At 72.3% G+C, this 109,646-nt stretch carries 109 protein-coding genes and 1 tRNA gene (1 of these 110 cut by a window edge); 55 read left to right on the top strand and 55 right to left on the bottom strand.

All coding sequences use genetic code 11. The annotated features are described in order from the left end of the window. Together AC2EAQ_RS11395 and tkt are read right to left on the bottom strand one after the other, a co-directional pair. Positions 1-288 carry the start of an energy transducer TonB gene (locus AC2EAQ_RS11395; protein ID WP_484643700.1) on the bottom strand. The gene continues 729 nt to the left of window position 1, outside the view, so 288 of the gene's 1,017 nt are visible here — the first part of the coding sequence; its start codon is at positions 286-288; the stop codon falls past the left edge of the window. Next, a complete protein-coding gene (tkt, locus tag AC2EAQ_RS11390) occupies positions 285-2,279 on the bottom strand; it encodes a transketolase (RefSeq protein WP_484643893.1) in 1,995 nt (664 codons plus the stop codon). The genes AC2EAQ_RS11395 and tkt overlap by 4 nt, the downstream gene beginning before the upstream one ends. Positions 2,280-2,424: 145 nt before the next feature. Between tkt and murU the strand changes: the two genes are divergently transcribed. Genes murU through AC2EAQ_RS11375 form a run of 3 tightly spaced genes read left to right on the top strand, consistent with a single transcriptional unit; the run spans position 2,425 to position 5,302 of the window. Beyond that, positions 2,425-3,138, top strand: a complete 714-nt coding sequence (murU, locus tag AC2EAQ_RS11385; RefSeq protein WP_484643696.1) for an N-acetylmuramate alpha-1-phosphate uridylyltransferase MurU — start codon at positions 2,425-2,427, stop codon at positions 3,136-3,138. A 13-nt stretch (positions 3,139-3,151) separates the two neighbouring features. Continuing rightward, positions 3,152-3,778: a 2-hydroxychromene-2-carboxylate isomerase gene (locus AC2EAQ_RS11380; protein ID WP_484643694.1), complete on the top strand. Its 627-nt coding sequence runs from the start codon at positions 3,152-3,154 to the stop codon at positions 3,776-3,778. Between the two features lie 42 nt (positions 3,779-3,820). Further along, positions 3,821-5,302, top strand: coding sequence for a putative bifunctional diguanylate cyclase/phosphodiesterase (locus tag AC2EAQ_RS11375; RefSeq protein WP_484643692.1), 1,482 nt, complete (start codon positions 3,821-3,823; stop codon positions 5,300-5,302). Between the two features lie 19 nt (positions 5,303-5,321). On the opposite strand, the gene AC2EAQ_RS11370 is transcribed toward AC2EAQ_RS11375, so the two are convergent. From AC2EAQ_RS11370 to def, 7 genes are all read right to left on the bottom strand, one after another. Then, entirely contained in the window at positions 5,322-6,515 is a 1,194-nt protein-coding gene (locus AC2EAQ_RS11370) for a phosphoglycerate kinase (protein WP_484643690.1), read from the bottom strand. A 46-nt stretch (positions 6,516-6,561) separates the two neighbouring features. After that, complete coding sequence (locus AC2EAQ_RS11365; protein WP_484643688.1) at positions 6,562-6,891, bottom strand: branched-chain amino acid transport AzlD family protein; 330 nt, start codon at positions 6,889-6,891, stop codon at positions 6,562-6,564. Then, positions 6,888-7,631 carry an AzlC family ABC transporter permease gene (locus AC2EAQ_RS11360; RefSeq protein ID WP_484643686.1) on the bottom strand — a complete coding sequence of 248 codons (744 nt, stop codon included), beginning with the start codon at positions 7,629-7,631 and terminating at the stop codon, positions 6,888-6,890. The genes AC2EAQ_RS11365 and AC2EAQ_RS11360 overlap by 4 nt, the downstream gene beginning before the upstream one ends. 21 nt (positions 7,632-7,652) lie before the next feature. Beyond that, positions 7,653-8,396, bottom strand: coding sequence for a head GIN domain-containing protein (locus AC2EAQ_RS11355; protein ID WP_484643683.1), 744 nt, complete (start codon positions 8,394-8,396; stop codon positions 7,653-7,655). Positions 8,397-8,544: 148 nt separating this feature from the next. Beyond that, on the bottom strand, positions 8,545-9,000 hold the full coding sequence (locus AC2EAQ_RS11350; protein ID WP_484643680.1) for a hypothetical protein: 456 nt from the start codon (positions 8,998-9,000) through the stop codon (positions 8,545-8,547). Between the two features lie 116 nt (positions 9,001-9,116). After that, positions 9,117-10,040: a methionyl-tRNA formyltransferase gene (gene fmt / locus AC2EAQ_RS11345; protein ID WP_484643891.1), complete on the bottom strand. Its 924-nt coding sequence runs from the start codon at positions 10,038-10,040 to the stop codon at positions 9,117-9,119. A gap of 12 nt (positions 10,041-10,052) precedes the next feature. Beyond that, complete coding sequence (gene def / locus AC2EAQ_RS11340; protein WP_484643678.1) at positions 10,053-10,589, bottom strand: peptide deformylase; 537 nt, start codon at positions 10,587-10,589, stop codon at positions 10,053-10,055. A gap of 204 nt (positions 10,590-10,793) precedes the next feature. On the opposite strand from def, the gene AC2EAQ_RS11335 reads away from it, so the two are divergent. Genes AC2EAQ_RS11335 through AC2EAQ_RS11325 form a run of 3 tightly spaced genes read left to right on the top strand, consistent with a single transcriptional unit; the run spans position 10,794 to position 13,539 of the window. After that, positions 10,794-11,948 carry a LysM peptidoglycan-binding domain-containing protein gene (locus AC2EAQ_RS11335; RefSeq protein ID WP_484643676.1) on the top strand — a complete coding sequence of 385 codons (1,155 nt, stop codon included), beginning with the start codon at positions 10,794-10,796 and terminating at the stop codon, positions 11,946-11,948. Positions 11,949-11,967: 19 nt separating this feature from the next. Then, positions 11,968-13,062, top strand: coding sequence for a DNA-processing protein DprA (gene dprA / locus AC2EAQ_RS11330; RefSeq protein WP_484643673.1), 1,095 nt, complete (start codon positions 11,968-11,970; stop codon positions 13,060-13,062). Between the two features lie 24 nt (positions 13,063-13,086). After that, positions 13,087-13,539 carry a Smg family protein gene (locus tag AC2EAQ_RS11325; RefSeq protein WP_484643668.1) on the top strand — a complete coding sequence of 151 codons (453 nt, stop codon included), beginning with the start codon at positions 13,087-13,089 and terminating at the stop codon, positions 13,537-13,539. Positions 13,540-13,599: 60 nt separating this feature from the next. Here AC2EAQ_RS11325 and AC2EAQ_RS11320 read toward each other — a convergent pair whose 3' ends face one another. The 4 genes from AC2EAQ_RS11320 to yajC are packed head-to-tail and all read right to left on the bottom strand — an operon-like array spanning position 13,600 to position 19,207. Further along, positions 13,600-15,840: a DUF1631 family protein gene (locus tag AC2EAQ_RS11320; RefSeq protein ID WP_484643665.1), complete on the bottom strand. Its 2,241-nt coding sequence runs from the start codon at positions 15,838-15,840 to the stop codon at positions 13,600-13,602. A 60-nt stretch (positions 15,841-15,900) separates the two neighbouring features. Then, a complete protein-coding gene (gene secF, locus AC2EAQ_RS11315; RefSeq protein ID WP_484643660.1) occupies positions 15,901-16,932 on the bottom strand; it encodes a protein translocase subunit SecF in 1,032 nt (343 codons plus the stop codon). Positions 16,933-16,935: 3 nt separating this feature from the next. Continuing rightward, complete coding sequence (secD, locus tag AC2EAQ_RS11310) at positions 16,936-18,837, bottom strand: protein translocase subunit SecD (RefSeq protein ID WP_484643658.1); 1,902 nt, start codon at positions 18,835-18,837, stop codon at positions 16,936-16,938. A gap of 46 nt (positions 18,838-18,883) precedes the next feature. Further along, positions 18,884-19,207, bottom strand: a complete 324-nt coding sequence (gene yajC, locus AC2EAQ_RS11305; RefSeq protein ID WP_484643656.1) for a preprotein translocase subunit YajC — start codon at positions 19,205-19,207, stop codon at positions 18,884-18,886. Between the two features lie 147 nt (positions 19,208-19,354). Here yajC and AC2EAQ_RS11300 point away from each other — a divergent pair, with 147 nt between their 5' ends. Continuing rightward, positions 19,355-20,566 (top strand): FAD-dependent monooxygenase, encoded by a 1,212-nt coding sequence (locus AC2EAQ_RS11300; RefSeq protein WP_484643653.1) that lies wholly within the window; start codon positions 19,355-19,357, stop codon positions 20,564-20,566. A gap of 33 nt (positions 20,567-20,599) precedes the next feature. Here AC2EAQ_RS11300 and AC2EAQ_RS11295 read toward each other — a convergent pair whose 3' ends face one another. Continuing rightward, positions 20,600-21,400 carry a carbon-nitrogen hydrolase family protein gene (locus AC2EAQ_RS11295; protein ID WP_484643650.1) on the bottom strand — a complete coding sequence of 267 codons (801 nt, stop codon included), beginning with the start codon at positions 21,398-21,400 and terminating at the stop codon, positions 20,600-20,602. Between the two features lie 10 nt (positions 21,401-21,410). After that, positions 21,411-25,619, bottom strand: a complete 4,209-nt coding sequence (locus AC2EAQ_RS11290) for a YhdP family protein (protein WP_484643646.1) — start codon at positions 25,617-25,619, stop codon at positions 21,411-21,413. Between the two features lie 88 nt (positions 25,620-25,707). On the opposite strand from AC2EAQ_RS11290, the gene glnE reads away from it, so the two are divergent. Genes glnE through AC2EAQ_RS11270 form a run of 4 tightly spaced genes read left to right on the top strand, consistent with a single transcriptional unit; the run spans position 25,708 to position 30,694 of the window. After that, complete coding sequence (gene glnE / locus AC2EAQ_RS11285; RefSeq protein ID WP_484643642.1) at positions 25,708-28,479, top strand: bifunctional [glutamate--ammonia ligase]-adenylyl-L-tyrosine phosphorylase/[glutamate--ammonia-ligase] adenylyltransferase; 2,772 nt, start codon at positions 25,708-25,710, stop codon at positions 28,477-28,479. Next, complete coding sequence (gene rrtA / locus AC2EAQ_RS11280; RefSeq protein WP_484643639.1) at positions 28,476-29,072, top strand: rhombosortase; 597 nt, start codon at positions 28,476-28,478, stop codon at positions 29,070-29,072. The genes glnE and rrtA overlap by 4 nt, the downstream gene beginning before the upstream one ends. Beyond that, a complete protein-coding gene (locus AC2EAQ_RS11275; protein WP_484643635.1) occupies positions 29,069-29,974 on the top strand; it encodes a DMT family transporter in 906 nt (301 codons plus the stop codon). The genes rrtA and AC2EAQ_RS11275 overlap by 4 nt, the downstream gene beginning before the upstream one ends. 27 nt (positions 29,975-30,001) lie before the next feature. Next, positions 30,002-30,694, top strand: a complete 693-nt coding sequence (locus AC2EAQ_RS11270; RefSeq protein WP_484643628.1) for a glutathione S-transferase — start codon at positions 30,002-30,004, stop codon at positions 30,692-30,694. A 10-nt stretch (positions 30,695-30,704) separates the two neighbouring features. On the opposite strand, the gene AC2EAQ_RS11265 is transcribed toward AC2EAQ_RS11270, so the two are convergent. Together AC2EAQ_RS11265 and AC2EAQ_RS11260 are read right to left on the bottom strand one after the other, a co-directional pair. After that, on the bottom strand, positions 30,705-31,559 hold the full coding sequence (locus AC2EAQ_RS11265; protein ID WP_484643624.1) for a ferritin family protein: 855 nt from the start codon (positions 31,557-31,559) through the stop codon (positions 30,705-30,707). Between the two features lie 52 nt (positions 31,560-31,611). Next, positions 31,612-32,310, bottom strand: a complete 699-nt coding sequence (locus AC2EAQ_RS11260; RefSeq protein WP_484643622.1) for a cobalamin B12-binding domain-containing protein — start codon at positions 32,308-32,310, stop codon at positions 31,612-31,614. 309 nt (positions 32,311-32,619) lie between these two features. Between AC2EAQ_RS11260 and AC2EAQ_RS11255 the strand changes: the two genes are divergently transcribed. The 8 genes from AC2EAQ_RS11255 to AC2EAQ_RS11220 are packed head-to-tail and all read left to right on the top strand — an operon-like array spanning position 32,620 to position 39,540. Continuing rightward, a complete protein-coding gene (locus AC2EAQ_RS11255) occupies positions 32,620-33,915 on the top strand; it encodes an NAD(P)/FAD-dependent oxidoreductase (protein WP_484643617.1) in 1,296 nt (431 codons plus the stop codon). Beyond that, positions 33,912-34,697, top strand: a complete 786-nt coding sequence (locus AC2EAQ_RS11250) for a DUF1365 domain-containing protein (RefSeq protein ID WP_484643614.1) — start codon at positions 33,912-33,914, stop codon at positions 34,695-34,697. Before AC2EAQ_RS11255 ends, AC2EAQ_RS11250 begins: the two co-directional genes overlap by 4 nt. Then, positions 34,694-35,923, top strand: coding sequence for a class I SAM-dependent methyltransferase (locus tag AC2EAQ_RS11245; RefSeq protein WP_484643611.1), 1,230 nt, complete (start codon positions 34,694-34,696; stop codon positions 35,921-35,923). Before AC2EAQ_RS11250 ends, AC2EAQ_RS11245 begins: the two co-directional genes overlap by 4 nt. Continuing rightward, entirely contained in the window at positions 35,892-36,461 is a 570-nt protein-coding gene (locus tag AC2EAQ_RS11240; protein WP_484643607.1) for a chalcone isomerase family protein, read from the top strand. Before AC2EAQ_RS11245 ends, AC2EAQ_RS11240 begins: the two co-directional genes overlap by 32 nt. Beyond that, positions 36,458-37,759 carry an MFS transporter gene (locus AC2EAQ_RS11235; protein WP_484643602.1) on the top strand — a complete coding sequence of 434 codons (1,302 nt, stop codon included), beginning with the start codon at positions 36,458-36,460 and terminating at the stop codon, positions 37,757-37,759. The genes AC2EAQ_RS11240 and AC2EAQ_RS11235 overlap by 4 nt, the downstream gene beginning before the upstream one ends. Beyond that, positions 37,756-38,304 carry a DUF3833 domain-containing protein gene (locus AC2EAQ_RS11230; RefSeq protein ID WP_484643597.1) on the top strand — a complete coding sequence of 183 codons (549 nt, stop codon included), beginning with the start codon at positions 37,756-37,758 and terminating at the stop codon, positions 38,302-38,304. Before AC2EAQ_RS11235 ends, AC2EAQ_RS11230 begins: the two co-directional genes overlap by 4 nt. Before the next feature lie 7 nt (positions 38,305-38,311). Beyond that, entirely contained in the window at positions 38,312-39,097 is a 786-nt protein-coding gene (locus AC2EAQ_RS11225) for an SDR family NAD(P)-dependent oxidoreductase (RefSeq protein ID WP_484643594.1), read from the top strand. 2 nt (positions 39,098-39,099) lie between these two features. Then, entirely contained in the window at positions 39,100-39,540 is a 441-nt protein-coding gene (locus AC2EAQ_RS11220; RefSeq protein ID WP_484643590.1) for a nuclear transport factor 2 family protein, read from the top strand. A gap of 6 nt (positions 39,541-39,546) precedes the next feature. Here the strand turns inward: AC2EAQ_RS11220 and AC2EAQ_RS11215 are convergent, their stop codons facing one another. After that, entirely contained in the window at positions 39,547-40,011 is a 465-nt protein-coding gene (locus AC2EAQ_RS11215; RefSeq protein ID WP_484643587.1) for a hypothetical protein, read from the bottom strand. 88 nt (positions 40,012-40,099) lie between these two features. Continuing rightward, the gene (gene corA / locus AC2EAQ_RS11210) at positions 40,100-41,062 is read right to left on the bottom strand and encodes a magnesium/cobalt transporter CorA (protein ID WP_484643888.1); all 963 of its coding nucleotides are present in this window, start codon (positions 41,060-41,062) and stop codon (positions 40,100-40,102) included. 341 nt (positions 41,063-41,403) lie between these two features. On the opposite strand from corA, the gene hpf reads away from it, so the two are divergent. From hpf to hprK, 3 genes are all read left to right on the top strand, one after another. Then, complete coding sequence (gene hpf, locus AC2EAQ_RS11205; RefSeq protein WP_484643582.1) at positions 41,404-41,742, top strand: ribosome hibernation-promoting factor, HPF/YfiA family; 339 nt, start codon at positions 41,404-41,406, stop codon at positions 41,740-41,742. Positions 41,743-41,969: 227 nt separating this feature from the next. Then, a complete protein-coding gene (locus AC2EAQ_RS11200) occupies positions 41,970-42,440 on the top strand; it encodes a PTS sugar transporter subunit IIA (RefSeq protein ID WP_484643579.1) in 471 nt (156 codons plus the stop codon). Positions 42,441-42,474: 34 nt separating this feature from the next. Then, entirely contained in the window at positions 42,475-43,431 is a 957-nt protein-coding gene (hprK, locus tag AC2EAQ_RS11195) for an HPr(Ser) kinase/phosphatase (protein ID WP_484643574.1), read from the top strand. A gap of 21 nt (positions 43,432-43,452) precedes the next feature. Here hprK and fur read toward each other — a convergent pair whose 3' ends face one another. After that, on the bottom strand, positions 43,453-43,881 hold the full coding sequence (gene fur / locus AC2EAQ_RS11190; RefSeq protein WP_484643571.1) for a ferric iron uptake transcriptional regulator: 429 nt from the start codon (positions 43,879-43,881) through the stop codon (positions 43,453-43,455). 60 nt (positions 43,882-43,941) lie between these two features. Between fur and AC2EAQ_RS11185 the strand changes: the two genes are divergently transcribed. Genes AC2EAQ_RS11185 through holA form a run of 7 tightly spaced genes read left to right on the top strand, consistent with a single transcriptional unit; the run spans position 43,942 to position 50,514 of the window. After that, the gene (locus AC2EAQ_RS11185) at positions 43,942-44,460 is read left to right on the top strand and encodes an outer membrane protein assembly factor BamE (RefSeq protein ID WP_484643568.1); all 519 of its coding nucleotides are present in this window, start codon (positions 43,942-43,944) and stop codon (positions 44,458-44,460) included. Next, positions 44,457-45,194, top strand: coding sequence for a 4-hydroxy-tetrahydrodipicolinate reductase (gene dapB, locus AC2EAQ_RS11180; protein WP_484643563.1), 738 nt, complete (start codon positions 44,457-44,459; stop codon positions 45,192-45,194). The genes AC2EAQ_RS11185 and dapB overlap by 4 nt, the downstream gene beginning before the upstream one ends. Then, positions 45,194-45,850, top strand: coding sequence for a MotA/TolQ/ExbB proton channel family protein (locus tag AC2EAQ_RS11175; protein WP_484643561.1), 657 nt, complete (start codon positions 45,194-45,196; stop codon positions 45,848-45,850). Before dapB ends, AC2EAQ_RS11175 begins: the two co-directional genes overlap by 1 nt. A 5-nt stretch (positions 45,851-45,855) precedes the next feature. Continuing rightward, positions 45,856-46,275 carry an ExbD/TolR family protein gene (locus AC2EAQ_RS11170; protein ID WP_484643559.1) on the top strand — a complete coding sequence of 140 codons (420 nt, stop codon included), beginning with the start codon at positions 45,856-45,858 and terminating at the stop codon, positions 46,273-46,275. Between the two features lie 20 nt (positions 46,276-46,295). Beyond that, positions 46,296-48,905, top strand: a complete 2,610-nt coding sequence (gene leuS / locus AC2EAQ_RS11165; RefSeq protein ID WP_484643557.1) for a leucine--tRNA ligase — start codon at positions 46,296-46,298, stop codon at positions 48,903-48,905. Beyond that, on the top strand, positions 48,905-49,408 hold the full coding sequence (locus AC2EAQ_RS11160; protein WP_484643554.1) for an LPS-assembly lipoprotein LptE: 504 nt from the start codon (positions 48,905-48,907) through the stop codon (positions 49,406-49,408). The genes leuS and AC2EAQ_RS11160 overlap by 1 nt, the downstream gene beginning before the upstream one ends. Beyond that, on the top strand, positions 49,405-50,514 hold the full coding sequence (gene holA, locus AC2EAQ_RS11155; RefSeq protein WP_484643552.1) for a DNA polymerase III subunit delta: 1,110 nt from the start codon (positions 49,405-49,407) through the stop codon (positions 50,512-50,514). The genes AC2EAQ_RS11160 and holA overlap by 4 nt, the downstream gene beginning before the upstream one ends. Positions 50,515-50,529: 15 nt before the next feature. Here the strand turns inward: holA and AC2EAQ_RS11150 are convergent, their stop codons facing one another. The 4 genes from AC2EAQ_RS11150 to thiL form a co-directional block, all read right to left on the bottom strand. After that, the gene (locus AC2EAQ_RS11150) at positions 50,530-51,447 is read right to left on the bottom strand and encodes a 2-hydroxyacid dehydrogenase (RefSeq protein ID WP_484643550.1); all 918 of its coding nucleotides are present in this window, start codon (positions 51,445-51,447) and stop codon (positions 50,530-50,532) included. A 70-nt stretch (positions 51,448-51,517) separates the two neighbouring features. After that, complete coding sequence (locus AC2EAQ_RS11145; RefSeq protein WP_484643548.1) at positions 51,518-52,051, bottom strand: CinA family protein; 534 nt, start codon at positions 52,049-52,051, stop codon at positions 51,518-51,520. After that, positions 52,048-52,614 (bottom strand): phosphatidylglycerophosphatase A family protein, encoded by a 567-nt coding sequence (locus tag AC2EAQ_RS11140; RefSeq protein ID WP_484643886.1) that lies wholly within the window; start codon positions 52,612-52,614, stop codon positions 52,048-52,050. Before AC2EAQ_RS11140 ends, AC2EAQ_RS11145 begins: the two co-directional genes overlap by 4 nt. A gap of 8 nt (positions 52,615-52,622) precedes the next feature. Then, entirely contained in the window at positions 52,623-53,594 is a 972-nt protein-coding gene (thiL, locus tag AC2EAQ_RS11135) for a thiamine-phosphate kinase (protein WP_484643545.1), read from the bottom strand. Between the two features lie 108 nt (positions 53,595-53,702). On the opposite strand from thiL, the gene AC2EAQ_RS11130 reads away from it, so the two are divergent. Beyond that, positions 53,703-55,049 carry an NAD(P)H-dependent oxidoreductase gene (locus AC2EAQ_RS11130; RefSeq protein ID WP_484643542.1) on the top strand — a complete coding sequence of 449 codons (1,347 nt, stop codon included), beginning with the start codon at positions 53,703-53,705 and terminating at the stop codon, positions 55,047-55,049. Positions 55,050-55,088: 39 nt separating this feature from the next. On the opposite strand, the gene AC2EAQ_RS11125 is transcribed toward AC2EAQ_RS11130, so the two are convergent. Continuing rightward, the gene (locus AC2EAQ_RS11125) at positions 55,089-55,466 is read right to left on the bottom strand and encodes a hypothetical protein (RefSeq protein ID WP_484643540.1); all 378 of its coding nucleotides are present in this window, start codon (positions 55,464-55,466) and stop codon (positions 55,089-55,091) included. A 34-nt stretch (positions 55,467-55,500) separates the two neighbouring features. Continuing rightward, positions 55,501-56,913, bottom strand: coding sequence for an argininosuccinate lyase (gene argH, locus AC2EAQ_RS11120; protein WP_484643537.1), 1,413 nt, complete (start codon positions 56,911-56,913; stop codon positions 55,501-55,503). An 84-nt stretch (positions 56,914-56,997) separates the two neighbouring features. Here argH and AC2EAQ_RS11115 point away from each other — a divergent pair, with 84 nt between their 5' ends. Next, complete coding sequence (locus AC2EAQ_RS11115) at positions 56,998-58,083, top strand: sensor histidine kinase (protein WP_484643533.1); 1,086 nt, start codon at positions 56,998-57,000, stop codon at positions 58,081-58,083. Next, positions 58,080-58,856 (top strand): LytR/AlgR family response regulator transcription factor, encoded by a 777-nt coding sequence (locus tag AC2EAQ_RS11110; protein WP_484643528.1) that lies wholly within the window; start codon positions 58,080-58,082, stop codon positions 58,854-58,856. The genes AC2EAQ_RS11115 and AC2EAQ_RS11110 overlap by 4 nt, the downstream gene beginning before the upstream one ends. Before the next feature lie 58 nt (positions 58,857-58,914). Here AC2EAQ_RS11110 and ppc read toward each other — a convergent pair whose 3' ends face one another. Next, a complete protein-coding gene (ppc, locus tag AC2EAQ_RS11105; protein ID WP_484643523.1) occupies positions 58,915-61,755 on the bottom strand; it encodes a phosphoenolpyruvate carboxylase in 2,841 nt (946 codons plus the stop codon). Positions 61,756-61,838: 83 nt separating this feature from the next. Here ppc and hemC point away from each other — a divergent pair, with 83 nt between their 5' ends. From hemC to AC2EAQ_RS11085, 4 genes are read left to right on the top strand one after another with little or no spacing between them, the layout of a single operon-like run. Beyond that, positions 61,839-62,798 (top strand): hydroxymethylbilane synthase, encoded by a 960-nt coding sequence (gene hemC / locus AC2EAQ_RS11100; protein WP_484643513.1) that lies wholly within the window; start codon positions 61,839-61,841, stop codon positions 62,796-62,798. Positions 62,799-62,819: 21 nt separating this feature from the next. Then, complete coding sequence (locus AC2EAQ_RS11095) at positions 62,820-63,584, top strand: uroporphyrinogen-III synthase (protein ID WP_484643509.1); 765 nt, start codon at positions 62,820-62,822, stop codon at positions 63,582-63,584. A gap of 13 nt (positions 63,585-63,597) precedes the next feature. Continuing rightward, positions 63,598-64,722: a uroporphyrinogen-III C-methyltransferase gene (locus AC2EAQ_RS11090; RefSeq protein ID WP_484643505.1), complete on the top strand. Its 1,125-nt coding sequence runs from the start codon at positions 63,598-63,600 to the stop codon at positions 64,720-64,722. A 13-nt stretch (positions 64,723-64,735) separates the two neighbouring features. Further along, positions 64,736-65,986, top strand: a complete 1,251-nt coding sequence (locus tag AC2EAQ_RS11085) for a heme biosynthesis HemY N-terminal domain-containing protein (protein WP_484643499.1) — start codon at positions 64,736-64,738, stop codon at positions 65,984-65,986. Positions 65,987-65,993: 7 nt separating this feature from the next. Here the strand turns inward: AC2EAQ_RS11085 and argE are convergent, their stop codons facing one another. Further along, positions 65,994-67,166 (bottom strand): acetylornithine deacetylase, encoded by a 1,173-nt coding sequence (gene argE, locus AC2EAQ_RS11080; RefSeq protein WP_484643495.1) that lies wholly within the window; start codon positions 67,164-67,166, stop codon positions 65,994-65,996. 37 nt (positions 67,167-67,203) lie between these two features. Between argE and AC2EAQ_RS11075 the strand changes: the two genes are divergently transcribed. Beyond that, a tRNA-Arg gene (locus AC2EAQ_RS11075) sits at positions 67,204-67,280 on the top strand. A gap of 64 nt (positions 67,281-67,344) precedes the next feature. Then, entirely contained in the window at positions 67,345-67,911 is a 567-nt protein-coding gene (gene greB / locus AC2EAQ_RS11070) for a transcription elongation factor GreB (protein WP_484643490.1), read from the top strand. Here greB and AC2EAQ_RS11065 read toward each other — a convergent pair. Further along, a complete protein-coding gene (locus AC2EAQ_RS11065; RefSeq protein ID WP_484643487.1) occupies positions 67,890-68,543 on the bottom strand; it encodes a response regulator transcription factor in 654 nt (217 codons plus the stop codon). The genes greB and AC2EAQ_RS11065 overlap by 22 nt on opposite strands. Before the next feature lie 26 nt (positions 68,544-68,569). After that, positions 68,570-70,603, bottom strand: a complete 2,034-nt coding sequence (locus AC2EAQ_RS11060; RefSeq protein ID WP_484643481.1) for a sensor histidine kinase — start codon at positions 70,601-70,603, stop codon at positions 68,570-68,572. Positions 70,604-70,723: 120 nt separating this feature from the next. Here AC2EAQ_RS11060 and AC2EAQ_RS11055 point away from each other — a divergent pair, with 120 nt between their 5' ends. The 3 genes from AC2EAQ_RS11055 (at position 70,724) to AC2EAQ_RS11045 (ending at position 74,029) form a co-directional block, all read left to right on the top strand. Beyond that, a complete protein-coding gene (locus AC2EAQ_RS11055; protein ID WP_484643476.1) occupies positions 70,724-73,042 on the top strand; it encodes an NADP-dependent malic enzyme in 2,319 nt (772 codons plus the stop codon). A gap of 199 nt (positions 73,043-73,241) precedes the next feature. Further along, a complete protein-coding gene (locus AC2EAQ_RS11050; protein ID WP_484643472.1) occupies positions 73,242-73,580 on the top strand; it encodes a guanyl-specific ribonuclease in 339 nt (112 codons plus the stop codon). A gap of 53 nt (positions 73,581-73,633) precedes the next feature. Then, positions 73,634-74,029 carry a barstar family protein gene (locus tag AC2EAQ_RS11045; protein WP_484643468.1) on the top strand — a complete coding sequence of 132 codons (396 nt, stop codon included), beginning with the start codon at positions 73,634-73,636 and terminating at the stop codon, positions 74,027-74,029. Here AC2EAQ_RS11045 and AC2EAQ_RS11040 read toward each other — a convergent pair. From AC2EAQ_RS11040 to AC2EAQ_RS11030, 3 genes are all read right to left on the bottom strand, one after another. Continuing rightward, the gene (locus tag AC2EAQ_RS11040; RefSeq protein ID WP_484643465.1) at positions 74,004-74,213 is read right to left on the bottom strand and encodes a hypothetical protein; all 210 of its coding nucleotides are present in this window, start codon (positions 74,211-74,213) and stop codon (positions 74,004-74,006) included. The two genes, AC2EAQ_RS11045 and AC2EAQ_RS11040, sit on opposite strands and share 26 nt — an antisense overlap. A 71-nt stretch (positions 74,214-74,284) precedes the next feature. Continuing rightward, positions 74,285-74,782 carry a GNAT family N-acetyltransferase gene (locus tag AC2EAQ_RS11035; RefSeq protein WP_484643461.1) on the bottom strand — a complete coding sequence of 166 codons (498 nt, stop codon included), beginning with the start codon at positions 74,780-74,782 and terminating at the stop codon, positions 74,285-74,287. Between the two features lie 5 nt (positions 74,783-74,787). Beyond that, positions 74,788-75,486: a cytochrome b/b6 domain-containing protein gene (locus AC2EAQ_RS11030; protein WP_484643456.1), complete on the bottom strand. Its 699-nt coding sequence runs from the start codon at positions 75,484-75,486 to the stop codon at positions 74,788-74,790. Between the two features lie 239 nt (positions 75,487-75,725). On the opposite strand from AC2EAQ_RS11030, the gene AC2EAQ_RS11025 reads away from it, so the two are divergent. Beyond that, positions 75,726-76,181 carry a c-type cytochrome gene (locus AC2EAQ_RS11025; RefSeq protein ID WP_484643453.1) on the top strand — a complete coding sequence of 152 codons (456 nt, stop codon included), beginning with the start codon at positions 75,726-75,728 and terminating at the stop codon, positions 76,179-76,181. Positions 76,182-76,238: 57 nt separating this feature from the next. Here the strand turns inward: AC2EAQ_RS11025 and AC2EAQ_RS11020 are convergent, their stop codons facing one another. From AC2EAQ_RS11020 to AC2EAQ_RS10995, 6 genes are read right to left on the bottom strand one after another with little or no spacing between them, the layout of a single operon-like run. Further along, positions 76,239-76,955, bottom strand: coding sequence for an alanyl-tRNA editing protein (locus tag AC2EAQ_RS11020; protein ID WP_484643451.1), 717 nt, complete (start codon positions 76,953-76,955; stop codon positions 76,239-76,241). 10 nt (positions 76,956-76,965) lie between these two features. Beyond that, positions 76,966-77,610 carry a VOC family protein gene (locus AC2EAQ_RS11015; RefSeq protein WP_484643449.1) on the bottom strand — a complete coding sequence of 215 codons (645 nt, stop codon included), beginning with the start codon at positions 77,608-77,610 and terminating at the stop codon, positions 76,966-76,968. After that, the gene (locus tag AC2EAQ_RS11010; RefSeq protein ID WP_484643447.1) at positions 77,607-78,509 is read right to left on the bottom strand and encodes a PhzF family protein; all 903 of its coding nucleotides are present in this window, start codon (positions 78,507-78,509) and stop codon (positions 77,607-77,609) included. Before AC2EAQ_RS11010 ends, AC2EAQ_RS11015 begins: the two co-directional genes overlap by 4 nt. Continuing rightward, the gene (locus tag AC2EAQ_RS11005; RefSeq protein WP_484643445.1) at positions 78,506-79,690 is read right to left on the bottom strand and encodes an aminotransferase-like domain-containing protein; all 1,185 of its coding nucleotides are present in this window, start codon (positions 79,688-79,690) and stop codon (positions 78,506-78,508) included. Before AC2EAQ_RS11005 ends, AC2EAQ_RS11010 begins: the two co-directional genes overlap by 4 nt. Positions 79,691-79,743: 53 nt before the next feature. Continuing rightward, on the bottom strand, positions 79,744-80,664 hold the full coding sequence (locus AC2EAQ_RS11000; protein WP_484643442.1) for a DMT family transporter: 921 nt from the start codon (positions 80,662-80,664) through the stop codon (positions 79,744-79,746). After that, a complete protein-coding gene (locus AC2EAQ_RS10995; protein ID WP_484643440.1) occupies positions 80,661-81,266 on the bottom strand; it encodes a LysE family translocator in 606 nt (201 codons plus the stop codon). The genes AC2EAQ_RS11000 and AC2EAQ_RS10995 overlap by 4 nt, the downstream gene beginning before the upstream one ends. Positions 81,267-81,343: 77 nt before the next feature. On the opposite strand from AC2EAQ_RS10995, the gene AC2EAQ_RS10990 reads away from it, so the two are divergent. Next, positions 81,344-82,855 carry an aminotransferase-like domain-containing protein gene (locus tag AC2EAQ_RS10990; protein ID WP_484643435.1) on the top strand — a complete coding sequence of 504 codons (1,512 nt, stop codon included), beginning with the start codon at positions 81,344-81,346 and terminating at the stop codon, positions 82,853-82,855. 31 nt (positions 82,856-82,886) lie between these two features. After that, on the top strand, positions 82,887-83,636 hold the full coding sequence (locus AC2EAQ_RS10985; RefSeq protein ID WP_484643433.1) for a hypothetical protein: 750 nt from the start codon (positions 82,887-82,889) through the stop codon (positions 83,634-83,636). Between the two features lie 12 nt (positions 83,637-83,648). On the opposite strand, the gene AC2EAQ_RS10980 is transcribed toward AC2EAQ_RS10985, so the two are convergent. From AC2EAQ_RS10980 to pdxR, 3 genes are all read right to left on the bottom strand, one after another. Next, positions 83,649-84,959 carry a DUF4397 domain-containing protein gene (locus AC2EAQ_RS10980; protein ID WP_484643428.1) on the bottom strand — a complete coding sequence of 437 codons (1,311 nt, stop codon included), beginning with the start codon at positions 84,957-84,959 and terminating at the stop codon, positions 83,649-83,651. Between the two features lie 111 nt (positions 84,960-85,070). Beyond that, the gene (locus tag AC2EAQ_RS10975) at positions 85,071-86,975 is read right to left on the bottom strand and encodes an ATP-binding cassette domain-containing protein (RefSeq protein WP_484643425.1); all 1,905 of its coding nucleotides are present in this window, start codon (positions 86,973-86,975) and stop codon (positions 85,071-85,073) included. A gap of 42 nt (positions 86,976-87,017) precedes the next feature. Continuing rightward, complete coding sequence (gene pdxR / locus AC2EAQ_RS10970) at positions 87,018-88,544, bottom strand: MocR-like pyridoxine biosynthesis transcription factor PdxR (protein WP_484643422.1); 1,527 nt, start codon at positions 88,542-88,544, stop codon at positions 87,018-87,020. A 117-nt stretch (positions 88,545-88,661) separates the two neighbouring features. On the opposite strand from pdxR, the gene AC2EAQ_RS10965 reads away from it, so the two are divergent. From AC2EAQ_RS10965 to AC2EAQ_RS10940, 6 genes are all read left to right on the top strand, one after another. Beyond that, entirely contained in the window at positions 88,662-89,765 is a 1,104-nt protein-coding gene (locus AC2EAQ_RS10965; protein WP_484643419.1) for a mandelate racemase/muconate lactonizing enzyme family protein, read from the top strand. After that, positions 89,762-91,261 (top strand): aldehyde dehydrogenase family protein, encoded by a 1,500-nt coding sequence (locus AC2EAQ_RS10960; RefSeq protein WP_484643417.1) that lies wholly within the window; start codon positions 89,762-89,764, stop codon positions 91,259-91,261. The genes AC2EAQ_RS10965 and AC2EAQ_RS10960 overlap by 4 nt, the downstream gene beginning before the upstream one ends. A 125-nt stretch (positions 91,262-91,386) precedes the next feature. Then, positions 91,387-92,448 carry an ABC transporter substrate-binding protein gene (locus tag AC2EAQ_RS10955; protein ID WP_484643414.1) on the top strand — a complete coding sequence of 354 codons (1,062 nt, stop codon included), beginning with the start codon at positions 91,387-91,389 and terminating at the stop codon, positions 92,446-92,448. A gap of 22 nt (positions 92,449-92,470) precedes the next feature. Then, positions 92,471-93,550, top strand: a complete 1,080-nt coding sequence (locus AC2EAQ_RS10950; protein ID WP_484643412.1) for an ABC transporter ATP-binding protein — start codon at positions 92,471-92,473, stop codon at positions 93,548-93,550. 4 nt (positions 93,551-93,554) lie between these two features. Continuing rightward, positions 93,555-94,451 carry an ABC transporter permease gene (locus tag AC2EAQ_RS10945; protein ID WP_484643410.1) on the top strand — a complete coding sequence of 299 codons (897 nt, stop codon included), beginning with the start codon at positions 93,555-93,557 and terminating at the stop codon, positions 94,449-94,451. Then, a complete protein-coding gene (locus AC2EAQ_RS10940; protein WP_484643406.1) occupies positions 94,448-95,278 on the top strand; it encodes an ABC transporter permease in 831 nt (276 codons plus the stop codon). Before AC2EAQ_RS10945 ends, AC2EAQ_RS10940 begins: the two co-directional genes overlap by 4 nt. On the opposite strand, the gene AC2EAQ_RS10935 is transcribed toward AC2EAQ_RS10940, so the two are convergent. After that, the gene (locus AC2EAQ_RS10935) at positions 95,251-96,546 is read right to left on the bottom strand and encodes an NAD(P)/FAD-dependent oxidoreductase (RefSeq protein WP_484643403.1); all 1,296 of its coding nucleotides are present in this window, start codon (positions 96,544-96,546) and stop codon (positions 95,251-95,253) included. The two genes, AC2EAQ_RS10940 and AC2EAQ_RS10935, sit on opposite strands and share 28 nt — an antisense overlap. A gap of 22 nt (positions 96,547-96,568) precedes the next feature. Then, the gene (locus AC2EAQ_RS10930; RefSeq protein WP_484643400.1) at positions 96,569-98,185 is read right to left on the bottom strand and encodes a GMC family oxidoreductase; all 1,617 of its coding nucleotides are present in this window, start codon (positions 98,183-98,185) and stop codon (positions 96,569-96,571) included. 183 nt (positions 98,186-98,368) lie between these two features. Between AC2EAQ_RS10930 and minC the strand changes: the two genes are divergently transcribed. From minC to AC2EAQ_RS10910, 4 genes are all read left to right on the top strand, one after another. Next, positions 98,369-99,109, top strand: coding sequence for a septum site-determining protein MinC (gene minC / locus AC2EAQ_RS10925; RefSeq protein WP_484643395.1), 741 nt, complete (start codon positions 98,369-98,371; stop codon positions 99,107-99,109). Between the two features lie 46 nt (positions 99,110-99,155). After that, the gene (gene minD / locus AC2EAQ_RS10920) at positions 99,156-99,992 is read left to right on the top strand and encodes a septum site-determining protein MinD (RefSeq protein WP_484643390.1); all 837 of its coding nucleotides are present in this window, start codon (positions 99,156-99,158) and stop codon (positions 99,990-99,992) included. A 5-nt stretch (positions 99,993-99,997) separates the two neighbouring features. Continuing rightward, complete coding sequence (minE, locus tag AC2EAQ_RS10915) at positions 99,998-100,273, top strand: cell division topological specificity factor MinE (RefSeq protein WP_484643385.1); 276 nt, start codon at positions 99,998-100,000, stop codon at positions 100,271-100,273. 317 nt (positions 100,274-100,590) lie between these two features. Then, complete coding sequence (locus AC2EAQ_RS10910; protein WP_484643381.1) at positions 100,591-101,553, top strand: Tim44 domain-containing protein; 963 nt, start codon at positions 100,591-100,593, stop codon at positions 101,551-101,553. A gap of 22 nt (positions 101,554-101,575) precedes the next feature. On the opposite strand, the gene AC2EAQ_RS10905 is transcribed toward AC2EAQ_RS10910, so the two are convergent. Genes AC2EAQ_RS10905 through AC2EAQ_RS10865 form a run of 9 tightly spaced genes read right to left on the bottom strand, consistent with a single transcriptional unit; the run spans position 101,576 to position 106,181 of the window. Continuing rightward, complete coding sequence (locus tag AC2EAQ_RS10905) at positions 101,576-101,938, bottom strand: translation initiation factor Sui1 (RefSeq protein ID WP_484643378.1); 363 nt, start codon at positions 101,936-101,938, stop codon at positions 101,576-101,578. 3 nt (positions 101,939-101,941) lie between these two features. Then, positions 101,942-102,544, bottom strand: a complete 603-nt coding sequence (locus AC2EAQ_RS10900) for a DUF938 domain-containing protein (RefSeq protein ID WP_484643374.1) — start codon at positions 102,542-102,544, stop codon at positions 101,942-101,944. Between the two features lie 2 nt (positions 102,545-102,546). After that, positions 102,547-102,891 carry a hypothetical protein gene (locus AC2EAQ_RS10895; RefSeq protein WP_484643372.1) on the bottom strand — a complete coding sequence of 115 codons (345 nt, stop codon included), beginning with the start codon at positions 102,889-102,891 and terminating at the stop codon, positions 102,547-102,549. A 10-nt stretch (positions 102,892-102,901) separates the two neighbouring features. Next, positions 102,902-104,008: an S-(hydroxymethyl)glutathione dehydrogenase/class III alcohol dehydrogenase gene (locus AC2EAQ_RS10890; RefSeq protein ID WP_484643370.1), complete on the bottom strand. Its 1,107-nt coding sequence runs from the start codon at positions 104,006-104,008 to the stop codon at positions 102,902-102,904. A 34-nt stretch (positions 104,009-104,042) separates the two neighbouring features. Further along, entirely contained in the window at positions 104,043-104,411 is a 369-nt protein-coding gene (locus AC2EAQ_RS10885; RefSeq protein ID WP_484643368.1) for a hypothetical protein, read from the bottom strand. A 48-nt stretch (positions 104,412-104,459) separates the two neighbouring features. After that, a complete protein-coding gene (locus AC2EAQ_RS10880) occupies positions 104,460-104,864 on the bottom strand; it encodes a hypothetical protein (protein WP_484643365.1) in 405 nt (134 codons plus the stop codon). Positions 104,865-104,903: 39 nt separating this feature from the next. After that, positions 104,904-105,263 (bottom strand): cupin domain-containing protein, encoded by a 360-nt coding sequence (locus tag AC2EAQ_RS10875; RefSeq protein ID WP_484643362.1) that lies wholly within the window; start codon positions 105,261-105,263, stop codon positions 104,904-104,906. A gap of 23 nt (positions 105,264-105,286) precedes the next feature. After that, entirely contained in the window at positions 105,287-105,733 is a 447-nt protein-coding gene (locus AC2EAQ_RS10870; protein ID WP_484643358.1) for a deaminase, read from the bottom strand. 16 nt (positions 105,734-105,749) lie between these two features. Continuing rightward, positions 105,750-106,181: a DUF1801 domain-containing protein gene (locus AC2EAQ_RS10865; RefSeq protein WP_484643354.1), complete on the bottom strand. Its 432-nt coding sequence runs from the start codon at positions 106,179-106,181 to the stop codon at positions 105,750-105,752. Between the two features lie 212 nt (positions 106,182-106,393). Here AC2EAQ_RS10865 and AC2EAQ_RS10860 point away from each other — a divergent pair, with 212 nt between their 5' ends. After that, positions 106,394-108,769: a PAS domain-containing hybrid sensor histidine kinase/response regulator gene (locus AC2EAQ_RS10860; RefSeq protein WP_484643349.1), complete on the top strand. Its 2,376-nt coding sequence runs from the start codon at positions 106,394-106,396 to the stop codon at positions 108,767-108,769. Between the two features lie 49 nt (positions 108,770-108,818). Here AC2EAQ_RS10860 and AC2EAQ_RS10855 read toward each other — a convergent pair whose 3' ends face one another. Beyond that, positions 108,819-109,262: a nuclear transport factor 2 family protein gene (locus tag AC2EAQ_RS10855; protein ID WP_484643346.1), complete on the bottom strand. Its 444-nt coding sequence runs from the start codon at positions 109,260-109,262 to the stop codon at positions 108,819-108,821. Then, the gene (locus tag AC2EAQ_RS10850) at positions 109,244-109,603 is read right to left on the bottom strand and encodes a GFA family protein (RefSeq protein ID WP_484643340.1); all 360 of its coding nucleotides are present in this window, start codon (positions 109,601-109,603) and stop codon (positions 109,244-109,246) included. Before AC2EAQ_RS10850 ends, AC2EAQ_RS10855 begins: the two co-directional genes overlap by 19 nt. Positions 109,604-109,646: the final 43 nt, after the last annotated feature.

The raw sequence follows: 109,646 nt of genomic DNA, 5'->3' as shown, positions 1-109,646 counted from the left end.
AGCCACAAACTCGCGCACCGCCGGCTCGAACCCCTTGCTGCCGCTGTTGCGCAGCACGGTCACCTCGGGTGCTCCGTCGGCCGCATTGAAGGCCAGCTCGACCTCCAGCGTGGCGCTCTGGCGCGCGTCCAGCAGCACCCGAGGAAACTCCGGCACGCCACGTGCCGCCGCCGACGGTTCGAGACAGGCCAGCGAGTCGGGAGGCTCCACGACGAAACGCTCGGCCTGGGACCACGCAGGCCCGCACGCGAACAGCGTCCAGGCCAGCGCGGCAGCCCGCCACTTCATCCCCGAACCACCTGCCGCACGACATCCGCCACGTTCTCGGCGGTGATGCGGAAGTGCTTGAACAGCACGCCGCCAGGCGCGGACTCGCCGTAGCGGTCGATGCCGACCACGGCGGCGCAGCCGTACTTCCACCAGCCGTCGGTGACGCCGGCTTCGACCGCGATGCGCGGCACCTTGGGCGGCAGCACCGAACTCTTGTAGTCGACCGACTGGCGGTCGAACACGCTGGTGCTGGGCATCGACACCACGCGAACCGCGATGCCGTCCTTCGCCAGCTGCGCCTGCGCGTGCAGCGCGAGCTGCACCTCGCTGCCGGTGGCCACGATCACCGCCTGCGCCTTGCGCGCCAGGCCCACCTCGGCGGGCTCGGCCAGCACGTAGGCGCCCCGGCTGATCAGGTCGAGGCTGGCCTTGGGCGCGTAGGGCAGGTTCTGGCGCGACAGCAGCAGCGCGCTCGGCCGGCTGCGGTGCTCGATCGCGCAGGCCCAGGCGGCGGCCGTCTCGGCGGTGTCGGCCGGGCGCCAGACATCCAGCCCGGGAATCAGGCGCAGGCTCGCGGCATGCTCCACGCTCTGGTGCGTGGGGCCGTCCTCGCCCAGGCCGATCGAGTCGTGCGTGAAGACGTGGATCACGCGCTGGCCCATCAGCGCGGCCATGCGCAGCGCGTTGCGGCTGTAGTCGCTGAAGGTCAGGAAGGTGCCGCCATAAGGGATGTAGCCGCCGTGCAGCGCCACGCCGTTCATCACCGCAGCCATGCCGAACTCGCGCACGCCGTAGTTGATGTGGCGCCCGCCGTTGGGCAGGCCGTCGTCGCCCACGCGCAGCGCCGGCGTCGAAGAGGTGTTGGTCAGGTTCGAGCCGGTCAGGTCGGCCGAGCCGCCCAGCAGCTCGGGCAGCGCCTTGGTGAAGGCCTCCAGCGCGATCTGGCTCGCCTTGCGGCTGGCCACCGTCTCGGCCTTGGTGTGCGCGGCCACCATCGCGTCCACCGCGGTCTGCGCGAAGTGCTTCGGCAGCTCGCCCTTCAGGCGCCGTGCCAGCTCGGCGGCCAGCTCGGGATGCGCGGCCTTGTAGGACGCGAAGCGTGCGCTCCACGCGGCCTCGGCCTCCACGCCGGCGGCCTTGGCGTCCCAGGCCGCGTAGGCCGACTCGGGCACCACGAAGGGCTCGTGCGTCCAGCCGAGCGCGGCGCGCACGGCCTTGATCTCGTCGGCGCCCAGCGGCTCGCCATGCGCCTTGGCGGTGCCGCTGCGGTTGGGTGACCCGCGGCCGATGCTGGTGCGGCAGATCACGATGCTGGGCCGCGTGGCGCTCTTCTTCGCCTGCGCGATGGCCGCGTCCAGCGCCTTGACGTCGTGTCCATCGACCGGGCCCACGACCTGCCAGCCGTAGGCCTCGAAGCGCTTGGCGGCGTCGTCCGCGTACCAGGGCTCGATGCGGCCGTCGATCGAGATGCCGTTGCTGTCGTACAGAGCCACCAGCTTGTTCAGCTTCCAGGCGCCGGCCAGCGCGCAGGCCTCGTGGCTGATGCCTTCCATCAGGCAGCCGTCGCCCATGAACACGTAGGTGTGATGGTCGACCACGGTGTGGCCGGGGCGGTTGAACTCCTGCGCCAGCAGCTTCTCGGCCAGCGCCATGCCCACCGCGTTGGCCAGGCCCTGGCCGAGCGGGCCGGTGGTGGTCTCCACGCCCGGCGTGATGCCCACCTCCGGGTGGCCCGGGGTCTTGCTGTGTAGCTGGCGGAAGTTGCGCAGCTCGCTCATCGGCAGCTCGTAGCCGGTGAGGTGCAGCAGCGCGTACAGCAGCATCGACGCGTGGCCGTTGGACAGCACGAAGCGGTCGCGGTCGGGCCACTGCGGATGCGCCGGGTTGTGGCGCAGGTGGCGCCCCCACAGGGCCACCGCCATCTCGGCCATGCCCATCGGCGCGCCGGGATGGCCGGAATTGGCCTGCTGCACCGCGTCCATCGCCAGGGCGCGCACGGCGTTGGCCATCAGCGCCTCGCGGCTGCTGGCGGTCTGCGGCGCCGGGCCGCTGGTGTCGGGAACGCGTTGGGTGTCGTTGCTGGCCATGGGGTCTCGAAGGGGGGTGCGGCAGGCGAAGCGGCGATTTTAGGCGGCGCCCCTACACTGCCCGCCGATGACGCCGCACGCGCCCCCCGCCGCCCTGATCCTGGCCGCCGGCCGGGGCGAGCGCATGCGCCCGCTGACCGACCGCTGCCCCAAGCCGCTGCTGCCGGTGCGCGGCAAGCCGCTCATCGTGTGGCACCTCGAGGCGCTGGCCCGCGCCGGCGTGCGCGACGTGGTGGTCAACACCGCGTGGCTGGAGGCGCAGTTCCCCGCCACGCTCGGCGACGGCTCGCGCTGGGGCCTGCGCATCCGCTATTCCACCGAGGGGCGCGACCATGGCGGCGCGCTCGAAACCGCGGGCGGCATCGCCAAGGCCCTGCCCTGGCTGACGCCGCACCACGATCACTTCTGGGTCGTGTCCGGCGATGTGTTCGTGCCCGGCTTCGCCTTCGACGCGGCGGCGGCGGCGCGCTTTGCCGCCAGCGACCGGCTCGCCCACCTGTGGCTGGTGCCCAATGCGCCGCACCACCCCGACGGCGACTTCGGCATCGACGCCGGCGGCGGCCTGGCCACCGCGCAGCCGCCGCGCCTGACCTGGTCCAGCGTCGGCCTGTTCCGCGCCCCGATGTTCGCCGCCGTGGTGCCCGGCACGGTGATGAAGCTGCGCCCACTGCTCGACGCCGCGCTGGCCTCGGGCCGGCTCGGCGCCGAACGCTGGGACGGCGCCTGGACCGATGTCGGCACGCCCGAACGCCTGGCGCAGCTGGAAGCCCAGGCGGGCTGAAGGAGCGGACACCATGAAGCGGATCGAGTTCTGGTTCGACCCCGTGTCGCCGTTTGCCTACCTGGCGTTCGAGCGCCTGCCCGAGTCGCTGCAGGGCTGCAGCTACGAGGTGGCCTACCGGCCGCTGCTGTTCGCCGGCCTGCTGGCGCACTGGGGCCAGAAGGGCCCGGCCGAGATCGAGCCCAAGCGCGCCTGGACCTTCCGCCACGTGGCCTGGATGGCGCACCAGTGGAACGTGCCGCTGGAGGTGCCCGCACAGCACCCGTTCAATCCGCTCGCGCTGCTGCGGCTGGCCGTGGCAGCCGGGCCGAACCGGCGCGTCGTGGAAGCCGTGATGCACCATGCCTGGCGCGGCGGCGGCGCCGACCCGAACGACCCGACGCGCCTGGCCGCCCTGCAGGCGGCGCTGGCGCCGGCGCGCGACCCCGCCGCGGCCGAGGTGAAGGCGCAACTGCGCGCGGCCACCGACGAGGCGCTCGCGCGTGGCATCTTCGGCGTGCCGACCTTCGTGCTGGACGGCCGCCTGTTCTGGGGCCTGGACGCCCTGCCGCTGCTGCGCGCCGCGCTGCAGGACGAGCCCTGGTTCGCCGGCCCGGCCTGGGACGACGCCGGCCGGCCGCGGCCGGGCGTCGTGCGCTGAAAGGGCCCTTCAGCGACGGGGGCATGCGCCGATAAGGGGCACATGCCTGATTTCCTCGTCACCCTGCCGGCCTGGGTCGGCGTCCTGGCCATCGTCGTCGCGACCCTGGCCGTCGCCGCCAGCGTGAACTACTACCGCGTGAGCCGCAAGCTGCGGGAGCGGCTGCGGCAGGCCCAGGCCGCCAGCGAACGCCTGGCCGACATCGACGAGGCCACCGGCCTGGCCTCGCCGCGCGCCTTTGCGCGGGCGCTGGACCTGGCCACGGCGCGCGCCGACCGCGGCGACGCGGCCGTGGCGGTGATCTACGTCGGCGTCGACGACCTGCGGGCGCTGGGCAACGAGCACGGCACCGCGGTCGCCCAGAAGGCCACGGTGGCGCTGGCCCGACGGCTCCAGGCGGTCGGCGGGCGCCATGGCGCCGCCGCGCGCCTGGGCCCCGACGAGTTCGCGCTGCTGGCGCACGGCCCGCTGGCGGCGGGCGAAGAGATGGCCCGGCGCACGGCCGACGTGCTGGCCGCCCCGGTGGAAGTGGATGGCCAGCCGTTCCCGCTGACGTCGTCGGTGGGCTTCGCGTTGTACCCGGAGCATGGCGCAGCGCCGCGCATCGTGCGCATGGCCAGCGCCGCGATGCGCTCGGTGCGCCGGGCCGGCGGCGGCACCTTCGCCGAGTTCGAGCCGCGCATGGCCGAGGCGGCCGCCACCGAAGCGGCGCTGGCACGCGACCTGCGCCACGCGGTGCAGAAGCGCCAGCTCACGCTGTACTACCAGCCCAAGGTGGACGCAGCCACCCAGCAGGTGACCGCCGCCGAGGCGCTGCTGCGCTGGCAGCATCCGCAGCGCGGCATGATCAGCCCGGCGGTGTTCATCCCGCTGGCCGAGCGCACCGGCCTGATCCAGGAGATCGGCACCTGGGTGCTCGAAGAGGCGCTGCGCCAGGCCGCCGCCTGGCGCGACAAGGGCCTGCGCATGCGGGTGGCGATCAACGTGTCGGGGCACCAGATGCGCGCCGGCGATTTCGTCGGGCAGCTCGAGCGCGGGCTGGCCCAGCACGGCCTGAGCCCGGGCCGCTTCACCTGCGAGATCACCGAGACCGTGGCGATGGAGGACACCGAGGCCACGCAGCGCGCCTTCGCCCGCCTCGGCGAGATGGGCGTGCACGTGTCGATCGACGACTTCGGCACCGGCCACTCCAGCCTGGCGATGCTGCGCCGCCTGCCGGTGGCCGAGCTCAAGATCGACCGTGCCTTCGTCAGCGACCTCGCGGACAGCGAGGGCGCGCGTTCCATCGCGCTGGCGGTGATGCAGATGGCCAAGTCGCTCGGCCTGCGCGTCGTGGCCGAGGGCGTGGAGACCGAGGCCCAGCGCGACATCCTGGTCGGCATGGGCTGCGACGAACTGCAGGGCTACCTGTTCGGCAAGCCGATGCCGGCAGCGTCGCTCGCGGTCTGGGCCATGGACGACACCGGCGCGGCGCCCATGAGCTTCCGGCCGTCGCTGTTCAAGGCCACCCAGCCCGTGGAGTGACCGCCCCCACTCGCTGCGCTCAGCCCGCCGCGCGCTGCGCGAGGATCTCGAAGGCCGGCAGCGTCTTGCCCTCGAGCACCTCGAGGAAGGCGCCGCCGCCGGTGGAGATGTAGCCCACGTCCTTCTCGATGCCGTACTTGGCGATCGCGGCCAGCGTATCGCCGCCACCCGCGATCGAGAACGCGCTGCTGTCGGCGATGGCGCGAGCAACCGTCTCGGTGCCGTGCGCGAAGGCGTCGAACTCGAACACGCCCACCGGGCCGTTCCAGACGATGGTGCCGGCCGCCTTGAGCTTGTCGGCCAGCATCGCCGCCGTGCGCGGGCCGATGTCCAGGATCATGTCGTCGGCGGCCACATCGGCCGCGGCCTTGACGGTGGCCTCCGCGTCGGGCTTGAACGCCTTGGCGCAGACCACGTCCACCGGGATCGGCACCTCGGCGCCGCGTGCGGCCATGGCGTCGATGACGGCGCGGGCCTCGCCCACCAGGTCCGGCTCGGCCAGGCTCTTGCCGATGGGCAGCCCGGCGGCGAGCAGGAAGGTGTTGGCGATGCCGCCGCCCACCACCAGGCCGTCCACGTTCTTCGCCAGGCTCTGCAGGATCGTCAGCTTGGTGCTCACCTTCGAGCCGGCCACGATGGCCACCAGCGGACGCTTCGGATGCGCCAGCGCCTTCGTGATGGCGTCGATCTCGGCGGCCAGCAGCGGCCCGGCACACGCCACCCTGGCGTACTGTGCGATGCCGTAGGTGGAGGCCTCGGCGCGGTGCGCGGTGCCGAAGGCGTCGTGCACGAAGATGTCGGTCAGCGCGGCGAGCTTGCGCGCCAGCGGCTCGGCGTTCTTCTTCTCGCCCTTGTTGAGGCGGCAGTTCTCCAGCAGCACCACCTCGCCGGGCTTGACGTCCACGCCGTCGACCCAGTCGGCCTTCAGCGGCACAGGGCGGCCGAGCAGTTCCGACAGGCGCGCGGCCACCGGCGCCAGCGAGTCCTCGGGCTTGAACTCGCCCTCGGTCGGGCGGCCGAGGTGCGACGTGACCATCACCGCCGCGCCGGCATCCAGTGCCATGCGGATGCACGGCACCGACGCGCGGATGCGCGTGTCCTCCGTGATGCGGCCGGCGTCGTCCTGCGGCACGTTGAGGTCGGCGCGGATGAACACGCGCTGGCCGCGCACGCGGCCCTGGGACACCAGATCGGAAAAGCGGATGACGTTCATGCTGGAAGGAGGAGGTTGGACGCGGGAGATGAGGGGATTCTAGGAATCACCAGCCGAAGCCGAGCTTGAGCGCGAGCAAGACGGCGGTGCCGGTGACGATGGTGCCCAGGATGTCGCGCCGGCAGTAGAAGTAGGCGGTGGCCGCGGCCACCGCGGGCAGCCGCGCGTCCATCCAGGTGTCGATCAGGCGGCCCTGCGTGAGCACGATCTCCGGCGCCACCACGGCCACCAGCGCCGCCAGCGGGGCATAGCGCAGGCCCTGCTGCAGCCACGCCGGCATCGGCAGCTCGCGCTCGGGAAACAGGAAGAAGCCGCGCGTGACGATGGTGATCAGCGCCAGCCCCACGACAGCGATCACGCCCTCGACGAGGCTCATGTCAGGTCCTCCTCGGGCTGCACGGTGCGCGGCGTGGTGTGGTCGATGACCAGGCCGATCGCCACCGCCGCAGCGATCGCCACGAGGATGTTGAGCTTGAGCGGCAGCGCGTAGGCGGCCACGGCCGCGGCGCCGGCCACCACCGCGGCAATCCATGTGGCGCGATCGGTCAGCAGCGAGTAGGTCAGCGCCAGCAGGGCCAGCGTGCCGGCGAAGCCCAGGCCCCACTCGGGCGGGATGCGGTCGCCCAGCAACAGGCCGACCATGGAAGGCACCTGCCACGACGTCCAGTTCAGCGCCACCCCGCCCCAGAAGTACGGCACGCCCTGCGACAGCGGCGGCGGATCGGGGAAACGGCGCATGAACAGCACGTAGTTCAGGTCGGCCGCGAAGTAGGACATGCGCATGCGCTGCCCGCGCGGCAGGCCGCCGAAGTAGCGGCGCCAGCCGGCGCTGAAGATCACGAAGCGCAGGTTGACGCACAGCGCCGTGGCCCAGATCACCCACAGCGGCGCGCCGCCGGCCAGCAGCGGCAGTGCCGCGAGCTGGGCACTGCCGGCGAACACGATGAGCGACATCAGCACCGCCAGCGGCAGGGCCAGCCCGCTCTTGGCCATCGCGATGCCGGTGAGCAGGCCCCACGCGGCGATGCCCAGCGCGGTGCCGGTCATGTCGCGGGCGCCGCGGGCGAATTCGGGGTCGCGCCACATCGGGCGCGGCTCGGTGGGCAGATCGGGCATGGCCCGATTGTCGCTACCCGCCTACTTGCGTGCCCGCACCGACCCGCTGCCCATCACCCGGCTGATCACCTGGGTCGCGCCGCCGCCGTAGTCGACGTCGCCGGAGCCGGCGATGGACACGTTGAGGCTGCGCGCGGCCGTCACGCTGGCGTCGCCCGAGCCGGCGATCGACACGCGCACGTCGTCGGCGGCCAGGTCGCGTGCGCGCACGTCGCCGGAACCGGCGATCGACACGTCGACCCGGGTCGCCTTGCCGCGGGCCTGCACGTCGCCCGAGCCCGCGACGCTGATGCGCAGCTCGTCGGTGTCGAGCTGCCGCAGCTGGGCGTCGGACGAACCCGACAGCGACAGGCTCAGCGAGGGCGTCTTCAGCGTCTGCAGGTCCAGGTCGCCCGACCCGGACAGCGCGACGGCCCCCAGGCGCACCACGTCGACCGTGACCACGGTGCGGCTGCGCGTCGTGATCGACTCGCCCGGCTTCCACTGGATGCGCAGGCTGCGCTGGTCGCCGCTGCCCTCGACCACGGTCTGCAGCAGCGGCAGCAGGTTGGCGTCGGTGCTGACCTGCACCGACTCGCGCGTGGCCTGACGCACCACCACGTCGATGCTGCCGTGCATCGAGATGGCGCCGAAGCCCGACAGGTCGCGGGTTTCGGTGGCGACCGTGCCGGAGCCGACGGTGGCGGCGCCGGCCAGCGGGGCGGCACCCAGGGCCAGGGCGAAGACGAGACCGGCGATCAGCGGGCGGCGATTCGTGGCATGCATGGCGGGCGGCGAAGGCAGAAGTTGGAGGAGCCGCAAGGATGCCGCACGCGCACCGCGGCGTCGCAAGCCTTGCGACCACCTGCAGCGGGGAGCGACGGAACGCAGGACGCCGACGCGCGGAAGGGGACGCCGCGCGGCGCCGCCGGCCTCAGGACTCGCGCTTGGCGGGCGCCTTGTCGGCCTTGGACGGCGCCGCGGCGTCGCCCTTGTCACCCTTGGCCGGCGCCTCGGCCTTGTCGGTCTTGCGCGGCTTGGCGCCCGCCTTGGCCGGCCCCTCGTCGCCCGCGGGCGGCACGTCGGCCTTGGCCGCCGTCTCCGACGGCGCCGGCGTGGCCTGCGGCACCACGGTCTCGACCTTGTTCTCGCGCATGTAGTCGTTCATCTCGCGCCAGCCGGCGAAGACCGCGGCCTTGTCGGCGCGCTTGTTCAGCGCGAAGCAGTCCTCGATGGCGCGGCCGGCATGCCGGCAGCCGCCGCCCACGGCCTTGCCTTCGGCCTCGCGCCGCGCGGCCACCGCCTCGGCGGACTCGCCGCCGAACAGGTCGCAGCCGGCCAGCCCCGGCAGGGCCGCGGCGATCAGCAGGGACAGGAGCAGACGTTTCATGGGCACGACTCGGGTGTGCCGGTTTATCGGCGCCCGCGCCGCCAGCTTGAGCGGGCGGCGTCGGCCGGCGGGCCGCCCTGGCGGCGCCCGCCGCGTCGCGTGCCTGCCGCGCCGGTTCAGCCGCGCGACGCGAGCCAGGCCGCCGCTGGCTGGCGCTTGCCGCCGGGGCGCTGCACTTCCAGCAGTTCGAGGCCGTCGCGCCCGCAGGCCACCACGGCACGCCCGGACGACACTTCCAGCTGGCCGGGCGTGCCCAAGAAGCCGGCACTCACCTTGCCACGCCAGATCTTGAGCGGCTCGCCGCCCACGTCCGCATGGCAGCCAGGCTGCGGATCGAAGGCCCGCAGCCGCCGCTCGATCGTCGCTGCATCGGCATGCCAGTCGATCGCCGCCTCGGACTTGTCGAGCTTGCGGGCGTAGGTCACGCCGTCGGCGGGCTGCGGTGTGGCCACGAGGCCGCCGCAGGCCGCGGCTTCCAATGCGTCCACGACGAGACGGCCGCCGAGACCGGCCAGCTTGTCGTGCAGCGTCGCGGCGCTTTCGTCGGGGCCGATCGGCAGGCGCTCCACCAGCAGCATCGCGCCGGTGTCCAGGCCCTCGTCCATCTGCATGATGGTGATGCCGGTGTGCGTGTCGCCGGCCTCGATCGCGCGCTGGATCGGCGCCGCGCCGCGCCAGCGCGGCAGCAGCGAGGCATGGATGTTCAGGCAGCCCAGTCGCGGCAGCGCCAGCACCCAGGCCGGCAGGATCAGCCCGTAGGCCGCCACCACCATCACGTCAGGCCGTGCCGCGTCGAGCGCAGCGCGGGCCGCCGCGGCGTCGTCGGGGTACCGGCCGTCCAGGCGCAGGCTCATCGGCTGGGCCACGGCGATGCCGTGCGCCTGGGCCACCTGCTTGACGGCCGACGCCTGCAGGCGCAATCCTCGACCGGCCGGCCGGTCGGGCTGCGTCAGCACGAGCGGCACGGCGAACCCGGCCGCCAGCACCCGCCGCAGCGCCACCGCGGCGAACTCCGGCGTGCCGGCGAAGGCGACACGCAGCGTCATCGGCCGCTACAGGCGACGCGACGCGGCGCCGGCGGTGGCCTGCTCGTCGCGCGTGCGTTTCTGCATCTTGGTGCGGATGCGGTCGCGCTTGAGCGCGCTGAGGTATTCCACGAACACCTTGCCGACGAGGTGGTCGAGCTCGTGCTGCACGCACACCGACTCCAGCCCCTCGGCCTCGAACTCGTAGGGCTGGCCGTCACGGCCGAGCGCGCGCACCGTGACGCGCGCGTGGCGCTGCACCTTGTCGTAGATCTGGGGCACCGACAGGCAACCTTCCTCGCCCAGCACCAGCTCGTCGCTGCGTGCGGTGATCTCGGGATTGATCAGCACGCGCGGACGGTCGCGCGACTCGGACGTGTCGATCACCACCACCCGCTCGTGCACGTCGACCTGGGTCGCGGCCAGGCCCACGCCGTCGGACGCATACATGGTCTCGAGCATGTCGTCGACCAGGCGCTGGATGCGCTCGTCGACGCTTACCACAGGCTTGGCCACGGTATGCAGTCGAGGGTCCGGGTAACGCAGGATCGGCAACAAAGACATGATTCGTGAAAGGTGACACACACGGGCCGCGCGGGACTGCCCGGCGGGGCACTTTCATTGCGGCATCAAGGGTTTAGGGGCAGAATCTGCCAAACCAAGTGAGCATTTTGCCGGCCTTGCCCACGGGCGTCGGCAGCGTGTTCGAAGACCTCGAAAGCGGCGCCATTTTCGCACTGCGATCGCCGCGCCCCGGGAGCCCCCTTCATGATCCGACGCCCGTTTCAGCGCCACGCCACACCGTTGATCGCGAGCCTGCTCGCGCTGGGCTGCGGCACCGCGCTGGCGCAGAACTTCCCGATCACGTCGCAGCAGCGCACCACCGCGCAGCAGACGGCCCAGGCCGGCGTGCCGCTCGAGGACCTGGCGCCCAACGCGCCCGATAGCCACACCGTCAAGCGCGGCGACACGCTGTGGGACATCTCCAAGCTGTTCCTCAAGTCGCCGTGGCGCTGGCCCCAGCTGTGGGGCATGAACCTCGAGCAGATCCGCAATCCGCACCTGATCTACCCGGGCCAGGTGCTGGTGCTCGACAAGTCCGGCGGGCGCGCGCGCCTGACCATCGGCCAGGCCGGCCCCGACGGCACCGTCAGGCTCAGCCCGCGCATCCGCAGCGAAGGCCTCGGCGATTCCGCGATCCCGTCGATTCCGCTCAACCTGATCGCCCCGTTCCTGAACGAGGCCGTGGTGTTCACCGCCGACGAGCTGGCCAATGCGCCGCGCGTGGTGGCCGCCCCCGAGAGCCGCGTCGTGATGGGCCGCGGTGATCGCGCCTACGTGCGTGGCAACGTGGCCGGCATCGCCGACTGGCGCCTGTTCCGCCAGGCCACGCCGCTGGTGGACCCGGCCACCAAGGAAGTGCTCGGCTACGAGGCCCACTTCGTCGGTACCGCCGCCTACATCCGCGAGGCCGGCACGGCCACCGCGGCCGACGGCAAGGGCTCGGTGCCCGTGCCGGCCACCTTCGAGATCACCGCCGCCAAGGAAGAGGTCGGCGTGGGCGACCGCCTGGCCGCCGTGCCGCCGCGCGACTTCAGCGCCTTCGTGCCGCATGCGCCGACCAAGCCGCTGTCCGGCCAGGTGGTGCGCGTCTACGGCGACGGCCTGAACGCCGGCCAGAACCAGGTGGTGTCGATCAACCGCGGCACCCGCGACGGCATGGAGCGCGGCCACGTGGTGGCCGTGCTGCGCGACGGCGAGCGCCGGGTCGACCGCACCTACGCCAAGCCCGAAGCGATCAAGCTGCCCGACGAGCGTCACGGCCTGCTGTTCGTGTTCCGCGTGTTCGACCGCGTGTCCTACGCGCTGGTGCTGCAGGTGCAGCAGCCGGTGGTGGCCGGCGACCACTTCACCCAGCCCTGAACGGCATGGGGCGTTGACGTTGTCCGCTCCGGACGACCTCGACGCCTGGCTGCGCCTGCTGCGCACCCCCGGCGTCGGGCGCGACACGGCGCGGCGCCTGCTCGCCGCCTTCGGCTCGGCCCAGGGCATCTTCGACGCCGCCCCCACCGCCCGCCGCACACTCGTCGACGCCGCCCAGGCCGGTGCGCTGTCGTCCCCGCCCGACCGGCATGACGAGCAGGTGGCCGCGACGCGGCAATGGCTCGCGGCCGACCCGGCGCGCCACGTCGTCGCGCTGGGCGACGCGCAGTTTCCCGCCGCGCTGCTCGAAACCGCCGACCCGCCGCTGATGCTGTTCGCGCACGGCCGGCTCGAGCTGCTGGCCGCGCCGTCCATCGCCATCGTCGGCAGCCGCAACCCGACGCCCCAGGGCGCCGACAACGCGCGCGCCTTCGCCCGCCACCTGTCGCAGGCCGGCCTGACGGTGGTGTCGGGCCTGGCACTGGGCGTGGACGGCGCCGCGCACGATGGCGCGCTGTCCGGCGCCGGCTCCACCATCGCCGTGATGGGTACCGGCGCCGACCGCATCTATCCCGGCCGCCACCACGATCTGGCGCACCGCATCGCGTCCCAGGGCCTGCTGCTGACGGAGTTCCCGCTCGGCACGCCGCCGCTCGCCGAGAACTTCCCGATGCGCAACCGCATCATCGCGGGCCTGGCGCGCGGCACGCTGGTGGTGGAAGCCGCGCTGCCGTCCGGGTCGCTGTCCACCGCACGCGCCGCGCTGGAGGCCGGGCGCGAGGTGTTCGCGATTCCCGGCTCGATCCATGCGCCGCAGTCGCGCGGCTGCCATGCGCTGATCAAGCAGGGCGCCAAGCTGGTGGAATCCGCCGATGACGTGCTGGGCGAACTCGACTGGAACGCACGCGCCGCGCCCGCCGCCCTGCCCGAAGGAGACAGCACCCACGACCCGGTGCTCGACGCGATGGGCCACGACCCGGCGAGCATGGACGCGATCGGCGCGCGCACCGGCTGGCCGACGCCCGACCTGCAGGCGCGGCTGCTCGAACTCGAACTCGACGGCCGGGTGGCCCGTCTGCCGGGAGGGCTGTTCCAGCGGCGTGGCAGCGCCTGAACGCTGCGCTATAGTGGTTCGCATATGTTCGACGTGCTGGTCTACCTGTACGAAACCTACTGGCGGCCCGATGCATGCCCCGACCATGCGCAGCTCACGCGCAAGCTGTCGGCGGCAGGGTTCGAGACCGACGAGATCCAGGAGGCGCTGAACTGGCTCGACGGCCTGGCCGGTGCGGCGCAGAGCTACTCGGGGCAGCAGAGCGAACACGCGATCCGGGTGTACTCGCCCGCCGAGCACGAGCACGTGGGCGAGGACTCGCTGGGCTTCATCGCCTTCCTCGAATCGGCCGGCGTGCTGCCGCCGCCGATGCGCGAGATGGTGATCGACCGGGCCATGGCCGTGGGCGCGCACCCGATCGACCTCGAGGACCTGAAGGTCATCGTGCTGATGGTGTTCTGGAGCCTGGGCGAGGAGCCCGACGCCCTGATCCTCGACGAGTTGTTCGTGGCGCCCGAGGAGCGCGCGGTCCACTGACGCCCGCCGTGGGTCGGGCAGCGACGGACGGGGCCTGCGGGCCCCGTTTGCATGCCGTGCTCAGTTCAGCAGGCGGGCCGGGTCGGCGTCGAGCTTGGCCAGCGCGGTGCGCGTGGCGCGCACGGTGAGCGCCTCGTCCTGCGCCGGCAGCAGCAGGCCGGCCTGCAGATAGGACGCCAGGCGGTTCTGCTCGAACAGCAGGCAGCGGCCGGTGGCCGTGACGAACAGCGACAGGTGGCGCCGCATGCCCTGCCACGCCAGCTGCACGGCCTCGGTCTTGCCGCCGTACTCGAGCATGTACCAGCTGCCCACCTGCAGTTCGCGCGCCCACGACAGCATGGCCGGCGTGGGCATCGAGCCGCCCTCGCCCACCACCTCGAGCGCGTCGCGGTCGTCGCCGGACAGGTCCAGCATCATGGTCTGGTCGAGCTGCACGTCGCCGGCGTCGGGCAACAGTTCCTCGAGCTGCTCCAGGCGCTCGCGAAGCTCCTCGAAGCGCTCGGCGGGGATCGCCGCCGCCTTGGCCGAGAACGCTGCCGCCAGCGACTCGTTGAGCGTGCGGATGTGCTCGTCGCGCTTGTCGGCCGGCACGCCGGCCGATTCCATGCCCTCGCGCAGCTTCTTCAGCAGCGGCGGCAGGCGGCGGATCACCTCGGCGCGCTCCTCGCGCGTGACCTTGGCGCCGGCCGACCAGATCAGGTCGCCGGCGGCGGCACGCATGCCCTTGGTGGCGTCGCTCTGGGCGCCGTTGCGCACCGCGGTGACGGCCATCACGTCGGCCCAGACCTGGAACAGGAACTGGCGCACGCCCTCCTGCACCGGCACCTCGTTGAGCAGCTTGCGCAGCTCGATCGTGTACTGGATGGCCAGCGTCTCGCGCTGCTCCACCTGCTGCGCCAGCGACACGCCCTTGCGCGTGGCCGCGTCGCTCTTGAAGTAGTTCTCGAGGAAGCGCTCGAACTCGGTCAGCACGGTCTGGAACACGCGCCGGCCGGTGTCGGGGTAGGCCTCGACCACCTGGACGATGCGCTTGATCTCGGTCTCCAGCGCGTCGCTGACGGCGCGCGCCGACGCCTCGAAGCCCATCACGCAGGCCCCCATGCGGTCGATCAGGCGCCGCGCGGGGTGGTCGATGGTGGCGAAGAAGTCGGGCTCGCCCACCGCCACGCGCAGCACGGGCATCTGCAGCCGCGCGAACCACACCCGCACCGACGACGGAATGCGCTCCTCGGTGAGGATGCTCTGGAACAGCAGCGCCACGATCTCGATCGTCGCGCGCTCCACCGGCGAATCGGAGGCGCGCTTGAGCGCCTGCTTGCGCGCCTGAAGTTCCTCCAGCAGGGCCGGCGACACGGTGGCTACCTGGGCCGCCCCGCCATCGCTCTGCAAGCGCCGCTGCACGCTGCTCTGGGCATTGCCGATGGCGGCTGCCAGCGCCGGCGACACCGTGCGCTGGCCGACATGCGCGGTGTTGGCGAAGGCCGGCACCTGGCGTTCGATCATGCGGTTGAGCCGGCCCAGGACCGCGGCGGCATTCTCGCCGGTGCCCTGCTGGGCCGACGGCGCGCTGGCCGCGCCAGAGCGCGTCATCATGCGCGTCTCCTCGCCGACCAGTCCCGAATAGCCGGAGGTCGACGCGCCGCGGGAGCGGCGGATCAGCGGGCGCAGGTCGATATCGGCCATCACGTTGTGCGACAGCAGCATGCTGTTGGCCTCGTGGTAGGCCTCCTGCACCAGCACCGCGAACTCCTCGTGAAGCACGGACTGCAGGTCGCGCAGGCCGGCGTCGGGCAGCCGGGCCTCGGTCCACGCGTCGATGACGAAGCGCGCCAGCACATGGCTGCGCAGGATGTCGTTCGGGTCCAGTTCCTCGCGCCGCTCGAGCAGCGCCACGCGGGCACGCAGGTCATTGAACTCGGTGCCCGCGCGGTCCATGATGGCCAGCGCCAGGCGCGACGAGGTGATCTCGCGCTCGATCGTCTCGTCGTCCACCAGCGACAGCTTGCGGGTCGACTGGCCGGCATCGCCGCCGGTCGACGACGCGGTGCCGTGGTGCAGCGCGTGCTGCAGCGAGCCCACCATGCCCTGGTGCCAGGTGACGCCGTTGCGCTTGAGGTCGGCGGCCAGGTCGCGCAGCCGCATCAGCGTGACGGGATCGGCGCCCGGCGTGGTGGCGCGCTCGGGCGCGACGGCCCAAAAGGCGACCGCGTTGACCAGCGCGGGCAGGCCCTTGACCAGTTCTTCGGTGTAGACCCGCCGGGCCTGATAGGCCAGGCCGGCACTCTCGCCGATGGTCGCCATGGGTGTTGCTGGTGTGGGGCCCGGTTGTTACACGGGGACTCTACACCAGGGCCTGCGCCCTCAGACCACCGCGCCGGCGTTGGGGTCGTTCGGATCGCCGCCCTTTGAGGCAGCTTTCACGAGGTCCTCGCGTTTGACGCGCAGCCACATGACGATGGCCGCCGCCACGAACACCGACGAGTAGATGCCGAACAGGATGCCGATCGTCAGCGCCAGGGCGAAGTAGTGCAGCGTCGGCCCGCCGAAGATCAGCATCGACACCACCATCATCAGGGTCGACCCGTGGGTGATGATGGTGCGGCTGATGGTCGAAGTGATGGCATGGTCGATCACCTGCTGGGTGTCGAGCTTGCGGTACTTGCGGAACGACTCGCGCACCCGGTCGAAGATGACGACCGACTCGTTGACCGAGTAGCCCAGCACCGCCAGCACCGCGGCCAGCACCGGCAGCGAGAACTCCCACTGGAAGAACGCGAAGAAGCCGAGGATGATCACCACGTCGTGCAGGTTGGCGATGATGCCGGCGACCGAGAACTTCCACTCGAAGCGCATCGCCAGGTAGATCATGATGCCGATCACGGTCACCGTCAGCGCCAGCGCGCCGTCGAGCGCCAGTTCCTGGCCGACCGTGGGGCCCACGAACTCGGTGCGCGACAGCTTGATCGGCTCGCCGCCGGCCGCGTCGCACGCCTTGCGCGCCACCTGCTCGCCCTGGGGCGTGGTGTACTGGCGGTCGACCACCGCGCCGCCCTCGGCCTTGCACAGCTCGCCGAACACGCGCGCGGCCACGGCGTCCTGCTTCTCGCCGCCGCGCAGCGGCAGGCGGATCAGCACGTCGCGCGAGGTGCCGAACTTCTGCACCTGCACCTCGCCGAAGCCCATCGCCTCCACCGCCGAGCGGGTCTTGGCGATGTCGGCGGGCTGCGCATACTCCACCTCCATCACGGTGCCGCCGGTGAACTCGATCGACAGGTGCAGCCCGCGCGTGGCGAGGAAGAACACCGCGGCCACGAAGGTGAGGAAGGAGATCGCGTTCAGCACCAGCGCATGGCGCATGAACGGGATGTCGCGTCGGATGCGGAAGAATTCCATGGCTCAGGCCTCCGGCTTGACGTTGATGTCCAGCTCGGTGCCGGCGGCCGGCACCGCCGCCGGCTTCCAGACCTGGCCGATCGACACGCTCTTGAGCTTCTTCTGGCGGCCGTACCAGAGGTTGACCAGCGCACGCGAGAACACCACCGCCGAGAACATCGAGGTCAGGATGCCCAGGCAGTGCACCACCGCGAAGCCCTTCACCGGGCCGGAGCCGAACGCGAACAGCGCCAGGCCCGCGATCAGCGTGGTGACGTTGGAGTCCAGGATGGTGCCCCAGGCGCGCTCGTAGCCGACCTGGATCGCCATCTGCGGGCTCACGCCGGCGCGCAGCTCCTCGCGCACGCGCTCGTTGATCAGCACGTTGGCGTCGATGGCCATGCCCAGCGTCAGCGCGATGGCCGCGATGCCGGGCAGGGTCAGCGTGGCCTGCAGCATCGACAGCAACGCCACCAACAGCAGCAGGTTGAACGCCAGCGCCACGGTGGAGAAGACGCCGAACAGCAGGTAGTAGGCGCACATGAACAGCGCGATCGCGGCGAAGCCGTAGAGCACGCTGTCGAAGCCCTTGCTGATGTTCTCGGCGCCCAGGCTGGGGCCGATGGTGCGTTCCTCGATGATCTCCATCGGCGCGGCCAGCGAGCCGGCGCGCAGCAGCAGCGCGGTATCGCTGGCTTCCTGCGTGGTCATGCGGCCGGAAATCTGGAACCGGGCGCCGAGCTCGCCGCGGATGACCGGGGCGGTGATCACCTCGCCCTTGCCCTTCTCGAACAGCACGATGGCCATGCGCTTGCCGATGTTCTCGCGCGAGACGTCGCGCATGATGCGCGCGCCCTTGGCGTCCACCGTCAGGTCGACCTTGGGCTCCTGGTTCTGCGTGTCGATGCCGGGCTGGGCGTCCGTGAGGCTGTCGCCAGTGATGATGACCTGGCGCTTCAGGATCAGCGGCGCGCCGCCGCGCTCGATGTAGCGCTCGCTGCCGAAGGGCACCGGCGCGGAGCCGACCGCCGCGGCAGCGGCCTCGGCGCTGTCGTCCACCATGCGCATTTCCAGCGTGGCGGTCCGGCCGATGATGTCCTTGGCCTTGGCGGTGTCCTGCACGCCGGGCAGCTGCACGACGACCCGGTCCAGGCCCTGCTGCTGGATCACCGGCTCTGCCACGCCGAGCTCGTTGACCCGGTTGTGCAGCGTCGTGATGTTCTGCTTGACCGCCTGGTCCTGGATGCGGCGCGCGGCCTCGGCCTTGAGCGTGCCGGTCAGGCGGAAGGTGTCGCCCTCGGCCGACTCGGCCCAGGCCAGGTCGGGCAGGTTGTCCACCAGGTGGTTGCGCGCGGCGTCGGCGGCCGCCTTGTCGCGCACGCGCACGTCGATGTTGTTGCCGTCGCGCGTGACTGCGGCGCGGATGCCCTTGTCGCGCAGCAGGGTGCGCGCGTCGCCGCTGTAGGCCTCGGCACGCTTGGTCAGCGCCGCCTTCATGTCGACCTGCATCAGGAAGTGCACGCCGCCGCGCAGGTCCAGGCCGAGGTACATCGGCAGTGCATGCAGGCTGGACATCCACTGCGGCGAGCGCGACACCAGGTTCAGCGCGACGATGTACGACGGATCGGCCGGGTCCGGGTTGAGTGCCTTGGCGATCGCGTCCTTGGCCTTGATCTGGGTGTCGGTGTCGCCGAAGCGGGCCCGCACCGATGTACCCTCGAGCTGGACGAAGTCGGCCTTGATCTGCGACGCGGCGAGCGCGGACTCGACACGGCCCACCAGGGAGCTGTCGATCTTGACCGTCGCCTTGCCCGAGGACACCTGCACGGCAGGCGACTCGCCGAAGAAATTGGGCGCGGTGTAGAGCGCCCCGATCAGCAGCGCGACCAGGATGATCGCGTACTTCCACCAGGGATAGCGGTTCATCGGCGAAAGCCTCGATGGGCCGCGGCCTCGCGGGCCGCGGCGGGGGTCACTTGATGGTGCCCTTGGGCAGCACTTGCACGACGGCCGTGCGCTGGACCATCAGCTCGCCGGTGCCGGCTTCGATGGAGATGTAGGTCTCGCCGAGCTTGCTCACCTTGCCCAGCAGCCCGCCGGCGGTGACGACCTCGTCGCCCTTGGCCAGGGCCTCGATCATGGCCTTGTGCTCCTTCTGGCGCTTCATCTGCGGGCGGATCATGATGAAGTAGAGCACCACGAACATCAGCACCAGCGGCAGCAGCGTGATGAAGGTGGACTCGGCGCCACCGGCGGCAGCGGGCGCGGTCTGGGCGTGGGCGATGGAAATGAACACGGTTGATTCCTCGTCGTCAGGAAGAGTGGCGGCAGTTGCGGCCGCGCCGGCACCAATGCAAGGGCTGCAATGCCAGGGTGAACCCGGGGTGCCCGAAAGGCGTGCGATTCTAGACGAAGGCCCCGGCCCGCTACGATCGGCGCCCTCATGAAGACCCTGCGCATTGCCGTCGTCGGCGCCGGCCCCGTCGGGCTGGCCCTGGCCCTGCTGGCCGCCCGCCGCCTGCCGGGCGCCAGCGTGTCGCTGTTCGACGCCCGCCCGGCCGACCGCGACGTGTCCTCCGACGCCCGCACCCTGGCCCTGGCGCTGGGCAGCATCCAGCTGCTGGAGCGGCTGTCGGCCTGGGACCCGGCGCGGGCCGAGCCGATCCGCGAGGTGTGGGTGTCGCAGCAGGCGGCGGTGCTGGCCGCGCCGGCCTGGCTGGGCGTGCCCGAGGTGCGCCTGCGCGCCGCCGACCTGGGCGTGCCGATGCTCGGCGCCGTGCTCGGCTACGGCGCGCTGGTGGCGCCAATGCAGAAGGCCTGGGAGGCCACCGTGGCGGCGGAGCCGGCCCGGCTGGCCAGCCGCTTCGGCATGCCGGTGGCGGCGCTGAAGGACGTGCCCGGCGGGGTGGAGGTCGACGCCGGCGTGGCCGAGGCCTTCGACCTGGCCGTGGTGGCCGAGGGCGGCGTGTTCGGCGAGCAGAAGGGGCTGGCCGACGTGGCCAGCGACTACCGGCAGGACGCCTGGGTCGGCACGGTCACGCTCGAAGGCGCGGCGCCCGGCATGGCGGTGGAACGCTTCACCCGGCACGGGCCCGCGGCGCTGCTGCCGCTGGGCGCGAACCGCGCGGCGCTGGTGTGGTGCGTGCCGCGCGACGACGACCCGGTGGCCGCGCTCGACGACACCCAGCGCGTGGCGGTGCTCAACACCGTGTTCGACCCGGGTGTGGGCCGCATCGTGGCGGTGTCGCCGCTCAAGCGATTCGCGCTCGGGCTGTCGGCGCACCGCAGCCTGGTGCGCGGCCGGCAGGTACGCATCGGCAATGCGGCGCAGACCCTGCACCCGGTGGCGGGCCAGGGGCTGAACCTCGGCCTGCGCGATGCCTGGGCACTGGCCGACGCGCTGCGCGACGCCTGCGACCGCGGCCTCGGCCCCACGCGCAGCACCCCCGACATCGACGCCGCGCTCGGCCGCGTGGCCTGGCAGCGCGCGCCCGACCGCTGGGCCATGATCGCCACCACCGACTTCCTGGCGCGCACCTTCACGTGGCAGCTGCCCGGCGTGGACACGTTGCGCGGGCTGGGGCTGGTGGCGATGAACCGCCTGCCCTTCGTGAAGGAGGCGCTGGCGCGCCGGATGATGTTCGGCGGCCGCTGACGCGGTGCGCCCGGCGTCGCGCGACGGCCTGCGCTACAGCCTGCGGTGCGCCAGCGCCGGCAGTTGCTGGCGCACGGCGGCCAGCCGCGCCGGGTCCACGTCGGCCACGACCACGCCCTCGCCCTCGGGCCGCACCGCCAGCACCTCGCCCCACGGGTCCACGATCATGCTGTGGCCCCAGGTGCGGCGCCCGTTCTCGTGCACGCCGCCCTGGGCGGCCGCCAGCACATAGCACTGGTTCTCGACCGCCCGCGCCCGCAGCAGCAGCTCCCAGTGGGCGCGGCCCGTGGTGTAGGTGAATGCGGCGGGCACGCTGAGCACGTCGCACGGCGGCGCGCACAGCGCACGGTACAGCTCCGGGAAGCGCAGGTCGTAGCAGACCGACAGGCCCACGCGAAGCGCGCCGGTCTGCACGGCCACCGGCTCGCTGCCGGCTTCGAGCACGCGGGCCTCGTCGTAGCTCTCGCGCCCGTTGTCGAAGCGGAAGAGATGGATCTTGTCGTAGCGCGCGGCCAGCGAGCCGTCGGGCGCATGGACGCAGCAGGCGTTGCGCACGCGCCCGGGCGTGCCGGCGTGCAGTGGCAGCGTGCCGCCGATCAGCCACAGGCCGTGCTCGCGCGCCTGGGCCGACAGGAAGTCCTGGATCGGCCCGTGGCCCGCAGGCTCGGCGATGTCGAGCTTGTCGGCGTCGCGCCGGCCCATCAGGCAGAAGTACTCGGGCAGCGACGCCAGCTCGGCGCCCTGGCGCGCCGCGTCGGCGATCAGTCGGGCGGCCGCCTCGAGGTTGCGGTCCACGTCGGGCGTGGACACGGTCTGCAGTGCGGCGATCCTCATCGTCTGGCCCTCACGAATTGCCGGGCGGCGCCGACGCCGGTGCGGCTGGCGCGTCGAGATCGGGCATGGGCTCGCCCAGCTTGCGCTCGACCCGCTCGACCTTCGGGTCGACCCAGGACCCCTGGACGGTGAACTCGCGGGTGCTGGCCGCCATCAGCGGACGGCGCAGGAACATCTGCGCAAGGAAGGTGCCCAGGCCCACGGCCGGGTTGATCGCCGCATAGGCCAGCGAGGCCGTGCCGGCATTGATCTCGGGCACCACCACCACGCGCAGGTCCTGGGTCTCGCGCTGCAGGTCGGCGCTGCCTTCCATCAGCACCACCGCCTGCACGCCGCGCATGCGCAGGTTGCGCGTGGCAGCCACGCCGTCGTCCACGGTCACCTCGCCGGTGATGTTGTCGAACGCGAAGCCCTCCTGGAACAGGTCGCGGAAGTCCAGCGCCAGCCGGCGCGGCAGCGACTGCAGGCTCAGCACCGACAGCAGCCGCCCCGCGCCCGGGCCGGCCTTGAGGAACTGCCCGCTGTCCAGCGCCAGGTTGAGCCGGCCGTCGAGGCTGGGCACGTGGAAGGCCAGCGGCGAGCCGGCCCAGGACACCTGGCCCGACATCCGGCCCTTGCCGCCGCGCAACGTGCCGGGGAACCCGAGCCGGTCGAGGAAGGCGCCGCTGTCGGCGAGGTCGAGCCGGAAGTCCATCACCATGCGCTGGGCCGTCGCGCCGCCGGCCTGCCACTGGCCGGTGCCGGTGAGCTGAGCCTCCGGGGTGGTCACCGCGAAGCGGGTCATGCGCCACTCCCGCGTGCCCCGGTTCACGGCTTCGACCTCGACCCGGCCGAGCTTCTTGCCGCGCAGCTCGAAGTTGTCGATGACGATGTCCAGCGCCGGCACGGTGGCGGGCGCCTCGGCCAGCAGGCTCTCGACCGAGCTCGCGTCCGACGGCGGCAGGGCCAGGCGGGCCAGCCGCGCGTACACGCGTCCCGGCTGGGCGGGGGTGCGGCCGGCGCGGTACTCGACGTAGCCGCCGAGCTGGTCCGCGTCGAGGCTGCCGCGCCAGGTGCCGTCCTGCGCGTCCTGGCTCACGCCGACCACGAGGTTGGTGAGGCGGCGCCCGCCGGACACGAGCGACTGGGCACGTAGCGCCACCGTGCGCGGCAGGTAGCCGTCGCCGGCCGCCGCCGCCGGGGCGCCACCGGCGGGCACGCGGTCGATCGCCGCCTGCCACGCGTCGGCATCGACCGCGTCGAGCGCGAACACGGCATGCACGCCCCGCTCGGGCAGCGGCGGCAGCGGCTCCTGCACGCCGATGGCGCCGCGCAGCACCTGGGTCGGCGCGTCGGGCGGGTGGTCGCGCAGGTACTGGGCCGTGAGCACGTTGCCCAGTTCCACCCGCACCGTGTCGCGGGTGGGCGCATCGGGCACGGCGCGCGTCTCCACTCGCAGCGGCCAGGACGCTTCGGCGGGCTTGCGCAGCGGCGCGGGAAGCTCCAGCCCAAGGCCGGTCAGCGGACTGGTCAGCGCGAACTCCGTGCGCCCCTTCGCGATGCCCAGGGTCAGACGGTAAGAGGCCTGGCCGGTGGCCGACGCGGCCAGGCGCGACACGCTGCCGAACTCGACGGCGCGCCGCAGGCCCTCGGCCGTGGCCACGCCTTGGCCGGCAAAGCGCAGGCTGCCGTCGGGCTGGGTACCACCGTCGAAGGTGGCGTCGCCGCCGAGGACCCGGGCACTGCCGCCGGTCACGGTCAGGCCCTTGTGCGTGAACCCCACACGCGCCCGCGTGCCGGCCAGCAGCGGCATCACGGGGGCGATGCGCAGGTCGTTGCCGGCCAGCGTCAGCGTGCCCTGCACCGTGGCGCGCTCGATCTCGGCCAGCGGCAGCTCGAGGGCCAGCCGCAGGTCGGCGTTGCCGCCGGCATTGGCGTCGCGAAGCGCCTGACCGGTCCAGCCGGCCACCGGCGACGCGTTCACGTAACGCACCAGGTCGGCCAGCGGCCCGCGCACCTGGCCGTCGATGGCCAGGGTCGGGTGGGCCAGGTCCCGGATCGTGCCGCCGACCTTGGTCAGCTCCAGGCCCCAGAGCCGGGCCTGCGCATTGCGGATCTCCATCGACGTGCGGTCGAACACCAGATCGGCCGACACGCCGCTGAACGCCGGCCACGCCGACGGCGCGTCGCCTTGCGCCGGCACGTAGGCCAGTTGCACGTCCTGCACGCGGCCGACGATGCGGAACTCGCCCGGCGGCGGCGCCACCGCGGTGCGGCTGCCGGCCGGCGCCGGCTGCGCAACGAAGGGAAACTCGCCCAGGTCGCCCTTCACGCGGAAGGTGGCCGACGCCACCTTGCCCGACACGACGGCGCGTTCGACGTAGCGGCGCGCCGCCTCGGACACGCCCAGCGGCAGGTAGCGTGCCACCGCAGCGGCGTCGCCCCGCGTCAGCTGCCCGGCCAGGTCGAGTTGCCCGGGGAACCGCCCGCCGCGGCCGCTGCCGGTGCCGGGCCCGGTGCGCCACGACGCCACGCTGACCTTGCCCTGGGCGTCGGCGTTGGCGAACTCGGTGTCGGACAGCGACACCTCCACCGCCGACGGCAGGCCCGCGGCCTGCGGCGCGATGCGCCAGGCCAGGCGGGTCGAGAAGCTGTCGAGGGCCACTTCGGCCTGCTCGAACACGCCCGGCACGATGATCGATCCGCGCTCGATGGACAGGCGGGCCGTGCCGCCGGTTTCGCTGGCGTCGAGGTCGAGATTGGCATTGCGCCAGCCGGGTCGGCCGAGGCGGTGCCCTTCCACCGGCACGGCTGGTGCGACGGTCAGCCCCTGGGCCCGGGCCTTGAGCTGATAGCGCGCGGGCGCGCCGAGCGCGCCGTCCCAGCGCGCCGACAGGTCGCGCACCAGGCCGCTGGGCAGCAGGTCGGCCAGCAGCGTGTCGATGGCGGCGCCCAGCGGCAGCTGTGCCGCCAGACGGGCCAGTGCGGCCAGGTCGAGCCGGTCGGCGCTGAACTCGCCGCCGTCGAACACCCAGGGCGGCGCCGACGCGCCCGCGGCGGCGGGCGCGGGCGCCTCGGCCTCGCGCAGCGCCAGCGCCAGGCGCGTGGCGGGCCAGTCGATGTCGCTCGCGGCGAAGGTCAGACCGTCGGCCGAGAAGCGCAGCGTGCGCCCGTCGCGCCGCGCGCCGACGCGGCCCTGCAGCCGGTCCAGCGCCAGCAGCTTGTCCGGGCCCGGGAAGTGCAGCGCCACGTCGAGCAGGGCCAGGTCCGCCGTCACGCCCTGCGGCCGGCCGTCCTTGATGTCGACCCAGGCCCGCAACGACCCGGTGCCGGCGCGCGCCTGCACCGGCAGCGGCGGCAGCCACGCGGCCACCGCGGCCGCGTCGGCCTGCGGCAGCTCGGCATACACCGTGCCGTGCCAGCGGCGCCAGTTGCTGCGCTGCGACAGCAGTGGCTGCGTGAAGCGCCCCATCAGCGTGAAGCGGGCCCCGGCCTGCGCCGGGGGCGTGGCATCCAGGCGGATGTCGTGCCGCGCCAGGCCGTTGCGCACGACCAGGTCGACGTCGGTCAGCTCGACCGGCGCGGCGCCGCTGCGCTCGTCCACCCAGCGCAGCCGCCCGTGGCGCACCACCAGCTCGCGCTGGGCGAGCAACCAGTCGGTGCCGGCGCCCTGCTCGTCGTCGTCCGGGCCGCCGGCCCGCACCTCGATGCCGGCCACGAAAAGGCGCCCCTGGGCGTCGCGCCGCACCTCGAGGTCGGCCCCCTCGACATGCAGCTGCTCGAAGCGCACCCGCAGGCCGAGCAGCGAGCGCGCGGACAGGGCCGCATGTACGCGCGGCAAGCGCAGCGCCTGGGCCGCGGCAGCCCCCGAGCCGGCGTCCGGACGACGCGACAGCACCACGTCGTCCAGTTCGAACAGCGGCATCCAGCCGCTGGAGCGCACCCGCAGCGCGCCGATGCTGACCGGCACGCCGAGCAGGTCGCTCGCCTTCTGCTCGATCTCGGGTTTCCACTGGCCGATGCGCGGCACAATGCCCCACTGGAGAGTCAGCCATGCAAGCAGCAATAAGCTCCAGGCGCCCAACAACAGCGTGAAGGCCACGCGCCAAGCCAGGCGCAGGCCACGACGGCGGCGCCGGTCCGCGCCGGGAGCCGCGGGCGGGGAAGCAGTGGAGACGGAGGGCAAGGGTGATGCGGCGGGAGCGAGGCGAAGCAGCGCGGCACGCGGGGCCGGAGCCATCGCTCCTGCAACGCCCCATGGCGTCACCTCGTCGACACGCCGGTACCGGCCCGAACCAATCTAGCACAGGCCCAGGGCGCAACCAGACGTGACGAGCGACCACCTGCACCGCCCGGCCAACGCGCGGGCCGACCACAGCCGCTTCGTGCAGCGCGTGCGGCGGCGCCATGAAGCCCGGCTGGCCGATCTGGCCGCGGGCGTGCCGGACGTGGCCCGCATCACGGCCTGCATCGAGCTGCTGCGGGCGCAGGGCCAGCCTCTGCCGTCGGCGCTGCGCATCGCGCGCCAGCTCGTGCTGGAGCGGCTGGCCGTGCTGGACATCGAACAGGACGCACCGCTGGCCGACATCACCGGCGCAATGACGGCGCTGGCCGAGGCCACGCTCGAGCTGGCCCTGGCCGAGGCGCGGCGCGAGACCGACCTGCGCCACGGGGCGCCGCGCACCGCCACGGGCGAGCCGATCGACTTCTGGATCGTCGGCATGGGCAAGCTCGGCGCGCGCGAGCTGAACGTGTCGTCCGACATCGACCTCATCTACGTCTACGAGGACGAGGGCCAGACCGACGGCAGCGAGCCGGTGTCGGCGCACGAGTACTTCGCCAAGGTGGCGCGGCGGCTGTACGCGCTGATCGGCGACGTGACGGACGACGGCTTCGTGTTCCGCGTCGACCTGGCGCTGCGGCCCAACGGCAACTCGGGCCCGCCGGTGGTGAGCCTGGCCATGCTGGAGGAGTACTTCCAGACGCAGGGTCGGGAGTGGGAGCGCTTCGCGTGGCTGAAGAGCCGCGTGGTGGCGCCGCGCGACGCGGTGACCAGCGGACGGGCGCTGGCGCTGCGCTCGCTGGTCACGCCCTTCGTCTACCGCCGCTATCTCGACTACGGCGTGTTCGAGGGTCTGCGGCAGCTGCACGCCAAGATCCGTGAGGAGGCCCAGCGCCGCGCCGCCGGCCGGCCCGAGCGCGGCAACGACGTCAAGCTGTCGCGCGGCGGCATCCGCGAGATCGAGTTCATCGTGCAGCTGCTGCAGGTGGTGCGCGGCGGCCAGTTCCCGGAGATCCGCACCCGCTCCACGCTGCGCGCCCTGGAGCGCCTGTCGGCACGCGGCCTGATGAAGGCCGGCACGGCGTCGCAGCTGGGCCAGGCCTACGTCTTCCTGCGCAGGGTCGAGCACCGCATCCAGTTCCTCGACGACCAGCAGACGCATCGCCTGCCCGACGCCGACGAGGACCTGGGCTGGATCGCGCGCTCGCTCGGCCTGCATTGCAGCGCCGAGGTGTGCGAACTGCTGGAGCGTCTGGTGGCCGTGCGCGAGCTGGTGGCCACCGAGTTCGACGCGCTGCTCCACGAGGGCCGCGGATCGGCCGGCGCAGGCGACGGGAACGGCAACGGCAAGGGCCCGTGCCGCACCTGCGGCCCCGGGCCGCTGCCGGTGGACAGCGAGGCCTTCCTCGAGCGGCTGCCGCCGGCGATCGCCGAGCGGGCGCGGCGCTGGGCCCTGGGCCCGCGCGTGCAGTCGCTGCGCGACCCGAGCAAGCTGCGCCTGGCGCGCCTGGTGCAACGCGCGGCCGACTGCGTGACCGAAGGCCGCTGCGCCGAGGACGCGGCGCTGCGCTTCATCGACTGGGTCGAGCCGCTGCTGCGGCGCGAGAGCTACCTCGCGCTGCTGGTGGAGCGGCCCGAGGTGCAGCACCGGCTGCTCGGCCTGCTGGGCCTGGCGCGCTGGCCGATGCGCTACCTGATGCAGCACCCGGGCGTGATCGACGAGCTGGCCGACGCGCGGCTGGTGGCCGGCCGCTTCGAGCGCGACGAGCTCGTGGCCGAGCTGCAGGAGCGGCATGCCGCCTGGGAGCGGTCGGGCGAGGCCGGTGAGGAGGCGCTGCTCGACACGCTGCGACGCGCGCACCATGCCGAGGTGTTCCGCACGCTGGTGCGCGACGTGGAAGGCAGGCTGACGGTGGAGCAGGTGGCCGACGACCTGTCGGCACTGGCCGACGCGGTGCTCGGCTGCACCATCCGCTGGGCCTGGAGCCAGCTGCGCCAGCGCCACCGGCCCGAGCCGCAGTTCGCCGTCATCGCCTACGGCAAGCTCGGCGGCAAGGAGCTGGGCTACGGCAGCGACCTCGACGTGGTGTTCGTCTTCGACGACAGCGACGAGGCCGACACCGACCGCGCGGTCGAGGCCTACGGGGCCTTCGTGCGCAAGCTGATCACGTGGCTGACGGTACGCACCGCCGCGGGCGAGCTGTTCGACATCGACACCGCGCTGCGCCCGAACGGCAACTCGGGCCTGCTGGTCACGTCGTTCTCCGCGTTCGAGCAGTACCAGCGCGGACGCGGCAGCAACACCGCATGGACCTGGGAGCACCAGGCCCTGACGCGCGCCCGCTGCTGTGCCGGGCCGTCGGGGCTGGCCGCGCGCATCGAGGGCGTGCGCCGCGATGTGCTGGCCACGCGGCGCGACGCGGCGGCGCTGCGCGCCGAGGTGCTGTCCATGCGCGACAAGGTGCGCAGCGCGCGCCCGGTCAAGGACGGCCTGTTCGACGTGAAGCACAGCGCGGGCGGCATGATGGACGCCGAGTTCGCGGTGCAGTACCTGGTGCTGGCGCACTCGCATGCGCACCCCGGCCTGCTCGACAACGTGGGGAACATCGCGCTGCTGCAGCGCGCCGAGGCGGCCGGCCTGCTGCCGCCCGGCGTGGGCCACGGGGCGGCCGATGCCTACCGCGAACTCCGGCGGGCGCAGCACCGCGCCCGCCTCGACGAGCAGCCGACGCAGTTTCCGGCCGACACCCTGCAGGCCGAACGCGACGCGGTGCTGGCGCTCTGGCACGCCGTGTTCGGGCCGCCCGCCGTACCGTGACGGCGGGCGCCCGCGGCTGGCTGGCGCTTTGCGCCGCGCTGCTGGCGGTGGCCGCTGCCGGCTGGTTCGGCCCGCGCGGCCTGCTTGACTGGCAACCCGCGCGGGCCCTGGCCGAACCGTGGCGCGCCTGGACCGCGGCCGCGGTGCACTGGAGCCCGTGGCACCTGGGCATCAATGCGCTGGGTTGCGCGGTGGTGGCGGCGTTCGGCATCGCGGCGCGCGTGCCCCTGCGCTGCACCTTCGCCTGGCTGGCGGCCTGGCCGGTCGGCCACCTGCTGCTGGCGCTGCAGCCGGCGCTGGCCAGCTACGGCGGGCTGTCGGGCGTGCTGCACGGCGGGGTGGCCGTGGCGGCCTGGCATCTCGCCCGGCACGACGCCGCGGTCGGGCGCCGGCGCGTGGGCCGGCTCGTGCTGGCCGGACTGGCGGCCAAGATCGTGCTCGAGGCGCCGTGGGGTGCGCCGACGCGGCTGGCGCCGGGCGACGACTTCGCGGTGGCGCCGCTGGCCCACGCCACCGGGGCGGTCGGCGGGCTGCTCTGCGCCTGGGCCGCCGACGCGCTCGCCGCCCGCCGCGCGAGGGGGGCCGCGCGATGAGTGCCGGCACGCTGCGTCACGACCGGCTCGATGCGCGCGCGGTGTCGATCCTGCTCGTGTGCTGCGTGCTGTGGGGGCTGAACCAGGTGGCGGCCAAGGCCGCGCTGGCTGAGGTGCCGCCGCTGACGCAGGCCGCGCTGCGGTCGATCGGCGCGGCGGTGCTGGTGCTGGCCTGGGCCCGCTGGCGCGGCATCGCGCTGTTCGGCCGCGACGGCACGCTGCGCGGCGGCCTGCTGGCCGGTGCGCTGTTCGCCGCGGAGTTCGCCTGCATCTTCGTCGGCCTGCAGTTCACGTCGGCGTCGCGCATGGCCGTGTTCATCTACATGTCGCCATTCGTCGTCGCTTTGGGCATGCCGCTGCTGTCGCGGTCGGAAAGGCTGTCGGCGCCGCAATGGGCCGGCCTGGCGCTGGCGTTTGTCGGCGTGGCCTGGGCCTTTGCCGAGGGCTTCGCGCCCGGCGCGGCGGCGCCGCCCCGGCAATGGCTGGGCGACGCGCTGGGCCTGGGCGCGGCACTGCTGTGGGGCGCGACGACGCTGGCCATCCGCGGCACGGCCCTGGCCTCGGCGCCGGCCGAGAAGACCCTGCTGTACCAGCTGGCCGTGTCGGGCGTGCTGCTCGCGCTGGCCGCGCCGCTGGCCGGCGAGCGCTGGCCGGCGAGCTGGGGCGCGGTGTCGCTGGCCTCGATGGCCTTCCAGACCGTCGTGGTCAGCTTCGCGAGTTACCTGGCGTGGTTCTGGCTGGTGCGCCACTATCCTGCCGCCCGCATCGCCGCGTTCACGCTGCTGACCCCGGTGGCCGGGCTGTTCGCCGGCGTGCTCATCCTGGGCGAGGCCCTCACGCTGCGGCTGGCGGTGGCGCTGGTGGCGGTGGTGGCAGGGCTGGCGCTCGTCAGCCGCCGCTAAGCTCGGCGCCTCACGAAGGAGAACCTCATGACCCTCACCCTGTGCGGCTTCCCGCTGTCGAACTACTACAACAAGGCGAAGCTGGTGCTGCTCGAGAAGGGGCTGCCGTTCGAGGAGGAACTGCACACCTTCAGCTCGCTGAAGACGGACGAGGTGCGCGCGGCGTCGCCGCTGGGCAAGGTGCCCTTCCTGCGCACGCCGCAGGGCACGCTGTGCGAGAGCGCCGTCATCGTGGAATACCTCGAGCAGCTCGCGCCCCGGCCCGCGCTGCTGCCGGCCGACCCGTGGGCGGCCGCGAAGGCGCGCGAGATCGCGCAGTTCCTCGAGCTCCATCTGGAGCTGGTGGCGCGCGAGGTCTACGGGCAGGCGTTCTTCGGCGCACCGCCCACCAGCGACTCGCACCGCGAGCGCGTGCGCAGCCGTCTCGTGGCGAACATCCCCGCCTTCGCACGCCTCGTGCGGTTCTCGCCCTTCGTCGCGGGCGACAGCTTCACGCTGGCCGACTGCGCGGCCTACGTGCACCTGCCGGTGGTGGCGCTGTGCACGCGCGCGGTCTGGGGCGAGGACCTCGTCGCCGCGGGAGGCGTGGACTGGAAGCCCTACGTGAAGATGATCGGGCAGCGGGCCTCGGCCCAGCGCGTGGACGCGGACCGCAAGGCCGATCAGGAGCGCACGCTGGCCGCCGCCCGGGCCGCCGGCTACTCGCGGTCGCCGGGCTGAGCGGCCGGCTTCAGGCCGGCGCGGCGCCGCTGGGCGCCAGCGAGCGCCCCAGTTCCTTGCGGTAGCGGTTGAGCTCCTGCACGCTGGCGAAGCTGCGTTCGAACAGCAGCGACAGGTTGTGCAGGATGCGCTCGACCACCTTGCCTTCCCAGACCGCGTCGAACTGGATCTGCCGGTCCAGCCAGTGTTCGAGCCACTGCGGGTCGGGCAGGCGGCTTTGCACCGTGTCGCGCGGGAACAGCTTCTCGTTGACGTGCAGGTTGGTCGGGTGCAGCGCCTGCGCCGTGCGGCGAGCGCTGGCCATCAGCACGCCCACCTTGGCGAAGGCCGCCTTGGCCTCGTCGCCGAAGTTCTGCATCGCGCGCTTCATGTAGCGCAGGTAGGCGCCGCCGTGGCGGGCCTCGTCGCGCGCCAGGGTCTCGTAGATGGTCTTGATCACGGGTTCGGTGTGCCACTCGGCGGCACGGCGATACCAGTGGTTCAGGCGGATCTCGCCGCAGAAGTGCAGCATCAGCGTCTCGAGGGCCGGCGCCGGGTCGAACTCGAAGCGCACGGCGTGCAGCTCCTCCTCGGTGGGGACCATGTCCGGCCGGAAGCGCCGCAGGTACTCCATCAGCACCAGGGAGTGCTTCTGCTCCTCGAAGAACCACACGCTCATGAAGGCCGAGAAGTCGCTGTCCTCGCGGTTGTCGCGCAGGAACATCTCGGTGGCCGGCAACGCCGCCCACTCGGTGATCGCGTTCATCTTGATCGTCTGCGCCTGCTCCTCGGTGAGCAGGGCGGCGTCGAACCGATCCCAGGGAATGTCGCTGGCCATGTTCCAGCGCACGGACTCGAGTTGCTTGAACAGTTCAGGGTAGAGCATGACGGTCGGCTTGGGGCGAACGCGAAGTCTAAGGCGCCGGGCCTTACCCCGGTCAAGCAGCGGGAGGTTGCACCACGCGCCAGGCCGCCACGGCAGCCGCCACGGACTCCAGGGTCGTCAGCGGCGTCACCCCGTCGATCGTGCGCCGGCGCAGCACCGGCGCGCTGCCGCCGGCCCAGATCGCGACCCGGCGCGGCAGCTTGGTGCGCAGCTCGTTGAGCGTGTCCAGCGTCTCGTTCGGGCTCACGCTGCCGGAGTGGCTGAGCGCCACGACGTCGGCGTCGAGGGCCGCAGCCGCCCGTGCGATGTCCCACACCGGGGTCTGCACGCCCAGCGACGTGCAGCGACACCCTTCCAGCGTCAGCGCCACCTCGGCCATCAGCAGCCCGAGAGAGTGCGGCTCGCCGCTGGACGTGGTCAGCAGCACATGCGGACGCAGCCCGCCGCCACCGGGGCGCGAGGCTAGGGCCGTGCGCAGCTGCCGCTGCACCAGTTCCGTGTACAAGTGCTCCTGGAACAGTTCGAGGCGGCCCTGCATCCAGGCGTCGCCCACCTCGGTCGTCAGCGGCGCAATCACCTCGCGCACGAAGCGCCCCAGTCCCAGGCGTGTCAGCGCGTCGTCCATCCGGACCTGGAAGTCGCGGGCCCGGTTGCCGATCAGCAGGTCGAGCAGGTCACGCCGCAGCGCGACCGCGTCGGACAGGGGGCCGGCGGGCGGGGTTTCGGAGGGTTGGCGGGTGGAACCGGACACGGTGGTTGCGGAGCGTGTACTTGATAGTATAAGATTGAACTCATGAGTTCACGACACGCCCATCCCCTGGCCCGGCGGTCACAAGCCGTTGCAATCGGCGGTGCGGAACTTCCGCGGCGGCGCCGTGTCCATGCAGAAGTACCGGTTTCGTTGCTGCGCAGCCTTCCAGCGAGTCTGGCTGCAATCCCTGAGCGCTTCTCCTCCTCCTCCCTCCCTCCCTCCTTCGCTCCGGGGCGCCGCGCAGCAGTCTTTACACCCAAGGGCATCGCCAGGCGCGATGCCCTTTCCTTTTCTGCCGGGAGCTGAGCGATGCGCCGTGTCGCCGTCATCGGTTCCGGCATCGCCGGCCTGTCCGCCGCCCACGCATTGCGGCGTGAGGCCCGGGTCACCCTGTACGAGGCTGCCGACTGGTTCGGTGGACATGCCCACACCGTCGATGTGGAGCTGGAAGGCCGGCGCCACGGTGTGGACACCGGCTTCCTGGTGTTCAACGAGCGCACCTACCCGGGCCTGATCCGGCTGTTCTCCGACCTCGGCGTGGCCACCGCGCCGTCGGACATGTCGTTCTCGGTTCAGTCACCCGCCACCGGCTGGGAGTGGTGCGGCAGCAACCTCGACTCGGTGTTCGCCCAGCGCCGCAATCTGGTGTCGCCGCGCTTCTGGAAGATGCTTTCCGAGATCGTGCGCTTCAACCGGCTCTGTACGGCACTGGCGCAGGACGGCGGCGCGCTCGACGAGCCGATCGGCGACTTCCTCGATCGCCACCGCTTCGGTGCGGCGTTCCGCGACGGCTACTTCCTGCCGATGATCGGCTGCATCTGGTCCTGCCCGACGGACCAGATGCTGCGCTTCCCGGTCGGCACGATGATCCGCTTCTGCCACAACCATGGCCTGATCCAGCTCACCGACCGGCCGCAGTGGCACACGGTGAAGGGCGGCTCGGTGCGGTACGTCGAGCGCATCGTCTGGGGCATCGACGACAAGCGCCTTGGCGTGGCCGTGCGCGGCGTGAAGCGGCTGCCGCCGGGCGCCGGGCACGCCGGCGTGCTGGTGCGCACCGACCACGGCACCGAGCGCTTCGACGACGTGGTGCTGGCCACGCACACCGACGTGTCGCTGGCGCTGCTCGAGGACGCCGACGCCGACGAGCGCGGCGTGCTGGGCGCCATCCGCTACCAGCCCAACCGCGTGGTGCTGCACACCGACGCGTCCGTGCTGCCCCAGCGCCGCCGCGCCTGGGCCGCCTGGAACTACGAGCGCGCGGCCGACCGCTCGCGCGAGCAGGCCGCCGTGTGCCTGCACTACCTGATCAACCGGCTGCAGCCGCTGCCCTGGCAGCAGCCGGTGGTCGTGTCGATGAACCCGCTGCGCCCGATCCGCGACGACGCGGTGCTCGGCGAGTGGATCTACGACCACCCCGTGTTCGACCGCGCCGCGGTCGACGCCCAGCAGCGCCTGCCCTCGATCCAGGGCCGGTCGCATGTGTGGTTCTGCGGCGCCTGGGCGCGCTACGGTTTCCACGAGGACGGCCTGATGTCCGGCCAAGCCGTGGCGCAGGCCCTCGCCGCGCGCTGGGCCGCCACGCCCGCCGGAGCCGCGGCGTGACCCACCGGGCGCAGCTGGCGATCGGGCGCGTGCGCCACACGCGGCTCAAGCCCGCGGTGCATGCGTTCGACTACGCCACCTACTTCCTGCTGCTGCCGCTGCGCAGCCTGCGCGACCGACCGGATCCGGCGCTGGCGCGCAACCGCTTCGCGCCCGTCGCCTTCCACGACCGTGACCATGGCGACGGCCGCGCCGACTGCCTGGCCTGGCTCGAGGAGAAGCTGGCCGAGGCCGGCATCCACGACGCCGACGGCGAGGTGTGGCTGCAGGCGTATCCGCGCGTGCTGGGCTACGTGTTCAAGCCGGTAAGCTTCTGGTACTGCCACCGGCGCGACGGCTCGCTGGCCGCCGTGGTGGCCGAGGTGAACAACACCTTCGGCGAACGGCACTTCTACCTGCTGAGCGGGCCCGGCCTGGCCTGGGGCCGCGAGCTGACGGCCGAGAAGGTATTCCATGTGTCGCCGTTCTGCCGCGTCGAGGGTACCTACCGCTTCCGCTTCGCCCGCACCGACGAGCGCATCGTGGCGCGGGTCGAACTCGACGACGCCGACGGCGCACTGCTCGTCACCAGCGTCGGCGGCGAACTCGAACCGGCCACCGCCGCGCGGCAGCGCCGCGCGTTCTACGGCCAGCCCGCGATGACCCTGGGCGTCATCGCCCGCATCCACTGGCAGGCGCTGAAGCTGATGCTCAAGCGCGTGCCCTTCTTCAGCAAACCTCCCGCACCGCTGCAAGCCTTGTCGCACGGTGCTCCGTCTGCGCCCAGCGCCCTCACGAGATGACCATCGCCCGCACCCTGCGCGCCAGCGCGTCCGTCCCGCCCGCCGCCCCGGCCTCCGCCCGTGCCGTGCTGCATCTGCTGTCGAAGCTGTCCGTCGGCCGCCTCGACGTGCAGCTGCCCGACGGCTCGACCGCGCGCTTCGGTGCAGAGGGCGCGACCGAGCCGCACGGGGCGATCCGGCTCGACAACTGGAACGTCTGCGCCGCCGCGCTGCGCTCCGGCGACATCGGCTTCGCGGAAACCTACATCGCCGGCGACTGGCACACCCCGGACCTGGCCGCGCTGCTGCAGCTGTTCGTCGCCAACCGCGATTCGATCGAGTCGGTGGTCTACGGCACCTGGTGGGGTTCGCTGCTGCACCGGCTGCGCCACCTGACGCACCGCAACTCGCGCCGCGGCAGCCGCAAGAACATCCATGCCCACTACGACCTGGGCAACCCGTTCTACCGCCTGTGGCTCGACGAGTCGATGAGCTACTCGTCGGCCTGGTTCCAGGGCGACCGCAGCACCAGCCTGCGCGACGCGCAGACCGCCAAGCTCGACCGCGCGCTGCAGGAGTGCCGCGTGGCGCCGGGCGACCGCCTGCTCGAGATCGGCTGCGGCTGGGGCACGCTGGCGCGCCATGCGGCGTCGAAGTTCGGCGCGCAGGTCACCGGCGTCACGCTGTCCACCGAGCAGCTGGACTGGGCGCGCCATGCCGCGGCCGCCGACGGCCTGTCGCCGCGCATCGACCTGCGCCTGCAGGACTACCGCGACATTCCCGACGCCCCCTACGACGCGGTGGTGTCGATCGAGATGTTCGAGGCCGTCGGCCGCGAGTACTGGGCCGGCTTCTTCGACACCGTGCGCAGCAAGCTCAAGCCGGGCGGCCACGCCTGCATCCAGAGCATCACGATCCGCGACGACCTGTTCGAGCGCTACGTCGGCGGCACCGACTTCATCCAGCAGTACATCTTCCCCGGCGGCCTGCTGCCCAGCCCGAGCGAGTTCCGCAAGGCCGCGAGCGCGGCGGGCCTGGAGGTCGTCAACGAGCTGGCCTTCGGCGGCGACTACGCCGAGACCCTGCGCCGCTGGCGCGAGCGCTTCCTGGTCGAAGAGCCGCAGGTGCGGGCGCTGGGTTTCGACACGCGCTTCATGCGGACCTGGGAGTTCTACCTTGCCTACTGCGAAGCCGCGTTCTCCTGCGGCAACACCGATGTCGTCCAGTTCACGCTGCGTCGCGCCTGAGCGCCGGCGCCTGCTGTGCGCGGCTGCGCTGGTCGCGCTCGCGCCCGCCGCGGGCGCGCAGGCCGCGCCGCCGCCCGAGGTGGCGCTGGACCTGCCCGGCGCGAGGCTGCAGGGCCAGGGCACGCTGCGCTGGCTGGGCCTGCGGGTCTACGACGCCCTGCTGTGGTCGCGCACGCCGCTCACCCCCGCCGACGCGGTCAATGCGCCGCTGGCGCTGGAGCTGCGTTACGCGCGCCGCCTGAAGGGGCCTCTGATCGCTGAACGGTCGCTGGACGAGATGCGCCGGCAGGGCCCGATCGACGACGAGAACGCGCGCCGCTGGCTGGCCGCGATGACCGGGCTGTTCCCCGACGTCGACGAGGGCGACCGCATCACCGGCATCCAGCGCCCGGGCATCGGTGCACGCTTCCATGTCAACGGCCGCCTGTCCGGCGAACTGGCGGACGCCCAGTTCGCGCGACGCTTCTTCGGCATCTGGCTGTCCGACAGCACCTCGGAGCCGGCACTGCGCAGCGCTCTGCTCGGGACCCGGCCGTGACACCGGCCGGCGCCACGGCCACTCCCGCGCCCGCCCTGCCCGGCGGCGCCTCGGGCGTGTCCGCGGGCCTGTCCTACGGCGCGCTGGGCTTTCCGCTGGCGTTCGTGGCGCTGCCGCTATACGTGCTGCTGCCCAACCTGTATGCCAGCGAGTTCGGCGTGCCGCTGGCCGCGTTGGGCGCGATGCTGCTCGCGGCACGCCTGCTCGACGCGGTGGCCGACCCCTGGATCGGCCTGTGGACCGACCGCTGGTTCGCCCACTCGCCGGGGCGCGCGCTGGTGGCGGCGGCCTTCGCGGCCCTGTTCGCCGTGATGGGCTTCCACGCGCTGCTGTTCCCTCAGGTGCAGGGCGTCGGCGCACTGCTGACCTGGTGCGCTGTCGGCCTGGCCGTCACCTACCTGTCCTACAGCGTGCTCAGCGTCGTGCACCAGGCCTGGGGCGCGCGCCTGGGCGGCGACGCGCGCCAGCGTGCCGGCGTGGTCGCGTGGCGCGAGGGGCTGGCGCTGGTGGGCGTGGTCACGGCCAGCGTGCTGCCGGCCACGGCCGGCCTGGGGGCCACGAGCGCGACCTTCGCGGTGGCGCTTCTGGTCGGTCTGGCCTGCCTGACGCTGGCGCCCCGGCCCTCGCCGGGTCGTCTGGTGGAAGCGCTCGCGATGAGCCGGCCGCTGGCCGACCCTGCGCTGCGCCGGTTGCTGGCGGTGTTCATCGTCAACGGCATCGCCAGCGCGGTGCCCGCCACCCTGGTGCTGTTCTTCATCCGCGACCGGCTGCAGCTCGGCGCCTGGGAGCCGCTGTTCCTGGCCAGCTACTTCGTCGCCGGCGCGGCCTCGATGCCGCTGTGGGTCCGCCTCGTGCCGCGGTTCGGCCTGGCCCGCCCCTGGCTGGCCGGCATGCTGCTGGCGGTGTCGGCCTTCGTGTGGGCCGCCACGCTGGGCCCGGGCCAGCTCGGCGGCTACCTGGCCGTGTGCGTGGCCAGCGGCCTGGCCCTGGGCGCTGACCTGGCGCTGCCGGGCGCGATGCTGGCCGGCGTGATCGCGCGGTCCGGCCAGGCCGGCCGCGCCGAGGGCAGCTACTTCGGCTGGTGGAACTTCGCCACCAAGCTGAACCTCGCGCTGGCCGCCGGCCTGGCGCTGCCGCTGCTGTCCCTGCTGGGCTACACGCCCGGCGCCCGCGACCCCGACGCACTGACGGCGCTGACCCTGGCCTATTGCCTGCTGCCCTGCGTGCTCAAGCTGCTGGCCGCCGGCCTGCTGTGGGGCCTGTGGATGCGCTCTCCCCATTCCGAGGACCCTGCATGACGACCCTGCGCCGACGCTTCTTCCGCCCCGTAGCCGCGCTGCTGACGGCCCTGGCCCTGGCCGGCTGCGCCAGTGCGCCGGTGCCGCAGGACTACGCCAACGAGACCCCGCGACTGGACCTGCGCACCTACTTCAACGGCCCGCTCACGGCGCACGGCGTGTTCACCGACCGCAGCGGCAAGGTGGTGCGGCGCTTCGTGGTGCAGCTGCGCGGCACCTGGACCGGCAGTTCCGGCGTGCTGGAGGAGGACTTCAAGTACAGCGACGGCAAGGTCGAGCGTCGCGTCTGGCGCATCGACGACCTGGGCGGCGGCCGCTACCGCGGTCGCGCCGACGACGTCGTCGGCGAGGCCGTGGGCCAGGCCGCCGGCAACGCGCTGAACTGGCGCTACACCCTGGCGCTGCCCGTCGACGGCCGGGTCTACGAGGTCCAGTTCGACGACTGGATGTACCTGATGGACGAGCGCGTGATGCTGAACAAGGCCGTGATGAGCAAGTTCGGCATCACGCTGGGCGAGGTCACCCTCGCCTTCTACAAACCCTGAGCACCCGATGAGCCTGAACCCCCGCATCACCGACTGGAACGGCAAGGTCGTCTGGATCGTCGGCGCCTCCACCGGCATCGGCCGCGCCACGGCCGAGCGCCTGCTGGCCTCCGGCGCCCAGGTCGTCGTGTCGGCGCGCAGCGAAGCCGGCCTGCGCGCGATCGTGGCCGACCGCCCCAACGCCCAGGCCATCGTGCTGGACGCCACCGACCGCCAGGCCGTGCACGCGGCCTTCGACCAGGTGCTGGAAAGGCACGGCCGCGTCGACCTCGTCGTGTACTGCGCCGGCCACTACAAGGCCCTGCGCGCCACCGAGTTCGACCTCGACGAGATGCTGCGCCACCAGCAGGTGAACGTCACCGGTGCCTACTACCTGCTCGACGCGGTGCTGCCGCAGCTTCTGCGCCAGGGCGCCGCCGGCCAGCCCGGGCACCTGAGCCTGGTGGCCAGCGTGGCCGGCTACCGCGGCCTGCCGAATGCGCTGGCCTACGGCCCGACCAAGGCCGCGCTGATCCACCTGGCCGAGGTGCTCTACCTCGACCTGCAGCCGCGCGGCATCGGCGTGTCGATCATCAATCCGGGCTTCGTCGCCACGCCGCTGACCGCCAGCAATGCGTTCGAGATGCCGGCGCTGATCACGCCGGAGGAAGCGGCGCGCCAGATCGTCGCCGGCTGGGAGGCCGGGCGCTTCGAGATCCACTTCCCGAAGCGCTTCACGCTGTGGCTCAAGGCGCTGCGCCTGCTCGGCGACGGGCCCTACTTCGCGGCGATCCGCCGCGCCACCGGGCTGTGACCGTGGCCCGCCACGCCGACCCGCGCGTCGCGCGCGTGATCGACCTGTTCGAGCAGCTCACGCCCGACGACCTGCCGCGCCTCGGCGAGTTCTACGCCGACGATGCGCACTTCGTCGACCCGTTCAACGACGTTCGCGGCGTGGCAGCGGTGCGGCAGGTGTTCGAGCACATGTACCGCTCGCTGGACATGCCGCGCTTCATCGTGCACGACGCCGTCGCCGAGGGCGACCAGTGCTTCCTGACCTGGGATTTCCGCTTCGGATTCCTGCGCTATGCGCGTGGCACCGAGCAGTGCGTGCGCGGCAGCAGCCACCTGCGCTTCGCGCCCGACGGGCGCGTGCGCCTGCACCGCGACTACTGGGACGCGGCACAGGAGCTGTACGAGAAGCTGCCCGCCGTGGGCGTGCTGATGCGCTGGCTCAGGCGCCGCGCCAGCGAGTAGGCCGGCTCAGCGCTGGCCTTCGGTCAGCGTGTCGAGCTGGAAGCGGCCGCTCTTGTCGACCAGCCAGATGTCGGTGTAGCGCACCGTGCCCATCTTGGCCGGCGCCGGGAACGGGCTGGCCGCCTTGATCATGTTCACCGCCCAGGGGGCCACCTCGGCGGCCGCGGGCTGGCGCACCACGCGCACGTTCTGGACCACGCCCTGGGCGTCGATCTCGGTCTCGATGATGGCGATGCCGTACAGCAGCGGCGGCATCTTGCCCTTGTGGATGTGCTTGCCGTACGCCGCGTAGAGGTGGCGCGCGCCGTCGCTGCGGTATTCCAGCGGCGACTCGGCCTGGGACGGCCGCTTGAACGCGCCGGTGACCGGGGGCGTGGTGGCGAAGTTCTTGGTCTGCGCCAGGGCGGCGGGCGCGGCCAGGGCCGCACACAGGGCCAGCGCGGCGATTCGGGGCAGGCGGGTGGTGTTCATGGGGGCAGTCTAGGAATTGCGGTCCGGGCCCTGGCGTGCGTTCCGCACGCCGCCGCGCCGCTTGCGATTGGTTACCGCGACGCAGTTCTCACCGCAGCCAGCCCTTGCGGCGGAAATAGATGAAGGGCGCCGCCACCGACACCACCATCAGGCCGATCGCGAACGGGTAGCCCCAGGCCCAGCGCAGTTCGGGCATGGCGTCGAAGTTCATGCCGTAGACGCTGGCGATCAGCGTCGGCGGCAGCAGCGCCACGCTGGCCACCGAGAACAGCCGGATGATCTTGTTCTGGTTGATGTTGACGAAACCGACGGTGGCGTCCAGCAGGAAGTTGATCTTGTCGAACAGGAACGCGGTGTGCGAGTCCAGCGAGTCGATGTCGCGCAGGATCTGGCGTGCCTCCTCGAACTGCTCGGCATTGAGCATGCGGCTGCGCATCATGAAGCTCACCGCGCGCCGGGTGTCCATCACGTTGCGCCGGATGCGGCCGTTGAGGTCCTCCTCGCGCGCGATGGCGGCCAGCGCGGCACCGGCGGCGCGGTCGTCCACCTCCTGCTTGAGCGTCGCCGCGCCGACCTTCTCCAGGCTGTCGTAGATGCCCTCGAGCGCGTCGGCGCTGTACTCCGCGTCGGCGTCGTAGAGCTTGAGCAGCACGTCCTTGGCGTCCTCGATCAGCGCCGGGATCCGGCGCGCACGCAGCCGCAGCAGCCGGAACACCGGCAGGTCCTCCGCATGCACCGAGAACAGCACATGCTGGTGCAGGATGAAGGCCACCCGCACGTTGCGCGGGGCCTGGTCGTCGTCGATCAGGAAGTCCGAGCGGATGTGCAGCTCGCCGTTGTCCTCCTCGTAGAAGCGCGCCGACTCCTCGAGGTCATCGTCGACGATGTCGTCGGGCAGCGTGAGGCCGAAGCGGGCGCGCAGCAGGCCCTTCTCGTCCGGCGTGGGCGCCTCCAGGTCGACCCATACCGGCTGCAGCCCGTCGAGCTGTCGGGGGTCGTCGATCTCTTGCTGGACCAGCCGGCCATTGACCAGCGTGAACACGTTGAGCATGGAACTCGGCTCCGGCGCCGGCACGGGCGCAAGGGGCATGCAATGGGGGATCGGTGTTCCGTCTCACCCCGGCGCATGGCGGCTGGAGCGGACGGTCACCGAGGGTGACTCGGGTCCAAACGGGTCTCCGGACAAAGACGAAGGATTATGTCACCGCGATCCTGCGGCGAAGCTGTCATCATGGTCTCGACAGGGGTGGCGGCTTCGGGTTGCCAGACCGCCGGCCCCTGGGCACACTGGCCCACGCGACCTTGTCTTTCATTCTGCAATCCACCCCCCAGTTTTCCCCTGCGGCCGCCGGCCGCCTTGCCCTTGCCTTCCCTGCTGAAAAGGAGCACTCGATGAATCTGACGATCAGCGGACACCACCTCGATGTCACTCCCGCCCTGCGCGAGTACGTGGTCAACAAGCTGGACCGAGTCACCCGGCACTTCGACCAGGTGGTCGACATCACCGTGCTGCTGAGCGTGGAGAAGCAGAAGGAGAAGGAACGACGGCAGAAGGCCGAGGTGAACCTGCATGTGAAGGGGCGCGACATCCACGTGGAGCAGGCCCACGAGGATCTTTACGCCGCCATCGACCAGCTGGTGGACAAGCTCGACCGCCAGGTGTGCCGTCACAAGGACCGTGTCCAGGACCACCATCACGCATCGCCCAAGCGCCTGGAAGCTAGCGCCTGAGGCAAGTAAGCGTCTACTGACAAGCGGCCTTCGGGCCGCTTTTTCATGCCCTCGCGGCGACCGGGATGCCGCAGCGCAGCAAAAGTGCAACACACCCCGGCTTTGGCGGGACGGCCCTCTATCTGCGGCGCCCCACGGCTCCCATAATCCACGGCTCCGACATGTTTCCTAGCGTGTCAGCCGCGCGTTCGACGCTGCGTTGAATGCCACGGAAGGACGCCGCCCGCATGAACAGACTTGCCGCCATCTTGCCCGCCACCAACGTGATGCTCGGCGTGGACGCCACGAGCAAGAAGCGGGCGTTCGAACATGCCGGCGTGCTGTTCGAGAACCAGCACGCCATCGCGCGGGCCACCGTCACCGACAACCTCTTCGCGCGCGAGCGCCTGGGCTCCACCGGGCTGGGGCACGGCGTGGCCATCCCGCACGGGCGCATCAAGGGGCTGAAGAACCCGCTGGCCGCGGTGCTGCGCGCCCAGCAGCCGATCGCCTTCGACGCGCCGGACGACGAGCCGGTGTGCCTGCTGATCTTCCTGCTGGTGCCCGAGGCGGCGACGCAGCGGCACCTGGAGATCCTGTCCGAGATCGCCGAGATGCTGTCCGACCGCGACCTGCGCGAGCGCCTGAAGGCCGCGCCCGACGCCGCGACCCTGCACAAGCTGATCGCCGACTGGGAACCGCTGAAGTCGGTCGCATGATCGCGCCGGGCCGCATTGCGGCGAGGCTGCCCTCGTGAAACCCACCTCGATCAGCGCCGAGGCGCTGTTCGAAGCCCACCGCGACGCCTTGCAGTGGGAGTGGGTCGCGGGCCATGCGCACCCGGAACGCCGCTTCGACGACGCCGCCATCCGTGACGCCCGCTCCGCCGCGGACCTGATCGGCTACCTGAACTACATCCACCCCTACCGGGTGCAGATCGTCGGCCGGCGCGAGGTGGCCTACCTCAGCGAGGCCGCGCCCGAGGTGATCGACAAGCGCATCGCCCGCATCGTCACGCTCGAGCCCCCGCTGCTGATCGTTGCCGACGCGCAGACGCCGCCGGACCGCCTGGTGGCGATGTGCGACCGCGCCGAGATCCCGCTGTTCGTCACCCGCGAGTCGGCCGGCCACGTGATCGACGTGCTGCGCGCCTATCTCGGGCAGCGCTTCGCCGACCGCACCACGCGCCATGGCGTGTTCATGGACATCCTCGGGCTGGGCGTGCTGCTCACCGGCGAGTCCGGCCTGGGCAAGAGCGAGCTCGGGCTGGAACTGATCTCTCGCGGCCACGGCCTGGTGGCCGACGACGCGGTGGACATCTACCGCACGTCGCAGACGGCGCTGGAGGGCCGCTGCCCGCCGCTGCTGGCCAACCTGCTCGAGGTGCGCGGCATCGGCCTGCTCGACATCAAGGCCATCTTCGGCGAGACCGCCGTGCGCCGGAAGATGCGCGTGCAGCTGCTGGTGCACCTGGTGCGCAAGGAGACGATGGAACGCGAGTTCGAGCGCCTGCCCTACGAGCCGCTGCGCGAGGACATCCTCGGCGTGCAGGTGCGCAAGGTGGTGATCGCGGTGGACGCGGGCCGCAACCTGGCGGTGCTGGTGGAAGCGGCCGTGCGCAACACCATCCTGCAGCTGCGCGGCATCGACACCTACGGCGAGTTCGTGCGCCGCCACCAGGAAGCGATGGAAGGCCCGCAGGACGGCTGAGCCGCGGCGGCCGGCGCGACGTCAGCGCGGGCGGTGCGGACAGTCGGTCTTGGTGCAGACCGCGTACATCGACAGCGCATGTTCCTGCAGCGCGAAGCCGCGCTGCTCGGCCACGGCGCGCTGGCGCGCCTCGATCTCGGCGTCGAAGAACTCCTCGACCCGGCCGCAGGTCAGGCACAGCAGGTGGTCGTGATGCTTGCCCTCGTTGAGCTCGAACACCGACTTGCCGCTCTCGAAATGGCTGCGCGACAGCAACCCGGCCTGCTCGAACTGCATCAGCACGCGGTAGACCGTGGCCAGGCCGATGTCGGCGTCCTCGGCCAGCAGCAGCTTGTAGACGTCCTCGGCCGTCATGTGGCGCTGCTTCGAGCGCTGGAAGACCTCCAGGATCTTCAGGCGCGGCAGGGTGGCCTTCAGGCCACTGCTCTTGAGGTCGTCGGCGCGGGTCATGGCGGTCGGTAAAATCGCCCGCATCATAGCCAGCGCCGCCCAGCGGCCCGGACCTGCCCCATGCGACGCTCCTGCCTTGTTCTCGCCCTCGTCGCCCTGACCGGCTGCTCCTCGCTGCAGCCGCCGAAGGACAAGCTGCTGGGCGTCGTCACGCCCTACCGCATCGACATCATGCAGGGCAACGTGGTCACCAAGGAACTGGCCGCGCAGGTCAGGCCCGGCATGAGCCGGGAGCAGGTGCGCGACCTGCTCGGCTCGCCGCTGCTGGCCAGCGCCTTCCATGCCGAGCGCTGGGACTACGTGTTCACCCTGAGGCGCCAGGGCGTCGAGCCGCAGCGCCGCAGCGTCGTGGCGCACTTCGGCAAGGACGGCAAGCTCGAGCGGCTCGAGGCGCCCGACCTGCCCTCCGAGACCGAGTTCGTCACCTCGGTGCTGCCGCGGCGCAGCGGCACCGAGCCGGTGCTGGCCCTGACCGACGAGCAGAAGAAGGCCCTGCCGCCGCCGGTGAAGACCGAGACGCCGGCGACGGTGCAGCCCCAGGGCGCCGCGCGGACCTACCCGCCGCTCGAGCCGGCATGACGCTGCGCATCGCGGTGGCCGGCGCTTCCGGCCGCATGGGGCGCATGCTGATCGACGCCGTGCAGGCCGCGCCGGACTGCGCCCTGGCCGGCACGCTGGACATCGGCCAGGACATCGACGCCGGCCTGTCCGGCGCCCAGGTGCTGATCGACTTCACCCGGCCCGAGGGCACGATGGCGCACCTGGCCGCCTGCCGCCGCCTCGGCGTCAAGGCCGTCATCGGCACCACCGGCTTCAGCGACGCCCAGAAGGCCGAGATCGCCGGCCATGCGCAGCACCTGGCGCTGATGGTCTCGCCCAACATGAGCGTGGGCGTCAACGTGGTGCTGCGCCTGCTGGACACGGCCGCGCGCGCGCTGGCCGAGGGCTACGACATCGAGATCGTCGAGGCGCACCACCGCCACAAGGTGGACGCGCCCAGCGGCACCGCGCTGAAGATGGGCGAGGTGGTCGCCGCCGCGCTGGGGCGCGACCTGCGCCAGTGCGCCGTCTACGGGCGCGAGGGCGTGACCGGGGAGCGCGACCCGTCGACCATCGGCTTTGCCACCGTGCGCGGCGGCGACATCGTCGGCGACCACACGGTGATGTTCTGCGGCACCGGCGAACGCATCGAGATCGCCCACAAGAGCGCCAGTCGCGCCACGTATGCGCAGGGCGCGCTGCGCGCGGCCCGGTTCCTGATGGACAAGCCGTCCGGCCTGTTCGACATGAACGACGTGCTGGGGCTGCGCTGATGGACGGCTTTGCCACCTTCTGGAACGCCAGCGACGCCATCGGCCGCGCGGTCGCCCTGATGCTGCTGGCCATGTCCGTGGCGAGCTGGGTCACCATCCTCTGGAAGGGCTGGGTGCTCGCGCGCGTGCGGCGCGACATCGAGCGCGCCGTGCCGGCGTTCTGGGCCGCCCCCGCCCTGGCCGAGGGCCGCTCGCGGCTGGCCTCGCTGGACCGCGAGGGCGTGCTGCTGCCGCTGATCGAGGCTGCCACCGCCGAGGCGCCGGCCGGCACGCTCGAGTCGGGCGCGCAGGCGGACTCGCGCATCACGCGGCGCCTGCGCGACGCGCTGCACCGCGGCCTGGCGCACCTGCAGTTCGGCCAGGTGCTGCTGGCCTCGATCGGCAGCACTTCCCCTTTCATCGGCCTGTTCGGCACCGTCTGGGGCATCTACCACGCCCTGGTGGCCATCGCCTCGGCCGGCTCGATCACCATCGACAAGGTGGCCGGGCCGGTGGGCGAGGCGCTGATCATGACGGCCGCCGGCCTGGCGGTGGCGATCCCCGCCGTGCTGGCCTACAACGTGTTCGGCAAGTGGGTGGGCGCGGCCGAGGCCGAGCTCGAGGGCTTCGCGCACGACCTGCGCGAGATGCTGGCCGACACCGGCCGCGCGGCCTGACCGCCATGGCCTTCGGCCGCCTCGAACGCAACCCCGGCCCCGCGCCGATGAGCGACATCAACATGACGCCGCTGATCGACGTGATGCTGGTGCTGCTGGTGATCTTCATCATCACCGCGCCGCTGATGACCTCCAGCCTCAAGCTGGACCTGCCCAGGACCGACGCCGCCACGCCGACGGCCGCGCCCACCTTCGTGGCGGTGGCCATCGACGGCAACGGCCGGCTGTACTTCGGCGACGAGGCCCTGACGCGCGACCAGCTGGCGCAGCGCGTCGCGGCAGCCGCGCGCGGCAACCCGCAGCTCGAGGTGCAGCTGCGGGCCGACCAGAAGGTGCCCTACGGCCAGGTGGCGGACCTGATCGCGCTGGTGCAGCAGGCGGGCCTGACCCGCATCGGCTTCGTCACCGAGGCGCCGAAGCGGTAGCCGACTTCTAGAATCGGCGGATGAACGAGAAATACGTCCCCGCCGAAGTCGAAGCCGCCGCCCAGGCCGAATGGGTGGCCGCCGACGCCTACCGTGTCACCGAAGACACCGCCCGGCCCAAGTACTACGCCTGCTCCATGCTGCCCTACCCCAGCGGCAAGCTGCACATGGGGCACGTGCGCAACTACACCATCAACGACATGCTCGCGCGCTACAAGCGCATGCAGGGCTTCAACGTGCTGATGCCGATGGGCTGGGACGCCTTCGGCCTGCCGGCCGAGAACGCGGCCATGAAGAGCAAGGTTGCCCCGGCGGCCTGGACCTACGAGAACATCCGCGTCATGAAGGCCCAGTGCCAGGCGCTGGGGCTGGCGATCGACTGGTCGCGCGAGCTGACCACCTGCTCGCCCGACTACTACAAGTGGAACCAGTGGTTCTTCCTGAAGATGCTCGAAAAGGGCATCGCCTACCGAAAGACGCAGATCGTCAACTGGGACCCGGTGGACCAGACCGTGCTCGCCAACGAGCAGGTGATCGACGGCCACGGCTGGCGCTCCGGCGCGCCGGTGGAAAAGCGCGAGATCCCCGGCTACTACCTGAACATCACGCGCTACGCCGAGGAGCTGCTCGACTGCACGCTGAACAAGCTGCCGGGCTGGAGCGAGCGGCTGCGCCTGATCCAGGAGAACTGGCTGGGCAAGAGCACCGGCGTGAACTTCGGCTTCCCGTACACGATCGACGGCCAGGCCTCGCTGCTGCGCGTCTACACCACGCGCGCCGACACCATCATGGGCGTCACCTTCGTGGCCATCGCGGCCGAGCACCCGCTGGCCACGCGGCTGGCGCGCGACAGGCCCGAGCTGCTGCCCTTCATCGACAAGTGCAAGAAGGGCTCCGTGATGGAAGCCGACATGGCCACGATGGAAAAGGAGGGCATGCCCACCGGCTTCCACGTCGCGCATCCGCTCACCGGCGCGCCGGTCGAGGTGTGGGTCGGCAACTACGTGCTGATGGCCTATGGCGAAGGCGCGGTGATGGGCGTGCCCGCGCACGACGAGCGCGACTTCGCCTTCGCCAGGAAGTACGGCCTGCCGATCCCGCAGGTGATCGCGGTGCCGGGCAAGACCTTCTCCACCGACGCCTGGCAGGAGTGGTACGCGGACAAGCAGTCCGGCACCTGCGTCAACTCGGGGCCCTACGACGGCCTGGCGCACGAGGCCGCCGTGGACGCCATCGCCGCCGACCTCAAGGCGCGCAACCTGGGCGACAAGCAGGTGCAGTTCCGCCTGCGCGACTGGGGCATCAGCCGCCAGCGCTACTGGGGCACGCCGATCCCGGTGATCCACTGCGACAGCTGCGGCGTGGTGCCGGTGCCCGAGAAGGACCTCCCGGTCGTGCTGCCCGAGGACCTGATCCCCGACGGCAGCGGCAACCCGCTGAACAAGTGCGAGTCGTTCCTGAAGTGCGCCTGCCCGAAGTGCGGCAAGCCGGCGCGGCGCGAGACCGACACGATGGACACCTTCGTCGACAGCGCCTGGTACTACATGCGCTATTGCACGCCGGGGGCGCCCACGATGGTCGACGCGCGCAACGACTACTGGATGCCGATGGACATCTACATCGGTGGCATCGAGCACGCGGTGCTGCACCTGCTGTACGCGCGCTTCTGGACCAAGGTCATGCGCGACATGGACCTGCTGCACTACGACGAGCCCTTCGTGCGCATGGTCAACCACGGCATGCTGCTCAACCACATCTACTACACGCGCAACGCCAAGGGCGGCAAGGACTACGTGCCGCCGCTGGAGGTCAGGCCCGTGCATGACGCGGCGGGCCACATCGTCGGCGGCACGCTGGCCGACGGCAGCGCGGTGGAGTACGGCGGCGTGGGCAAGATGGGCAAGACCGAACGCAACGGCGTCGACCCGCAGGAGCTGATCGACAAGTACGGCGCCGACACCGCGCGGCTGTTCGTGATGTTCGTCGGCGGTCCCGAGGACGCCTCGGTCTGGTCCGATTCCGGCGTCGAGGGCTCGTCGCGCTTCCTGCGCCGCGTCTGGCAGTTCGGAGCGCGGCATGCGGAGCTGATCCGCGACGCGGGCGACGGCGCGGCCAGCGGCGACGCGGCACGCGCGCTGCGCCGCGAGATCCACACCGTGCTCAAGCAGGTGAGCTACGACTACGAGCGCATGCAGTACAACACCGTGGTCTCCGGCGCGATGAAGCTGCTCAATGCACTGGAAGGCTTCCAGCCGCGCGCGGGCGAGGCCGGCGACGCGGCCGTGCTGCGCGAAGGCGCCTCGGTGCTGCTGCGCGTGCTGTACCCGGCCTGCCCGCACATCACCCAGGTGATGTGGGACTCGCTTGGTCTGGCCCGCGGCACCGGCGCGCTGATGGACGCCCCGATGCCGGCGGTGGACGAGTCCGCCCTGGTGCGCGACGAGATCGAGCTGGTGCTGCAGGTCGGCGGCAAGACGCGCGGCTCGATCCGCGTGCCGGCCACGGCCGACAGGGCCGCCATCGAGGCCGCCGCAGCGGCTGCGCCCGAGGTGGCCCGCTTCGGCGAAGGCAAGGCGGTGCGCAAGGTCGTCGTCGTGCCGGGTCGGCTGGTCAACGTCGTCGTCGGCTGATGCGCACGCGCCGCGCCGCCCTCGTCGCTGCCGCCCTGTGGCCCGCGGGGGCCCTGCTGGGCTGCGGCTTCGAACTGCGCCGCGCCGTCGCCCTGCCGATGAAGTCCGTCGCGCTGACGGGCTTCACGCCCGGCTCGCCGCTGGCCGCCGGGATGCGCCGCGCGCTGCGCGACAGCGGCGTGGCGCTGCGCGACAACCCGGCGCAGGCCGAGGTGGTGCTGGAAGCGCTGGCCGACACGCGCGAGCGCACCGTGGCCGCGTCCACCGCCGTCGGTCAGGTGCGCGAGCTGCAGTTGCGGGTGCGGCTGCGCTTCCGGCTGGCCACGCCCGCCGGCCGGCTGCTGATCGCGCCCACCGAGCTGCTGCTCACGCGCGACATGAGCTACAGCGAGACCGCCGCGCTGGCCAAGCAGCAGGAGGAGGCCCTGCTGTACGGCGCGATGGACGAGGACATCGTGGCCCAGGTGATGCGGCGGCTGGCCTCGGTACAGTTGGGCGCATGAACGTCAAGCCGGACCAGCTCGGCACGCACCTCGCCCGCGGGCTCAGGCCGCTGTACGTGGTGCACGGCGACGAGCCGCTGCTGGCGCAGGAGGCGGGCGACGCGATCCGGGCCGCTGCGCGCGACGCCGGCTATGGCGAGCGCAAGGTCTACACCGTGGGCAACGCGGCGCACTTCGACTGGGACGGCTTCCTCGGCGCCTCGCAGGCGATGAGCCTGTTCGCCGAGCGCCAGCTGATCGAGCTGCGCATCCCCTCGGGCAAGCCGGGCAAGGACGGCTCCGAGGCGCTTCAGCGCTACTGCGAGTCGCTGTCCGACGACGTGGTCACGATCGTCCACCTGCCCAAGCTCGACTGGCAGCAGGCCAAGAGCGGCTGGTTCGGCGCGCTCGACCAGCACGGCGTCGTGGTGCGGGTGGACGCGGTGGAGCGGCGCGACCTGCCGGCGTGGATCGCCCGGCGCCTGTCGGCCCAGGGCCAGCGCGTGGCCGACGGTGACGAAGGGCAGCGCACGCTGACCTTCTTCGCCGACCGCGTGGAAGGCAACCTGCTGGCCGCGCACCAGGAGCTGCAGAAGCTCGCGCTGTTGCATCCGCAGGGCGTGCTGAGCTACGAGCAGGTGGAAGCCGCCGTGCTCAACGTGGCGCGCTACGACGTGTTCAAGCTCGGCGAGGCCGTGCTGGCCGGCCAGGTGGCGCGCGCGCTGCGCATGCTCGAAGGCCTGGAGGCCGAGGGCGAGGCGCCGGTGCTGGTGCATTGGACGCTGGCCGAGGACCTGCGCGCCCTCAAGCGCATCAAGGACACCGTGGCCGACGGCAAGCCCCTGCCGATGGCGCTGAAGGAAGCGCGCGTCTGGGGCGTGAAGGAGCGCCTGTTCGAGCGCGTGGTGCCGGCGCTGGCCGACCACCAGCTCGCGCACCTGGTGCAGGCGGCCAGCGTGTGCGACGGCGTCATCAAGGGCCTGAAGCACCCGGACTGGCCGCTGGACGCCTGGTCGGCGCTCAAGCGCCTGGTGCTGCTGACGCTGCAGCAGGTGACGTCGGCCCCGGCCGCCCCGGCGCGCGCCGCCGGCACCGGCGCCCGGCTGCAGCTCGCGTTGCAGGCCTGAGCCGGGCCGGCGCCCTCAGTAGCCGCGCGCGCGGTCGACGAGATGCGCCGGCGGTTCACCGCGCGCCACCGCGCGCAGGTTGGCCGCCGCGACGGCGGCCGCGCTGCGTTCGTCGGTCAGCGCGGCGGCATGCGGCAGCACCGTCACCCGCGGATGGCGCCAGAACGGATGCTCACCCGGCAGCGGCTCGGTGGCGAACACGTCCAGCACCGCGCGATGCAGATGGCCGCTGTCCAGCGCGGCCAGCAGGTCGGCGTCGACCACGTGCGCGCCGCGCGCGAGGTTGACGACGCTGGCCCCGCGCGGCAGCGCGGCGAACGCCCGCGCGTCGAGCAGGCCGCGGGTGGCAGGCGTCAGCGGCAGCAGGTTCACCACCACCTCGGCGCCGGCCAGCGCCTGCACCAGCGGCACCCCATCGCTGGCGCGCCAGCCGCTGACGCGGTATCCCAGGCCCGCCAGGCGCTGCGCCACCGCGCCGCCCATGGCGCCGGTGCCCAGCACCCGCACCGGCACCTCGTCGGCGCGCCGCTGGGCCAGCTGGCGCCACACCGCGTCGCGCTGCTGCTGCTGGTAGTCGAAGTAGCGCCGGTGCAGGCCGAGCACGGCCCAGGCGGCGGTCTCGGCCATCGCGGTGCTCATGGCCGGGTCCACCATGCGCGCCACGGGCACGCCGGCGGGCAGCGTGGGGTCGGCCAGCAGCCGGTCCACGCCGGCCCACAGCGACTGCACGAAGCGCAGGTTCGGCAGCGACGCAAGCCGACCCGGCGCCGGGTTGGCCACCACGGCGATGGTGATCGAGGCGGCCTCGAACGGCCGGTCCTCGCGCTGCCAGTCGATGTCGGGCGCGGCAGCCTGCAGGGCCTGCCACCACGCCTCGCGCTCGGCCGGCTCGAAGCTGCCGGCCAGCAAGGCCACCGGGCGCCCGCCGCTCACCGGCCACCCCCGCCGGCGAAGACCGACCGCAACGACGCGTGCCGGCGATGCAGGCCGATCGGCAGCATGGTCAGCCCGCCCGCGCCCGTTGCAGCAGCCGCTCGACGGCCACGCGCGTGGTGGCGTCGCGCACCGCGGCCCGGTCGCCGTCGAGCTGCAGGCGCTCCGCTCCCGTGGCCGCGCCGCGCTGCGCCAGCGCCAGCCACACGGTACCCACCGGCTTGCCCGGCACCGCCCCCCCGGGCCCGGCGATGCCGGTGACGGCCACCGCCAGGTGGGCGTCCGACCGTTCCAGCGCGCCTTCGGCCATCGCGCGCGCCACCGGCTCGCTGACCGCGCCGTGCGCCGCGATCGTCGCGGCGTCCACGCCCAGCTGCGCGGTCTTGGCGGCATTGCTGTAGGTGACGAAGCCGCGGTCGAACCAGTCGCTGGACCCGGCCAGCGCGGTGCAGGCGGCGGCGATCAGGCCACCGGTGCAGCTCTCCGCGCTGGCGATGCGCCAGCCGCGCGCGCGCAGGGCGTCGGCCAGCGCCGACACCAGCGCCTCGGCCTGCCCGGCGTCGAGCAGGCCGGGGTGGGACGGGGGCAGCAGCGCGGACGTCATGACATCGCGAAGCGCCACAGCGCGATCACCAGCAGCGTGCACAGCGCGGCCACGAGGTCGTCCGCGATGATGCCCACGCCCTGCATCGCGCCGCGCGCCTGCTTGAAGCGGCGGTCGCACCAGCCCACCGGGCCGGGCTTGACCGCGTCGAAGAAGCGGAACAGCCCGAACGCCACCAGCTGCGCCAGCCAGCCCGCCGGCATCACCAGCCAGAGCACGATCCAGAACGCCACCACCTCGTCCCAGACGATGTTGCCGGGGTCGGCCACGGCGAGGTGCTGCGCGGTGACGGCGCAGGCCCACACGCCCAGCGCCAGCGACACGGCGATGACCGCCGCCCACGCCAGCGGGCCCAGCGGCGCGAGCCACAGGTCGAACACCAGGAACGCGGCCCAGGCCCACAGCGTGCCCACGGTGCCCGGCGCCTTGGGCGACAGGCCGCTGCCGAAACCCAGCGCCACCCAGTGCGCCGGATGCCGGCGCATGAAGGCCGCGCTGGCCCGCTGCGGCGCGCCGGCTGCGTCGCGCAGCACTTTCGCGTCGCTCACGTCGGGCTCGGCCATGGGCGTGGTCATGCCTTGAAATGGTCGAAGCCGCCGGGCGGACGCTCGAGCGGACGGCCCTGTTCGTCGAGCAGGCGCAGTCCCGGTGCGGCGTCGATGCGGCCGATGACGCTCGCGGCGCAGCCGGCCGACGCCGCCGCCTCGCGCACGCGCGCGGCGTGCGCCGGCGGCGCGGTGAACAGCAGCTCGTAGTCGTCACCGCCGGCGGCGAGGCACTCGCGCCGCAGCGGGGCGGGCGTGGCCGCCAGATCGGCGCTGCACGGCAGGTCGGCCAGGCGCAGTGTGGCGCCGACGCCGGATCGCGCCAGCACATGGCCGATGTCGCCGGCCAGCCCGTCGGACAGGTCGATCGCCGCGCTGGCCACGCCGCGCAGCGCCACGCCCAGCGCCACGCGCGGCGAAGGCTGCTCCATGCACGCGCGCACGCGCTCGAACGCATCGGCAGGCAGCGCCACGCGGCCGCGGAACACCTCCAGCGCCAGGCGCGCGTCGCCCAGGCCACCGCCGACCGGATGGCTCACCCACACGTCGTCGCCCGGCCGCGCGCCGGAGCGCAGCAGCGCCTGCCCCGGCGGCACCTCGCCGAACACCGTGATGCCGATGGCCAGCGGGCCGGCCGTGGTGTTGCCGCCGACGAGCTCGATGCCCTGCGCGTCGGCCAGCGCGTGCAGGCCCTGCGCGAAGCCGTCGAGGAAGGCCTCGTCCACGCGCGGCAGCGTCAGCGACAGCAGGAACGCCACCGGTGCGGCGCCGCAGGCGGCCAGATCGGACAGGTTCACCGCCAGGGCCTTGTGGCCCAGGCGCGCCGGCGGCACGGTGGGCAGAAAGTGGCGCCCTTCCACCAGCGTGTCGGTCGACACCGCCCACTGCTGTCCCGGCGCGGGCGCGAGCAGCGCGCAGTCGTCGCCCACGCCGAGCACGGCGCGGCGCGCCGGCCGCGTGAACCAGCGCTGGATCAGGTCGAACTCTCCGGTCGGCATCGGCGGCGGTGCAGGCTGTGCGGGGGCGTGACGCGAGTCTAGCGGGCGCCCTTGCGGTGCCACCGCCGCGCACCTACGCTTGGCGCGTCGTCACACCGGAAGCGATCGATGAGCCTGCACCACCAGCTCCAGCAACGCGCGGCCGCGGGCCGTCCCGTCCGGGTCGGCCTCATCGGCGCCGGCAAGTTCGGTTCGATGTACCTCGCGCAGGTGCCCCGCACGCCGGGCGTGCACCTCGTGGCCATCGCGGACCTGAACCCGGCCGCGGCGCGGCGCAACCTGGCGCGCGTGGGCTGGGCGCCCGAGCGCTGCGCCGCCGCGTCGGTGCAGACCGCACTGCGCGAGGGCAGCACCTGGGTCACCGACGACTGGCAGGCGCTGGTCGCGCTGCCCGAGATCGACGTGGTGGTCGAGTGCACCGGCGCGCCGGTGGCGGCGGTGGACCACATCCTGGCCGCGATCGGGCAGCGCAAGCATGTCGTCAACGTCACCGTGGAGGCCGACGCCTTCTGCGGCCCGCTGCTGGCGCGGCGCGCGGCCGAGGCCGGCGTGGTCTACAGCCTGGCCTACGGCGACCAGCCGGCGATGATCTGCGACCTGGTCGACTGGGCCCGCACCTGCGGCTTCCCGGTGGTGGCGGCCGGCCGCGGCCACAAGTGGCTGCCGCACTTCGCGCAGAGCACGCCCGAGACGGTGTGGGGCTACTACGGCCTGACGCCCGAGCAGGCCGAGCGCGGCGGCCTGAACCCGAAGATGTTCAACAGCTTCCTCGACGGCAGCAAGCCGTCGATCGAGTCCACCGCGGTGTCCAACGCCACCGGCCTGGCCGTGCCGTCGGACGGCCTGAAGTACCCGCCGGCCAGCGTCGAGGACATCCCCTTCGTGACGCGCCCGGTGGCCGAGGGCGGCGTGCTCGAGCGCAAGGGCATGGTCGAGGTGATCTCCAGCCTGGAGCGCGACGGCCGCGTCATCCGCTACGACATCCGCATGGGCGTGTGGGTCACGGTGGAGGCCGAGACCGACTACGTGAAGCACTGCTTCGAGGAGTACAACGCCCACACCGACCCGAGCGGCCGCTACTTCACGCTCTACAAGCGCTGGCACCTGATCGGGCTGGAAGTGGGCCTGTCGGTGGCCAGCGTGGCGCTGCGCGGCGAGCCCACCGGCGTGGCACGCGGCTGGAACGCCGACGTGGTGGCCACCGCCAAGCGCGACCTGAAGCCCGGCGAGATGCTCGACGGCGAAGGCGGCTACACCGTGTGGGGCAAGCTGCTGCCGGCGGCCACGTCGCGCACGCTGGACGGCGCGGGCGGGCTGCCGCTGGGCCTGGCCCACGACGTGAAGGTGGTGCGGCCGGTGCCCGCGGGCCGCAGCCTGACCTGGGCCGACGTGCAGATGCCCGCGTCGCGCGCGCTCGAGCTGCGGCGCGAGATGGAGCGGCTGTTCGGCGGCTGAGCTGGCGCCACGGCCCGCGCAGACAGGCCGCCACGGCGGTCAGCGACGGCGTCCCGCCGGCTTCTGTGGCTCGTCGTCCTCGCTCCAGTGGAACCGATGCAGCACCCGGTGCAGCACCGGCGTGAACACCAGCGCCGCGGTCACGATGAACACCAGGCCGGCGTATAGCGCGAACAGGCCCGCGAACAGCTTGCCCTGCGGCGTGCGCGGCACGTCCACCGGGCCCATGCCGCCCAGCAGCATCGCCGTGTTGAGGAAGGCGTCGATCGGCGCCAGGCCCTCGAACGCCATGTAGCCCGCCATGCCGGCCGCCAGCGACAGCGCCACCAGCAGCAGCGCGAAGCCGCCGTGCCAGGCCATCCGGTGCGCGAAGTGCGCGGCCGTGGCCGGCCGCTGGTGGCGGCGCTCGTAGGTCATGGCGCGCCGCATCCCCGCGCCCCCGTTCTGCGCCTCAGCCCAGGCGCCGCCGGTGGGCGGCGATCTGCTCGGCCACGCGCTCGGGGGCGGTGCCGCCGGCCACCTTGCGCGCGTCGAGCGACGCGCGCAGCGTGAGCGCGCGCTCGTACACGTCGGCGTCGATCGCGGCATGGAAGCCGCGCAGCGTGGCCAGCGGCAGCTCGGACAGGTCCACGCCCTGCTGCAGGCCGGCCTTGACCGCGGCGGCCACCACCTCGTGCGCATCGCGGAAGGGCACGCCCTTCTTCACCAGGTAGTCGGCCAGGTCGGTGGCGGTGGCATAGCCGCGGCGCGCCGCGCGCTCCATGGCGTCGGGCTTGACGACGATGCCGCGCACCATCTCGGCCATGATGCGCAGCGTGGCCGCCAGCGTGTCGACGGCGTCGAACAGCGGCTCCTTGTCTTCCTGGTTGTCCTTGTTGTAGGTGAGCGGCTGGCCCTTCATCAGCGTCAGCATCGCGGTGAGATGGCCGTACACCCGGCCGGTCTTGCCGCGCGCGAGTTCGGCCACGTCCGGGTTGCGCTTCTGCGGCATGATCGAGCTGCCGGTGCAGTAGCGGTCGGCCAGATCGATGTAGCCGTAGTTCTGGCTCATCCACAGCACGATCTCCTCGGCCAGCCGCGACACGTGCATCATCGTGATCGCCGCCCAGGCGCAGAACTCGATCGCGAAGTCACGGTCGCTCACCGCGTCCAGGCTGTTCATGCACAGGCCGTCGAAGCCGAGTTCCGCCGCGACGCGGTCGCGGTCCAGCGGGTAGGACGTGCCGGCCAGCGCCGCCGCGCCCAGCGGCAGGCGGTTGACCCGGCGCCGCACGTCGGCCAGGCGCTCGGCGTCGCGCGAGAACATCTCCACGTAGGCCAGCAGGTGGTGCGCGAAGCTCACCGGCTGGGCCACCTGCAGGTGCGTCGTGCCGGGCAGGATGGTCTGCGTGTGCGGCTCGGCCATGTCCAGCAGCGCATGCTGCATCTGCGCCAGCAGCGGCGCCAGCGCGTCGATCTCGCCGCGCAGCCACAGGCGCACGTCGGTGGCCACCTGGTCGTTGCGCGAGCGGCCGGTGTGCAGCCGCTTGCCCGCGTCGCCCACCAGGGCCGTGAGCCGGGCCTCGATGTTGAGGTGCACGTCCTCCAGTTCGAGCTTCCACTCGAAGGTGCCGGCCTCGATGTCGGCGCGGATCTGCGCCATGCCGCGCTCGATGTCGGCCAGGTCCTGGGCCGAGATCACGCCCTGGGCGGCGAGCATGCGCGCGTGCGCCAGGCTGCCGGCGATGTCGGCCTGGGCCAGGCGGCGGTCGAAGGGCACGCTGGCGGTGTAGCGCTGCACCAGCTCGCTCATCGGCTCGGAGAACAGGGCCGACCAGGCCTGTGACTTGTTGGCCAGCGGGTCGTGTTTGGGATCGTGTGACATCCGTGCCGGCCCGGCGGCCGTGTATGACAATGAAGCGCGCCCCCTGGAGAGGCTGCGCCCATTTTATCGACGCACCGCCGCGAGATGCCGCCGCCCGAGACCGCCCCCGCACCGCTGTCCACGCTGTCGACGCTGGAGCCGACGGCGGAACTGCGCCGCGCCGCCGCGGCGCACGACGGCGCGGCCTTCGACGTGTGCCACGGTGCGCTGGCGCTGCGGGCGCTGCTGGCCGTCAGCGGCACGGTGCTCATCGGCGTGCTGCTGGCCAGCGACACCGGGCTGCAGGCGCTGGCCACCCTGGGCCCGGCGCTGGCCGTGGCGCTGCCGGCCACGCTGCTGTGGCTGGGACTGACCTGCGCGCTGCGGCGTCCCATCGCTCGCCTCGCGCCGGCCGGACGCGCCGCCGCGCTGATGGCGCTGGGGGCCGTGCTCGCGACGGCCGGCGCGTGGCCGGTGCAGGCGCTCGGGCTGATCGAGCCGTCGCCGCTGCGACTGTGGGCGCTGCCGCTGGCGGGGGCGGCGCTGGCGCTGCCGCTGGCGCTGTGGCTGCAGTCGCGCGAGCGCGCCCGCTCGCCGGCCGACGCCGGGGCGCGGCTGGCCGAGCTGCAGTCGCGCATCCGGCCGCACTTCCTGTTCAACACGCTCAACACCGCGATCTCGCTGGTGCGCAGCGACCCGGTGCGCGCCGAAGGCGTGTTGGAGGACCTGGCCGAACTGTTCCGCGTGGCGCTCGAAAGCGGCGGCAGCGGCACCACCACGCTGGCCTCCGAGATCGACCTCGCGCAGCGCTATCTCGCCATCGAGTCGCTGCGCTTCGGCGACCGGCTGCGCCTGCAATGGCAGCTCGACCCCGCGGCCGACGCGGCCCGCCTGCCGCCGCTGGCGCTGCAGCCGCTGCTGGAGAACGCGGTGCGCCACGGCGTCGAGCCGGCCGAGGCGGGCGCCCTGGTGAGGGTGCGCACGCGGGCCCAGCTCGGTCGCGCCGAGATCGTGATCGACAACTCGCTGCCGGACGGCTCGGCCGCGCCGAACCCGGGCCACGGCGTGGCGCTGGCCAACGTGCGCGAGCGCCTGCGCCTGCTGCACGACCTGGACGCGCAGTTCGAGGCCGGCCCCTACAACGGGCGCTGGCGCGTGCGCATCGTGGTGCCGATCGGGGAGCGCGCATGACCGGCGCGGCGCCGCTGCGGGTGCTGATCGTCGACGACGAGGCGCTGGCGCGCAGCCGGCTGGCCACGCTGGTGCGCGACTGTCTCGACCCCCGTTGCGAGGTGGTGGGCGAGTGCGCCAACGTGCGCCAGGGCATGGAGGCGCTGCGCGAGCAGGGCGCCGACCTCGTGCTGCTGGACATCCAGATGCCGGGCGCCACCGGGCTGGAGTGGGCCGCCGAGCTGCGCCGCGCCGAGCAGCCGCCGGTGGTGGTGTTCGTCACCGCGCACGGCGAGCATGCGCTGGCGGCGTTCGACCTCGACGCCGCCGACTACCTGACCAAGCCGGTCAAGCGCGACCGCCTCTTCGCGGCGCTCGACCGCGCGGCACGGCGCCGGCCTGCGCCCGCGGCGGCGGGCGCCGCGCCCGCGGGACCGGTGCTGGTGGTCAGCGAGCGCGGTCGCGTGGTGCGCGTGCCGCTGTCGGAGGTGCTGTACCTGAAGGCCGAACTGAAGTACGTAACGCTGCGCACCGGCGTGCGCAGCTACCTGCTCGACGACTCGCTGACCGACCTGGAGCAGCGCCTGGGCGACCAGGTGCTTCGCGTGCACCGCAATGCGCTGGTGGCGCGCCACGCGATGCGGGCGCTGGAGCGGCGCCGCCTGCAGGACGACGAGGACGACGGCGACGACGCCGAGCCCGGCTGGGCCGTGCAGGTGGCCGTCACCGGCGAGTGGCTGGCCGTGTCGCGGCGGCAGGTGAGCGCGGTGCGCGAGGCGCTGGCGGCCGGCTGACCCGGCCCGGCCGCATGGCCCGCGGCGTGGCGATTCCCACGCAGCCCAGCGCCGTGGCTCAGCCGGTGTTGCGCAGGCCCGCCGCGATGCCGTTGATCGACAGGTGGATGCCGCGCTTGACGCGCTCCACGCCCGGGTCACCCGCCTTCGGGTGGCGGTAGCGCCGCATCAGCTCGACCTGCAGGTGGTTCAGCGGGTCCAGGTAGGGAAAGCGGTGCTCGATCGATCGCGCCAGCGCGGGGTTCGACGCCAGCCGTGCCTTGTCGCCGGTGATCAGCGACAGCATCTCGTCGGTGCGCGTCCACTCGGCCTGCACCGCCGCGAAGATGCGACGCGCAAGCTTCCTGTCCTCGACCAGTTCCACGTAGCGCGCGGCGATGCGCAGGTCGCTCTTGGCCAGCACCATGTCCAGGTTGGACAGCAGCGTGCGGAAGAACGGCCATTGGCGATGCATCTTCTGCAGCAGCGCGAGCCGCTCGCGCCGGCGCGGCGCGGAGGTGCCGAGCCAGGACTCGATGGCACTGCCGAAGCCGGCCCAGCCCGGCAGGGCCACGCGGCACTGGCCCCACGAGAAGCCCCAGGGGATGGCGCGCAGGTCCTCGATGCGGCGGCCGGCCTTGCGCGACGCGGGGCGCGAGCCGATGTTCAGCTCGGCGATCTCGCGGATCGGCGTGGCCTCGAAGAAGTAGTCGGTGAAGCCCGGCGTGCCGTAGACGAGGGCGCGGTAGGCGTCGTAGCTGGCCTGGCTGAGTTCCGCCGCGGCGTCGAGGAAGGCCTTGGGCGGGCTCTTGGTCGGGTGCAGCAGCGTGGCTTCCAGCGTGGCCGCCACCAGCGTCTCCAGGTTGCGCCGGCCGATCTCGGGGTTGGCGTACTTGGAGGCGATCACCTCGCCCTGCTCAGTCAGGCGGATCTGGCCGTTCACCGTGCCCGGCGGCTGCGCCAGGATCGCCTGGTAGCTCGGGCCGCCGCCGCGGCCCACCGTGCCGCCGCGGCCATGGAACAGGCGCAGGCGCAGGCCGTGCGCCTGGCGCAGCGGCTCGAACAGCGCCACCAGCGCGGTCTCGGCGCGGTAGAGCTCCCAGTTGCTGGTGAAGAAGCCGCCGTCCTTGTTGCTGTCGCTGTAGCCGAGCATGATGTCCTGCTCGGCATGCGGGCCGACGCGGCTGCGCAGGATCATCGGCAGCACGCCGGGCAGCTCGTAGTAGGCGCGCATGATCGGCTCGGCCTGGCGCAGGTCCCCGATGGTCTCGAACAGCGGCACCACGATCAGGTCGGCCTGGGCGTCGCGGTCGAGCGTGCCGCGCATCAGGCCGCACTCCTTCTGCAGCAGCAGCACCTCCAGCAGGTCGCTCACCTCCTCGGTGTGGGAGATGATGTAGTGGCGGATCGCGTGGCGGCCGAAGGTGGCCAGCGCGCGGCGCGCGGCCTCGAACACCGCCAGCTCGCCCCGCGCCAGCTCGCTGTAGTCGTGCCCCATCACGCGCAGCGGGCGCGCGTCGCACAGCAGCGCCATCAGGCAGCGGCGCCGGGCGGTCTCGTCCAGCGCGGCATAGTCGTCCTCGATGCGCGCCGTTCGCAGCAGCTCGGCCACCACCGCCTCGTGCTGGTCGGAGCTCTGGCGCAGGTCGATCGTGGCGAGGTGGAAGCCGAACACCTGCACGGCACGCATCAGCGGCGCCAGGCGCGGCGCGATCAGCGAGCTGGCATGGTGGTGGTGCAGCGACGCCTCCACCGTGCGCAGGTCGGCCAGGAACTCGTCCGCCGTGGCATACGGGTTCTGCGGCGCCACCGCGTGGCGCAGCGCCTCGGTGCCGGTCAGCGCCTGCAGCGTCGCCGCCAGGCGCGCGTAGACGCCGATCAGCGCGCGACGGTAGGGCTCGTCCTCGCGGTGCGGGTTGCGGTCCGGGCTGCGCTCGGCCAGCGCCAGCATCGCCGGGCTCACCGGGGCCAGCGTCTGCGAGATCGACAGCTCGCCACCCAGCGCATGCACCTCGGTGAGGTAGTGGCGCAGCGCCACCTCGGCCTGGCGCGACAGCGCCAGCTCCAGCGTGTGCGCGCCGACGTTGGGGTTGCCGTCGCGGTCGCCGCCGATCCAGTGGCCCATGCGCAGGAACGACGGCACCTCGTGGCCGTGCAGCGCGCGCTCCAGGTCGCGGTACAGGCGCGGGATCTCGCGCAGGAACGTGGCCTGGTAGTAGGACAGCGCGTTCTCGATCTCGTCGGCCACGGTCAGCTTCACCGGGCGCAGCATCCGCGTCTGCCAGAGCTGGGTCACGCGCGCGCGCAGCAGGGCCTCGTTGTCCTCGCGGCCGCGCTCGGTGGCCAAGCGGTCGCGCTCGCCCACCAGTTCGGCGATCGCCCGCTCGGCGTCGAGGATGCTCTTGCGCTGCACCTCGGTCGGGTGCGCCGTCAGCACCGGGCTGATGTGGGCCTGCTGCAGCGTCGAGGCCACTTCGCCGGCGCGGATGCCCGTGTCGAACAGGCGCTCCAGCGCCATCGCGAGCGAACCTTCCTGCAGGTGGCCCTCGCGCTCGTGCACCTCGCGCCGCCGCACGTGGTGGCGGTCCTCGGCGATGTTGGCCAGGTGCGAGAAGTAGCTGAAGGCGCGGATCACGCTCACTGTCTGGTCGCCGCTCAGGTTCTTCAGCAGGCGGTCGAGCACGCGGCCGGCGGACGCATCGCGCTTGAGCCGGTAGGCCACCGACAACTGTCGCACGCGCTCGATCAGCTCGAAGGCCTCGGCGCCCTCCTGCTCGCGGATCACGTCGCCGAGGATGCGGCCGAGCAGCCGGATGTCCTCCATCAGCGGCCGGTTCTTGGCGGCGGCGTCGGCATCGGCGCGTTCGGCGCGGGCGGCACGGGAAGCGCCGGAGGCGGTGCGGGCAGGCGGTCGCGGCATGGCGGTCGGGCGCTTCGGCGCGGTGTAATCTGGTTACGGGAATCGATGTTACCAAGCGCGCCCGCGGGCCAGATAATGGCCGCATGAGCTCGCCCCGTGACACCCTCCTGAGCGGTCGACGCCTGACCATCGCCACGCGCGAAAGCCGCCTGGCGCTGTGGCAAGCAAGACATGTGCAAGCCCTGCTGGCCGCGCGCTTCGGCGTCGAGGTGGAACTGCTGGGCATGACCACGCGCGGCGACCAGATCCTCGACCGGGCGCTGTCCAAGGTGGGCGGCAAGGGCCTGTTCGTCAAGGAGCTGGAAGTGGCGCTGGAGGAAGGCCGGGCCGACCTCGCGGTGCACTCGCTCAAGGACGTGCCGATGGACCTGCCCGAGGGCTTCGCGCTGGCCGCGGTGCTCGAGCGCGAGGACCCGCGCGATGCCTTCGTCTCGCCGCGCCACGCCTCGCTCGACGATCTTCCGGCCGGCGCCTGCGTCGGCACCTCGAGCCTGCGCCGCGTGGTGCAGATCGCCGCGCGCCGGCCCGACCTGCGCATCGAGCCGCTGCGCGGCAACCTCGACACCCGGCTGCGCAAGCTCGACGAGGGGCACTACGACGCGATCGTGCTGGCTGCCGCCGGGCTGATGCGCCTGGGCCTGGCCGATCGCATCCGCGCCCGCTTCGACGCCGGGCAGATGCTGCCGGCGGCCGGACAAGGCGCGCTGGGCATCGAGGTGCGCGCCTCCGACACCGCCCTGCGCGACGCGCTGGGCACGCTGGTGGACCGCCCCGCCTGGCTGGCGGTGCATGCCGAACGCGCGGTGTCGCGCGGGCTCGGCGGCAGCTGCTCGGTGCCGCTGGCCGCGCATGCCACCTGGGACGGCGCGACGCTGCGCCTGGACGCCGCGCTCGGCGACGCCAAGGCGCCCACGCGGGCCCTGCTGCAGGCCCGGGTGCAGGCCGCGGTGACGGACACCGCGGCCGCCGAGGCGCTGGGCGCCTCGGCCGTGGACCTGCTGCGCCGACAGGGCGCCGCCGACTACCTCGCCGCCGGCGCCTGAGGCACCACGGTGGGGCCCACGGTGCTGGTCACTCGGCCCGCGGCCCAGGCTGGTGCGTGGGTGCAGCGGCTGCGCGAGGCCGGCTTCGACGCCCGGGCACTGCCGCTGCTGGCGATCGATCCCGCCGACGGCGCCGACGACCGGGCCGCGCTGCAGGCCCAGTGGCACGGCCTCGCGGGTCGGGCCCTGGCGATGTTCGTCAGCCCGAATGCGGTCGAGGGCTTCTTCGGCGCCCGGCCCGACGGGCTGCCATGGCCCGACGGCCTGCGCGCCGGCGCCACCGGCCCGGGCACGGTCGAGGCGCTGACCCGCGCCGGGGTGCCCGCCGCGGCCTGCGTGGCGCCCGACACCCCGCCCTACGACTCGGCCGGCCTGTGGGCGCGGCTTTCGGCAGAGGACTGGACCGGACGCTCGGTGCTGGTGGTGCGTGGCGACGGCGGCCGCGACGAGTTCGCGCAGGCGCTGCGCGGGGCCGGTGCGAGGGTCGACTTCGTCCAGGCCTACCGGCGCAGCCTGCCGCGCTGGACGGACGCCGAACGCGCCCTGGCCGCCGCGGCGCTGGCCGCCCCCGGGCGCCACGTGTGGCTGCTCAGCAGCGGCGAGGCGGTGGGCCATCTGGCACACCTGCTGCCGGGCGCGGCGTGGCACGAGGCCCGGGCACTGGCTTCGCACGAGCGCATCGCCGGGCGCGCCCGCGACGCCGGTTTCGGCCGGGTGGCGCTGGCCCCCCCCACGATCGGGGCGGTGGTGGCCGCGCTGCGCGGCCTGGAAGAGGCGGCTCCGTAGAATCGGCGTCATCGTGAACACGCCTCTCGTCGACGCTGCCGCGGCGGCAGCCTCGGCTCCTGCAGCACCCGCACCCCCTGCCCCACGCCGCCTGCCGGCGTGGATCGCCCTGCTGGCCATCGCGCTGGCCGCGCTGGCACTGGCCATCGCCTGGGACTCGCAGCGCCGCATCAAGTCGCTCGAGCGCGAGCTGGTGCAGCGCCAGGACGCGAGCCAGCGCGACGCCGCCGAGGCCCGCGCGCTGGCCCGCACCGCGCAGGACCAGTCGCGCGACGCGGCGGCCAAGTCCGCGTTGCTGGAGGCGCGCGTGGCCGAGGCGGCGATGCAGCGGTCGCAGGTGGAGGAGCTGCTGCAGTCGGTGGCGCGCTCGCGCGACGAGAACGTGGTGGCCGACGTGGAAGCGGCGATCCGCGTGGCGATGCAGCAAAGCGCAATCACCGGCAGCGCCGAGCCGCTGCTGGCCACGCTGCGCCAGGCCGACGAGCGCCTGGCGCGCTACAACCAGCCGCGCCTGGAGCGGGTGCGGCGCGCGGTGCAGCGCGACCTCGAGCGCACGCGCGCGCTCGGCCTGGTGGACGTGTCCACGCTGACGGCGCGCATCGACGAGGCGGTGCGCCAGGTCGACGACCTGCCGATGCTGGCCCAGGCCCCGCGCCCGGGCGCGGCCCGCGCCACCGCCCCGGCCGGCAGCGCCGCCGGCGCGGCGCCGGCGGCGGCGAGCGCAGCGGCCTCGGCCGCCGCGCCGGCAACGGGCGACTGGCGCGCCCGCGCGTCGGCGTGGTGGCGCAGCGTGGCCACCCAGGTGGGCGACGAGCTGCGCGCCCTGGTGCGCGTGACCCGGGTGGAGCCGGCCGACAGCGCGCTGATCGCGCCGGACCAGCAGTTCTTCGTGCGCGAGAACCTCAAGCTGCGCCTGCTCAATGCCCGGCTGGCGCTGTTCGCGCGCCAGTTCGAGATCGCCCAGGCCGACCTGCGCGAGGCGCAGGCGTCGATCGACCGCTACTTCGACCGCAGCTCCAAGCGCGTGACCGCCGTGACGGACCTGCTGCGGCAGGTGGGGGCCCAGGCGCGCCAGTCGGCGCTGCCGCGGCCGGACGAGTCGCTGTCGGCCCTGGCGGCGGCTGCCGCCGGGCGCTGAGAGGAGCGCGCCGATGCGTTCCGCGATCTGGCTGGTGCTGGTGGCGATCGCCGCCGTGGTGGCCGCCACCACGCTCGGCCGCAACGACGGCCTGGTCAGCCTGTACTGGAGCGGCTGGCGCCTGGACCTGTCGCTCAACCTGTTCGTGCTGGGCTTGCTGGGCACCTGCCTCGCGCTGGTGGTGGTGATGCGCGGCCTGCAGTCGCTGCTCACCCTGCCCGAGCGTGCGCGGGAATGGCGCACCCACCGCCGCGAGCGGGCTGCGCAGGCGGCGCTGCGCGAGGCGCTGCTGGAGTACTTCGGCGCGCGCTACGGCCGCGCTCACAAGGCCGCGGCCCGCACCATCGCCATCCTCGACGCCACCACCGACGCGACCGGCGAGGACTCGACGCGCGCGCTGGCGCATCTGCTGGCCGGCGCCAGCCTGCACCGGCTGCAGGACCGCCCGCAGCGCGACCGCCAGGTGGCGCGGCTGGAAAAGCTGCAGCGCCTGCCGCGCAGCGGCGCGCGCGGCTCCGAGGACGCGCTGGCCCTGCTGGCGGCCGAGTGGGCGCTGGACGACCGCGACGCGGCCAAGGCGCTGGCCGTGCTGGCGGCGCTGCCGCCGGGCGTGGCCCGTCGCACCCAGGCGCTGCGCCTGAAGCTGCAGGCCCAGCGACTGGCCGGCGATCCGGGCGAGGCACTGCGCACGGCGCGCCTGCTGGCCAAGCACCAGGCGTTCTCGCCGGTGGCGGCCCAGGGCCTGCTGCGGTCCCTGGCCGTGGAGGCGCTGGACGCCGCCCGCGACGCGGACCAACTCCAGCGCGCCTGGCAGCAGCTCGACTCGCTGGACCATCTCGACCCCCTGGTGGCCGCGCGCGCCGCCCGGCGCGCGGCGGGCTTCGGCGCGCATGCGCTGGGCCGGCAATGGCTGCAGCCGAGCTGGGACCGGCTGGCCGAGCTGCCGCGCGACGAGCGCGAGGCCGTGGCCCTGGCGCTGGCGCGCAACCTGGACGGGCTGGGCCCGGACTGGCTTCCGCGACTGCAGAGCGCCGAGCAGGCCCTGCCGCTGGAACCCGCGGTGCAGGCCGTGGTGGGCAGCGCCTATGCCGAGCGCGGCCTGTGGGGCAAGGCGCGGGCGCCGCTGGAGCGCGCGGCGGTGGCGCCCACGCTGGCCGGCGACGCGCGGCGCGACGCCTGGCGCCGGCTGGCCCAGCTGGCACGCGCCGAGGGCGACGAGCCGCGCGCGCTGGACTGCGAGCGCGCCGCGATGGCGGTGCGCTGACCCCGCCTCAGACGATCGACGCCGCGACGCCCGGCCCCGCCAGGGCTTGGAGGTAGCGCTCGCAGTGCGCCAGCTGTTCCAGGCTGACAAACTCGTCGGGCTGGTGCGCCTGCGCGATGAAGCCGGGCCCGCACACCACGGTGGAGATGCCCGCGCGGTGGAACAGGCCGGCCTCGGTGCCGAAGGCCACCAGGGTGGTGTCGCTGGTGCCGGCCAGGCGCTGCGCCAAGGCCAGCGCGGGCTCGTCGGCGCGCGCCAGGAAGTCGGGCACGGCGCAGATCGTCTCGAAGCGAAAGCCGGTGGACGCGTCCACCGCCTGCATCGGCCGCTCCAGGGCGGCGGCGGCCTGCCGCACCGCGCGCTGCATCGCGTCCGCATCGTGCCCGGGCAGGTTGCGGAACTCGTAGTGGAAGCTGCAGTCCTCGGGCACCACGTTGTCGGCGATGCCGCCGTTGATCACGCCCACGCTGGTGGTGCTGAAGGGCACGTCGAAGCCCTCGTGGAACGGGCCCTCGGCGCGCCAGCGCTCGCCCATGTCGGCAATGCGCGTCACCAGCCGCGCGCCGGCCTCGATCGCGTTGACCGAGCTGGGCGTCAGCGACGAATGCGCGGGCTTGCCCTTGATGCAGCAGCGCCAGCGGAACACCCCCTTGTGCGCCACGGCCGGCACCATGCCCGTGGGCTCGCCGACGAAGCACAGGCGCGGGGCGATGCCGGCGTCGCGCAGGTCGGCGATCAGGTGCGGCACGCCGAAGCAGCCGGTCTCCTCGTCGTACGAGAACGCGTAGTGGATGGCGAACGGCGCGTCGGCCTCGAGGTAGCGCCGTGCCTGGGCCACCGCCAGGCCGATGAAGCCCTTCATGTCGGCGCTGCCGCGACCGTACAGGCGGCCGTCGGCCAGCTCGGCACCCAGCGGGTCGCGCGTCCAAGCCTGGCCGTCCCAGGGCACGGTGTCGGTGTGGCCGGAAAGGATCACGCCGCCGGGCTTGCCCGCGCCGAGGGTGGCGAACAGGTTGGCCTTGCGCCGGTCTTCGTCGTAGGTCAGGCGCACCGGCACGCCGAGCGTGCGCAGGTGATCGGCGATGCACCCGATCAGCGGCAGGTTGGATTCACGGCTGACCGTGTTGAACCGAAGCAGGCGGCGAGCCCAGTCCAGCGACTCGTGGGAAAGGTCCGTCATGGGGGGACTTTAGCGCCTGCTATACTCTCGCCCCTTCGCGGCTGTAGCTCAGTTGGATAGAGTACTTGGCTACGAACCAAGGGGTCGTGGGTTCGAATCCTGCCAGCCGCGCCAACATCCACAACGGGTTACGAACGTGAGTTCGTAGCCCGTTGTCCTTTGCGGCGGCGCCAGCAGCGTGAACAAGGCCTTCACCCGGGAAAGCGACGGCGACCAGGACGACGACGACGGCGCGTCGGCCCTGCCGCCACTGCCCGCGGGCGCCCGCAACTACATCACCCCGGCCGGCTATGCCCGGCTGCGCGCCGAGCTGCTGGGCCTGCTCGACGAGGAGCGGCCCAAGGTGGTGGAGACCGTGTCGTGGGCGGCCAAGAACGGCGACCGCTCGGAAAACGGCGACTACCTCTATGGCAAGAAGCGCCTGCGCGAGATCGACCGCCGCATCCGCTTCCTGACGCGCCGGCTGGACATCGCCGAGGTGGCCGACCCGGCGCTGCACCATGGCCGCGACCAGGTGTTCTTCGGCGCCACGGTCACCTATGCCGACGAGTCCGGCGAGGAGCGCACGGTGACGATCAAGGGCATCGACGAGGCCGACAACCTGGCCGGCGAGGTGAGCTGGGTGTCGCCGGTGGCGCGCGCGCTGCTCAAGGCGCGGGTGGGCGACGAGGTGACCCTGGTGACGCCGATGGGCCCGCAGCGCATCGAGGTGATCGAGGTTCGCTACCCCGCGCCGGCATCCTGAGCGCGCAGCAGGTTGGCCAGCTCCACCGCGGAGCGCACCTTCATCTTGTCGAACACGCGGGCGCGGTGCACTTCCACCGTGCGCACGCTGATGCCCAGCGCGTCGGCCACCAGCTTGTTGGGCTTGCCGTCGATCACCAGCCGCATCACCTCGCGCTCGCGCTCGGTGAGCTCGGCCAGGGCCTGCGCCACCTTGTCGCGTTCGCGCCGGCCCTCCAGGCCGCTGCGGCTGGCCTCCAGCGCCTGCTCGATGCGGTCGACCAGCGCGTTGTCGGAGAACGGCTTCTCGACGAAGTCGAAGGCGCCGCGCTTGACCGCCGCCACCGCCGTGGGCACGTCGCCGTGGCCGGTGAGGAAGATCACCGGCAGGCTGGCCGTGAGGCCGCGCTCGACCAGGCGGTCGAACAACGCCAGGCCGCTCATGCCGGGCATGCGCACGTCCAAGAGCAGGCACGACGGCGCGGTCGGCCAGGGCCCGGGCGGGCGCGCGTCGAGCATGGCCTCGAATGCCTCCGCGCTGGCGTACGCCTCCGACAGCAGGCGCCGCGTGCGCAGCAGCCAGGCCAGCGCGTCGCGCAGCACGTCCTCGTCGTCGACGATGTAGACCATCGGCAGTCCGAGCGGCGTGTGCATGGGACAAGTATCGCGGAAGCGCCCCGTCAGCGCGCACTGCGCAGGGTGAAGCGAAAGCGCGTGCCGCCGAGGCCGGTGTCGAAGTCCAGCGCGCCGCCGTGCTGTTCCACCACCGTGCGGCACAGCGACAGGCCCAGGCCCATGCCCTCGCTGCGGGTGGTGAAGAAGGGCGTGAACAGGCGCTGCGCCACGTCCGGCGGGATGCCCGGGCCGGCATCGACGACCGAGAACTCGACCCAGTCGGCATTGACCGACCGCACGCGGATCTGCAGCACGCGGCGCTCGGGCGGCGTGTCGGCGCCCTCCATCGCCTGGATGCCGTTGCGGGTGAGGTTGAGCAGCACCTGTTCGACCATGGTGCGGTCGGCCATCACGCGCGGCGCCGGCGTGGGCTGCTCGACGTCGATGCGGGTGCCGCTCTTGCGTGCCTGCAGGCGCACCAGCGGCATCACGGCGTCCACCAGCACCGTGGTGGACACGGCCTCGCGGGCCTGCTCGCGCCGGCGCACGAAGTCGTGCACGCTCTTGATGGTGCGGCCGGCGCGGTCGGCCTGCTCGGCGATGCGCGTCATCGCCTGGCGCAGCATCTCGCGGTCGGCCGGGTCGGGCGGGCTGCCGTCCTCCAGCAGGTTGAGCGAGCCGCTGGCATAGCTGGCGATGGCCGCGAGCGGCTGATTCAGCTCATGGCTGAGCAGCGAGGCCATCTCGCCCACGGTGGCCAGGCGCGCGGTGGCCTGCAGCCGGTCCTGCTGCTGGCGCGACAGCTCCTCGATCCGGCGCTGCTCGGTCAGGTCCACCGCGGCGCTCATCCAGCCGGTCTGGCGGCCACTGCTGTCCACCAGCGGCGCCTCGTAGATCACCACCGGGATGCGCTCGCCGCTCTTGTGCATGAACACCGTCTCGTAGCCGATGCGCGCGTCGGCGCTGCCGCCGCGCAGGCGCTGCGCCTGGCGCGCGGTGTACTCCTCCACGCGTTCGGGCGGCCAGTACGGCGGCACCCCCGCGCGGAGCAGCTCGTCGGCGTCGAAGCCCACCATGCGGCAGAAGGACGGGTTGACGTAGGTGATGCGGCCTTCCAGGTCGCGCGCGCGCAGGCCGGTGACCAGCGAGTCCTCCATCGCCTTGCGGAACGCCAGCGCCTCGGCCAGGCGCTCCTCGGCGGCGGCGCGGCGGCGCACGTCGCGCGCCAGCATCAGCACCAGGGCCATCAGCGCCAGCGACAGGCCCACTACCAGCGCCACGCTGAGGTTGGGGATGAGGTGCGGGCGGCCGTCGCGGCTGTCGGCGCGAAGCTGCAGCTTGACGCCGGGCAGGTCCACCACCCGCTCGGCGCGGTAGACACCGGCGCCGCGGGCGGTACCGGCCCGGGCGAGACGGGCGCCGTCGCCCTCGACCAGCGACAGCTCGTGCGCGCGCTCGGGGTCCGACACCAGCGCGGCCTCCAGCAGCTCCTGCAGCGAGAACGTGGCCACCAGCATGCCGCCCTGCTCGCCGTCGAGCACGACGCACAGGTCCATCAGCTCCTTGCCGCCGCCGCCGACCAGAGGCGCGAAGTAGCTGCGCGAGTAGGCCGGCGAGCCGGTGCGGCGCGCGTCGTCGCAGGCGGCCTGCGCCTCCAGGCTCTGCGACGGGCGCGGGATCACGCTGAACATCGTCTGCAGGTGCGGCGCCTGCACCGCGTCGAGGATGTTGAAACCGGCGTCGCGCAGTTCCACGCGCACCAGCTCCGGCCGCACGCCGAGCAGGTCGGCCGAGGCGGCGCGCCACTGCTGCGGGCTGCGCTCGCTCCAGACCAGGATCTGCATCGTCTGCAGGCTGCGCAGCAGCAGCTGGCGCAGCTCGGCCGCCGACGCCGCGGCGACCCGCTCGGTGCGGTCCTGGGCACGCGAATCCTCGTACACCAGCACCAGGGCCACCAGCAGGGCCTGGGCCACGGCCAGCAGGCCGATCATCAGGCTCCACAGCAGCACCCGGCGCCAGCGCCGCCGGTCGGCGGCCGCGCCGGGACGGTGCCCGGCGGCGGCCACAGGGTCGGGGACGGCGGGTTCGGCCGGGGGCATCGCGGGCCAGTATTGCCCACGCCGGACGCAAACCCGATACGCGGTTTCTCGCATGAATCGCGCTACCGCGGGCCCGGGTTCGCTCGTACCATCCCCAGTCCCACGATCTGCCCTGACGCCATGTCCAGCTACGAAGAAAAACGCGCCGAACTGCGCCGCAGCGCGCTCGAGTACCACGAGTTCCCGACGCCCGGCAAGGTGGCTATCGCCGCCACCAAGCCGCTGTCGAACCAGCGCGACCTGGCCCTGGCGTACTCGCCCGGCGTGGCCGCGGCCTGCGAAGAGATCGCGGCCGACCCGGCCAACGCGTTCCGCTACACGTCGCGCGGCAACCTGGTGGCCGTGGTGACCAACGGCACGGCGGTGCTGGGCCTGGGCGACATCGGCCCGCTGGCGGCCAAGCCGGTGATGGAAGGCAAGGGCGTCCTGTTCAAGAAGTTCGCCGGCATCGACGTGTTCGACATCGAGGTCAACGAGAAGAACCTCGAGAAGCTGGTGGACGTGATCGCCGCGCTGGAGCCCACCTTCGGCGGCATCAACCTCGAGGACATCAAGGCGCCGGACTGCTTCTACGTGGAGCGCAAGCTGCGCGAGCGGATGAAGATCCCCGTGTTCCACGACGACCAGCACGGCACGGCCATCGTGGTCGGCGCGGCGCTCATCAACGGCCTGGCCGTGGCCGGCAAGGACCTGAAGAAGGTCAAGCTGGTGACGTCGGGCGCCGGCGCCGCGGCCCTGGCCTGCCTGGGCCTGCTGGTCAAGCTGGGCGTGCCGCGCGAGAACATCTGGGTGACGGACCTCGCCGGCGTGGTCTACGAGGGCCGCACCGAGCTGATGGACCCGGACAAGGCCGAGTTCGCGCAGCCCACCAAGGCGCGCACGCTGGCCGAGGTGATCGAGGGGGCCGACGTGTTCCTGGGGCTGTCCGCGGCGGGCGTGCTCAAGCCGGCGATGGTCAAGGCGATGGCGGCGCGGCCGATCATCTTCGCGCTGGCCAACCCGGTGCCCGAGATCCTGCCCGAGGAAGTGAAGGCGGTGCGCGACGACGCGATCATGGCCACCGGCCGAACCGACTACCCGAACCAGGTCAACAACGTCCTGTGCTTCCCGTACATTTTCCGCGGCGCGCTCGACTCCGGCGCCACGACGATCACCGACGCGATGGAGATCGCCGCGGTGCATGCGATCGCCGAGCTGGCCCGCGCCGAGCAGAGCGAGGTGGTGGCGGCGGCCTACGCCGGTGCCAACCTGTCCTTCGGCCCCGAGTACCTGATCCCCAAGCCGTTCGATCCGCGCCTGATGATCAAGATCGCGCCGGCCGTGGCCAAGGCGGCGGCCGAGTCCGGCGTGGCGCAGCGGCCGGTGACCGACTTCGACGCCTACCGCGAGAAGCTGCAGGGCTTCGTCTACGCGTCGGGCAACACGATGAAGCCCATCTTCACGATGGCCAAGCGCGCGAAGAACAAGCGCGTGGCCTTTGCCGAGGGCGAGGAGGAGCGCATCCTGCGCGCGGCCCAGGTGGTGGTGGACGAGAACATCGCGCGCCCGACGCTGATCGGCCGCCCCGCGGTGATCGCGCAGCGCGTGGAGCGCTTCGGCCTGCGCCTGAAGGAGGGTGCGGACTACGACGTGGTCAACGTCGAAAACGACCACCGTTACCGCGATTTCTGGCAGACCTACCACCGCATGACCGAGCGCCGTGGCGTCACCGCGCCGATCGCCAAGATCGAGATGCGGCGCCGCCTGACGCTGATCGGCGCGATGCTGCTGAAGAAGGGCGAGGTCGACGGCCTGCTGTGCGGCACCTGGGGCACGACCCATGCCCACCTGCAGTACATCGACCAGGTGATCGGCAAGCGCCCCGGCGGCAGCCCGAGCACGCCGCAGGACGTGCAGGTCTACGCCTGCATGAACGGCCTGATGCTGCCGGGCCGGCAGGTGTTCCTGGTGGACACCCATGTCAACGCCGACCCGAGCGCCGAGGAACTGGCCGAGATCACCGTGATGGCCGCCGAGGAGATGCGCCGCTTCGGCGTCGAGCCCAAGGCCGCGCTGCTGTCGCATTCGAACTTCGGCTCGTCCGACCATCCCAGCGCGATCAAGATGCGCAAGGCGCTGCAGTTGCTGCGGACCCAGGCCCCCTGGCTCGAGGTGGACGGCGAGATGCACGGCGACGTGGCACTGGACGGCGAGGCCCGGTCGGCGCTGATGCCCAACACCACCCTGGCCGGCGACGCCAACCTGCTGGTGCTGCCCAACATCGACGCCGCCAACATCTCCTACAACCTGCTCAAGACCGCGGCTGGCGGCGGCATCGCCATCGGCCCCGTGTTGCTGGGTGCGGCGATGCCGGTGCACGTGCTGACGCCGTCGGCAACAGTCCGGCGCATCGTCAACATGACCGCGTTGACGGTGGCCGACGCGAACGCGGCACGCTGATTGGAAGGCGCACGCGATGCAAGTGTGCGCACACAATTAGCCTAGGAGACATGCTCCATTTTTGGGCAGGCGGCTTGAGATTTTTCGGCCGCTCCGGTACCATGCGGGATTGGTTTTCAAGGGTTATCCCGTGTCCTGCGCCCGCCGCCTTTCCATTGCAAGTGCCGTCAGAAAGTCAGCACTTGCCCTCTTCGGAGCGGTGGTCCTGGCCGGGGCCGTTTCCGCCCGGACGGGCACGGTGGGCACCGTGGCGCTGGCCGACCTGCCGGTCGAAGCCCGCCAGACCGAGCAGCTGATCCGTTCCGGCGGCCCGTTTCCGTACGCCAAGGACGGCACCGTCTTCGGCAACCGGGAGCGCCTGCTGCCGCGCCACCCGCGCGGCTACTACCGCGAATACACCGTGCGCACGCCGGGGTCGCGCGACCGGGGCGCCCGCCGCATCGTCTGCGGCGGCGACAAGCCCACGGCGCCCGATGCCTGCTACTACACGGCGGACCACTACGCGAGCTTCCGGCGCATCGTGCCGGTCGCTCCATGAGGGACCGCCATGAATCGTTGGGTTCTTTTTCTAAACCTTGGAGGAACGTGACCATGCAGTTGCAGACCGTCCGTCCGAACATCGTGCAGTCGATCCGCGCCTACACGGTGGCGGACCTGATGAGCGCGGCCGAGCAGGCCGGGCAGCACTTCCTGTACGCGAACGTGGCCAATGCGCAGTCGAAGCAGGAGGTGCTCGAGGGCATCGCCGAAGCCTTCACCTTTCCGGCGCATTTCGGCAAGAACCTCGACGCCCTGTACGACTGCATGACCGACCTCGTGCACCGCGCGGGCCAGCAGCCCGGCTTCGTCGTGGTGCTGGAACAGCTGCCGGACAACCCGCGCTTCGACCGCGAGACGCGCGAGCAGCTGCTCGACGTGTTCCGCGACGCGGCGGACTTCTGGGCCGAGCGGAAAGTGCCATTCAGGTGCTTCTATTCTTTTCGGTAGCCCGCTCCCAGGAAATCGGGTCATGGGAGCGGGCGACGGAAGTGGCCCCCACGAGCAGCGAAGCAACCGGCACCGGCAGCAAGGCCAAGCCTTCGAAGGCGGCCGCCGCGGCCGCGGCGAATTCGAGCTTCGGCATGAACATGCCGCTGATGAGCAGCGCGTTCGACACCGCGATGTGGCTCAACGCCGCCTAAGGCGCACGCGCCTGGCGATCGAAAGGGTGGCTTCGGCCACCCTTTGTTCTTTCCGGCCCGGCTAGCCCAGCTCGACGCGCAGGTAGTGCGCGCCGGGGATCGGGTTGAAGTAGTACGGCGGGATCTCCTCGAAGCCCAGGCTCGCGTACAGGCCGCGCGCGGCCTCCATGTCGTCCAGCGTGTCCAGAAGCAGGTTGGAGTAGCCGGCCTGCAGGCCGTGGTCGAGCAGGGCCTGCGTCAGCGCCCGGCCGATGCCGAAGCGCCGGAAATCCGGGCGCACGAACAGGCGCTTCATCTCGCAGGCGTTGGGATAGTCCACGTCGGCCAGCGGCCGCAGCGCGCCGCAGCCGGCGGGCTGGCCGTCCACCAGGGCCAGCAGCAGCGCGCCGCGCGGCGGCGCGTACTCGCCGGGCAGCTGGGCCAGCTCGGCGTCGAAGTTCTGGAAGCACAGGTCCACGCCGAGCTGCGCGGCGTACTCGCGGAACAGCGTGCGCACGGCCGCCAGCGCGGCGGCGTCGTCGCAGGCGGAGACGACGCGGACCTCGGGCCGGGGGCTCAAGGCCGTCAGCCCCCGAGCCGCACCACGTAGGCCACCGCGGCGGCCACCACCGCGACGATCACCGCGGCCTTGACGCGGGTGCGCGCGTCGTCGGCCGACGCCGGCGCGTCCCCGGCCAGCTGCTTGTCGCCGCGGACCATCGGCCCGATCAGGTCCTTGCCCTTGAGCTTGTAGAACACGATGGCCGCGATGTGCAGCACCACCAGGCCGATGATGATCCACTGGCCACCGGTCTTGTGCCAGCCGGTCGCGGCCAGGCCCGTGGCCGTGTCGACGAAGCGGTTGAGCGGGCCGACGCTGGCGATCTCGTCGTCGGCGATCAGCCCGGTGCCCACCTGCACGCACAGGATGGTCAGCAGCGCGATCACCGAGCCGGCGCCGAGCGGGTTGTGACCCACGTCCAGATGCTCACCCGGCCGCGCCTGGCCGCGCAGGTAGCGCAGCACCGTGCCCGGCCCGCGCACGAAGGTGGCAAAGCGCGACCAGTGCCCGCCCACCACACCCCAGACCAGGCGGAACAGCAGCAGGCCCAGCACGAGGTAGCCGAGCCGGAAGTGCCAGACGGTGGCATTGCCGCCGATCTTGGCGGTGACCACCGACCCGACGACCGCCAGCGCCAGCACCCAGTGGAACAGGCGGGTGGGCAGGTCCCACACCCGCACGGAGCGCAGCGCCCCGGTGGGCTCGGGAGCGACGGGCGCCACCGGCGCGACAGGCGCTTCGGCTGCGGAAGGGGCTTGTGGCGGCTCGGTCGTCGTCATCGTCGGTGGCGCGGGGGGTCGGGGTGCATAACCATAGCGCCAATCGATCGCTGGCGCGGTGCCGGACCGGCAGGCGGATTGGGGGTAACCCGAACACTCGGAATTGCAGGACGGTCTGGCGCGTAAGCGACTCAGGCGGATAGCATCCCGCTGCCCTTACCCCCCAACCAGGAGCCTTGCGAATGAATCGTCCGATCCTTGCCGCCCTCGCCGTTGCCGCCGCCGCGGTGTCCCTGCCTGCGGCCGCCCAGTTCCAGAAGCCCGAGGACGCCGTCAAGTATCGGCAGAGCACGATGTTCGTGATGGCCAACCACTTCGGCCGCATCGGCGCCATGGCCAACGGCCGTGCCCCGTTCGACGGCGCCGTGGCCTCTGCCAACGCCGACGTCGTCGCCACCCTGTCGCGCCTGCATGCCGCCGGCTTCGTCGAAGGCACCGCCGGCACCGCCAAGGGCTCGGCCAAGGCCGACATCTGGTCCAAGCGCGCCGACTTTGACGCCGGCATGAAGAGCATGCAGGATGAGGCTGCCAAGCTGGCCGCCGCCGCCAAGACCAACAACCTGGACAACCTCAAGGCCGCCTTCGGCGAAACCGCCAAGACCTGCAAGGCCTGCCACGACAACTACCGCAACCAGTGAGCCTGCGCTCCTGAGCTTGCCCGGGCCCGCTTCGGCGGGCCTTTTCGTTGGTGCCGCTCAGCCGGCGCCGGCGAAGCCCAGCACCACGCGGCGCGTCATCGCGCTCTTCTTCTCGATCTTCGTCACCACCACGTCGCCCACTTCCCGGGTGTTACCCACGTGCGTGCCGCCGCAGGGCTGCAGGTCCACGCCCTCGATCTCCAGCACGCGCACGCGGCCCAGGCCGCGCGGCGGCTGCACGCTCATGCTGCGCACGAGGCCGGGGTTCGCGTCCAGCTCGGCCTCGCTGATCCAGCGGTGGCGCACCGGATGCGCCTCCTGCACCAGTCGGGCGATGCCGGCGGTGAGTGCGTCCTTGTCGAGCGGCTCGCTCATGTGGAAGTCCAGCCGGGCGTAGCCGGCGGTGATCGAGCAGCCGTCCACCGGATGCGGCACCAGCGCGCACAGCAGGTGCGTGGCGGTGTGGAAGCGCCGGTGCGCCAGGCGGCGCGCCGTGTCGATGCGGGCCTGCACCACGCTGCCCACGGCCGGCGCCGCCGCATCGGGCGCCAGCACATGCAGCACCGCGCCCGGATGCTCCTTGCTCTTGCGCGTGTCCACCACCGCCACCTCCAACCCGTCCGGGCCGCGCAGCACGCCGGTGTCGCCGGCCTGGCCGCCGCCCAGCGGGTAGAACACGGTGCGGTCCAGCACCACACCGCCCTCGGCGTGCGCCAGCACGCGCGCCTCGCAGTGGTCGAGCGTGGCGTCCTCGCGGAACAGTTCGTCGGTCATCGCGTCCTCGTCAGGCACTGGGCAGGGTGACCGGGCCGCGCGGCGTGTCGAACACCGCCTGCAGCGCCGGCCCCGCATCATCGGCGATCGTCACGCCCGGTGCCGCCAACGCGTCGCGCGGCACGCCGCGCAGCACCAGCGAGCGCAGCGCGACGGGGCTGGCCGGCATGCGGCGCGCCGGGTGCTCGCTGGCCCACTCGATCGGCGTCGGCCAGGCACCGCCGGCTGCCGGCTGCCCGTCGTCGCGCACCGAAAGCCGCCACGCCAGGCGCCCGGTCGGCGTGTCGCGCCACAGGTCGAGCGCCTGCCCGGCGTCCACGCCGCGCAAGCGCCAGTCGGCCAGCGTGGCGTCGAGCGCCGGCGTGCGGGCCACCCAGTGCACCAGGCGCGGCCCGCCGGACAGGTCCAGCGTGTCCAGACCGAACCAGCGCGCACGGCCCGGGGGCGGCGCCTGCGGGTCCACCGCGATGAACTCCAGGTAGGCGTCGGGCCAGGCCCCGGTGCCCACGTGCAGCAGGCGGTTGTGCGTGCTCATCGCGGCGTGGCGACCGCCCGGCCCGGGGGTCTCGCCCAGCACCGCCGCGCACCAGCGCGCGCCCTCGTCGAGGTTCGCCACGGCCACCACCAGGTGGTCGATCGCGAGGGCACCGCTCACAGGCTGACCGTGCCCTGGATGCACGGGGCGACCTGGCCGCCGATCCAGGTGTCGGTGCCGTCGTGCTCGACGAACACGCGGCCGGCGCGGCCCAGCGCCGTGCCTTGCGCGGCGACGTAGCGCGCAGGCGCGCGGCCGGTCTCGATCAGCCACTGGGCCAGCGCCGCGTTCAGGCTGCCGGTCACCGGGTCCTCGGCCAGGGTGCCGCCGGGCGCGGGGAAGAACGCCCGCACCTCGAAGTCGGCGTCGTGGCCGGCCGGCTGCGACCCCACCACGCCCACCTTGCCGGCGTCGTTCGGCGCCACCACGCCCACCTCCAGCTCGGCCTCGCTGCCCAGGCGCGGGCGCAACGCCAGCACCTGCGCGGCGGACTTCAGCATCACGGCCTTCCAGCCCGGGCCGTTGTCGCAGTGCTGGTGCGCCACCACGTCGGCCGCGTCGATGCCGAGGAAGCGCACCACGCGCGCCAGCAGGTCGGGCTCGAGCGGCCCGCTGCGGCGCCGCGGCGGCGCGGCGAAGGCCAGGCGCTGGCCGATGCCATGGCCTTCGCGCCGGATGCGCACGAGGCCGACGCCGCACTGCTGCACCACCGTGCCGGGGTCGCGCGGCGTGCCGCCCGCGGCCAGCCACGCATGGCAGCTGCCGAGCGTGGGATGGCCGGCAAACGGCAGCTCCACCGTGGGCGTGAAGATGCGCACCCGGTAGTCGGCCTGCGGATCCGTCGGCGGCAGCAGGAAGGTCGTCTCCGACAGCTGGGTCCAGCGCGCGAACGCCGCCATCGTGGCGTCGTCCAGGCCGTCGCCGTCGACCACCACCGCCAGCGCATTGCCGCGCGTGGGCCGGTCGGTGAACACGTCCACCTGCGCGAAGCGCCGCGGGCGCTGCGCGACGGCGCTCATCGGGCCGCCTCCAGCACGCGCGCGAGCATCTCCACGCCCTGCGCGATCTGCGCCGGCGACGCGGTCACGAACGACAGCCGCAGCGTGTTCGCGCGCGGCGCCTGCGCATAGAAGGCCGCGCCCGGCACGTAGGCCATGCCGGCTTCCACCGCCTGCGGCAGCAGCGCCATCGCGTCGAGGCCCTCGTGCAGCTCGAGCCAGAAGAACATGCCGCCGCTGGGCCGAACCCAGGTGGCCAGGCCCGTCATGTGCTTCTCCAGCGCGGCCTGCATCGCGTCGCGCTGCACCTGGTAGCGGGCGCGGATCGCCGGCACGTGCGCGTCGAGCATGCCGGTGCGCAGCACCTCGTGCACGATGCGCTGGTTCAGGATCGACGTGTGCAGGTCCGCCGCCTGCTTGGCCTGCAGCAGCTTCGGGTACAGCGCCGGCGGCGCCACCACGTAGCCCAGGCGCAGCCCGGGTGCGAGCACCTTGGAGAACGAGCCCAGGTACAGCACGCCCTCGGGCCAGCGCGCGGCCAGCGGTCGCGGTGGCGGCGCGTCGTACCAGAGGTCGCCGTAGGGGTTGTCCTCCACCAGTGCCAGCCTCTGCTCGCGCGCCACCTCGACGATCGCCTCGCGCCGGGCCTCGCTGTACACGTGCCCGGTCGGGTTCTGGAAGTTGGGCAGCAGGTAGGCGAAGCGCGCCCCGCGCGCGGCGCGCATCAGCGCCTGCGGCTGCGGGCCCTCGTGGTCGGACGCCACGCCCTCGATCACCGGCTCGTAGGGCGTGAAGGCCTGCAGCGCGCCGAGGTAGGTGGGCGTTTCCACCAGCACGCGCTCGCCCTGGTCCACCAGCACCTTGGCGGCGAGGTCCAGGCCCTGCTGCGAGCCCGTGGTCAGCAGCACCTGGGTCGGCGCGATGTCCATGCCGAGCTGCTGCTTCAGGTGCGCGGCCACCCAGTCGCGCAGCGGCGCGAAGCCCTCGCTGGCGGCGTACTGCAGCGCCTCGCGCGGCGCGTCGGCGAACACGCGCGCCGCGGCCTCGCGCATCGCCTGCACCGGGAACGTGTCGGCCGAGGGCAGCCCACCGGCCAGCGAGATGATGCCGGGCCGCTCGGTCACCTTGAGGATCTCGCGGATGATCGACGGGTTCATGCGCTCGGCGCGGCGCGCGAGCTTGAAGGGGCTGGAAGCGGTCATCGGTGTCTCCGGTGTTCGGCCGTACGGTGCGGTGGTCGTGAAGGTCGGCAGGCTCAGGCCGTGGCGCGCACCGGCACGCGCTTGCCGGCGAACACCACCGCGGCCACGGCCAGGGTGAAGGCCACGGTCGTGGCGTCGAGGGTCTCGCCCAGCAGCGGCACCGACGCCAGCAGGGCCAGGAAGGGTTGCAGCAGCTGCACCTGGCTGACGCGCATCAGCCCGCCGAGCACGAGGCCGCGGTACCAGGCGAAGAAGCCGAGCCACATCGAGAACAGCGTGACATAGCCGAAGCCCATCCAGGCCGTGGCCCGCACGCCGGCGGTGTCCGCGGGCCAGGTGAGCGCGGCCGCGGGCAGCGTGAACGGCAGCGACATCACCAGCACCCAGCAGATCGCGTGCTCGGCCGGCATCGCGGCCGTGACGCGCGCGCCGTACACGTAGCCGATGGAGGCGCTGGCCACGGCCGCCAGCAGCAGGCCATCGGCGGGCGCGAGCCGGCCCCCACCCTGCAGCGCGGCGAACGCCACCACCAGCGCGCAGCCGCCCACCGCACAGGCCCAGAACGCGGCCGACGCGCGCTGGCGCATCAGCAGCGCCGCGGCCACCGCGGTGCCCAGCGGCAGCACGCCGGTGACCACGGCCGCATGCATCGCATCCACGTGGCGCAGCGCCAGCGCCAGGAACAACGGAAAGCCCAGCACCGTGCCGATCGCGCACAGCGCCAGCGCGCCCCACAGGCGCCGCGGCGGCCACGCCGCGCCGACCCAGCGCAGGTAGGCGATCGACAGCAGGCCCGCGACCGCGGCGCGGCCGGCGGTGACGAAGGCCGGCGGAAGCTGCGGCGCCGCCGCGTCGCCCACCGCCAGGCGCGTCATCGGCAGGGTGAGCGCGAAGATCGCCACGCCGAGCAGGCCGAAGGCATAGCCGCGCGCGCGGCGCTGCGCCTCGCCGGCCGGGGTCGCGGTCGTCGTCATGGCACGAGCATCCACACCGCGGTGGCGGCGAGCACCGCGGCCATCGTGCGGTTGAACCACAGCAGGCGGTCGCCGTGCGCGAGCCAGCGGCGCAGCGCCGCGCCCACCAGCGCATAGGTGAAGTTGCTGGCAAAGCCGTAGGCCGCTGCGATCGGCAGCACCCAGGCCATGCGCGTGGCCACCTGGCCTTCCACCGCAATCCAGGTGGCGGCGATGGTCAGCGCGTTGAGCCAGGCCTTGGCATTGACGAACTGCAGCGCCACGCCGCGCGCGAAGCCGACGTCGAGCGAGCCGTGGGCCGGCCCGGCGCGGCCGGGCACGACGCGCTGCGCGAGGCGCCAGGCCAGCCACAGCATGTAGGCCGCACCGATGGTGCGGACGGCGGCCGCCAGCGCCGGCACCGTGGTGACCAGCGTGCCGAGCCCCGCGGCGCAGGCCAGCAGCAGCAGGCACCAGCCGAACGGCACCGCCAGCACGAAGCGCATCGCATGGCGCAGGCCATGGTTGGCGGCCATCGCGGTAGACAGCGTGGTGTTGGGCCCCGGCGTGAACGCCATCGCGGTGGCGTAGGCCAGCAGGGCGGCAAGTTCGGCAGCGGGCATGGCGCCAGTCTAGGCGCGGCCACCAGTACACGGGCAGTACACTTTGCCCCCAACTGACACGCCCTGTACTGGCACCGATGACGACACAGACCGACGCCGCCCTGCCCGCGCTCGAACGCGGCGCCCTCGTGCCGCTGGCCGGCCAGCTGGCGCAGTGGTTCGGCGCGCGCATCCAGGGCGGCACGCTAGCGGCCGGCACGCGGCTGCCGTCGGTGCGCGAGGCGGCGCGGCGCCACGGGCTGGCCCCGTCCACCGTGGTGGCCGCCTACGACCAGCTGCAGGCGCAGGGCCTGGTGGAGGCGCGTGCGCAGCGCGGCTTCTTCGTGCGCGGCGGCGACGCGCCGGCCACGCCGCGCCAGGCGGCGCCGGCGCGGCGCGACCCGCCGCTGGACGCCGCGGCCCTTGTGCGCAGCATGTTCGAGCATGACCGCTCGCACGGCGAGCGCGCGCCCTCGCCCGGCATCGGCACCCTGCCCGCGGACTGGCTCGACCTGTCGCTGCTGCACGGCGCGATGCGCCGCGCCATGGCCGAGGACGCACGCGACCCGCAGAGCCTGCGCTACGGGGACCCGGCCGGCGACGCGCGGCTGCGCACCGCGCTGTCGCACCGCCTGGGAGCGCTCGGCATCGCGGCCGACGCGTCGCAGGTGGTGACCACCGTGGGCGCCACCGCGGCGCTGGACCTGGTGTCGCACCTGCTGCTGTCGCCCGGCGACAGCGTGCTGGTGGACGAGCCGGGCTGGCCGGTGGAGTTCGCGCGCCTGGCGCAGATGGGCGTGAAGTGCGTGCCCGTGCCGCGCGCCGCCGACGGGCCCGACCGCGCCGCGATGCGGCACGCGCTGGAAACGCTGCGCGGCGCCGACAAGCCGCGCGCCTACGTCACGGTGTCGGTGCTGCACAACCCGACCGGCGGCTCGATCACCCTGGCCGCCGCGCACGAGGTGCTCAAGCTGGCCGAGGCGCACGACCTGACCATCGTCGAGGACGACACCTATGCGTGGCTGGCCAGTCCGCAGGCGCCGCGGCTGGCGGCGCTGGACCAGTTGCAGCGCACGGTCTACGTGAGCGGCTTCGCGAAGATCCTCGCGCCGGGCTGGCGCGTGGGCTTCCTTGCGGCGTCGCCCGCACTGGCCGAGCGCGCCATCCGGCGCAAGCTGCTCACGTCGCTGGCCGCGCCGGGCCTGGCCGAGCGCGCACTGGCCATCACGCTGGAGCAGGGCGTGCTGCGCCGCCATGCCGAACGCGTGATCCTGCGCCTGGCGGCGGCGCGGTCGCGCACGACGCGGTTGGCGCACGACGCGGGCTTCTCCTTCGCGGCGCCGCCGCAGGGGCTGTTCGGCTGGGTCGAGTGCGGCGTGGACACCGACCGCCTGGCCGCGCTGCTGCACGACGAAGGCTGGCTGATGGCGCCGGGCAGCCTGTTCCAGGCCCGGCCGCGGCCGACCACGCTGATGCGGGTGAACTTCGCGGCCGCGCAGGAGGCGCGCCTGTGGCGTGCGCTGCGCGACGCACGCGAGCGCCTCGTCGCCGGAGCGCTCCCCGCGCCCCCCACCGATGCAGGGGCTGTGCCGATGCGTATCAGGGCGTAACATCGGGCCACCCCCGCTTGCGGCTTCCTGCGTGACCTTCGAATCCACCCTGCCTCTGGGCGAACCCGAACTGATGCGGGTGAGTGCGTTCGAGCGCTACCTGGAGGAACTGCGCCGCGAGAGCGGCGACGAGTCGCTGACGCGGCTGTCGTCGCTGAACCCGTCGCTGCTGCAGGACCTGCTGCGCTTCGAGCAGGACGGCCGCCGCACCGAGCTGCTCGAGGTGATCGCCGCCTGCGTGCGCCATTCGCGGCCGCTGGCGATCTACCTGCAGTGCGACCAGCGCGTGCTGCCGCTGACCGTGTTCCCGATCGAGCGCCTGGTGCACTGCCCGTTCCCGATGCACGAGTTCCTGTCGATGCGCCTGTCCGAGATGTCGGTGCTGCGCGTCGAGCCCGCGGTGCTGCGCGCACCGGGCGACCCGGAGGAGGCGCTGGTGGGCGAGCCGCACCTGTACCAGCCGCTCGGCCCCGTCACCTGGGAGCTGGCGATGCGCGGCTCGCGCGAGCAGCTGCTGCCCGAGATCGCCGGCCCGGCCGCCTACCGCGTGGCGCTGGGCACCAACCTGCGCGACGTGATCCTCACGGGCGTGGTGCAGGCCGCCGTGAACCGCCTGCACCGCGAAAGCGCCAACCTGCGCGAGATGGCCGAATGGCCGGGCCTGAACCGCGCCCGCGCGATGCGCCTGCTCAATGCGCTGTACCTGCAGGGCGGCCTGATCGTCAGCCGCACGCACCCGGTGGCCAGCAACGAGAGCTGGTTCGGCAACACGCGGCTTTAGCCGCCGTGCGCCTCAGCGGTCCTTGCGCAGCACGCCCGTGGGCGTGGCCTGGCCGCCGAGCACGAACAGCGTGTACACGCCCAGCGCCTGCAGGTTGACGTCGGTGGCGCTGTAGACGGCGTCGCTCGACGACGCCGAGCTGACGTCCAGCCGCGCGCTGTCGTTGGCCGTCAGCGCGGCGAAGCCGCTCGCGCTGCCTGCGGCCACGTCGCTGGCGGCCACGGCATAGTCCACCGACAAGGTCAGCGAGCCCTGCGTGGCGTCGCCGTGCACCAGCCGCACCTTGGCGCGCGCGCTGTTGGACGGCAGTCGGTTGTCGTCGGCGATCCAGGCCAGCGCGGGCGCGGCCACCGTGCCGAGCGCGACCAGCGTGTAGTCGGCCCCCGCGGTCAGCACGCGCGTCTCGGTCAGCGCGACGCTGCCATTGACCCGCAGCTCGAGCGCCTGCGTGCCGGCGTCCACCAGCGCGTAGGGGCCCACGATCGGCGCGGTCAGCGCGCCCGCGATCGTGCTGCCGCCCCAGCTCGCGCCGAGCGACGGCCGCCCGGCCACGCCGGCCACGAAGCGCAGCCGCGCCTTGGCGTTGCGCCGGGTGCGCAGCGCGCCCTGCTGCGCCAGCAGGCTGGCGTGGACCAGCGTGCCGCCGCCGCCGGCCGCGAGAACCAGCGTGACGTACACAGCCTCCGCCACCTCGATGCCCGACAGGTCCAGGCGCAGGTCGTCGACATCGCCGTTGCCGGTGACTCGCAGGCGGTAGGTGCCCGCGCTCAGCTGCGCGTAGCCGGTGGCGTTGCCTTCACCGGTGCCCGAATGCAGCGGCGTGGCGTCGGCCAGGTCGGTGCCCTCGGCGGTGAGGTACACGTCGAGCAGGCCGATGTCCTCCGTGGCGCCGAACACGCGCAGCGCGCCCTTGCCGTCGTCGATGTCGTCGCTGTCCTGGTTTTCCTCGAGCTTCCACACCCGCGGCGCGCCGGCGCGGCCCCACACCAGCAGGGTGTAGTGGAGGTCGTCGGCGAAGCCCTGCTCGTCGGTGAGCAGCGTGGTCGACGAACCGGCACTGCGCAGCTCCAGGTCGTAGGTGTCGACCGCCACGGTGGCGTAGTCGCTGATCACATCGTTGACGGCCGAGGCGAACCAGCGCGCGTCGTCGACCCACAGGTCGAGCGAGGCGACGTCGCTCATCAGGTTGAGCAGGCGCACGCGCGCGCTGCCGGAGCTGCCATCGTCGTCGCCGCCGCCGCAGGCGGTCAGCGACGCGACGCCGCCGGCAGCGGCCAGGGCCAGGGGCATGCCGAGCAGTCGGCGGCGGGTGATAGGGTGCATGGGTCGGGCTCCTCCGTGGTGCAGGGCCCGCATTGCAGGACGCGCCGGTGAAGCGGGCATGTCGCGCCCTTGTCGGCGCCGACACACACCGACGGGCCGGCGGCCCGCCGCCTACCCCGGCGCGCGGGGGGTGCGCAGGGCCTCGAGCGCTTCCCAGCGCTCCAGAGCGGCCATCAGCTCGTCCTCGATGCGGGCCGAGCGCTCGAGCAGCGCAGCCGCCTGCTGCGGGTCGCGCGCGAACAGGGCCGGGTCGGCGGTGCGCGTGGCGATTTCGCCCTGCTCGGCTTCCAGCGCCTCGATGCGCGCGGGCAGCGCGTCGAGCTCGCGCTGCTCCTTGTAGCTGAGCTTGGTGCGCGCCGCTGCCGGCGCCGCCGCGGGGGCCGGGGCAGGGGCCGGCGCAGGGGCCGGCGACACGGGCGCCACCCGCGCGCGCTCGCGCTGCTGCAGCCAGTCGGTGATGCCGCCCTCGTACTCGCGCCACAGGCCGGGCCGGCCGCCGAAGGCCGGGTCGCCCTCCCAGGCCACCACGCTGGTGACCACGTTGTCGACGAAGCGCCGGTCGTGGCTGACGATGAAGGCAGTGCCGGCGTAGTCGGCCAGCAGCGACTCCAGCAGCTCGAGCGTCTCGATGTCGAGGTCGTTGGTGGGCTCGTCGAGCACGATCACGTTGGCCGGCAGCGCGAACAGTCGCGCCAGCAGCAGCCGGTTGCGCTCGCCGCCGGACAGCGTGCGCACAGGCGAGTTGGCGCGCTCGGGCGCGAACAGGAAGTCGCCCAGGTAGCTCATCACGTGCTTGCGCGCGCCGCCGATCTCGATCCACTCGCTGCCGGGGCTGATGGTGTCGGCCAGCGTCGCGTCCAGGTCGAGCGCGTCGCGCATCTGGTCGAAGTAGGCCACCTGCAGGTTGCTGCCGCGGCGCACGCTGCCCGAGGTGGGCGCCAGCTCGCCCAGCACCAGCCGCAGCAGCGTCGTCTTGCCCGCGCCATTGGGGCCGACCAGGCCGACCTTGTCGCCGCGCAGGAAGGTGGCGCTGAAGCGGTCCACCAGCACGCGCTCGCCGAAGCGCATCGACACGTCCTTCAGTTCGGCCACGATCTTGCCGCTGGGCACGCCGGCGTCGAGCTCCAGGCGCACCTGGCCGACGCGCTCGCGCCGCGCCGCGCGCTCGGCGCGCAGCCGCTCCAGCCGCGCCACGCGGCCGACGCTGCGGGTGCGGCGCGCCTCCACGCCCTTGCGCACCCACACCTCCTCCTGCGCCAGCAGCTTGTCGGCGCGCGCGCTGGCCAGCGCCTCGGCCTCCAGCTCGCGCGCCTTGGCGGCCTCGTAGGCGGTGTAGTGGCCGGGGTAGCTGCGCAGCACGCCGCGGTCGAGCTCGACGATGCGCGAGGCCACCGCGTCGATGAAGGCGCGGTCGTGCGAGATGAACACCAGCGCGCCGCGCCAGTCGCGCACCAGCTCCTGCAGCCAGGCGATGGCGTCGAGGTCGAGGTGGTTGGTGGGCTCGTCCAGCAGCAGCACGTCCGGCCGCGCGACCAGCGCCTGCGCCAGCGAAACGCGCTTGCGCGTGCCGCCCGACAGCGGGCCCACGGTCGCCGACGCGTCCAGGTGCAGGCGCTCCAGCGTCTCCTGCACGCGCTGCTCCCAGGTCCAGCCGCCCAGTGCCTCGAGCTGCGTCTGCAGCGCGTCGAGGTCCTCGCCCGGCGCGTGGCGCTCGTAGCGCAGGCGCAGCTCGCGCGCCTGCGCCACGCCCTGCCCGACCACGTCGAACACGGTGGCCGCCGCATCGAACGTCGGCTCCTGCGGCACGTAGAAGCGCGTCGTGCCCTGCTGCACCTGCAGGCCGCCATCGTCGGGGCGCTCCAGCCCGGCCAGGATCTTCAGCAGCGAGGACTTGCCCGCGCCGTTGCGGCCGATCAGCGCGACGCGCTCGCCGGCTTCGAGCGAAAACGCGGCGCCGTCGAGCAGCGGCACGTGGCCGTAGGCGAGGTGGGCATCGAGCAGGGTCAGCAGGGCCATGCGCGCATTGTCCCTGCCCCACGGGACGGTCGCCGCGCGCCGTCAGGCCCGTCGGTGACTCGGCAACACCGGACGCAACGAGTCGAGCACCTCGGCCAGCACGCCCACACCACGCTCGATCTGTGCCGGATCCACGCCGCCGAAGCCGAGCACCAGCCCCGGCGCCAGATCGTCGGGGCGCGGTGCGATCACGTAGCGCGCCAGCGGCGAGACGGTGACCTGACGCTGCGCCGCGGCCTCGACCACCTTGGCCTCGTCATGCCCACCTCGCAGCCAGCCCACCGTGTGCAGCCCGCTAGAACTGGGCACGATCTCCAGCACGCCGCCGAGTTGCGCACGCACCGAGCGGCACAGGACCTCGTGGCGCTCGGCATAGAGCCGACGCATGCGCCGGACGTGGGCCGCGAAATGGCCCTCGCCGATGAAGTCCGCCACGACCGCCTGCGTGTGCGTGGGTACGCCATGCAGCACGCGGCTCATGATCGCGTTCAGCGGTTCCACCAGTGCCGGCGGGGCCAGCAGATAGCCCAGGCGCAGCGACGGAAACAGCGACTTGCTGAACGTGCCGACGTGGATCACGAGGCCCGTGTCGTCGACGCTCTTGAGCGTGGGCAGCGGTGGCCCGCCGAACGAGAATTCGCCGTCGTAGTCGTCCTCGATGATCCAGGCGCCCGCAAGCGCCGCTGCCTGCAGCAGTTCAAAGCGGCGTTGCAGGCTCAGCACCATGCCCAAGGGCTGCTGGTGGGACGGCGTCACGAAGGCCAGTCGGAATCGAGGCGCCAGGCGCAGGCCTTCGGACACGAGCAGGCCCTGATCGTCCAGCGGCACCGGCACCAGCTCCGCTCCGGCGGCAATGAGGCTGTTGCGCGCGCCGATCGCGCCCGGGTTCTCGAACCAGACCTTGTCGCCAGGGTTCAGCAGCATCGCGCCGATCAGCTGGAATGCATGCTGGGCCCCACCGACAATGAAGATCTGTGCGGCATCGCAAGCGATTCCGCGATTGGCGCGAAGATGCAGCGCGATCGCCTGGCGCAACGGCGGGTGGCCGCCGGGCTCCCCATAGCCCATCACGTCGGTGCGAGGGCAACGCCACTGCTGAGCCGACAGGCGCGCCCACTGCGCCATGGGAAACGCCTCGAAGGCCGGCAGCGCCGTCGTGAACGCTCGTGCGGTCGCCGGCAGGCGCGGGCGGTCGGCGAAGCGATGCACCGCCTGCGTCATCGTGCGCGACAACTCCGGCGGCGCGGTCTTTGGCGCCTGGCCAGCACTGCGCGGTGGCGCGCGCGGACGTTCGGTCTCGAGGGCGCGGCTGACGAAAGCGCCGGCACCCACGCGCGCCTCCACCAGGCCCTCGGCAGTCAGGCGGTCGAAGGCCTCGATGACCGTGGTGCGCGACACGCCGAGCTCCTGCGCGAGGGTGCGGCTGGCCGGCAGACGCTCGCCCACCGCCACGCTGCCCGACAGGATCAACTCGCGCAGCGCGCCATGCAGCTGCGAACTCACCGAACGCGACGAGCGCGGGTCGATGGCGATGGACAGCAGCAATGCACCGCCCGCACGCTTGACCATCCGCTTGCAACCTCCGACCAGTTTGTGCCGGAAACGGTATCACGGAAGTTTCAGAATGGACCTGTCGCACCGGAATGGCCTCGCCGCAAGATTCGCCATCCCCTCTTCAAGCGCACGATGAAGATCCAGCGCATCGAATCCTTCTGCACCCATGATGTCGGTTTCGTGCGGGTCACGACTGACGACGGCGCCTTCGGCTGGGGTCAGGTCTCGACCTACCACTCCGACATCAGCGCACTGGTGCTGCATCGCCAGGTGGCACCCTGGGTTCTGGGCGAAAGCCCGCTGGACATCGGCGCCCTGGCAGACCGGGTCTGCGATCGCGAGCACAAGTTTCCAGGCTCGCACCTGTACCGCGCGATCGGTGGCCTGGACACCGCGCTGTGGGATCTGCGCGGTCGACTCGAAGGCAAGCCGGTATGCGCACTGCTGGGCGGCGCGCCGAAGCGGCTGCGCGCCTATGCTTCGTCGATGAAGCGGGACATCACCCCCGAGGCCGAGGCGGCGCGCTTCGTGGAGCTTCGCGAGCGCTTCGGCTTCGACGCCTTCAAGTTCCGCGTTGGCGCCGAGTGCGGGCACGACCGCGACGAGTGGCCCGGCCGTACCGAGGCCATCGTGCCCGCGGTGCGACGCGCGCTCGGGCCCGACGCGACCCTTCTGGTGGACGGCAACAGTTGCTACTCGCCGGCACGGGCCATCGAGGTGGGGCTCATGCTGCAGGACCACGGTGTCTGCCACTTCGAGGAACCCTGTCCCTATTGGGAACTCGAGCAGACGCGTCAGGTGCGAGAGGCACTGGCGCTGGACGTCACAGGCGGCGAGCAGGACAACTACCTACCGCTCTGGCGACACATGATCGAGATGCGCGCGGTCGACGTAGTGCAGCCCGACGTCTGCTATGTCGGCGGCATCGCACGCACGCTGCGAGTGGCGCAGATGGCGCACGCCGCGGGCCTGCCCTGCACGCCGCACAGCGCCAACCTTTCCCTGGTCACGCTGTTCACGATGCACCTGCTGGCCGCCATACCGAATGCGGGCCCCTATCTGGAGCTCTCCATCGAAGGCCCCGACTACTACCCCTGGCAGGAGGGTTTGTTCGTCGAATCTCCCTACGCAGTGCGCGGCGGCCACGTCACGGTCCCCGACGCGCCAGGATGGGGCGTCGAGATCGATCCTGCCTGGCTCGCGCGCGCGCAGCGCGAGGTCAGCGAGTACTCGTGAGCGAAACCTCGCGGTCGCTGCGAGCGTTGGCCGAACGGGCTCTGGCGAGCGGCTCGCTGCCCGACCTGCCTTCGCAGCACTTCATCGACGGCCGCTGGACGCCGTCCGCCGCTGGTGCGCGGCTTGCGGTGCAGGACCCTGGACGTGGCCGCGACTTCGCCGAGGTGGCAGCCGGCGACGCCGAGGACGTGGACCGCGCTGTGCGCGCCGCCCGCCGCGCCTTCGACACGTGGAGTCGCAGCCGGCCTGCTGATCGCGGCCGCGTGCTGCAGCGCGTGGCCGAAAGGATCCGAGCCGACGCCGAACGGCTTGCCGTGGTCGAGACACTCGACTCGGGCAAGCGCCTGTCCGAAGCGATGGGCGACGTGCTCGGTGCGGCTCGCTGCTTCGAGTACTACGCGGGAGCCTGCGACAAGCTGCAGGGAGACACGATCCCGCTCGGGCCCGGGCACCTTGCGTACACGGTTCAAGAGCCGGTCGGCGTGGCCGCGCAGATCGTTCCTTGGAACTACCCGATCTCGACCGCAGCGCGCGGCCTCGCGCCGGCATTGGCCGCGGGTTGCACAGTGGTGCTGAAGCCCGCAGAGCAGACGCCGCTGACCGCGCTGCTTCTGGCCGAACTGCTGAGCGAGGTCGGCCTGCCGGCCGGAGCATGCAACGTGGTCACCGGCACCGGCGCAGGCGCCGGCGCTCCCTTGGTGGCCCACGCCGGCGTCGATCACATCACCTTCACCGGCTCGGTCGCCACCGGCCAGGCGGTGATGCGGGCCGCTGCCGAGCATGTCACGCGCCTGGTGCTCGAACTCGGCGGCAAGTCGCCGCTGGTGGTGTTGGCAGACGCCGATCTCGACGCGGCGGTGGACAACGCCATGGGCGCCATCTTTGAGAACGCAGGGCAGATCTGCTCGGCCGGCTCGCGCCTGCTGGTCGCGCGCGGGATCCACGAGCCCCTCGTCGAGCGCCTGGCCGCGCGGGCGGCAGCCCTGCCGCTGGCACATGGCCTGCATGACCGCGGCATGGGGCCGTTGAACTCGCTGGCGCAGCTGCAGCGCGTGCAAGGCTTTGTCCAGCGCGCTCGGGAGCGTGGCATCGCACCGCGCTGCGGCGGCCATCGAGGTCGCGGTACCGACATCGACGGTGGCTGGTTCCACGAGCCCACAATCCTGGACGCCCTGACGCCCGACGACGAGTGCGTGCAGGAGGAGATCTTCGGCCCGGTGCTTTCGGTACAGGTGTTCGACACGGTCGAAGAGGCTGTCGTGCTGGCCAACGGTACGCGCTACGCGCTGGTGGCCGGCGTATTCACGCGCGACTTCTCGGCGGCGCACCGGCTCGCGCGCGACATCGACGCCGGACAGGTCTACATCAACGAGTACTTCGCCGGCGGCATCGAGGTGCCTTTCGGCGGCAACCGCAGTTCCGGCTTCGGGCGTGAGAAGGGCCTCGAGGCGCTGCGCGGCTACTGCAAGCTCAAGAGCGTCGCTGCCCGTCTGTAGCGCCCAGGCGGCGGGCCACCGACCCACGGCCCGACAAAGCGGACTGCCGCAGAGTTCAGAATGGCCCTGTTGCCGATGCCATCACTTGACCAGACTGACGCTGCCATTCATCTGGAGACACGAACATGCTCAACGCGCCATCGTCCCGCCAGTTGCTGAGCGCCGTCGCGCTCGCCGCCGCAGCCACCGCCTTCTCCGGCGCCGCCAGCGCCCAGGAGCTCACGGTGGTGTCCTTTGGTGGCGCCTATCAGGACGGCCAGAGCAAGGCGCTCTTCCAGCCTGCAGCCAAGGCGATGAACATCAAGGTCAAGGAGGAGACGTACACCGGCATTGCCGACCTCAGGCTGAAGGTGAAGGCCGGCGCGGTCACCTGGGACATCGTGGCCAGCGGCTCGGGCAGCGCGGCGCGTGCGGGCGCAGAAGGCATTCTCGAGAAGCTCGACTACAAGGTGATCGACATCAGCAGCTTCGCACCCGGCTTGGCCACCGAGTACTGCGTCGGCGGCGACGTGTTCTCCACCGTGCTGGCCTGGAACACCAAGACCTACGGCGACAAGGGCCCGCAGAGCTGGGCCGACTTCTGGGACGTGAAGAAGTTTCCCGGCAAGCGCTCGTACCGCAAGGGCGTGGCCGGCGCGCTGGAGCCCGCGCTAATGGCCGACGGCGTGCCCGCGAACAAGGTCTACGAGGTGCTGTCGGCGCCGGGCGGGATCGAGCGAGCCATCAAGAAGATCAAGGAACTCAAGCCGCACATCGCGGTGTGGTGGTCGTCCGGTGCGCAGCACGCGCAGCTGATGAAGGACGGCGAAGTCGACATGATCACCGGCTGGAACGGCCGCTTCGACGTCGTCGCCAAGGACGGTGGCAAGGTGGCCTACACCTTCAACCAGGGCTTGCTCGACTACGACTGCTTCGCCGTGCCCAAGGGCGCGCCGAACAAGGATCTGGCCATGAAGTTCCTGGCCGAGATCAGCAAGCCTTCGTACCAAGCGGAGTTCACCAAGTACATCACCTACGGGCCCACCAACAAGAAGGCCTACGAACTCGGCACCATCGACGCCGCCTACGCCAAGCGCCTGCCCTCGCACCCGGACAACGCGGCCAAGCAGTTGCCGATCAACCTCGACTGGTACATCAAGTACGAGGCGCAGGCCGCGGCGGCCTACCAGAACATGCTAACCGAGTAGGCGCCCGAGGTCCCACGTCCGCATGCAGCGCCAGGCCCTGACGATCACGCTGCGCGGGCTACGCAAGGCCTATGGCCCGGTACGGGCGCTCGACGACGTCGACCTGCAGGTACGCAGCGGCGAGTTCCTGACCTTGCTGGGTCCGTCGGGATCCGGCAAGACCACGCTGCTGATGGTGCTGGCCGGCTTCCTGAGGCCGGACCAGGGCCAATTGCTGTTCGGCGACCAGGACGTCACGCGCCTGGCGCCGCACCGGCGCGACATCGGCATGGTGTTCCAGAACTATGCGCTGTTCCCGCACATGGACGTGTCGGCAAACATCGCCTACCCGCTCAAGCTGCGCGGCGTGCCTCGGGACGAGCAGGCGCACCGCGTGCAGGCGGCCCTGGAGACGGTACAGCTCGGGGGCTTCGGCAGTCGCCGCATCGACGAGCTGTCCGGAGGCCAGCGGCAGCGTGTCGCGCTGGCGCGGGCCATCGTCTTCGAACCGCGCATCGTGCTGATGGACGAGCCCCTGTCGGCGCTGGACAAGCAGTTGCGCGAGCGCATGCAGATCGAGCTGCGTCAGCTGCACCAGAAGCTCGGCACGACCACGATCTACGTCACGCACGACCAGCGGGAGGCGCTGACGATGTCCGATCGCGTCGCGGTGGTCAACGGCGGCCGCATCGTGCAGCTCGACACGCCTCGCGCACTGTACGAGCAGCCCGTCTCCCGCTTCGTCGCCGAGTTCATCGGCGAGTCGAGCCTGCTGCCGGCACACCGGGAAGGGAGCGGCTGGCGGTGCGCCGGCCAACCACTGCGCACTGGCGGTACAACGCCACCCGGCGAGCGTGCGTTGCTGCTGCTGCGACCCGAGCGTCTGCGCGTGCTCAGCGGCAACGACCCCGCCGAAGGCTTTAACGTCCTGCAGGCGCGCGTCGACGCACTGATCTACCAGGGCGACAGCGTCCTTCTGCAGGCCCGGCTTCCCGATGGCAGCGCTGTCAGCGCCCGCGGTGTGGCGCAGACCGGAACCTGGGGGGGGCTGCCGGCCGTCGGCGAGGCCGTGCGGCTCGGGTTCTCCATCGACGACACCCGGCTGCTGGCCGACGAATCCTGAGCCGATGGACATCGCCGCTCCGCAGGACCTCCACGCCAAGGGGCTGCGCCGCGACGAGCGCCGCGAACGCTGGGGCCTGCTCGGCCTGAGCGCGCCGGCGTTGCTGCTCGTTGCCGTGACGATGCTGCTGCCGATGGCCTGGCTGTTCGGCCTTTCCTTCGTCGGTGACGACGGCAGCCTCACGCTGGAGCACTACCGGCGCATGCTCGACCGGCCCTCCTACGGCCGCACTTTCGTAATGACTTTCAAGGTCAGCTTCATCACGACCGCGCTGTGCGTCCTGCTGGGCTACCCGCTGGCCTATGCACTGTCGCAGATGCCTCGCCGCGTCGCCGACCTCTGCATGATCGCGGTGCTGCTGCCCTTCTGGACATCGCTGCTGGTGCGCACCTATGCCTGGCTCGTGCTCCTGCAGCGCAAAGGCCTGATCAACGAGTGGGGGATTCGCCTGGGCTGGTGGGACGAGCCGCTGGCGCTGGTGCACAACCTCACCGGCACCCTGATCGGCATGGTGCACATCATGCTTCCGTTCCTGGTGCTGCCGGTGCTGGGGGCGATGCGCAGCATCAGCGGCGACTACATGCGCGCCGCGTCGAGCCTGGGCGCCAGTCCGGCACAGGCCTTCCGCAGCGTGTTCCTGCCCTTGTCCCTGCCGGGGCTGGCGGCCGGCACGCTGATCGTCTTCATTCTCTCCCTTGGCTTCTACGTCACGCCAGCGGTGCTCGGCGGCGGCAAGGTGATCATGGTGTCGAACCACATCGCCAACGACATCGAGCTCTTCTTCAACTGGGGAGCCGCCAGTGCACTAGGCGTGGTCCTGCTGGCATTGACGCTGGTGCTACTGTGGATCGCCACGCGCCTGATCCGACTCGAACGCCTGTTCGGCGGTGGTCACGCATGAAGGGCTGGCTCGAGAGCGCGGCGTCGGACACGCAGGTCACGCACCGCCAGCGCCTGTGGCTGTATGCGATCGCTGCCCTGGTGCTGGCGTTCCTTGCGGTGCCGACGCTGATCGTCGTGCCGATGTCCTTCTCAGGGTCGCAGTACCTTGAGTTCCCGCCGCGCGAGTGGTCGCTGCGCTGGTACCGAAACTACTTCGCCTCCGCAGCCTGGATGCAGGCCACGGTCACCTCGTTCCAGGCAGGGGCGCTGACGATGCTCGTGGCCACGCCGCTGGGCACGCTGGCGGCCTACGGACTCTTCGCGTCGCGGCTGCCGGCCGCACGGCTGGTCAACACCTTGATGCTGACGCCGATGATCGTGCCGGTGATCCTGGTCGCCATCGGCGTGTTCTACGTCTACGTCAAGCTCAAGCTGGTGAACTCGCTGATGGGCATCGTGCTGGCGCACACCATGCTCGCGCTACCCCTGGTGATGCTGATGGTCGCCTCGGCGCTGAAGAACTACGACATGAACCAGGAAATGGTGGCGCGAAGCCTGGGTGCATCTCGTGCGCGAGCCTTCTGGTCGGTGACCCTTCCGCAGATCCGGTTCTCGGTGGTCAGCGCCGCGCTGTTGTCGTTTCTGACCTCCTTCGACGAGGTGATTCTGGCCCTGTTCATCGCCGGCGGCGACAACTCCACGCTGACACGCAACATGTTCAATGCGCTGCGCGACCAGATCGACCCGACCATCGCCGCGATCTCCACGTTGATGATCGTCGTGACGACGGTGCTGCTGATGCTGTCGCAGCGCTATGGTCAGGGCCGCGCGTCGCGCCAGCGGTAGTAGCGTATCGACGGCGCCAGGAACCAGGGCCTGCCGCGGTAGAAGGGCCGGGTCTGGAACGCCAGGCCATCGAACGCGGTGCGCCCCTCGTCCAGTCCGAGCACCTGCTGCCCGAGGCGCATGCCCAGGTAGCTGCCCATGCCCACGCCGGAGCCGCAGTAGCCCATCGCGTAGTGCACGCCCTCGTGCCGGCCGATGTGCATGAGCTCGTCGAAGGTGTAGGCGACGAAGCCGCACCACGAGTGGCTGATGCGCACCGTGCGCAGTTCGGGAAACAGCGCCGCCAGGTCGGCGTGCAGCAGGGGGCCGCTGATGCGCGGATCGGTCTCGTCGGTGGAGACGCGACCGCCGAAGAGGATGCGGCTGCGGTCCGGCGACGTGCGGTAGTAGTAGACGATCTTGCGCGTGTCGCTGACGATCCGGTCCCGCGGCATCAGACGGCGCATCTGCTCGGGCGCCAGCGGCTCGGTGGCGATGATGTAGCTGCCAATCGGGATCACGCGTCGCCGCAGCCAGGGTGTCAGGGTGCCCGTATAGCCGTTGGTGGCGATCACCACCTCGCGCGCGCGCAGCGGGCCGCGCGCCGTGTTCACGACGAAGCCCGCGCCGTCGCGCTCGATGCGCGTCGCCGGGCAGCGCGGCACCACGAGCCCTCCGGCCGAACGAACGCGCTGCAGCAGGCCCTGGTGGTAGCGCGCAGGATCGACGCTGGCATGCGCCTGGTAGACCACGCCTCCCCAGTAGGCGTCCGTGCCGAGCTCCCGGTGCTGCTCGGCGCGCGGCACCACCTCGACCGGCACCTCGAGGCCCGGCGTCTGGTTCTGCGCCGCATGCGCGAGCAGGTCGAACTGGCGGGCGTTGTGCGCCGCATGGAAGCGCCCGACGACGCGGTAGTCGCAGTCGATGCCCTCGTCGGCGATGAACCCGCCGAGCCATGCCAGCGAGCGCCGGCCTTCGAGCAGGATCTCGCGCGCCAGCGCTTCGCCGTGGCGGCGCGCGAGCTGCGCGTACCCGGGCTTGATGCTCGTGGAGACCTGACCGCCGTTGCGTGTGCTGCAGCCGTAACCCGCGTCCTCGGCGTCGAGCACGAGCGTGTGCCGACCGGCGCGAGCCGTCTGCAGGGCGGCGTTCAAGCCGGTGTAGCCCGAACCCACCACCAGCACGTCGACCGCGGCCGGCCAGTCGACCGGCTCGAGCTCCGGGCGGGGCACCCGGTCCCACCAGTAAGGCGCGAGCTTCGAGTCTGACGTGAAGAGCGCTTGGGTCAAGAGTCGATCTCCGGATAGGTGCTCATCGGGCGTCGGCGAGCACCAGGTCGGCACCCTTCTCGGCCACCATGATCGTCGGTGCGTTGGTGTTGCCCGAGGTGATGTGGGGGAAGACCGACGCGTCGATCACGCGCAAGCCGTCGAGACCGTGCACTCGTAGACGTGCGTCCACGACGGCATGGGCAGGATCGGGGCCCATGCGGCAGGTGCCGACGGGGTGGAACACGGTCGACGCGCGGTGGCGGATGTCCTCTTCCAGCGCCTCACGCGACTGCACGGCGCCCCCTGGCTTCAACTCCTGATCGATCACGGCCGAGAGCGCCGGCGTCGCGGCCAGCCGGCGCAGCCACTGCGCACCGGCCACCAGCGCTTCGATGTCTTCAGGTGCCGACAGCGAGTTCGGCTCGATCAGCGGCGGCTCCCCGATGTCCGGCGTGCGCAACCGCAGCTGGCCCCGACTGGCCGGCCAGCAAGGCTGCGCGCTGAGCAGGAACCCGGGAAACGGGTCGGGGCTCATCAGTGCGCGCTTGCCGGGTACCGCCCTCGTGTAACTGAGCGGCGAGAAGTAAAGCTGCAGATCGGGCCGCGCGGCCTCCGGTGACGAGCGCACGAAGCCGCCCCCCTGATTGACGCTCAGGGCAAGCGGGCCGCCCCGCGTCAGCAGATAGCGCAGGCCGACGCGCAGCTTGCCGTGCCAGGGTCGCAATGAGTCGTTGAGCGTCGGCACACGGGAGCGGTACAGGTGATCGATGCACAGGTGGTCCTGCAGGTGGCGGCCCACGGACTGCAGTTCGTGCAGGATCTGGATCCCCAGGGCCTGCAGCCACTCGCCCGGCCCCACGCCGGAGGCCTGCAACAGCAGCGGGGAGTGCACGGCCCCCGCACAGACGATCACCTCGCGCGCGGCCACGGCGCGCTGGAGCGTGCCGCCGCAGCGGTAGTGGACGGCGACCGCCCGGCGCCCGTCGAACTCGATGCGCGTGGCCAGCGCCCCGGTGCGCACGTCGAGCCGGCCGTCGCGCCGTGCCGGATGCAGATAGGCGCGCGCGGTGGACATACGCCGGCCGCCGTGCATCGTGATCTCGTACAGGCCCAGGCCTTCCGCGATGGCGCCGTTGAAGCCCGCATTGCGCGGCAGGCCGAGCTGTTCGCCAGCGCTCAGCCATGCATCGCACAGCGGATGCACCTCGTGCGAGACGTCGCTCACGCGCAGCGGGCCATCGCGACCTCGCCAGGCCCCGTCGCCACCCGGGAAGCTCTCCATGCGGCGGAAGTAGGGCAGCAGGTCCGCGAAGCCCCAGCCCGGGTTGCCCGCATCGCTCCAGCGCTGATAGTCGTCGGCCTGCCCGCGGATGTAGACCATGGCATTGATCGAGCTCGAGCCGCCAAGGACCTTGCCGCGCGGCCAATAGCCGCGCCGGCCGGCAAGCGCTGCTTCGGGCTCGGTGTGCAGGCGCCAGTTCAGCGCAGGGTCATGGAAGGACAAGCCATAGCCGATCGGTACCTGCACACGCAGCGAGCCGTCACTGCCACCCGCTTCGAGCAGGAGCACACGGTGGCGGCCACCCTGTGACAGGCGATGGGCCAGCACGCAGCCGGCCGATCCGGCGCCAACGATGACGTAGTCGTGGATCGTCACGGGCGCTAGGTTGCCACGACATCCATCTCAAGCGGCAGGCCCACTTTGGATCGATTGGCAGACCACTGCGGACGTGTCAAGCCCCCAGGATGAGCGCAGTGAATGCCCCGGGGTGCACCCGGTGCTGCAAGGTCGGCGCAAACCCCGTCGATAGAATCGTTTTTCCCCCTCCACTGGCCTTGCATGAACGCCGTCGTCTGCAGCGAGAGTCATTCCGCCCGTCTCGAACTCAAGAGCGCGGCGCTCACGCTGATGGCCGTGGTGCTGCGCACCACCGACCTCGACGCGCTCGCCGACGAGCTGGAGCAGCGGGCCTCGGTGATGCCGGGCCTGTTCGACGACGAGCCGGTGGCGATCGACCTCGCCTGCGTGCGCGACGCCGAGCCGCCGCTGGACTTCGACGCGCTGGTGGCGCTGCTGCGCCGCCATCGCATGCGCCCGCTGGCCGTGCGCGGCGGCACGCCCGAGCAGGCGGCCGCGGCCGTCGCGGCCGGCCTGCTGGAAGCGCCGGAGGGCGCGCGCCCGCAGCCGCGCGAGGTGCCGCCGCCGCCCGAGGTGATCGAGCGCGTGGTGGAAGTGCAGCTCGCGCCGCTGCCGCCGCTGGTGGTGGACAAGCCGCTGCGCTCGGGCCAGCAGGTCTATGCGCGCGACCGCGACCTGATCGTGCTGGCGCTGGTCAGCCACGGCGCCGAGGTCATGGCCGACGGCCACATCCACGTCTACGCGCCGCTGCGCGGCCGCGCCCATGCGGGCAAGGCCGGCAATGCCGACGCGCGCATCTTCTGCCACCGGATGGAAGCCCAGGTGCTGGCCATCGCCGACGTGCACCGCACCACCGACTCGGGCCTGCCCGAGGGCCTGATGGGCGGCGCGGCGATGGTGCGGCTGGCGCACGGCGAGATCATCGTCGAGCGACTGGGCTGATCCGGCAACGCTTTCCCACTCACCCCCGTACAAGGACCTGCACCCGATGGCCAAGATCATCGTCGTCACCTCCGGCAAGGGAGGCGTCGGCAAGACCACCACCAGCGCCAGCTTCGCTTCCGGCCTGGCCCTGCGCGGACACAAGACGGCGGTGATCGACTTCGACGTGGGCCTGCGCAACCTCGACCTGATCATGGGCTGCGAGCGGCGCGTGGTGTACGACCTGGTCAACGTGATCCACGACGAGGCCAAGCTCAACCAGGCCCTGATCCGCGACAAGCACTGCGACAACCTGTCGGTGCTGGCCGCGTCCCAGACGCGCGACAAGGAAGCGCTCACGAAGGACGGCGTGCGCCGCGTGCTCGACGAGCTGTCGGACATGGGCATGGAGTACATCGTGTGCGACTCGCCCGCCGGCATCGAGAACGGCGCCCTGCTGGCGATGCACTTCGCCGACGAGGCGCTCGTCGTGACCAACCCCGAGGTGTCCTCGGTGCGCGACTCCGACCGCATCCTGGGCATGCTCGCGTCCAAGACGCAGCGCGCGATCGACGGCAAGGACCCGGTGCGCGAGCACCTGCTCGTCACGCGCTACGACCCGGCGCGCGTGGCCAGCGGCCAGATGCTGTCGATCGACGACATCCACGACATCCTGCGCGTGCCGCTGATCGGCGTGGTGCCCGAGTCGGAGGCCGTGCTCAACGCGTCCAACCAGGGCGTGCCCGCGATCCACATGGCCAACAGCCCGGTGGCCGAGGCCTACAAGGACGTGGTGCGCCGCTTCCTCGGCGAGGCGCGCGAGATGCGCTTCACCACCGAGCCGGCCCGGCCCGGCTTCTTCCAGCGCCTGTTCGCGCGCCCTGCGCGCCAGACGGGGGCCTGAGCGCGATGGCCTGGTGGTCCTTTCTCCTCGGCCGCAGCAACCGCAACTCGGCCCAGCTGGCCAAGCAGCGGCTGCAGGTGGTGATCTCGCAGCAGCGCGCGTCGCGCGCACCGCGCGCCCCCGACTACCTGCCCGCGCTGCAGCGCGAGCTGCAGCTCGTGGTGGCCAAGTACGTGAAGGTCGCCCCGCGCGAGGTGGAGGTGCGCTTCGCGCAGCCGCGACACTCGCCGCACGGGCTGGAAGTGCGCATCGAGCTGCCGCCGCAGCCGGCGCACGCCTGAGGCCTTGGCGCCGCGTGGCGCGCCAGTGCTGTTGCCCACGCGCAGACGGGTCCATCGCGACTGGGTTTTCAGGAAGCGGCCTCCAGCCAATTCCGGCGCCCGGCCAGGAGCTGACATGAACGCAGCGGCCACCCAGCGCCCTGGGCTGGCGCCAACCCTTGCAGGCGAACGACCGCAACCGGTACGGCGGTCGACGCCCCCGGCCGGCCCATCCCCCTACGCTTTCCGGGGCCAGCGCCGATGGCGCACACTCCGCTCGCCTCGCGCGCGCCCGACGCGCACGAGTCCTTCACCCTGAGTTACGACGAGGACGGACGATGAAGAGCTTCCTGTGGATGGCCGCCCTGGCCGCGGGCCTGGTGTTCGCGACGGCCCCCGAGCCGGCCGAGGCCAAGCGCCTGGGCGGCGCCAAGTCTTCCGGCATGCAGCGCAGCGCCACCCCCGACAAGCCGGCGACGCCGCCGGCGGCCGCGCCCGCCAACCCGGCACCGGCCGCCGCTGCCGCACCGGCCACGGCCGGGGCCGCGGCAGCCGCCGCGCCCAAGCGCTCGTGGATGGGCCCGATCGCCGGCCTGGCCGCCGGCCTGGGCATCGCCGCCCTGTTCAGCCACCTCGGCATGGGCGAGGAACTCGCCAACTTCGTGATGATCGCGCTGCTGGCACTGGTGGCCTTCATCGTGATCCGCCTGCTGATGCGCCGCTTCCTCGGCAATGCCGGCCCGCAGCCGGCCCTGGCCACGGCCTCGGCCGCGCCCGCCGCGCGCCCGGCCCCGCCGGTGTTCGTCGACGAGCGCCCGGGCATGCAGCGCAGCGCGCTCGCGCCGGAGATCGGCTCGGCCCTCAAGCCGCCGATGGCCGTGCCGGGCGTCACCGCGCCCGCCGCCACCGTGGCGTCGGCCCCCGTGCTGCCGGCCGGCTTCGACTCCGAAGGCTTCGAGCGCCTGGCGCGCATGCTGTTCGTTCGCATGCAGGCCGCCAACGACGCAGCCGACCTGGACGACCTGCGCAACTTCACCACGCCCGAGCTGTTCGCCGCGCTGCGGCTGGACCTGCAGGACCGCGGCGACGCGCGCCAGACCACCGACGTGGTCAAGGTCGATGCATCGCTGGTGGACTTCGCCCAGGAGGACTCGCGCCAGATCGTCAGCGTGCGCTTCACCGGCCTGATCCGCGAAGAGCCGGGCGCCGACGCGCAGGCCTTCGACGAGGTGTGGCACCTGGTGCGTCCGCAGGACGAGAGCCGCCCCTGGGCTATCGCCGGCATCCAGCAGGCTCAATAAGCCGCCGCCGCGCGCGCGGCGCTCAGCCGCCCGCGCGCTTGACTTGGCCGATGCCCTCGGCCTGCAGCAGGGCCACCACGCGGTCGGCGTGGTCGCCCTGCACCTCGATCACGCCGTCCTTGACCGTGCCGCCGCTGCCGCAGGCGCTGCGCAGCCGCTTGCCCAGCGCCGCCAGCGCGTCGGGCGCCAGCGCCACGCCACGCACCAGCGTCACCGTCTTGCCGCCGCGGCCCTTGCTTTCGCGGCTGACGCGCACCACGCCGTCGCCCTTCGGCGCGGCGGCCTGCGCGGCGCAGACACAGGCCGCCAGCGGGCGCCGGCACTGCGGGCACATGCGCCCGCCTTCGGTCGAAAAGACCAGGCCGCCGGTTGCAGGCTTGCGCATCGTCTAGCCCCGGCGGAACACGAGCGACAGGTTGTTGGCCGGCATCGGCACCGCTTCCAGCAGGGTGAGCCCCTGCGCCGACGCCTCGCGCTGCACCGCCGCCACCGTGCGCAGGCCCCAGCGCGCGTCGCGCGCGCGCAGGTCGGCGTCGAAGGCCAGGTTGCCGGACGATGTGGGCACACCGTCCACGAAGAACGGGCCGTACACCAGCAGCAGCCCGCCCGGCGCGAGACACCGCGCCGCGCCGGCCATCAGCGCCGCACAGGTGGGCCAGGGCGAGATATGCAGCATGTTGGCGCAGTAGACCGCGTCCAGCGACGCGGCCGCCACCGGCCAGTCGGGCGCCAGCACGTCGAGGTGCAGCGCCGGCGCGACGCCGCCCAGGCCGGCGCAGCGCGCGTCGATGGCCGCGAGCATCGACGCGTCGGCGTCGGTGGGCTGCCAGTCCCAGCCCGCGCCCGCCGCCGCGAAGTGCTGCGCATGCTGGCCGGTGCCCGAGGCGATCTCCAGCACGCGCGTACGCGGCGGCAGCAGTCGCTGCAGCACCTGCAGGATCGGCCCGCGGTTGCGCTCGGCCGCGGCGCTGAAGGGCAGGTCGGCCGACATGCTCACTGCTCCTGCGCCTCGATCACCAGGCGCTCTCGCTGCGCGCCCCGCACGCGCGTGGCGGCACGCACGCGCAGCGCCGCGCGCTCGGGCACGTCGATACGGAAGTGGTAGTCCAGGCTGTCGGTCTGGCCGGGGTTGTGGGTCGGGAGCTGGCGCGACCACTCGCGGCGCCCGTTCACTTCCACCGTCATGGCATGCGTGGCACCGTCCGCGTCCGCGGGGCAGCGCACCTGGAACCGCACGTCGACGTGGAAGCGGCGCACCCGCCCGAGCGCCGGCGGGATGTCGAGCGTGGCGATGTCGGCGTCGCCGGCATCCACGCGCCAGTGCTCGAGGGCCTGCATGGACAGAAGATCAGTACACGACCACGGAGCGGATCGACTCGCCGCGCTTCATCAGCGCGAAGCCCTCGTTGATGTCCTCGAGCCTGAGCTTGTGGGTGATCAGGTCGTCGATGTTGATCCGGCCGTTCATGTACCAGTCGACGATCTTCGGCACGTCGGTGCGGCCGCGCGCACCGCCGAAGGCCGATCCCTCCCACTTGCGGCCGGTCACCAGCTGGAACGGTCGCGTGCTGATCTCGGCACCGGCCTCGGCCACGCCGATGATGATGCTGCGCCCCCAGCCCTTGTGCGTGCACTCCAGCGCCTGGCGCATCACCTGCGTGTTGCCGATGCACTCGAAGCTGAAGTCGGCGCCGCCGTCGGTGAGCTGCACGATGTGGTCCACCACGTTGGGCACGTCCTTCGGGTTGACGAAGTGGGTCATGCCGAAGCGGCGCGCCATTGCCTCGCGCGCGGGGTTGATGTCCACGCCGATGATGCGGTCGGCGCCCACCATGCGCGCGCCCTGGATCACGTTCAGCCCGATCCCGCCCAGGCCGAACACCACCACGTTGGCGCCCGCCTCCACCTTGGCGGTGAACAGCACCGCGCCGATGCCGGTGGTGACGCCGCAGCCGATGTAGCAGACCTTGTCGAAGGGCGCGTCGGGGCGGATCTTCGCCAGCGCGATGCCCGGCACCACGATGTGGTTGGCAAACGTGCTGGTGCCCATGTAGTGCAGCAGCGGCTTGCCGCCCAGGCTGAAGCGCGAGCTGCCGTCGGGCATCAGGCCCTTGCCCTGCGTGGCGCGGATCGCCTGGCACAGGTTGGTCTTGCGCGACAGGCAGAACTTGCACTGCCGGCACTCGGGCGTGTAGAGCGGGATCACATGGTCGCCCGGCTGCAGCCAGGGCACGCCCGGGCCCACCTCCTGCACCACGCCGGCACCCTCGTGGCCGAGGATCGCCGGGAACAGGCCCTCGGGGTCGGCGCCGCTCAGCGTGTACCAGTCGGTGTGGCAGATGCCGGTGGCCTTCACCTCCACCAGCACCTCGCCCTCGCGCGGGCCTTCCAGGTCCACCGTCTCGATCGTCAGCGGGGCACCGGCCTTCCAGGCGACGGCTGCGCGGGTCTTCATCGTGCGGGCTCCAGGCGGATGGGAGCGCGCATTGTCACCGGGTGGCGTCGGGCCCCTCGCGACGCGACCGCCGCGCGGCGAACGCGACGAACAGCAGGCTGGCGCAGAACGGCCCCATCTGGCCCCAGCCGTAGTAGTTGCCGGGGATGTCGAGCTTCCAGTAGTAGTGCGCCGCGTCCAGCAGCGTGGCCACCAGCGCCACGACGCTGCCGGCCCAGCCCGCGCGCGGCGCCCAGCGGGCGCCGGCCGTCAGGCCCAGGGCCGACGCGGCCGCCACCAGCCCTGCCACGCCGGCCACGCTGGCCGTGACCGAGAAGTGGCCGGCGAAGAGCTGGCCGAACAGCAGGCCCACGGCGGCCACGAAGGCGATGCAGGCGGCGGCGGCGACGAGCGCGAAGGTCATGCGCCATGGTCGGCCCGCGCCGGGCCGCCGACAAGGAACCTTGCCACGTCAGGCGCCGCCGCGAAGCAGGTGCACGGCCGCCGGAAAGCCGGCCAGCAGCACCAGCCCCACGACGAGCAGGTTGCCGGTGGACGGGTCGAAGTCGGCCAGCGCCTTGCGCCAGGGGCGCCGCATCACCCAGCGGCCCATCGCCAGGTCGAAGGCGGCCATGAAGGCTGCGAGCACCAGGCCCAGCGCCAGGTGCGGCAACGTGCCGCGCAGGCCCACCCCCGGCACCAGCAGCCAGCACACGGCGAAGGCCAGCAGCGAGCCCGACACGATGCTCCAGCGCAGCGCCCGTTCCTTGCCGATGCGCGGCACCACCAGCACGGTGCGGGCGATGCCGTGCAGCGTCTCGGCGCCGGCCAGCACCACGCACAGCGCCAGCGCGCGCAGGGCCACCTCGGTGCTCATCGGGCGTGCCGCTCGTGCGTTGCCACTTGCGCCTTGCCGCTAGGCCGCGGGCTCGTAGATCACGAAGCGCTTGGTGGTGGTTTCCACCACCTCCCAGGTGCCGACGAAGCCGCGCGGCACGACGAAGCTCTCGCCCGCCGACACGGTGACGGCGCGGCCTGCCGCGTCGGTGACGATGCTGCGCCCTTCGAGCATGTGGCAGTACTCCTCCTCGGTGTAGGTCACGCGCCAGGCGCCAGGCTCGCTGCGCCAGACGCCGACCATGAAGCGGCCCGACGGGTCGGTGTAGTGCATCCACACCGTCTGCTGCGGATCGCCGGCCACGAGCTTGTCGGGCGCGAGGTGGTAGTGCTGCGGCTCGACGGTGGCGTCGAGCTTCTTCAGGGTGGGAGGGTTCATCGTCGTGTGGGCACGAAAGCCACTCAGGGGGCCTGCGGCGCGCCGGCGTCCTGCGCCTGCGCACCGACGAACATGCGGCGCACGCCGGCCCGCGCGGCGGCCGCCTCGCACAGGGCGCACGGCCGGGACGTGGAGTACAGGTCCGCACCGCGCACCGGCCCGGCACCCACGCGCGCCAGCGCGTCGCGGATCGCCTCGCGCTCGGCATGCGCGTCCGGGTTGCGGTCCTTCACCACGCGGCTCGGGCCGTGGCCGATGATGCGGTCGTCGCGCACGAGCACGGCGCCATAGGCCTGGTCGCCCCAGGACAGCGCCAGCTGCCGCATCGCCTCGGCCTCGCGGGCCCAGCGCTGGTGGCCGTCCGTCCCGGTGGCGAAGGCGAGTCGGGGCGCGCACGCGCACAGCAGCGGCGCCAAGGTCAGCCGGCGTCGGAAGCACAGCTGCGTGTACCGGGGCGTCGGGCGCGTCATCGCGGGCGCCACGGGCTCAGGCCGCGCCTCCGGGCGGATACCGCCGCTTCACCTCGGCCACCGACGCCGACACCAGCGCTTCGAGCACGGTGAGGTCCAGGTCGGCCAGGCGCTTGAAGTACAGGCAGGACTGGCCCCGCTTGTGCGGGCCCAGCCGCGCGAGCAGGTCGTCCTGCTGCGGGCCGTCGGCCACCAGGTAGACCACGAACTCGCGCCCGCGCACCGCAAAGCCCGTCATGCACGACTCGCCGGTGCGGCCGCTCTCGTAGCGGTAGCGGTAGCTGCCGTAGCCGACGATGCTCGGGCCCCACATCTTCGGCGCCTGCCTCGTCACCCGCTTGAACATCGCCTTCAGCACCTTGCAGTCGGCCAGCTGCTCCGGCCGGGCGCGCGCGGCCAGCACCTCGTCGACGCTGGCGGTGGTGGGTTTCGTCTTCGCTTCAGCCATGGGCGGACCTCACGGGCCAGTGTGCGCTGCGGGAACCTGGCCCGCAAGCGGCGCGGGCCCGACCGACCGGAAGCTTCTGTCCACCGAGGCTACCCGAATGCGGAACAGCGATCGGTCCACGCCAGCGGATACGATGAGCCTCGTCAGATTCATGCGGTACCTCATCCGGAGCCGGGTCGGCGCTCCGGCGAAAAGACGCGGAGCCCGAGATCTTGCATCACCCGCTGCCCACCACCACGGCCCTGTTCGAGCACCTGGCCGACGCCGTCTACCTGCTCGACCCCGGCACCTCGAAGATCGTGTGGGGCAATCGCTGCGCCTGGGAGAGCCTGGGCCTCACGCGCGAAGAGGTGCTCGACCACAGCGTGTTGAGCCTGCAGAAGGACGTGACCGGTCTGCCGGCCTGGAGCGACATCGCCGAGGTGATCCGCGCCACGCCCTGCTACACCTTCGTCGGCCGCCACCGCCATGCCGGGGGCCACGAAGTGGCGGTGGAGGTGAACACCACCCGCTTCTTCGACCAGGGACGCGAGTACTTCCTGTCGGTGGCGCGCGACATCTCGCGCCGCACGGCGCTTGAGGTCGAACTGAAGAAGCGCGAGAACCAGCTCTGGTTCGCGCTCAACGAGGCCATGGACGGGCTCTGGGACTGGGACGTCAGGACCAACGAGGTGTTCTTCAGCCCCCAGCTCAAGCGGATGCTCGGCTATGGCCCCGACGAGATGGCGCCCGAACTCACCACGTGGAGTCGGAACATCCACCCGGACGACGCTGGCCGGGTGCTAGGGCTCATCCGCGACCACCTCGAAGGTCGAAGCGCCCGCTACGAGGCCGAGTACCGTCTGCGCGACCGCAACGGCAGCTGGCGCTGGGTGGTCGATTGCGGGCGCGTCTGCGAGCGCGACGCCGCCGGATCGGCCACGCGCGTGGTCGGCATGGTGCAGGACGTGACCCGGGAACGCGAGGCGCGCGAGGCCCTGGCGCGCAGCGAAGAGGAGCAACGCACCCTGATCGCGGCGCTGCCCGACGTGGTGATGCGCCTGGACCGCCACGGCCGACATCTGTTCGTCTCGGAGAACGTCAGCACGCTCGGGCCGTTCACGCCGGCCGAGATCGTCGGCCGCACCCACCAGGAGCTTGGCTTGCCCGAGCACCTGTGCCGCTTCTGGGAAGACAGCATCCAGCGCGTGTTCGACAGCGGCCGCGCCGTCGAGGAGCGCTTCGAGATGCCGCTGGCCGACGGCCCGCATCAGTTCAACTGGCGCGTGGTGCCCGACCGCGACCCGGCCTCGGGCGTGCGCACCGTGCTGGCGATCTGCCGCGACGTCACCGAGGCCAGCCAGGCTGAGGCCGAGCTGGCGCGCCATCGCCACCACCTCGAGGAGCTGGTCACCGAGCGCACCGCCGCGCTGGCCGAGGCCAAGGCGTCGGCCGAGGCGGCCAACCGCGCCAAGACGCGGTTTCTCGCGCACATGAGCCATGAGCTGCGTACTCCGCTGGCCGGCATCATCGGCATGACCGGCCTGGCACGGCAGCAGGCAGGCGACGCCCGGCTCGGCAAGCAGCTTGAGATGGTCGAAAGGGCGTCGAACCACCTCCTGCACCTCATCAACGACATTCTGGATCTGTCCAAGATCGAGGCCGAGCGCATGGTGCTCGAGCGCGTCGCCTACCGTCTGGGCAGCGTGTTCGACAGCCTGGAGCCGCTGGCCGGTCATCGCGCCGCGGCCAAGGGCCTGGCATTCGCTCTGGAGATCGAGCCTGCCCTGGTGGAGATGTGGCTCTACGGCGACCCTCTGCGCCTGAAGCAGGTGGTGCTCAACCTGGTCGACAACGCCATCAAGTTCACCTCTGCGGGCCGCGTGGCCGTGCGGGTGTCGCGCCTGTCCCCGCCGTCTGGCGCGTCGCGGCTGCGCCTGGAGGTGCAGGACACCGGCATCGGCATCGAGCCCCAGGACGTCGAGCGCCTGTTCGCGCCCTTCGAGCAGGCCGACAACAGCACCACGCGCCGCTTCGGCGGCACGGGCCTGGGGTTGGCCATCAGCCGCCAGCTGGTGCAGATGATGGGTGGCGTCCTCGACGTACAGAGCCGTCCTGGCCAGGGCAGCGTGTTCTGGTTCGAGCTGCCGCTGCAGCATGCACCGGCCGGTCCCGACGAGGCCGTCGAACCGTTGCCCGAGACCCTGCGCGAGGCGCTGCGCGCCATGGTGCAGCGCCGCGGCAGGGTCGAGCCCCTGCTCGTGGCCGAAGACGACCCCGTCAGTCGCGAGATCTCGACCCAGCTTCTGCGGCTGGCGGGTTTCGAGGTGGACGTGGCTTGCGACGGCCAGGAGGCCGTCGAGCTTGCCGCAGGTCGTCGTTATGCGATGGTGCTGATGGACATGCAGATGCCGCAGCTCAACGGCCTGGAGGCCACCCGCCGAATCCGCGAGGCGGGCGCGAGCCGCAGTGCGCTGATCGTCGCGCTCACGGCCAACGCCTTCGACGAGGACCGCCTGCGCTGCCTGGAAGCCGGCATGGACGACTTCCTCACCAAGCCGGTTCAGGCCGTGCTGCTGTACCAGAAGCTGTTGTGGCTGCTGGACTGACCGGCTCGCACGACCACCCTGCTGCAGGCGCTGGGGCCCTGTGCCGTCTTCAGGGTGCTGAAGCGGGCCCGGCCGGCAGCGCGGTGGCCTGCGACCACACGGCCTGCCACCGGCCATCGCGGCACTCGTAGCTGTCGGTGTGCCAGCAACGCACCACCTTGCCCGACGGGAACGTGAGGGTCGCCTCGTAGCGAACGACCGCCATCTGCGGCGTGACGCGCACGCGCATCGGCCCGTGCTCCCAGCCGGCGTAGAACGGCTCGGCCGCGATCAGCGCCAGATACCGCTCGCGCACGAGAGTGCGACCGGCCGGCGTGACCAGTTCGTACTCCGGCGCGTGCAGGCTGTCGATCGTGGGCAGGTCGCGCGCGACGAGGGCCCGCGTGCGCTGCAGTTCCAGCGCCCGGAAGAACTCGTCCGGCGATCCGCCCGACGGCTGCGCATCGGCAGGGTGGGTGGCGCGGCGCCGGCCCGTCACCCGACGTACTTCCACGAATCGGCGCCGTCGAAGAGGCGGATCCGCACGTCGCCCAGCGCCGACGGCTCGAAGTTGCGCGCGTTGACGCCGCTCCAGGTGTCGGCCCCGGTGACGAACTTCTTCCACTGCATGACGCAGCCGCAGGTGCGGCAGCGGATGAAGCGCTGGCTCCGGCGGCCCCAGGTGTACTCGTCTGTGGCTCCGGGCTCGGCCACCAGGCGCACCTGCGAGTCCCTGTAGTAGGCCCACAGCACCCCGTAGCGGCGGCAGATCGAGCAGTTGCAGTTGGTCAGGCCGCGCGGCCTGCGCGGGACCTCGATGGCGACAGCGCCGCAGTGGCAGGTGCCGGTGAGCAAGAGGGTTCTCCTGGTGTGACGGCCGGTCCATCGGGATCGGGTC

The sequence above is a fragment of the Aquabacterium sp. T101 genome, from assembly GCF_057219775.1.
The sequence above is the reverse complement of the archived record's forward strand: the minus strand, read 5'-3'. Positions and strand labels throughout refer to the sequence as shown.

Excerpts from the sequence above, each read along its gene's own strand:
- AC2EAQ_RS10900 (WP_484643374.1), bottom strand. The coding sequence starts at position 102,544 with ATGTCGGCCGACCTGCCCTTCAGCGCCGCGGCCGAGCGCAACCGCGGG.
- AC2EAQ_RS11370 (WP_484643690.1), bottom strand. The coding sequence starts at position 6,515 with ATGAACGTCATCCGCTTTTCCGATCTGGTGTCCCAGGGCCGCGTGCGC.
- AC2EAQ_RS10875 (WP_484643362.1), bottom strand. The coding sequence starts at position 105,263 with ATGAACCCTCCCACCCTGAAGAAGCTCGACGCCACCGTCGAGCCGCAG.
- minD (WP_484643390.1), top strand. The coding sequence starts at position 99,156 with ATGGCCAAGATCATCGTCGTCACCTCCGGCAAGGGAGGCGTCGGCAAG.
- AC2EAQ_RS11005 (WP_484643445.1), bottom strand. The coding sequence starts at position 79,690 with ATGACCGCTTCCAGCCCCTTCAAGCTCGCGCGCCGCGCCGAGCGCATG.
- holA (WP_484643552.1), top strand. The coding sequence starts at position 49,405 with ATGAACGTCAAGCCGGACCAGCTCGGCACGCACCTCGCCCGCGGGCTC.
- AC2EAQ_RS11175 (WP_484643561.1), top strand. The coding sequence starts at position 45,194 with ATGGACGGCTTTGCCACCTTCTGGAACGCCAGCGACGCCATCGGCCGC.
- AC2EAQ_RS10945 (WP_484643410.1), top strand. The coding sequence starts at position 93,555 with ATGGACATCGCCGCTCCGCAGGACCTCCACGCCAAGGGGCTGCGCCGC.
- AC2EAQ_RS11045 (WP_484643468.1), top strand. The coding sequence starts at position 73,634 with ATGCAGTTGCAGACCGTCCGTCCGAACATCGTGCAGTCGATCCGCGCC.
- AC2EAQ_RS10870 (WP_484643358.1), bottom strand. The coding sequence starts at position 105,733 with ATGACGCGCCCGACGCCCCGGTACACGCAGCTGTGCTTCCGACGCCGG.
- AC2EAQ_RS10990 (WP_484643435.1), top strand. The coding sequence starts at position 81,344 with ATGACGACACAGACCGACGCCGCCCTGCCCGCGCTCGAACGCGGCGCC.
- AC2EAQ_RS10955 (WP_484643414.1), top strand. The coding sequence starts at position 91,387 with ATGCTCAACGCGCCATCGTCCCGCCAGTTGCTGAGCGCCGTCGCGCTC.
- AC2EAQ_RS11240 (WP_484643607.1), top strand. The coding sequence starts at position 35,892 with ATGTCGTCCAGTTCACGCTGCGTCGCGCCTGAGCGCCGGCGCCTGCTG.
- AC2EAQ_RS10895 (WP_484643372.1), bottom strand. The coding sequence starts at position 102,891 with ATGCAGGCCCTCGAGCACTGGCGCGTGGATGCCGGCGACGCCGACATC.
- AC2EAQ_RS11130 (WP_484643542.1), top strand. The coding sequence starts at position 53,703 with ATGAGCCTGCACCACCAGCTCCAGCAACGCGCGGCCGCGGGCCGTCCC.
- thiL (WP_484643545.1), bottom strand. The coding sequence starts at position 53,594 with ATGCCGACCGGAGAGTTCGACCTGATCCAGCGCTGGTTCACGCGGCCG.
- AC2EAQ_RS11060 (WP_484643481.1), bottom strand. The coding sequence starts at position 70,603 with ATGCCCCCGGCCGAACCCGCCGTCCCCGACCCTGTGGCCGCCGCCGGG.
- AC2EAQ_RS11020 (WP_484643451.1), bottom strand. The coding sequence starts at position 76,955 with ATGACCGACGAACTGTTCCGCGAGGACGCCACGCTCGACCACTGCGAG.
- AC2EAQ_RS10885 (WP_484643368.1), bottom strand. The coding sequence starts at position 104,411 with ATGACCTTCGCGCTCGTCGCCGCCGCCGCCTGCATCGCCTTCGTGGCC.
- minE (WP_484643385.1), top strand. The coding sequence starts at position 99,998 with ATGGCCTGGTGGTCCTTTCTCCTCGGCCGCAGCAACCGCAACTCGGCC.
- murU (WP_484643696.1), top strand. The coding sequence starts at position 2,425 with ATGACGCCGCACGCGCCCCCCGCCGCCCTGATCCTGGCCGCCGGCCGG.
- AC2EAQ_RS11335 (WP_484643676.1), top strand. The coding sequence starts at position 10,794 with ATGATCCGACGCCCGTTTCAGCGCCACGCCACACCGTTGATCGCGAGC.
- AC2EAQ_RS11275 (WP_484643635.1), top strand. The coding sequence starts at position 29,069 with ATGAGTGCCGGCACGCTGCGTCACGACCGGCTCGATGCGCGCGCGGTG.
- AC2EAQ_RS11355 (WP_484643683.1), bottom strand. The coding sequence starts at position 8,396 with ATGCATGCCACGAATCGCCGCCCGCTGATCGCCGGTCTCGTCTTCGCC.
- AC2EAQ_RS11085 (WP_484643499.1), top strand. The coding sequence starts at position 64,736 with ATGCGTTCCGCGATCTGGCTGGTGCTGGTGGCGATCGCCGCCGTGGTG.
- AC2EAQ_RS10940 (WP_484643406.1), top strand. The coding sequence starts at position 94,448 with ATGAAGGGCTGGCTCGAGAGCGCGGCGTCGGACACGCAGGTCACGCAC.
- AC2EAQ_RS11110 (WP_484643528.1), top strand. The coding sequence starts at position 58,080 with ATGACCGGCGCGGCGCCGCTGCGGGTGCTGATCGTCGACGACGAGGCG.
- AC2EAQ_RS10890 (WP_484643370.1), bottom strand. The coding sequence starts at position 104,008 with ATGAAGACCCGCGCAGCCGTCGCCTGGAAGGCCGGTGCCCCGCTGACG.
- minC (WP_484643395.1), top strand. The coding sequence starts at position 98,369 with ATGAACGCCGTCGTCTGCAGCGAGAGTCATTCCGCCCGTCTCGAACTC.
- secF (WP_484643660.1), bottom strand. The coding sequence starts at position 16,932 with ATGGAATTCTTCCGCATCCGACGCGACATCCCGTTCATGCGCCATGCG.
- hemC (WP_484643513.1), top strand. The coding sequence starts at position 61,839 with ATGAGCTCGCCCCGTGACACCCTCCTGAGCGGTCGACGCCTGACCATC.
- AC2EAQ_RS11065 (WP_484643487.1), bottom strand. The coding sequence starts at position 68,543 with ATGCACACGCCGCTCGGACTGCCGATGGTCTACATCGTCGACGACGAG.
- AC2EAQ_RS11255 (WP_484643617.1), top strand. The coding sequence starts at position 32,620 with ATGCGCCGTGTCGCCGTCATCGGTTCCGGCATCGCCGGCCTGTCCGCC.
- AC2EAQ_RS11145 (WP_484643548.1), bottom strand. The coding sequence starts at position 52,051 with ATGACGTCCGCGCTGCTGCCCCCGTCCCACCCCGGCCTGCTCGACGCC.
- AC2EAQ_RS11000 (WP_484643442.1), bottom strand. The coding sequence starts at position 80,664 with ATGACGACGACCGCGACCCCGGCCGGCGAGGCGCAGCGCCGCGCGCGC.
- AC2EAQ_RS11140 (WP_484643886.1), bottom strand. The coding sequence starts at position 52,614 with ATGGCCGAGCCCGACGTGAGCGACGCGAAAGTGCTGCGCGACGCAGCC.
- pdxR (WP_484643422.1), bottom strand. The coding sequence starts at position 88,544 with ATGGTCAAGCGTGCGGGCGGTGCATTGCTGCTGTCCATCGCCATCGAC.
- AC2EAQ_RS11025 (WP_484643453.1), top strand. The coding sequence starts at position 75,726 with ATGAATCGTCCGATCCTTGCCGCCCTCGCCGTTGCCGCCGCCGCGGTG.
- AC2EAQ_RS11125 (WP_484643540.1), bottom strand. The coding sequence starts at position 55,466 with ATGACCTACGAGCGCCGCCACCAGCGGCCGGCCACGGCCGCGCACTTC.
- AC2EAQ_RS11270 (WP_484643628.1), top strand. The coding sequence starts at position 30,002 with ATGACCCTCACCCTGTGCGGCTTCCCGCTGTCGAACTACTACAACAAG.
- AC2EAQ_RS11265 (WP_484643624.1), bottom strand. The coding sequence starts at position 31,559 with ATGCTCTACCCTGAACTGTTCAAGCAACTCGAGTCCGTGCGCTGGAAC.
- AC2EAQ_RS11325 (WP_484643668.1), top strand. The coding sequence starts at position 13,087 with ATGTTCGACGTGCTGGTCTACCTGTACGAAACCTACTGGCGGCCCGAT.
- AC2EAQ_RS10865 (WP_484643354.1), bottom strand. The coding sequence starts at position 106,181 with ATGGCTGAAGCGAAGACGAAACCCACCACCGCCAGCGTCGACGAGGTG.
- AC2EAQ_RS10950 (WP_484643412.1), top strand. The coding sequence starts at position 92,471 with ATGCAGCGCCAGGCCCTGACGATCACGCTGCGCGGGCTACGCAAGGCC.
- AC2EAQ_RS10880 (WP_484643365.1), bottom strand. The coding sequence starts at position 104,864 with ATGAGCACCGAGGTGGCCCTGCGCGCGCTGGCGCTGTGCGTGGTGCTG.
- AC2EAQ_RS11320 (WP_484643665.1), bottom strand. The coding sequence starts at position 15,840 with ATGGCGACCATCGGCGAGAGTGCCGGCCTGGCCTATCAGGCCCGGCGG.
- AC2EAQ_RS11295 (WP_484643650.1), bottom strand. The coding sequence starts at position 21,400 with ATGAGGATCGCCGCACTGCAGACCGTGTCCACGCCCGACGTGGACCGC.
- argH (WP_484643537.1), bottom strand. The coding sequence starts at position 56,913 with ATGTCACACGATCCCAAACACGACCCGCTGGCCAACAAGTCACAGGCC.
- hpf (WP_484643582.1), top strand. The coding sequence starts at position 41,404 with ATGAATCTGACGATCAGCGGACACCACCTCGATGTCACTCCCGCCCTG.
- AC2EAQ_RS10980 (WP_484643428.1), bottom strand. The coding sequence starts at position 84,959 with ATGCACCCTATCACCCGCCGCCGACTGCTCGGCATGCCCCTGGCCCTG.
- AC2EAQ_RS11200 (WP_484643579.1), top strand. The coding sequence starts at position 41,970 with ATGAACAGACTTGCCGCCATCTTGCCCGCCACCAACGTGATGCTCGGC.
- AC2EAQ_RS11230 (WP_484643597.1), top strand. The coding sequence starts at position 37,756 with ATGACGACCCTGCGCCGACGCTTCTTCCGCCCCGTAGCCGCGCTGCTG.
- AC2EAQ_RS11375 (WP_484643692.1), top strand. The coding sequence starts at position 3,821 with ATGCCTGATTTCCTCGTCACCCTGCCGGCCTGGGTCGGCGTCCTGGCC.
- AC2EAQ_RS11055 (WP_484643476.1), top strand. The coding sequence starts at position 70,724 with ATGTCCAGCTACGAAGAAAAACGCGCCGAACTGCGCCGCAGCGCGCTC.
- dapB (WP_484643563.1), top strand. The coding sequence starts at position 44,457 with ATGACGCTGCGCATCGCGGTGGCCGGCGCTTCCGGCCGCATGGGGCGC.
- AC2EAQ_RS11300 (WP_484643653.1), top strand. The coding sequence starts at position 19,355 with ATGAAGACCCTGCGCATTGCCGTCGTCGGCGCCGGCCCCGTCGGGCTG.
- AC2EAQ_RS11365 (WP_484643688.1), bottom strand. The coding sequence starts at position 6,891 with ATGAGCCTCGTCGAGGGCGTGATCGCTGTCGTGGGGCTGGCGCTGATC.
- AC2EAQ_RS10975 (WP_484643425.1), bottom strand. The coding sequence starts at position 86,975 with ATGGCCCTGCTGACCCTGCTCGATGCCCACCTCGCCTACGGCCACGTG.
- AC2EAQ_RS10905 (WP_484643378.1), bottom strand. The coding sequence starts at position 101,938 with ATGCGCAAGCCTGCAACCGGCGGCCTGGTCTTTTCGACCGAAGGCGGG.
- AC2EAQ_RS10965 (WP_484643419.1), top strand. The coding sequence starts at position 88,662 with ATGAAGATCCAGCGCATCGAATCCTTCTGCACCCATGATGTCGGTTTC.
- tkt (WP_484643893.1), bottom strand. The coding sequence starts at position 2,279 with ATGGCCAACGCCGTGCGCGCCCTGGCGATGGACGCGGTGCAGCAGGCC.
- fur (WP_484643571.1), bottom strand. The coding sequence starts at position 43,881 with ATGACCCGCGCCGACGACCTCAAGAGCAGTGGCCTGAAGGCCACCCTG.
- AC2EAQ_RS11170 (WP_484643559.1), top strand. The coding sequence starts at position 45,856 with ATGGCCTTCGGCCGCCTCGAACGCAACCCCGGCCCCGCGCCGATGAGC.
- AC2EAQ_RS11215 (WP_484643587.1), bottom strand. The coding sequence starts at position 40,011 with ATGAACACCACCCGCCTGCCCCGAATCGCCGCGCTGGCCCTGTGTGCG.
- AC2EAQ_RS11360 (WP_484643686.1), bottom strand. The coding sequence starts at position 7,631 with ATGCCCGATCTGCCCACCGAGCCGCGCCCGATGTGGCGCGACCCCGAA.
- AC2EAQ_RS10910 (WP_484643381.1), top strand. The coding sequence starts at position 100,591 with ATGAAGAGCTTCCTGTGGATGGCCGCCCTGGCCGCGGGCCTGGTGTTC.
- argE (WP_484643495.1), bottom strand. The coding sequence starts at position 67,166 with ATGACGGACCTTTCCCACGAGTCGCTGGACTGGGCTCGCCGCCTGCTT.
- AC2EAQ_RS11225 (WP_484643594.1), top strand. The coding sequence starts at position 38,312 with ATGAGCCTGAACCCCCGCATCACCGACTGGAACGGCAAGGTCGTCTGG.
- AC2EAQ_RS10995 (WP_484643440.1), bottom strand. The coding sequence starts at position 81,266 with ATGCCCGCTGCCGAACTTGCCGCCCTGCTGGCCTACGCCACCGCGATG.
- def (WP_484643678.1), bottom strand. The coding sequence starts at position 10,589 with ATGTCTTTGTTGCCGATCCTGCGTTACCCGGACCCTCGACTGCATACC.
- AC2EAQ_RS11350 (WP_484643680.1), bottom strand. The coding sequence starts at position 9,000 with ATGAAACGTCTGCTCCTGTCCCTGCTGATCGCCGCGGCCCTGCCGGGG.
- AC2EAQ_RS11380 (WP_484643694.1), top strand. The coding sequence starts at position 3,152 with ATGAAGCGGATCGAGTTCTGGTTCGACCCCGTGTCGCCGTTTGCCTAC.
- AC2EAQ_RS11010 (WP_484643447.1), bottom strand. The coding sequence starts at position 78,509 with ATGAGCGCCGTCGCGCAGCGCCCGCGGCGCTTCGCGCAGGTGGACGTG.
- leuS (WP_484643557.1), top strand. The coding sequence starts at position 46,296 with ATGAACGAGAAATACGTCCCCGCCGAAGTCGAAGCCGCCGCCCAGGCC.
- secD (WP_484643658.1), bottom strand. The coding sequence starts at position 18,837 with ATGAACCGCTATCCCTGGTGGAAGTACGCGATCATCCTGGTCGCGCTG.
- AC2EAQ_RS11115 (WP_484643533.1), top strand. The coding sequence starts at position 56,998 with ATGCCGCCGCCCGAGACCGCCCCCGCACCGCTGTCCACGCTGTCGACG.
- AC2EAQ_RS11160 (WP_484643554.1), top strand. The coding sequence starts at position 48,905 with ATGCGCACGCGCCGCGCCGCCCTCGTCGCTGCCGCCCTGTGGCCCGCG.
- AC2EAQ_RS11290 (WP_484643646.1), bottom strand. The coding sequence starts at position 25,619 with ATGGCTCCGGCCCCGCGTGCCGCGCTGCTTCGCCTCGCTCCCGCCGCA.
- corA (WP_484643888.1), bottom strand. The coding sequence starts at position 41,062 with ATGCTCAACGTGTTCACGCTGGTCAATGGCCGGCTGGTCCAGCAAGAG.
- AC2EAQ_RS11245 (WP_484643611.1), top strand. The coding sequence starts at position 34,694 with ATGACCATCGCCCGCACCCTGCGCGCCAGCGCGTCCGTCCCGCCCGCC.
- ppc (WP_484643523.1), bottom strand. The coding sequence starts at position 61,755 with ATGCCGCGACCGCCTGCCCGCACCGCCTCCGGCGCTTCCCGTGCCGCC.
- AC2EAQ_RS11185 (WP_484643568.1), top strand. The coding sequence starts at position 43,942 with ATGCGACGCTCCTGCCTTGTTCTCGCCCTCGTCGCCCTGACCGGCTGC.